Here is an 82,820-nt window from a genome sequence, read left to right on the forward strand (position 1 = left end):
GGCGGCGCCTGCGGCGCTTGCGCTTGCGATTTCCGTCGGCTTCGCTTTCCGCGCGGGCCGCAACGGGCCGCTCGGAAACGGCCGGCTTTTCCTCGAGTTCCTCGTCTTCCTCCTCATCCACTTCGATGACGATATCGTCGTCGTCATCCTCGGGAATGGCTGCGAAGTTGAAGAGGGTTTCAATCTTGACCGGGTTTTCCACCGGCTCGCCGCGATCGATCGCGAAATGTTGCGCGCCGACCGAGCCGTCCGCATCGATGATGATCGCGACGCCGAAGCGGCTCTCATAATCGACGATCGTCTGGCGCTTGTGGTTGAGCAGGTAGAGCGCGATGTCAGGCGTGGTGCGCACGGTGATGTTGTGCGTGGTGTTCTTGAGCAGATATTCCTCGATGCCGCGCAGGACATGCAGCGCGACGGAGGACTGCGAACGCACATGGCCGCTGCCGCCGCAATGCGAGCACACCTGCGTGGTCGATTCGAGAACTGAAGCGCGGATGCGCTGGCGCGACATTTCGAGCAGGCCGAAATGCGAGATCCGGCCGACCTGGATGCGGGCGCGGTCGTTCTTCAGGCATTCCTTCAGCTTCTTCTCGACGGCGCGGTTGTTGCGCTTCTCTTCCATGTCGATGAAGTCGATGACGATCAGGCCGGCAAGGTCGCGAAGGCGAAGCTGGCGGGCGACTTCGTCTGCAGCCTCGAGGTTCGTCTGCAGCGCGGTGTCCTCGATCGAATGTTCGCGGGTCGAGCGGCCGGAGTTGACGTCGATCGAGACCAGCGCTTCGGTCTGGTTCATGATCAAGTAGCCGCCAGATTTCAGCGTCACCTGCGGCTGCAGCATGCGGTCGAGCTGAGCCTCGATGCCGGAACGCGAAAAGATCGGATGGATGTCGCGGTAGGGCTGAACCACCTTGGCATGGCTCGGCATCAGCATCTTCATGAAGTCTTTCGCTTCACGATAGCCTTCTTCGCCGGAAACGATGACTTCGCTGATATCCTTGTTGTAGAGGTCGCGGATCGAACGCTTGATCAGCGAGCCTTCCTCATAGACGAGGCAGGGAGCGGTGGACGCCAGCGTCAGCGTGCGCACATTCTCCCAGAGGCGCATCAGATATTCGAAGTCGCGCTTGACCTCGACCTTGGTGCGGTTGGCACCGGCGGTGCGAAGGATGACGCCCATGCCCTGCGGCACCTCGAGCAGGCGCGCAATTTCCTTCAGGCGCTTGCGGTCGGCAGGATTGGTGATCTTGCGGGAAATGCCGCCGCCGCGCGCCGTGTTCGGCATCAGCACGGAATAGCGGCCGGCGAGCGAGAGATAGGTGGTAAGGGCTGCACCCTTGTTGCCGCGCTCTTCCTTGGCGACCTGCACGAGCAGGATCTGGCGGCGCTTGATGACTTCCTGAATGCGGTACTGCTTGCGCGGCTTGCGCTGCACGCGGTCCGGCACTTCTTCCATCGCGTCTTCGGCGCCGACGGATTCGATGACTTCCTCTTCACCGTGATCGTCATCGTCGTCGTCGTCATCGTGGCGACGCTTGCTGGTATCGACGTCCTCGGAGATCGAGTCAGTTTCCACCATCGCGGCCATCGCGCCGCCGGTCGAACCGTCATCCTCATTGTCGACGCTCGAAGCGCCTTCGGCTTCGACGTCTGTGGGAACAGCGTCCTCGGTCGCGGTCGTCTCGGCAACCGGTTCTACGACCTTCTTGCGGCTGCGGCGCGGCCTGGCCTTCTTGGCCGGCGCTTCCTCGGTGGCCTCGGGTGATGCCGCGGCCTCTACCGCTGCGGTCTCTTCCGTTACGGCAGCCGTTTCCGGGGTCTCTGCCGGCACGATGCCGACATCCGGCTGATCCTGCTTGGAAAGATCGACCATCGGCGCGGTTTCGACATGCTCGACGTCTTCGTCGCGGCGATGCTCCTCGGCTTCGGCCCGAAGCAGTGCCTGACGGTCGGCAAGCGGTATCTGATAATAGTCGGGATGGATTTCGGCGAAGGCCAGGAAGCCGTGCCGGTTGCCGCCGTAATCGACGAAGGCGGCCTGCAGCGAGGGTTCGACCCTCGTTACCTTTGCAAGATAGATGTTGCCGCGGATCTGCTTCTTGTGCTGGGACTCGAAGTCAAATTCTTCTATGCGGTTCCCGCGAACGACAACGACGCGCGTCTCTTCCTCGTGAGACGCATCGATAAGCATTTTGTCTGCCATGTAAGCTGTGCTCCTCGGCGTGGCCGCGAGAGCGCATTCCCGACTGCTGTTGAAACAGAAAGAATGCGGTCCACTGTGGCCGCGCCGGATAATGAAAGTCGCGCCTGATGCGAGGGGGAGGGCAGCAGCCAGACCGCAGCCGGAACCATTTCGGTCCGGGGCCTGTACACTTCAGATAAAACCTGCTGCGAAACCATCAACAACCAAGCGTGATCGACAAATACGAAGACCCGTTCGGGTCCGATGAGTTTGCTCCCTGAGAGCGTGGTGGCTGATCCACCAATGAATTCCGACAATAAGCCGGAAAATCAGGATCCAGTTCTAGGGATTAAGCGCATGAGACGGCGGACGATGACCGGTGTGGCGCCAGGTCCTGATCTGGCTGGCAGCCTTTGCGGCGACTCTATCCCGTCAACACTTTACCCTGAAATTCGTTGTATGTTTTCTGTGTCACAATAGCAAGGGAAAAGCCAAATGTGCCATAATATTGATGGATTTCGCAACGCATACAAACTGGGGATAAAGTGATCGCGATTCGGCAGGCTGCAGCGGGTGTTTCGTCACAGGACGTTGGCCGCAGCCGCGTCGGGTCCATTGCAATACAGATAGGGTGTGGCGGTTTATTGTTTAAGAGGGCTCGGATCGCGGCGAAATCCGCAGCGCGGCGATCGACATTCGCAAGGCGGGTTCTGGCGGCGCTTTTGGCTGCTAGTCTGCTGCCGGCCGCTGCCAGCTCTGTCGAAGCCAGGGATCCGCTGCTTGCCTACGGTGCGCGCATCGTCGGCGACGACGCAAGGACCCGCATCGTCATCGATTTCGATCGCGAGCCGCGTTTCTCAGTCCACTATATCGCCAATCCGGAACGCATCGTTGTTGACTTGCCGGCGACAGCCTTCGGTTTTCCGGCGAAAGATCTTGCCGCCCGCGGCCTTTTCAAGGATATCCGCTACGGCAAGATGGACGAAGAGAGCGCCCGCATCGTGCTGACGACGGCAGGGCCGGTGAAGCTGGCGCTTGCCAAGGTGCAGGCCGATGAGACGGGCAACGGCCATCGCCTGGTGCTCGATGCGGAGATGATCGACAAGAAGGCCTTTGCCGAACTGGTGAAGACGCAATCCTGGAGCGATCGGACCGAGGCAGCGCAGACGACGAGCGCCATTCCGGCACCGCAAAAGGCTGCTCCCGGCGATTTCGTCATCGCCGTCGACGCCGGCCATGGCGGCATCGACACCGGCGCGATCGGCGTCGACACCAAGACCGAGGAAAAGCAGGTGACGCTTGCCTTCGCCAAGGCTTTGACCGACCGCTTGAACAAGGAACCGGGCATCAAGGCTTTCCTGACGCGCGAGGACGACGAGTTCCTGTCGCTTTCGCAGCGTGTGCTGATCGCCCGCCAGAACCATGCTGGCCTCTTCATTTCGCTGCATGCCGATACGCTGAAGCAGAAGGATATCCGCGGCGCCACCGTCTACACGATCTCCGACAAGGCATCCGACAAGCTCGCCGCCGACCTTGCCGAACGCGAAAACCTCTCCGACCAGATCGCCGGCAAGGAGACGGTTGCCGAGCCGCCCGAGGTTGCCGACATCCTGCTCGATCTGACGCGGCGCGAGACCCAGGCCTTCTCTATCTCGCTGGCCGAGAGTGTGCTGAATTCTTTCAAGGATCAGGTCGGCACTATCAACAATCCGCACCGTCATGCCGGCTTCCGCGTGCTGCAGGCGCCCGACGTGCCGTCGATCCTTCTCGAGATCGGGTTCCTCTCGAATGCCGAGGACGAGAAACTGCTGCTCGACGAGGCTTGGCGCGGCAAGATCGCCGGTCTCTTGACCGACGCAGTCAAGCGATACCGCGCCGCAGTCATGGCGAATGGCGGCTGACGGCCGCCCAAAAATCTGTAGCGGCTGCGGCACGGCGGCCGCATAAAAACAAAGATTCATAAAAACAAATATTTAAGTGCGCCGCATGAATCAAATTCTGAGCAAGATACCTCAGATTGGCGGCGGCGACGGGCGTTGCTTGGATGTGACAGTTCTAATGAAACGCGGCCGCAGCGGTGAATGCGGCGCAGGAAGCCCTATTTTGCTCACATTCGCGCCGTTACTCCGGCTTATGTTTCGTAAGCCTTGAGCGCGGAATCGGCTTGTGGCGGTAGCGCTCATAGAGTAAGCCGCGCAACGTGCAAATTGCCTTGATCTGTGCAATCGTTGCGGCTGCGCCGATTGAAGATCGAAAAGACCGGTAGCTGAAATATGGTTAGACTTTTTGGATATTTCTTCGGAATGGCCTGCGTCCTGTTTCTGGTCGCGGCGGCGGGTGTTGCCATCTATCTCGCCAACGTCGCGAAGGATCTCCCGGACTATGCCGTTCTGAACAGCTATGCGCCGCCGGTGACCACCCGTGTCCATGCCGGCAACGGCGCGCTGATGGCCGAATACGCCAAGGAAAAGCGTCTCTTCCTGCCGATCCAGGCCGTCCCCGACCGCGTCAAGGCCGCGTTCCTGTCGGCCGAAGACAAGAATTTCTACAATCATCCGGGTGTTGATCTCACCGGTCTCGGCCGCGCAATCCTCGTCAACCTGCAGAATTTCGGTTCCGGCCGCCGCCCGGTCGGCGCCTCCACAATCACCCAGCAGGTGGCCAAGAACTTCCTTTTGAGCTCGGACCAGACGATCGACCGCAAGATCAAGGAAGCGATCCTCTCCTTCCGCATCGAGCAGGCCTACAGCAAGGACAAGATCCTCGAGCTCTATCTGAACGAGATCTTCTTCGGCATGAATTCCTACGGCATCGCCGGCGCCGCACTCACCTATTTCAACAAATCCGTAACAGAATTGACCGTCGCCGAGGCCGCCTATCTCGCCTCGCTGCCGAAGGGGCCTGCCAATTACCATCCTTTCCGCCATCCGGAAGCTGCGCTCGAGCGTCGCAACTGGGTGATCGACCGGATGGTCGAGAACGGCTATGTCAGCCAGCCTGACGGCGAGGAAGCCAAGAAGCAGCCGCTCGGCGTCACCGCCCGCACCACCGGCCCCTCGCTCTTTGCTTCGGATTATTTCGCCGAAGCCGTGCGCCGCCAGCTGATCGACCAGTACGGCGAAAAGGTCCTCTATGAGGGCGGCCTTTCGGTGCGCACGTCGCTCGATCCGCAGATGCAGATCGCTGCCCGCAAGGCGCTGCAGGACGGTCTGGTCACTTACGACGAGCGCCGCGGTTTCCACGGCCCGCTCAAGCAGATCGATGCGAGCGGTGATTGGGGCAAGGCGCTTGCCGATATTCCCGCACTGTCCGATGTGCCGGAATGGCGGCTTGCCGTGGTACTCGCCGTGTCAGACAGCACCGTCGACATCGGCCTGCAGCCGGCCAAGGATGGCAGCGGCAAGGTTGCGGCCGACCGTCAACGCGGCACGATCGACGCCAAGAACATGCAGTGGGCCTTCCGTTCGGCCGACGGCGCCCGCAAGACCACGAAATCGCCGGTCGGCGCTGTGTCCCCCGGTGACGTTGTCTATGTCGCAAAGCTCGGTGACGACGCGTCGACCTCCTATCGCCTGCAGCAGCCGCCGAAGGTGCAAGGTGGCCTGGTCGCCATGGATCCGAAGACCGGCCGCGTGCTCGCCATGGTCGGCGGCTTCTCCTACGCCCAGTCCGAATTCAACCGCGCCACCCAGGCGATGCGCCAGCCGGGATCCTCGTTCAAGCCTTTCGTCTACGCGGCGGCGATGGACAATGGTTATACGCCGGCTTCGGTCATCATGGACGCGCCGATCGAAATCGTTTCGGGCGGCCAAGTCTGGAGGCCGGAAAACTACGGCGGCGAATCCGGCGGCCCGTCGACGCTGCGTTCGGGCATCGAGCATTCGCGCAATCTGATGACGGTGCGCCTCGCCAACGACCTCGGCATGAACATCGTCGCGGAATATGCCGAGCGCTTCGGCATTTACGATCACATGATGCCGGTTCTCTCCATGTCGCTCGGCGCTGGCGACACGACGGTGCTGCGCATGGTCTCGGCCTATTCGGTCATCGCCAATGGCGGCAAGCAGATCAAGCCGACATTGATCGACCGCATCCAAGATCGCTACGGCAAGACGATCTTCAAGCATGAGGAGCGTCTCTGCGAGGGCTGCAATGCCGGTGACTGGCAGAACCAGGAAGAGCCGAATGTCGTCGACAATCGCGAAACCGTTCTCGATCCGATGACCGCGTACCAGATCACCTCGATGATGCAGGGCGTCATCCAGCGCGGCACCGCTGCCGGCAAGATCGATCTCGGCGGTCGCGACGTCGCCGGAAAGACCGGCACCACCAATGACGAGAAGGATGCCTGGTTCGTTGGCTTCACCCCGGATCTGGTCGCCGGCCTCTATATGGGCTTCGATACGCCGGGCCCGCTCGGCCGCGGCGGCACCGGCGGCGGTCTCTCCGCCCCGATCTTCAACGAATTCATGCAGGCTGCCGTCAAGGACACGCCGGAATCGAAGTTCGTCATTCCATCAGGAATGAACCTGATTTCGATCGACCGTAAGACCGGTATGGCGGCTGGCGAAGGCGATCCGAACACCATCATCGAGGCCTTCAAGCCCGGCACCGGCCCGGCCGACAGCTTCTCCGTGATCGGCATGGACAGCACCATGGCGCCGGAGGAAATCCTGAAGACCTCGCCGCAGGCGAACCAGGCCGTCCAGACCGGCACGCCCGGCCTGTTCTGACCGAGGCCTGAATTTTGCACGCCCGCCGCGGCCCTTTACATCCGCGGCGGGCGTCTCTATGTCACCAGCACCTGAAGAAGACCGAGACAGAGAAGCAGGAAAATGCGAGCGGAAATCGAAAACGTGGTCGATGAAACCAAGCAGGCTATCACCCTGCTGAGGAGGCATCTTTGACTGGGACCAGGCGATAAGACGGCTGGACTGGTTGAACAACAAGGCAGAGGATCCGAACCTCTGGAACGACGCTTCCGAAGCGCAGAAGCTGATGCGCGAGCGCCAGCAGCTCGATGACGGCATCAACGGCGTCAAGCAGCTTGAGCAGCAGCTGAACGACAATATCGAGCTGATCGAGCTTGGCGAGGAAGAGGGCGACCAGAGCGTCGTCAAGGAAGCCGAGGATACGCTGAAGGCCTTGAAGGCCGAGGCCGCGCGCCGCCAGGTGGAAGCCATGCTCTCCGGCGAAGCTGACGGCAACGACACCTATCTCGAAGTCCATTCCGGCGCCGGCGGCACCGAAAGCCAGGACTGGGCGAACATGCTTTTGCGCATGTACACCCGCTGGGCCGAACGCCAGCGCTTCAAGGTCGAGCTTCTCGAAGTCCATGATGGCGAAGAGGCCGGCATCAAGTCCGCGACCCTGCTCGTCAAGGGCCATAATGCCTATGGCTGGCTGAAGACGGAATCGGGCGTGCACCGCCTAGTGCGCATCTCGCCCTACGACAGCAATGCGCGTCGCCATACGTCCTTCTCGTCGATCTGGGTCTATCCGGTTGTCGACGACTCGATCCAGATCGAGATCAACGAAAGCGACTGCCGCATCGATACCTATCGTTCGTCGGGCGCCGGCGGCCAGCACGTCAACACCACCGACTCGGCCGTGCGCATCACGCATATCCCGACGGGCATCGTCGTGCAGTGCCAGCAGGAGCGTTCGCAGCACAAGAACCGCGCCAAGGCCTGGGACATGCTGCGTGCCCGCATGTATGAAGCCGAATTGAAGAAGCGTGAGGACGCTGCCAGCGCCGAAGCCGCTTCCAAAACGGAGATCGGCTGGGGCCACCAGATCCGCTCCTACGTGCTGCAGCCCTATCAGATGGTCAAAGACTTGCGCACCGGCGTCGCCAGCAGCGCACCGGACGACGTTCTCGACGGCGACCTGAACGAGTTCATGGAAGCAGCACTCGCTCACCGCATCAGCGGCGCCGCCGACGCGGTTGTCGAGGATGTCGACTGATCGGATTGACGATGGATTGAAATAACAAAGCCCCGGAGACGGGGCTTTTTTTGTTTCGGAAGGCTGCAGTCCTGCCCGCTTCAGCGGCTCGATCGTCGAGGCGATCATAGCTCTGGTTCGGCGTAAGAACTTATCATTTCACCTCATCGAGACGATCGATCGCCTTGACGTTTTCGGCGAAGGTCCGCTGAGCCGCCCTCGCATTTATAAGTTTGACACTGACTTGACATTTGTCGAGTCGACGTCGAATAATGTCATTGTCGATATCGGGGCTGGAGATCACCGATGTCGATCGGCTCCCGCCAATCGGTTGCCGGTGCATGTGTGGAGGAGAAGAGGGTGGAGCTTTTGCTGGATGTGGAAGGGCTGAAGAAGTCCTTTGGTGGTGTCGCGGCATTGCGCGACGGCCGCTTCGAACTTCGCGCCGGCTCGGTCCACGCACTTTGCGGCGGTAACGGCGCAGGCAAGTCGACCTTTCTCAAGATCCTCATGGGTATCCATAATCGCGATGCTGGCTCGATCCGCCGTCGTGGCAAGGACGTGGACTTTGCCGGTCCCGCCGACGCGCTCGCCTCCGGCATTGCCATCATCGAGCAGGAGCTGAGCCCGGTTCCGCACATGACGGTGGCGGAAAACATCTATCTCGGCCGCGAGCCCTCGACACGTTTCGGCGGTATCGATTTCCGGACGATGAACCGCTCCGCCCAAGGGCTTCTCGACGATCTCGAATTCGATATCCGCGCCACCCAATACATGATGAACCTCTCCGTTGCGCAGATGCAGCTCGTGGAGATCGCCAAGGCGCTAAGCCACGATGCTGAGGTCATCTTCATGGATGAGCCAACCTCGGCAATCGGTGAGAAAGAGGCTCAGCAGCTCTTCGCGGCCATCCGGCGCCTGAAGGCGCAGGGACGCGGCATCGTCTATGTCTCGCACCGGCTTTCGGAAATCTTCCAGATCGCCGATTCCTATACCGTGTTTCGCGACGGCGCCTATGTCGGCAGCGGAGATCTCAAGCAGATCAGCCGTCCGGATCTCATCCGGATGATCGTTGGCCGGGAACTGGCCGAGGAATATGTCAAGACCAACACGCCGACATCCGAAACCGGCCTCGAGGTTACGGCGCTGAGTTGCCCGAACAAGATCGAGGACATTTCCTTCTCCGCCCGCAAGGGCGAGATCTTCGGCATCTACGGGCTGATGGGCTCGGGGCGAACCGAGATCTTCAATTGCCTTTTTGGCCTCGAAAAATCTTCCGACGGCAGGATCATCGTCGACGGTGCCCGCATCTCGGTGTCGAAGCCGGCGGATGCGATGGCAAGTGGCCTGGCGCTGGTGACGGAGGATCGCAAGCTCACGGGCCTCAATCTCTCTGACTCCGTTCGTGCCAACATCTGCATGGCAAGCTTACCGGAGATGAGCCCTTCCTTTGCCATGAGCCGCCGCCGCGAGGCCGAGGCCAGCCGCCGGATACAGGCGCAATTTCAGATCAAGGCCGCCCGGGACACCATGCCGGTCTCGGGACTGTCAGGCGGCAATCAGCAGAAGGTGGTGCTCGGAAAATGGTTTCTGCGCAATCCGAAGGTGCTGCTCCTTGATGAGCCGACACGTGGCGTCGATGTCGGCGCCAAGCGCGAAATCTACCGCATCATCTGTGATTTTGCCGCGGCCGGCGGAACGGTCGTGATGATCTCATCGGAAATCGACGAAGTTCTGGGCATGTCGGACCGTATCATGGTGATGCGCGCCGGTAGGAGCGCGGGAATTTACAGCCGGGAGGAAACGGATGCCCAATCACTCGTCCACCTATCGACCTGATCAGGATCAGGTCATCCTTACGGCGCCAGAGGAGCAAGCAAGAGTGTCAGAGAGCGACGATAGCAATGCCGGCGGCTGGTTCAGTTCGGATCGGCGGCGACTGTTGATTCAGGAATACGGTATCTTTCTCGCTTTTCTGCTTCTCGTAGTGGTCCTTTCGTTCTCGAACGAGTTCTTCCTGACCGGCGGCAATATTTCCAATGTGCTGCTGCAGACTTCGATCAACGGCGTGCTTGCCATCGGCATGACTTTCGTGATCCTGACCCGCGGCATCGATCTTTCGGTCGGTTCTGTCGTGGCGCTTGCCGGCATTGTCAGCGCCAGCTTCTCGACGACCTCTGCCACGGCGGCGATCGCCGGTGCGCCCTATCCGGTGGCCATCGGGCTTGCGGTCGGCATCCTGGTCGGCGTTGCCTGCGGCGCGATATCGGGGGCGATCGTCTCGCGATTTTCCGTTCCGGCCTTCGTCGCCACCCTTGGCATGCTTTCGGCCGCGCGCGGCTTGACGCTGATCTATGGCGGCGGTCGCCCTGTTCCCGCCCTGACGCCGGCCTTCCGGTGGATCGGCACCGGCGATGTCTTCGGCATCCCTGCACCCGTCATCATTCTCGCCGTCGTTTTCGCGGCTTCGTGGTGGATCCTCAGCCGGACGCGCTTCGGCCGCTACATCTATGCCGTCGGAGGCAATCCGCATGCGGCGAAGACCTCCGGTATCGACATCGGCCGCATCCGCTTCACTGTCTATGTCATTTCCGGCGGTCTTGCCGGTCTGGCCGGCATGCTGCTCAGCGCCCGTACGGGCTCGGCCTTGCCGCAGGCGGGCATCGCCTATGAGCTGGACGCGATTGCGGCGGTCGTCATCGGCGGCACAAGTCTGTCGGGCGGTGTCGGCCGGGTGACGGGCACGCTGATCGGTGCGCTCATCATCGGCGTCATGAACAACGGCCTCGATCTGATGGGGATCCAATCCTACTACCAGCAGGTGTTGAAAGGTGCCCTGATCGTCGGCGCCGTGATGCTCGACCAGAAGCGAACTTACGGGGCCTGAGCCCCATCGGAAACCGTGCCGGCCCTTGCCGGCCCGTTGCAGAGGCGAGCCATGTCGGCCGCTAAAACTTAAAGTGGAGGAGATTGAAATGAGAAAGCTTATGATTGCGCTTGCTTCGGCAACTGCCTTGCTGGCCTCGTCGGCCGTGGCCCAGGAAAAGATCAAGATCGGGGCAGCTCCTTACGGCCTCAATGCGGAGTTCATGCAGATCTGGGCGGCAGCGATGCAGGAGCATCCGGCTGTCAAGAGCGGCGAGGTCGAGCTGACTGTTTTCGACGGTCGCTATGACGCGCTGGTTCAGCAGGATCAGTTCAAGACGATGGTCACGCAGAAATACAATGCGATCATCTTTGCACCGATCGACGTCGATGCGGGCGCAGCAGCCGTACAGTCGGCGGTGGATGCCGGCATTCCGGTGATCGGTTCGAACACCCGCGTCAATTCCGACCTGCTGACCTCCTATGTCGGTTCCGACGATACCATCTCGGGCTATATGGAAGCCAAGACCGTCCTCGACAAGCTTGGCTGCAAGGGCAATGTCGTCATCCTCGAAGGCCCGGTCGGTCAGTCCGCTCAGATCTCGCGCCTGGAAGGCAATAAGAAGGCGCTCGCCGAATGCCCTGACGTGAAGGTCCTCGAAGACCAGACGGCGAACTGGTCACGTGCCGAAGCGCAGACGCTGATGGAGAACTGGTTGACCGCGCACCCGAAACAGATCAACGGCGTGATCGGCCAGAACGACGAGATGGCGCTTGGCGCCATCGAGGCGATCAAGGCTGCGGGGCTCGATGAGAAGAGCTTTGCGATCGCGGGCATCGACGGCATCACCGACGCTCTTCGCGCCGTCAAGGCCGGCGAGATGACGTCGATCCTGCAGGACGCACGGGCACAGGCTCAGGGCGCTCTCGATCTTGCCATCTTCCACGCCAGGAAGGGCGACTACAAGCCGCAGTCCGATATCTGGGCGACCTACAAGGACATGCCGTGGAACGACGGCAAGGACAAGAACTACAACGTGCCGTGGACGCCGGTGACGGCCGAAAACGTCGACAAGCTGCTCGCGACACGTAAATGATCCATTTGGTGGGGCGGGTTCGCCCGCCCCATTTCTCAGACAAGCCGGGAAAAGATCCATGACCGATTCAAAACAGATTGATCTGAATTTTTCGCTGGGCGGCAAGGTCGCCCTGGTAACGGGCGGCGCCTCCGGTATCGGCGATGCCATCGCATCGGCATTTGCCGCCAAGGGCGCGGTCGTCGGCGTCATCGACATCAATGAAACGGTCGCGAAATCCAAGGCCGACGCCCTCGGAAATGGCGCGAAATCCTTCGTCTGCGACGTTTCCAACCCGCAATCGGTGGAAGCCGTCATCGCTGCGGCGCAGGCGGCCTTCGCCCATATCGACATCGTCGTCAACAGCGCCGGTGTCGCCATGCTCGCCCCCGCCGAGGATCTCACCCTGGAGGCCTGGGACAGAACCATCGACATCAATCTTAAGGGAACGTTCCTCGTCTCTCAGGCTGTAGGCCGGGTCATGCTCAAGGCCGGCAAGGGCGGTAGGATCATCAATATCGCCTCGCAGGCCGGCACGGTCGCGATCGATCAGCACGTGGCTTACTGCGCCTCCAAATTCGGCGTCATCGGTCTTTCCAAGACGCTCGCCGCCGAGTGGGGCAAACACGGCATAACCGTCAATACGATTTCGCCGACGGTGGTTCTGACCGAGCTCGGAAGAAAGGCCTGGGATAACCCGCGCGGCGAGGAGCTGAAGAAGCGCATCCCGACGGGACGCTTCGCTTATCCCGAGGAGATTGCTGCGGCGGCGGTGTTTCTGGCATCGAGCGGCGCCGAGATGATCAACGGCGCGGATCTTCTGGTCGATGGCGGCTATACCATTGTCTGACACGCGGAAAACAGGAGGAACCATGCAGCGGTTTATCAACAATCCGGACGAGGTCGTCGAGGATACGGTCAAGGGCTTCGTCAAGGCGCATGCCGATATGGTCAGGCTCGGCAACGGCAATCCGCGCGTCATCGTTGCGCGCCATGCGCCCGTCGCGGGCAAGGTCGGCGTCATCACCGGTGGCGGTTCCGGCCATGAGCCTGCCTTTATCGGCTATACCGGACGCAACATGCTGGATGCCGTCGCGGTGGGTGAGCTCTTTTCGTCGCCGACGGCCAAGAGTTTTCTCGATGCCGCGCGCGAAGCCAATGGCGGCAACGGCGTTGTCTGCCTCTACGGCAATTATGCCGGTGACAACATGAATGTGAAGATGGCGATCAAGCTCGCCGCCAAGGAAGGCATCACGATCGCGACCGTCGTCGCCAATGACGACGTATGTTCGGCCGGACCCGATGAGCGTGAGAAGCGACGCGGCGTCGCCGGCGAAATATTCATGTGGAAGTGCGCGGGTGCCAAAGCTGAGCAGGGGGCTAGCATTGAGGAAGTGCAGGCGACAGCGCAAAGAGCGATCGACAATTGCCGCTCCATCGGCATCGGCCTCGGTCCCTGCACGCTGCCCGCCGTCGGGCATCCCAACTTCCAGATTGCGCCGGGCACGATGGAGGTCGGCATTGGCCATCACGGCGAGCCGGGGGTCCGGGTCGAGCCGCTGAAGCCTGCCGCCGAGGTCGCACGCGAAATGGCCAGGATCGTTCTGGACGATCACGGCCTGGCATCCGGAACCGAGGTGGCCGTCATCGTCTCCGGCCTTGGCGCGACGCCCTTGAACGAGCTCTATATCCTTCACGACACCATCGAAACCGAGATTACCGGGCGCGGACTGAAAATCTACAAGACCTATATCGGAAATTACTTCACCTCGTTGGAAATGGTCGGTGCGACGCTGACCGTCATGGCGCTTGACGATGAGTTGAAGACGCTACTCGACGTCGATGTCCACTGCCCGGCAATGCCTTGATGGGAGACAGGCGAATGCAGCAATTTGACAACGCGTCCTCGGGCGACATCGTTTTCTCGCTCGCGGATCGGATCATCGAGCATCGCGCTTATCTCAGCGAGATCGACGGCAAGATCGGCGACGGCGATCACGGGGTTAACATGGCCAAGGGATTTGGCATGGCAGCCGAACGGATCAAGGGCGCAGACATGTCGCTCGCAGAAGCTCTCGACACGCTCGGCACAGTTCTGATGACGGAAATCGGCGGCTCCATGGGACCGCTCTACGGCGTCATGTTCATTCAGTTCGCTGAAACGATTGAAAAGGCTGTACAGATCGATGCGGGGATGTTCAGCGCAATGCTGCACAATGGTCTTGAAGGTATTCAGGCGATCGGATCCGCGAAAGTCGGCGACAAGACCCTTCTCGATACGCTCGTGCCCGCCATAGAGGCGTTCGATCTGGCCAATAGCGATGGAAAGTCGTTTGCGGAATCGCTGAATATTCTCGTTTCCGCCGCGGAGGCCGGCCGCGACAGCACCCGCGACCTGGTGGCCAGAATCGGCCGGGCAAGCAGGCTCGGCGAACGTTCGCTTGGCGTTCTGGATGCTGGCGCCACCTCCTGCGCGCTTATCCTCCAGTCGCTCGCACTTGGCGTCGAGGCAAAGCTTCGGCCATCCGCATAAAAACAGCGGGCTTTGGTGAGAGCCCGTGATCCTCCCGAGCATCACCTTCCGGCCGCTTTGGCGGCCGGAAATCATTGTGCGGGAGAATGTTGAAAACCGGAGCCTTTACGCTCATCTTCGCGGGCGATTTGAACCTCGCAGGGAAGCCAGACAGGATGACCGTCAAGACATCATCAGCGCGGAAGAACGGTAGCGTGCGAAACAGCGCCGACGATGCGTCTGAGCCCATCCCGCTGCGGTTTGGCGATGATCCCTATGTCTGGGCCTGCTGGCTCTATTATGAGGACGGCATGACGCAGGGCGACATTGCCGATACCATGGGGATTTCGCGGGCAACCGTGAACAGTTATCTCGCCGATGCGCGCGCCCGCGGTATCGTCAATATCTCCATCGAGCCGTCGCGCCTGAGTTCGCTGACGATTGCTCAGGAGTTGAAACGGCATTTCGGTCTGCAGGACTGTCTCGTCGTTCCGAGCGACGACAATACCCGCCCGCTCATCGACCGTCTCGGGCGCGCAGGCGCTCAGGCGCTGCAGAGGCTTTTGAAATCCGGTGATACGCTGGCCGTCGTCTGGGGCCGCACGGTCATGGCGGTCGGTGAGCAGGCCTCGATAAGCGGCCTGCAGGACGTCACGGTGGTCCAGGCAACCGGCGGAACCAGTGCGACATTCGCCTATACACCCGAACTTTGCGCAGCGGCCTTTGCCGATGCCGTGGACGCGCGGCTGATCAATATCGCATCTCCAGCGATCGTATCCGCTCCGGATGTCCGTAATATCCTGTTGCGTGAGCCATTGATCGAAAGTCAGTTCGAGGCGCTTTCACGCGCCAACAAGGTGATTTTCGGTATCGCCTCCATGCGCCCGAATTCGACCATCCATACCAGCGGATTCTTCGAGTCGGTATCGTTGCAGCAATATCTGGCGAAGGATGCCGCAGGCATCGTCGCCGGACGTTTCATCGACGGGCAGGGCCGCCCGGTCGCCGGGCCGCTTGACGACCGCACGATCGGAATATCACTCGACATGCTGAAGAGGATCGGTCTGCGTATCGCTGTCGCCGGCGGTTTCGACAAGGTGCCGGCAATCCTGGCAGCCCTTCGCGGCGGCTACGTCAACGTGCTGATCACCGATGCCGCGACGGGCCGTGGCATCCTGCATGCGGACGGTGTGACGGAGGTCGACCAGAAGCTTTTGCAACGCCCGAGGGTCGAAATTGGCACGCCGCCGCCAGCGACCGGTTTTCGCACTCACATCAAGAAATTTCTGAACAATCCCGACGAGGTCGTCGAGGAAATGCTCGACGGGGCAGTGAAGGCGCACGCTGCCTATCTCGAGCCGGTCGACAGTTCTCGCCGTGCGCTCGTTGCCCGGACGGGACCGCGCGCCGGCAAGGTCGGTCTTGTGATCGGCGGCGGCACGGGACACGAGCCTGCGTTCTTCGGCTATGTCGGGAAGGGTCTTGCCGATGCCGTTGCTGTCGGCAATATCTTCTCGTCGCCGCCTCCCGGCCCGATCCTTCAATGCACCAGGGCGGCGTCCGGCGGAGAGGGTGTGCTTTTCGTCTACGGCAACTACGCCGGCGACGTCATGAATTTCGAAATGGCAGCCGAGATGGCGGCGGAGGAAAACATCGCGGTCCGCACGGTCGTGACGACGGACGACATTGCCTCATCGCCGCTGGAAGACAGGGAGGGCCGGCGCGGCGTCGCCGGCAATTTCTTCATCTTCAAGGTCGCCGGAGCGGCCTGCGACCGCGGCCTGTCGCTTGCCGCCTGCGAAACGGCGACGCGCAAGGCCAACGCACGGACATTTACGATGGGCGTTGCATTGGAACCGTGCTCGCTTCCCCAGACCCGTCGCCACAACTTTGAAATTGGCCCCGACCACATCGAGATCGGCATGGGCATCCATGGTGAACCTGGCGTCATTCGCGAAAAGATGATGACCGCCGATGAAATCACCGATCGGGTGATGGATCGCATATTCGCGGAAATGAAGCCGGCATCGGGCGACCGCGTCGCAGTATTGGTCAATTCCTTCGGCGCAACGCCGCTGATGGAGCTCTATATTCTCTTCCGGCGTGTCGAGCAGCGGCTGAGTGCGAAAGGCATCGCGATAGAAGCGAATTGGGTGGGACACTATTGCACCTCGCTCGATATGGTCGGTGCATCCATATCGATCTTGCACCTCGATCAGGAATTGACGGAATTGTTGCATCATCCTTGCGATACCGCGTTCCTGCGGGTCGCGAACTGAAGGTATAAGAGATGCGCCCGGCTGACACGGGCCGCATCCTGCTCGAACTGGGAGGATCATGATGTCGGAAAGCGCGGCGCGCCACCTCAGCAGGATGTTTCATCGCATCTCCGTTGCGATCGCAGCGGAGAAGGACCGTCTCTCGGATCTGGACGGGGCTATCGGTGACGCCGATCATGGAATTACCATGGTGCTCGGCTTCACGGCGGTGAACGGGGAACTCGCGAAACTCGACCTCGACCACATGCTTCCATCAGAGGTGTTCACGTCGGCGGCGACAGCCTTTCTGAATGCCGTCGGTGCATCCACGGGACCGCTTTACGCCACGGCATTTCGCAGGGCCGCCCAGGTCCTGAAAGAGGGCGAACACCTTTCAACTGCCGATCAGGCGGCGATCGTCGAAGCGATGACGGCCGGCATCAGGGAGCGTGGAAAGGGCCAGCGCGGCGACAAGACGATGCTCGATGCCTGGATTCCCGCAACCGAAGCCGCCGTCACTGCACGGGCGCGGGCGGCCGGTAGCCTCGAAATGTGGACCAGCATATTGGCGGCGGCCGAAACCGGCGCGAATTCGACCCGTTCGATGGTTGCAACTCGGGGGAGGGCGGCCCGGCTCGGCGAGAGGTCGCTCGGACACATCGATCCAGGCGCGGCCTCGGCAGTCATCATCCTGCGCGCGATGAAGGAAACCTTCGCCGGCGACAGGGTGAAAGAATAGGAGCGGCGACAGGATTCACATGCAGGGTTACCTGCGCGGAGCAAATACGTCTTCGTTCCGAGGGCATCCTCAATTCGTGACCTTTTCCGCGATGAGGCTGCTGTCTTGAAACAGCGCTGCCGACAGATCGGCAATCTCGTCATGAACGGCTGCGCGCTTGATGCCCGGGGGATCGGTAAAAAGTTCTGCCGCAAAGGCAAGGCCGAGCGCCGTACCCTCTGGCACGAAGACATAATGCCCAAGGCCGCCGCCGAAGATTTTAAGAGCGCTGCGCCGCAGCCGCGCATGCAGCCATGATGAACATTCTTCGGCCGGTGCCGCCGTGTCGGCATCGCCGACCAGGACAAGGGCAGGCGCATCGACAGCTTTCAGGCTTTCCTCGCTGAAGCCGAGAACGGACCGGCCCGGCGCGCAGATGAGGGCGGCCTTGATTCTGTCATCTCGGTAGGACTTCGACATGCGGCCCCACGAATCGCGAAACACATCGCTGGTGCGCAGCAATGCCGGGATATGATCGGCAAGGTCGGGAAACTCCCTTGGTCCGCGCGCGCCACCCGGTTTCATCCTGGACGGTTCGAACTGCGAGAACTGGGCGACAGCCCCAAGAAGCAGCATCACGCTATAAGCTCCGGCCGAAAACCCGGCTGCGAAGACGCTGTTCGTATCGATATGGCCAGAGAGATCGCTGAGCCACTCGTCGCGGTGGTCGAGCATGTAGCTTAGATCAGGCGCCCGCTCCCAAAGGCAGGCAAAGCCTTCGGCGCGATAGGGCTCGATGCCGGTATTGCCGTGGTGGCTGACGCCGAGCGCCGCAAATCCGCGATCGACCAGGCGTCGCGCCAGCCACTCCAGTCCGGCCGCGGATCCGCCGGTGCCATGCGACAACAGCACGAGAGGATAGGGCTCGGCCTCCGATCGGATGGGTGCATTGCGGGCGACGGCCGCCTTCTGGAACCAGCTTCTTTCCGGGACGTCGCTTTGCGCGTCATCGGCGGCGGGATACCAGAGGGACCAACGGATGGGTCTGGGGCCGGCGGCGTCCCAGTTCGACCTCTTCTCGTCGTAGAGGACGCCGTCGCGAAATCCCAGTGTCATCTCTTGGATGCCCCTTTGAACACGTCCCAGCCGTTAATTCGTCGCCTTCTCGACGGTGATGTCGCCGAATTCGTCGATCAGCACGGTCCAGCCATCCGGCTCCGCCGCAGGGTCGGTCTTCAGATAGACTGTGGCGAAGAGCCCCGGCTGCTTGATGATGCCGTTCGAATTCTCGGGGCGTATATCGGTCACGTAAGGTTTCAGGTCGCTGAACTCCTGCAACTCGATGGTCGAGGCGATCGCCGGGCCGGTCTCGGTCTGGGCAATCTTCTGCAGATAGACCTTCGAGGTCCTGTCCGGCTGGCGCACGGCAAAGAGCTTGTAATAGCCGCGGCGCTGCGCGGCCTCTCCCTCGGGATTGGCAACGCTCTCGGCGCCCGTCGGCGCCCGCTCGACATCAGGTGCGTTGCCGTCGTCCTCCCAATAGCCGGTGCTGGTCGCGAAAATCACCGATGCCGGCAGGAGGGCATCCTGCGCCGGCGCGGCCTCTGCTGTGACGCTCCATCCCGCAAGCAGGAGGCTGGTCATCAATATCCGTCGCATTGCCATCGTCTCAATCCTTGAACTGCTCGGCGAGAATACGGTCGGACCAGGAGCGGTCGGGATCAGACAGAATGCGCGCCGTGACATGCTCCGACTGGGCGATGCGAATATGCAGCACCGACTTGACCTCGGTATTGTCGGCCACCGCATTCACCGGCCGCTTCTCCGGCTCGAGAATGTCGATATCGACGGTTACCTTGTTCGGCAGCAGAGCGCCCCTCCAGCGCCGCGGCCTGAAAGCGCTGACCGGCGTCATGGCGAGCAGCGGCGCCTCGAGCGGCAGGATCGGGCCATGGGCGGAAAGATTATAAGCCGTCGATCCGGCGGGTGTCGCGACCATCAGCCCGTCGCAGATCAGTTCCTCCAGACGCACGCGCCCATCCACCATGACCCTCAGATTCGCGGCTTGGTAGGACTGGCGAAAAAGATAGACCTCGTTGATGGCGAGCGCCGTCGAGTTGGTGCCGTCGGCGTTGGCCGTCGTCATCTGCAATGGCCGGAAGACGTTTTCGACGGCGACACAGATGCGCTCCTGAAGCCGATCGGTACGATAATCGTTCATCAGGAAGCCGACCGAGCCGCGATTCATGCCGTAAACCAGCTTGCCGGAGTTCATGGTGTTGTGCAGCGTTTGCAGCATGAAACCGTCGCCGCCAAGCGCGACGATGACGTCGGCTTCGTCAGCCGGTACGTCACCATAGAGACCAATCAACTCCTCGCGCGCGGCAAGCGCCTCCGTCGTTGGTGAGGCGAGAAAGGAAAGCGTCTGAAATGAACGGCCCATGCAATGCCCTTTATGATGCTGCCCTAGCTAAAGGATAAAGGCCTTGTGCGACAAGGACGTTTTCTATCGCGAAGCGTTTTGAGCCGCAGCCGACCAGTCCACGCAGACGCGGATTTTCCCTTTACAGAATCACAGAATCTGTTAGTTGGGCAATTATTGCCCTTGTAGCTCAGTTGGTAGAGCACCTGATTTGTAATCAGGGGGTCGCGAGTTCGAACCTTGCCGGGGGCACCATTCTTTTCCGCGCGATACCGTTTGCTAGTCCATAGTCTGGGTTCGACGCTGTTGCGCTCAATCGCACCAGCAGACTTTTCAGAAGGTTCATATCGCTCGATGAACCGCGCGTGAAGGGCTGCTTCACCGCCAATTCAGCCGCGCCCGCTTATCTTCGCCTCATCATCAATGAGGAAATAGCCATGAAGCTCGCACATCTCTTTCTCGCCGCAACCATTTCCGTCGGCGCGGCTTTCGCGTCCGTCGCACCGGCGGCCGCCATGCCGGCCGAGCGGCCGGCGGTGACGGCGCAGGGCGACATCGTTCAAATTCGTGATGGCTGGCGAGGTGATCGCGACCACGACGACCGTGGCTGGCGACGTGATCGCGACCGGGATGATCGTGGCTGGCGCGATGGGCGCGATTGGCGCCGGTCCGACTGGCGCGATGATCGCCGTCACGGGCGGCGGTGGCGTGCCGAGCGTTGGCAGGAACGCCGCGACTGGCGCCATCGCGATCGCGGCATGCCGTTCTGGCTCTACCGCAGCTGACGATAACGGCCCGGATCATCCGGGCCGTTATTTTAGAGCATGATGCCGAAAAGTGTGATCGGTTTTCGGACGACATCATGCTCCCACTATTTATTTTTAGAACAGGATTCAGATTTTAGGCCGAGCCGGCCTAAAGTCATCCTGTTCTAATGAGTGAGGGGTTCGTTGACGCTCGCCTCGATCCTGTCGCCATTGCCGGTCTGTCCGGCGCCGGAGGGCGACATCATCGCGATGCTGAGTACGGAGGCGATCATGAAGGCGACGACGGCGATCATTATGCGCATAAGCGTTCAATCCTCGTTCGATTCCGGGATTAACGCATGATCTCCGTCCGCGTTCCTGCAAGTATTATTGCACCTGGCCCGGCGTCGCGGGGCCAGGCGCCGTCGGCGAGAGAGGATCGGGCTGGTGGATGGGGTGCGACGTGTCCACCCAAATGATGCTGATGATAATCACGACGAAGACCGCGATGAAGAGGATACCGAAAATCAGCGGTCGAATGGCCATGATAGGGATCGTTCCTTCTTGCTTGTGAGCCGGTCGCAACAACCGGTCGTCGCCCGATCATAGTGCTCCAGGGCGTCATTCCAAGGCAAAAGTGGATTTTTCCGGCATCGGTCGGGCGTTGCACGAGCGTTGTCCGTGTCCTTTTCCATTTGTCGCGCCGCATCGAACTCCTGCATAATTCCTTAAATCCGAATCGATAGCGCGTCTGAAAAGACGCGCGGCGCTGTACGTCACGGATGATCGTCTATCCCGTCGAAGTGGCCTATGCAGGCGATACGGCGCGCAGGCCGATGGACGGATCGACCGGCTGCCCTTGCTGCGGGCCAGCCTATGCCTTCAGGTGAAGCCGCGCCGCATAAAGCGCGATTGCTGCCGCATTCGAGACGTTGAGCGATTTGATCGAGCCCGGCATGTCGAGACGGGCAAGTGCGTTGACGGTTTCCCGCGTCTTCTGCCGAAGTCCCTTGCCCTCGGAGCCGAGCACGAGCGCCACCTTCTGGCCCGAGAAGGTGCCTTCGAGTGGCGCCGGCCCTTCCGAATCAAGGCCGATGGTGGAGAAACCCAGCTTGTGCAATTCACCGAGTGCATCGGCGAGATTGGTGACCTGTATATAAGGTATCAGTTCCAGCGCGCCGGAGGCGGACTTGGCGAGCACGCCCGATTCGGTCGGGCTGTGTCGCTGCGTGGTGATTACCGCGCCGGCATTGAAGGCGACGGCCGAGCGCATGATCGCGCCGACATTGTGCGGATCGGTCACCTGATCGAGGACGAGCAGGAGAGGACTTTCCTTCAGTGCTTCGAGCCGGCGTACCGGAAGCGGCCGTGTTTCCAGCATGACGCCCTGATGGATCGCCTCGGGGCCGAGCACCTTGTCGATCTCCTGCGGCGAAACGATCTCGAAGGGAATGCCGAGCGCCTCGAGGTCGACTTCGAGGCGCGCCAGCGCATTCTGAGTCACGAACAGCTTGATCTTCTTGCGCTCGGGATTGTCGAGCGCTGCGCGCACCGTATGCAGGCCATAGAGATGCACCTGGTCGGGCGCAAGCGCCGGCGGCTTCCAGTCTTCGCCGCCGCGCTTTCGCTTCTGCGGCTGAGGTGTCGGAATCTCCCCGCGTTCGCGCTTGGCGTCGCGGTGGGCGCGCCGCAGAGTGGCGTAATGCGTATCCTTGGCAGATGGGTCTGTCGCGGTCTTGCCGCCGGATTTGTTGTCTTTGCTCATGCAGCTTTATAGCCATGGCGCTCGCTGCCGCATAGGCTTTCTTTCATATGCCGGCTTTCGGTGGTGAATGAAATTTTTCGTGTTTTTTCCGTTGTCATCGTGTTGACAGACTGAAATGCTCCGGTCATATACGCGGCGCAGACGACGGGCAGCAACGCTTCGAAGTCTGACGAACTTGGTCTTGCGATCCGGACGAAAACTGGAGAGATGCCCGAGTGGTTAAAGGGGACGGACTGTAAATCCGTTGGCTCAGCCTACGTTGGTTCAAATCCAACTCTCTCCACCATTCGTCATCGGATCGGACCACCCCGCGGGTATAGCTCAATGGTAGAGCAGCAGCCTTCCAAGCTGAATACGCGGGTTCGATTCCCGCTACCCGCTCCAGTTTCCGTTACGCTACTTTATTCGACCGCTGCTGTGATAGTCCCCGAGATATCTCCGGCGCTGGCGAAGAAGCTGACGATTGCGATTATCGACTGGTGGGGAAGGGCGCTCTACGCCGAACGTCTATAGCGCGTCTCCGGCGGTCAATGCGATTTTCTCTAAGATTTCAGCGATTTTCGAGGGGGCTTTGGCGAATCGCCTTGCAGGCGGCGAATTGTCTCCCATATGCGCTGTCAGGCCAAGTTTGGCGTCTGCAATTAAGTCTTGCGCAATGTCGCTGAAAGCCTTAAACGGCGGCACTAAACCGGTTCGCCGGGGCCACCATTTTCGTTCACAGGAAGCATTCAAATGGGAAAGAGTAAGTTTGAGCGCAACAAGCCGCACGTCAACATTGGCACGATTGGCCACGTTGACCACGGCAAGACGTCTCTGACGGCAGCGATCACGAAGTACTTCGGTGAGTACAAGGCGTACGATCAGATCGACGCGGCTCCGGAAGAAAAGGCGCGTGGCATCACGATTTCGACGGCTCACGTTGAATACGAGACGCCGGCCCGCCACTACGCCCACGTCGACTGCCCCGGCCACGCCGACTACGTCAAGAACATGATCACCGGTGCTGCCCAGATGGACGGCGCGATCCTGGTGTGCTCGGCCGCTGATGGCCCGATGCCGCAGACGCGCGAACACATCCTGCTGGCTCGTCAGGTCGGCGTTCCGGCAATCGTGGTGTTCCTGAACAAGGTCGACCAGGTTGACGACGCCGAGCTTCTCGAACTGGTCGAGCTCGAAGTTCGCGAACTGCTGTCGTCCTACGACTTCCCGGGCGACGATATCCCGATCGTCAAGGGTTCGGCACTTGCTGCCCTTGAAGATTCGGACAAGAAGATCGGCGAAGACGCGATCCGCGAGCTGATGGCTGCTGTCGACGCCTACATCCCGACGCCTGAGCGTCCGATCAACCTGCCGTTCTTGCTGCCGATCGAAGACGTGTTCTCGATCTCTGGCCGCGGTACGGTTGTGACCGGCCGCGTCGAGCGTGGCATTGTCAAGGTTGGCGAAGAAGTCGAGATCGTCGGCATCCGCCCGACGACGAAGACGACGGTGACCGGCGTTGAAATGTTCCGCAAGCTGCTCGATCAGGGCCAGGCTGGCGACAACATCGGCGCGCTGATCCGCGGCGTCACCCGTGACGGCGTTGAGCGTGGCCAGATTCTGTGCAAGCCGGGTTCGGTCAAGCCGCACAAGAAGTTCATGGCTGAAGCCTACATCCTGACGAAGGAAGAGGGTGGCCGTCATACGCCGTTCTTCACCAACTACCGTCCGCAGTTCTACTTCCGCACGACCGACGTGACCGGCATCGTAACGCTGCCGGAAGGCACGGAGATGGTCATGCCGGGCGACAACGTCACGGTATCGGTCGAGCTGATCGTTCCGATCGCGATGGAAGAAAAGCTGCGCTTCGCTATCCGCGAAGGCGGCCGCACCGTCGGCGCCGGTATCGTCGCGTCGATCGTCGAGTAACTTTCGAGTTATCCGCAATTATGAAGACCCCGCTGGAAACAGCGGGGTTTTTCATTTTCATGGCTTCCTGTAGGTTTAACAGGTGTTGTAAAAATATCGTTAAGTTGGCCTGTCACAGTATTTTGTTCATCTCACGTTCAGAAACCGGTTTGTGATTGGACCATTGTAGTCCAGACTCCTCCTTGCAAAGAGGAGAGCCCGGATGATTCCAAAGGCCACATTCGCTGCGACGATATTCGCGATGTATGTTTTCACGATGTTTTTCATCGCTGCAATTCCGCAAGAAGTTGTTCAGTCTGCCGTCGTGCAGATTGGCGAGGTAAGTGTCGTCAAGTGATGACCTTTGCCGAGCATCGCAGGGTTCTGCGGTGATCGGAAATGATCGGCCAGGTGCTCCCGGATAGGGCTTCTGGCGACGCGGGGGTGAACCCTTGCAGGACGCTCGCTTGCTCTTCGCGCGGAAGCGTCTATCTATGCCTCCGATTTCATGACGCGGAGGATATTCCATGAAGAGACGTATTCTATTCACCGGCGGTTCGGGCAAGGCAGGTCGCCATGCGGTGCCGTGGCTCGTCAATGCCGGTTACGAGGTTCACAACCTCGATCTCGTGCCGCTGGATAGCCCCGGCGTCACCAATCTCATCGCCGACATCACCGATAGCGGTCAGGTCTTCAACGCGCTCTCGATGCATCGCGATTTTCCCGATCTCGACGCGGGCAGGGGCGTGCAGCCCTTCGACGCCGTCGTGCATTTCGCCGCCATCCCGCGCATCTTGATCAAGCCCGATAACGAAACCTTCCGCATCAACACGATGGGCACCTATAATGTCATCGAGGCGGCGGTGAAGCTCGGCATCCGGAAGATCATCGTCGCATCGAGCGAGACGACTTACGGCGTCTGCTTCGCCGAAGGCCATCGCGATTTCCACCAGTTCCCGCTGGAGGAGGATTACGACGTCAATCCAATGGATTCCTACGGCCTTTCCAAAGTGGTCAACGAAAAGACGGCGCGCGCCTTTGCCGAACGTTCGGGCTTCGACATCTATGCGCTGCGCATCGGCAACGTCATCGAGCCTGACGAGTACGAGAAGTTTCCGACCTATTTCGCCAATCCCGAGATGCGCAAGCGCATCGCCTGGAGCTATATCGACGCCCGCGACCTCGGGCAGATCTGCCATCTCTGCATCGAGAAGGACGGTCTCGGCTACCAGGTCTTCAACGCTGCCAACGACACCGTCTCTGCCAATACGCCATCGAAAGAGCTTGCGAAGCGATTCTTTCCGAACGTGCCCTTCACCCGCGAGATCGGCGAATATGAGGGCCTGCTCTCCAACCGCAAGATCCGCGAGGTGCTGGGTTTTAAGGAAGAACACGATTGGCGGAAATATGTGAAGGTCTGAACGGACCGCGGTTCCGCGATTGAAAGGCCGATCGCTCGCATATCAGGAGAATGGCTTTGAAAATCGAAAATCGTGCTTGCCAATCCCGTGCCGTCGTCTTAAAGGGAGCGCCATGCTTTTCAGCAGCGATTTGCGGGCCTTGGCTCAGGCGCTGAATGATCGGTATGAAGGGGTATAGCTCAGTTGGTAGAGCGGCGGTCTCCAAAACCGCAGGTCGTAGGTTCGAGCCCTACTGCCCCTGCCATTTTCCTGGATGCGGGACAGCGCGGACATGCTCGCGGCATTTCCGGTCGGGAATGATTGGTGGTAAGTAATTTCGTTAAACTTCGGTTTCCCCCTTGTGTATTCGGAAATCGGTGTTTATTTAGGGTTCAACAGACACGCGGTGCGTGGGGCTGATAGTTTCAGCTTTACGCGCCGTAATTGCGTGGGCAGTCGATGGCATCCAAATCCAATCCGTTTGCGTTTCTGCAGCAGGTTCGCTCCGAGACGTCCAAAGTTACATGGCCGTCGCGCCGCGAGACCATGATCTCGACGGTCATGGTGCTGGTGATGGTGGTTTTCGCCGCGCTGTTTTTCTTTGCCGCTGACCAGCTGATCGGCTGGGCTCTGAGCTTCGTGCTGAATACCGGCAACTGATACGGGTGGAAATGAAAATGGCGGCACGTTGGTACATCGTCCACGCATATTCAAATTTTGAAAAGAAGGTGGCTGAAGACATCGAGAACAAGGCTCGCCAGAAGGGGCTTGAGCACCTGTTCGAGAAGATCCTCGTGCCGACTGAAAAGGTGGTGGAAGTGCGTCGCGGCCGCAAGGTCGATTCCGAGCGCAAGTTTTTTCCGGGCTATGTCATGGTTCGTGCCAATCTGACGGACGAAGCCTACCACCTGATCAAGAATACGCCGAAGGTCACAGGTTTCCTCGGCTCCGACAATAAGCCCGTTCCGATTCCGGATTATGAAGCCGAGCGCATTCTCGGTCAGGTTCAGGAAGGTGTCGAGCGGCCGAAGGCCTCCATTACCTTCGAGATCGGCGAGCAGGTCCGCGTTTCCGACGGTCCGTTCGCGTCGTTCAACGGCACGGTTCAGGATGTGGACGAAGAACGTTCGCGCCTGAAGGTGGAAGTGTCGATCTTCGGCCGCGCAACGCCGGTCGAGCTGGAATACGCTCAGGTCGAGAAGGTCTGATTGCAAAAACTGGAAGCTGGCCCTTGCGGCCTGTTTCCTGCGGACCTTGTCCGCACCCGCGTGGAAGGTGAGGGGTCTTAGCCGGACCCTAAGGATCCGCACCACGCAACCGCAGCCGCCGGAGAGATCCGGCATCACGGGCCGGGCGACCGGCCGTTCATGAAAGGCAGAGAGATATGGCTAAGAAAGTTGCAGGCCAGCTCAAGCTTCAGGTCAAGGCAGGATCGGCAAACCCGTCCCCGCCGATTGGTCCGGCGCTTGGTCAGCGTGGCATTAACATCATGGAATTCTGCAAGGCGTTCAATGCCGCCACGCAGGAAATGGAAAAGGGCATGCCGATTCCGGTCGTCATTACCTATTACCAGGACAAGTCCTTCACCTTCGCGATGAAGCAGCCGCCGGTCAGCTACTGGCTGAAGAAGGAAGCGAAGATCACGTCCGGTTCCAAGACGCCAGGCAAGGGCGCCAAGGCCGGCTCCCTCACCAAGGCTCAGATCAAGTCGATCGCAGAAGCCAAGATGAAGGATCTGAACGCAGCGGATATCGAAGGTGCAATGGCGATGATCGAGGGCTCTGCCCGCGCCATGGGCCTGGAAGTGGTGGGTTAAGATCATGGCTGGTAAGCGCACACAGAAGATCAACGAAGGTGTTGATCCTACCAAGCTCTACGCTCTGACCCTGGCCATTGGCATGGTCAAGGAACGGGCTGTCGCCAAGTTCGACGAAACCATCGAAGTCTCGATGAACCTCGGCGTCGACCCGCGCCATGCGGACCAGATGGTTCGCGGCGTCGTCAACCTGCCGAACGGCACGGGCCGTACGGTTCGCGTCGCCGTCTTCGCTCGTGGCGCCAAGGCTGACGAAGCCAAGGCCGCCGGTGCCGATATCGTCGGCGCCGAAGACCTCGTCGAAATCGTCCAGGGCGGCAAGATCGAATTCGATCGCTGCATCGCCACCCCCGACATGATGCCGCTCGTCGGCCGTCTCGGTAAGGTTCTTGGCCCCCGCGGCATGATGCCGAACCCGAAGGTCGGCACCGTCACCATGGATGTCGCCGGAGCCGTCAAGGCTTCCAAGGGCGGCGCTGTCGAGTTCCGCGTCGAGAAGGCCGGCATCGTCCATGCCGGTATCGGCAAGGCCTCTTTCGACGCCAAGGCTCTGGAAGAAAACATCCGCGCCTTTGCTGACGCCGTCATCAAGGCGAAGCCGGCTGGCGCCAAGGGCAACTACGTCAAGCGCGTGGCGATTTCCTCGACCATGGGCCCGGGCGTCAAGATCGAGCCCGGCTCGGTCACCGGTGCTCCGGCTGCGTAAGTTTATGACCGGGCTTTAAGTCCGGCGACTGAATTTCCGGCCTCGCAAGGGGCCGGAATATTCCGGAGAAATCCGGAATCCTGTCCGAGATTGCAGGTGGTTTTCCCTTAATCACTGTGCCTGCATGAGACGGGTAAGACCCGAATTGCAAGAAGTTCGCTTCTAGGAACTCGGTTCGAGCCTTGGATGCCTTGTGCCTCTTTAGCCTTGATTGGCGCGAGAGCGCGGGGGGACAGGATCCTCAAGCGTCGCTTGGGATCTCTCATGATCCCAGGAGGCAAAAGGCAACCGGCGGGCCCATTTTCGGTCCCGCCAACTGGAGATAGGCAGTGGAAAGAGCGGAGAAACGCGAATTCGTCACGGAACTGAACGAAGTCTTCAAGGCTTCGGGCTCAGTTGTCGTGGCCCACTATGCTGGTGCCACAGTCGCGCAGATGAACGATTTTCGTTCGAAGATGCGCGCAGCTGGCGGTACCGTCAAAGTCGCGAAGAACCGCCTGGCCAAGATTGCCCTTCAGGGTACGGAAGCGGAAGGGATGTCCAATCTCTTCAAGGGTCAGACGCTGATTGCATACAGCACCGATCCGATCACCGCTCCGAAGGTCGTCATGGATTTCGCCAAGACCAATGACAAGATCATTGTTCTGGGCGGCGCCATGGGAACAACCACGCTCAACGCCGATGCAGTCAAGTCGCTTGCGACCCTGCCTTCGCTCGATGAGCTGCGTGCGAAGCTGCTGGGCATGATCCAGACACCGGCTACCCGCATCGCTGGGGTTGTTGCAGCACCGGCAAGCCAGCTTGCCCGCGTGTTTGCGGCCTACGCCAAGAAGGACGAAGCCGCGTAAGGCGGTTTTTCGCTGTTTATAATCAACCGGTTCGAACCGAACAAAAGGAACTAGTAAAATGGCTGATCTCGCAAAGATCGTTGACGACCTCTCCTCGCTGACCGTTCTGGAAGCTGCAGAACTGTCGAAGCTTCTCGAAGAAAAGTGGGGCGTTTCCGCTGCTGCTCCGGTAGCTGTTGCTGCCGCTGCCGGCGGTGCTGCTGCTGCTGTCGTTGAAGAAGAAAAGACCGAATTCGACGTCATCCTCGTCGAAGCTGGTGCCAACAAGATCAACGTCATCAAGGAAGTCCGCGCCATCACTGGTCTCGGCCTCAAGGAAGCCAAGGATCTCGTTGAAGCCGCTCCGAAGGCTGTCAAGGAAGGCGTCAACAAGGCTGAAGCCGCTGACATCAAGAAGAAGCTTGAAGACGCTGGCGCCAAGGCCGACGTCAAGTAATCTTGAACTGCTTTTGGGAGGCAGTATCTCTACTGCCTCCCATTTGCCGTTTTTCTGAACGAATTACCCAAAAGCCGCGTCGAAACGGCTTTTGGGTAATGGGTTCTTCAAAAGGATGGTCTCGCACCGAGGGCAGCACAGCAATCCGAGCTGAGCGTTTTCTGGGGTCGGACGAGATTGAACTACTCATTGATTGACGGGATCGACTGGCCATCGGTTCCCGTCCGTTGCAGGCCCGGGTGCAAGATTTTGAAGGAGCGACGATGGCTCAGACCCTTTCGTTCAACGGTCGTAGGCGCGTACGCAAGTTTTTTGGTAAGATCCCCGAAGTCGCAGAAATGCCGAACCTCATCGAGGTTCAGAAGGCGTCCTACGACCAGTTTCTGATGGTTGAAGAGCCGAAGGGCGGCCGACCCGACGAGGGTCTTCAGGCCGTTTTCAAGTCGGTTTTCCCGATCACCGATTTCTCCGGCGCATCCATGCTGGAATTCGTGTCCTACGAGTTCGAACCGCCGAAGTTTGACGTTGACGAATGCCGTCAGCGCGACCTGACCTATGCAGCGCCGCTGAAGGTGACGCTGCGCCTCATCGTGTTCGATATCGACGAGGATACCGGCGCGAAGTCGATCAAGGACATCAAGGAACAGTCCGTTTACATGGGCGACATGCCGCTCATGACCAACAACGGCACGTTCATCGTCAACGGCACCGAGCGCGTCATCGTCTCCCAGATGCACCGTTCGCCGGGCGTCTTCTTCGACCACGACAAGGGCAAGAGCCATTCGTCCGGCAAGCTGCTCTTTGCTGCGCGCGTCATCCCCTATCGCGGTTCCTGGCTCGATATCGAATTCGACGCCAAGGACATCGTCTATGCTCGTATCGACCGCCGCCGTAAGATCCCTGTCACGTCGCTGCTGATGGCGCTCGGCATGGACGGCGAGGAAATCCTCGACACCTTCTACACGAAGTCGCTCTACAAGCGCGACGGCGAAGGCTGGCGCATTCCCTTCAAGCCGGAAACGCTGAAGGGTGCCAAGGCGATCACCGAGATGGTCGACGCCGATACCGGCGAAGTCGTCGTCGAAGCCGGCAAGAAGCTGACCCCGCGCCTGCTGCGCACACTGTCCGACAAGGGGCTGAAGGCACTCAAGGCCGCCGACGATGATCTGTATGGCAACTACCTTGCCGGCGATATCGTCAACTACTCGACGGGTGAAATCTACCTCGAGGCCGGCGACGAAATCGACGAGAAGACGCTTGGTATCATCCTGGCGAACGGCTTCGACGAGATCCCGGTTCTCGGCATCGATCACATCAATGTCGGCGCCTATATCCGCAACACGCTGACAGCTGACAAGAACGAGAACCGTCAGGACGCTCTGTTCGACATCTACCGCGTCATGCGTCCGGGTGAGCCGCCGACCATGGAATCGGCCGAAGCCATGTTCAACTCGCTGTTCTTCGATGCGGAGCGTTACGACCTCTCCGCCGTTGGCCGCGTCAAGATGAACATGCGCCTCGACCTGACCGTCGAAGACACCGTCCGCATCCTGCGCAAGGACGACATCCTGGCCGTGGTCAGGATGCTGGTCGAACTGCGCGACGGCAAGGGCGAGATCGACGACATCGACAACCTCGGCAACCGCCGCGTCCGTTCGGTCGGCGAGCTGATGGAAAACCAGTACCGTCTCGGCCTGCTTCGCATGGAGCGCGCGATCAAGGAACGCATGTCCTCGATCGAGATCGACACGGTCATGCCGCAGGATCTGATCAATGCCAAGCCGGCAGCTGCTGCCGTGCGTGAATTCTTCGGTTCCTCGCAGCTTTCGCAGTTCATGGACCAGGTCAACCCGCTCTCGGAAATCACCCACAAGCGCCGTCTTTCGGCTCTTGGCCCGGGCGGTCTGACCCGTGAGCGCGCCGGCTTCGAAGTCCGCGACGTGCATCCGACCCACTATGGCCGCATCTGCCCGATCGAAACGCCGGAAGGCCCGAACATCGGTCTCATCAACTCGCTTGCTACCTTTGCCCGCGTCAACAAGTACGGCTTCATCGAAAGCCCGTACCGCCGCATCGTCGACGGCAAGGTGACGAGCGACGTGCTCTACCTCTCCGCCATGGAAGAGGCGAAGTACTACGTCGCCCAGGCCAACGCCGAGATGAACGCTGACGGTTCATTCGTCGACGAATTCGTCGTCTGCCGTCATGCCGGCGAAGTCATGCTCGCCCCGCGCGATAGCATGAACCTGATGGACGTCTCGCCGAAGCAGGTCGTTTCGGTCGCAGCCGCGCTTATCCCGTTCCTGGAAAACGACGACGCCAACCGCGCGCTCATGGGCTCGAACATGCAGCGTCAGGCAGTGCCGCTGCTGCGTGCCGAAGCTCCGTTCGTCGGTACCGGCATGGAGCCGGTCGTCGCCCGTGACTCGGGTGCTGCCATCGGCGCCCGCCGCGGCGGCGTGGTCGACCAGGTCGACGCGACGCGTATCGTTATCCGCGCCACGGAAGACCTCGAAGCCGGCAAGTCCGGCGTCGATATCTACCGCCTGCAGAAGTTCCAGCGTTCGAACCAGAACACCTGCGTCAACCAGCGTCCGCTGGTCACCGTCGGTGACGAGGTCAACCGCGGCGACATCCTCGCCGACGGCCCGTCGACCGATCTCGGCGACCTGGCACTCGGCCGCAACGCGCTCGTCGCGTTCATGCCCTGGAACGGCTACAACTACGAAGACTCGATCCTGCTCTCCGAGCGTATCGTCGCCGACGACGTGTTCACCTCCATTCACATCGAGGAATTCGAAGTGATGGCGCGCGACACCAAGCTTGGTCCTGAGGAAATCACCCGCGATATTCCGAACGTTTCGGAAGAAGCGCTGAAGAACCTCGACGAAGCCGGCATCGTCTATATCGGCGCCGAAGTTCAGCCGGGCGATATCCTGGTCGGCAAGATCACACCGAAGGGCGAAAGCCCGATGACGCCGGAAGAAAAGCTTCTGCGCGCCATCTTCGGCGAAAAGGCCTCCGACGTGCGCGACACCTCCATGCGCATGCCGCCCGGCACCTACGGCACCATCGTCGAAGTCCGCGTCTTCAACCGCCACGGCGTTGAAAAGGACGAGCGCGCGATGGCGATCGAGCGCGAAGAAATCGAGCGTCTGGCAAAGGACCGCGACGACGAGCAGGCGATCCTCGACCGTAACGTCTACGGCCGTCTGATCGAGATGCTGCGTGGCCAGGCCTCCATCGCCGGCCCGAAGGGCTTCAAGAAGGGAGCCGAGCTTTCGAACGCCGTCGTCTCCGAATATCCCCGCTCGCAGTGGTGGATGTTTGCGGTCGAAGACGAAAAGGTCCAGAGCGAACTCGAAGCGCTCCGCGGTCAGTACGACGAATCCAAGTCGCGCCTTGAACAGCGCTTCATGGACAAGGTCGAAAAGGTCCAGCGCGGCGATGAAATGCCTCCTGGCGTCATGAAGATGGTCAAGGTCTTCGTCGCCGTAAAGCGCAAGATCCAGCCGGGCGACAAGATGGCCGGCCGTCACGGGAACAAGGGCGTCGTTTCGCGCATTGTGCCGGTGGAGGACATGCCTTTCCTCGAAGACGGTACGCACGTCGACGTCGTTCTGAACCCGCTCGGCGTGCCTTCGCGCATGAACGTCGGCCAGATCCTGGAAACGCATCTGGGTTGGGCTTGCGCCGGCATGGGTCGCCAGATCGGCGAACTGATCGACGCATACAAGGCCAATGGCAACATTGAGCCGCTGCGCAAGACCATCGGCGATGTCGTCGGAGACGGCCCGAAGGCCGAGCAGGTTCATGAGTTCGACGACGACTCGGTTCTGCGTCTCGCCGACCAGTGGAAGCGCGGCGTTTCGATTGCGACGCCTGTTTTCGACGGCGCGAACGAAGCCGACGTCAACGACATGCTGCGTCTGGCAGGTCTCAAGGATAGCGGTCAGTCGACGCTCTATGATGGCCGTACCGGTGAGCAGTTCGACCGTCAGGTGACCGTGGGCTACATCTACATGCTGAAGCTCAACCACTTGGTCGACGACAAGATCCACGCTCGTTCGATCGGTCCTTACTCGCTCGTGACCCAGCAACCGCTGGGCGGCAAGGCGCAGTTCGGCGGCCAGCGCTTCGGCGAAATGGAAGTCTGGGCGCTCGAAGCATACGGCGCGGCCTACACGCTGCAGGAAATGCTGACGGTGAAGTCGGACGACGTCGCCGGCCGCACCAAGGTCTACGAAGCCATCGTCCGCGGAGACGACACGTTCGAAGCCGGTATTCCGGAAAGCTTCAACGTTCTCGTCAAGGAAATGCGCTCGCTGGGCCTCAGCGTCGAGCTCGAGAACACCAAGCTTGACGAGGCGCAGGCAGCTCAGCTGCCCGACGCGGCCGAGTAAGCACTTGATAGGGCGTGCGCTGCCAACGCGGCGCACGCCGGTCCCACCGGGCGCCGTATCCGTGTCGGCCCGGAAGGGAAGTTTCGCCGCATCCAGCGGTTATTCTCGTTTAAGCGAGGGAGGCGGCTCCCGGGAATTTGCCGCCGACCATCGCATTTTGAGGGCGCTTTAGCCCATGAAGGAGACAGGCATGAACCAAGAGGTCATGAATCTTTTCAATCCGCAGGTGCCTGCACAGAATTTCGATTCCATTCGGATTTCGATCGCGTCTCCGGAGAAGATCCTCTCCTGGTCTTACGGTGAGATCAAGAAGCCGGAAACCATCAACTACCGTACGTTCAAGCCGGAACGCGACGGTCTGTTCTGCGCGCGCATCTTCGGGCCGATCAAGGACTACGAATGCCTGTGCGGCAAGTACAAGCGCATGAAGTACAAGGGCATCATCTGCGAAAAGTGCGGCGTCGAAGTCACGCTGTCGCGCGTTCGCCGTGAGCGCATGGGCCATATCGAGCTCGCCGCTCCCGTTGCCCACATCTGGTTCCTGAAGTCGCTGCCATCACGCATTTCGACGCTGCTCGACATGACGCTGAAGGATGTCGAGCGCGTCCTCTACTTCGAAAACTACATCGTCACCGAGCCGGGCCTGACCGCCCTGAAGGAGCACCAGCTCCTCTCGGAAGAAGAGTACATGCTCGCTGTCGACGAATACGGCGAAGACCAGTTCACCGCGATGATCGGCGCGGAGGCGATCTACGAGATGCTGGCCTCGATGAACCTCGAAAAGATCGCTGGCGACCTGCGCGCCGAGCTTGCCGACACCACGTCGGATCTCAAGCAGAAGAAGCTGATGAAGCGCCTGAAGATCGTCGAGAACTTCATGGAGTCGGGCAACCGTCCGGAGTGGATGATCATGAAGGTCGTTCCGGTCATTCCGCCGGATCTGCGTCCGCTGGTTCCGCTCGACGGCGGCCGTTTCGCGACGTCGGATCTGAACGATCTCTACCGCCGCGTCATCAACCGTAACAACCGTCTGAAGCGCCTGATCGAGCTTCGTGCGCCTGGCATCATCATCCGCAACGAAAAGCGCATGCTGCAGGAATCCGTTGACGCGCTGTTCGACAACGGTCGTCGCGGCCGTGTCATCACCGGCGCCAACAAGCGTCCGCTAAAGTCGCTCTCCGACATGCTGAAGGGCAAGCAGGGCCGCTTCCGCCAGAACCTGCTCGGCAAGCGCGTCGACTATTCCGGCCGTTCGGTCATCGTCACCGGTCCGGAACTGAAGCTGCACCAGTGCGGCCTGCCGAAGAAGATGGCGCTCGAGCTCTTCAAGCCGTTCATCTATGCCCGCCTCGACGCCAAGGGTTACTCCTCGACCGTCAAGCAGGCCAAGAAGCTGGTCGAAAAGGAAAAGCCTGAGGTCTGGGATATCCTCGACGAGGTCATCCGCGAGCATCCGGTTCTCTTGAACCGCGCACCGACGCTGCACCGCCTGGGCATCCAGGCCTTCGAACCTATCCTGGTCGAAGGCAAGGCGATCCAGCTGCATCCGCTCGTCTGCACGGCCTTCAACGCCGACTTCGACGGCGACCAGATGGCCGTTCACGTGCCGCTGTCGCTCGAAGCCCAGCTCGAAGCCCGCGTGCTGATGATGTCGACCAACAACATCCTGCATCCGGCCAACGGCGCGCCGATCATCGTTCCCTCGCAGGACATGGTTCTCGGCCTCTACTATCTGTCGATCCTCAACCAGAACGAGCCGGGCGAAGGCATGGCCTTCTCCGATCTCGGCGAGCTGCATCACGCCCTCGAAAGCAAGGTCGTGACGCTGCACACCAAGATCCGCGGCCGCTTCAAGTCGGTCGACGAGGATGGCAAGCCTTACTCGAAGATCTATGAGACGACGCCTGGCCGTCTGCTCATCGGCGAACTGTTGCCAAAGAACGGCAAGGTGCCCTTCGATATCTGCAACCAGGAAATGACCAAGAAGAACATCTCGAAGATGATCGACACGGTCTATCGCCATTGCGGCCAGAAGGACACGGTCATTTTCTGCGACCGCATCATGCAGCTCGGCTTCGCCCACGCCTGCCGCGCCGGCATTTCGTTCGGCAAGGACGACATGGTCATTCCGGATGCCAAGGCCAAGATCGTTGCCGACACCGAAAACCTGGTGAAGGAATACGAGCAGCAGTACAATGACGGCCTCATCACCCAGGGCGAGAAGTACAACAAGGTTGTCGACGCCTGGGGCAAGGCGACCGAAAAGGTCGCCGAAGAGATGATGGCGCGCATCAAGGCGGTCGAATTCGACGAGAAGACCGGTCGCCAGAAGCCGATGAACTCGATCTACATGATGAGCCACTCCGGTGCCCGCGGTTCTCCGAACCAGATGCGCCAGCTGGGCGGCATGCGTGGCCTCATGGCCAAGCCGTCTGGCGAAATCATCGAGACCCCAATCATCTCGAACTTCAAGGAAGGCCTGACCGTCAACGAGTACTTCAACTCGACCCACGGCGCCCGTAAGGGTCTGGCAGACACCGCCCTGAAGACCGCCAACTCCGGCTACCTGACCCGCCGTCTCGTCGACGTCGCGCAGGATTGCATCGTCACGCACGTCGATTGCGGAACGCAGACAGGCCTCACCATGACCGCCATCGTCGATGCCGGCCAGGTGGTTGCCTCGATCGGCGCCCGTATCCTCGGCCGCACGGCGCTCGACGACATCGATCATCCGGTCACGGGTGAGCGCATCGTCGATGCCGGCAGGATGATCCTCGAGCCCGACGTCGTCGAAATCGAGAAGGCTGGCATCCAGTCGATCCGCATCCGCTCGGCACTGACCTGCGAAATCCAGACGGGCGTCTGCTCGGTCTGCTACGGCCGCGACCTCGCGCGTGGTACGCCGGTCAATATGGGCGAAGCCGTCGGCGTCATCGCTGCTCAGTCGATCGGCGAGCCGGGCACCCAGCTCACCATGCGTACCTTCCACCTTGGCGGTACGGCAACCGTGGTCGACCAGTCGTTCCTCGAAGCCTCGTACGAAGGTACGGTGCAGATCAAGAATCGCAACATCCTGCGCAACTCCGATGGCAACCTCGTTGCCATGGGCCGCAACATGACCGTCCAGATCTTGGACGAACGTGGTGTCGAGCGGTCGTCGCAGCGTGTGGCCTACGGTTCGAAGCTGCATGTCGACGAAGGCGACAAGGTCAAGCGCGGCCAGCGCCTGGCGGAGTGGGACCCCTACACCCGTCCGATGATGACGGAAGTGGCCGGTACCGTTCAGTTTGAAGATCTGGTCGACGGTCTCTCCGTTCTGGAAGCGACCGACGAATCGACCGGCATCACCAAGCGTCAGGTCATCGACTGGCGTTCGACCCCGCGCGGCTCGGACCTCAAGCCGGCGATCGTCATCAAGGATGCCAGCGGCAATATCGCCAAGCTTTCCCGTGGTGGTGACGCCCGCTTCTTCCTCTCGGTCGATGCGATCCTGTCGGTCGAGCCGGGCACGAAGGTCTCCCAGGGTGACGTTCTCGCCCGTTCGCCGCTCGAAAGCGCCAAGACCAAGGACATCACCGGCGGTCTGCCGCGTGTTGCCGAGCTGTTCGAAGCCCGCCGTCCGAAGGACCACGCCATCATCGCAGAGATCGATGGTACGATCCGTCTCGGCCGCGACTACAAGAACAAGCGTCGCGTCATCATCGAGCCGGCGGAAGACGGTGTCGAGCCTGTCGAATACCTGATCCCGAAGGGCAAGCCCTTCCACCTTCAGGAAGGCGACTATATCGAAAAGGGTGACTACATCCTCGACGGTAACCCGGCTCCGCACGACATCCTGGCGATCAAGGGCGTGGAGGCTCTGGCCTCCTACCTCGTCAACGAGATCCAGGAAGTCTACCGCCTGCAGGGCGTCGTCATCAACGACAAGCACATCGAGGTGATTGTCCGTCAGATGCTGCAGAAGGTGGAAATCACCGATGCAGGCGACTCGACCTATATCGTCGGCGACAATGTCGACCGGATCGAGCTCGAAGACGTCAACGATCACCTGATCGAGCAGGGCAAGAAGCCAGCCTACGGCGATCCGGTTCTTCTCGGCATCACCAAGGCATCGCTGCAGACCCCGTCCTTCATCTCGGCCGCGTCCTTCCAGGAAACGACCAAGGTGCTGACGGAAGCTGCAATCGCCGGCAAGACCGACGGTCTGCAGGGTCTGAAGGAAAACGTCATCGTCGGCCGCCTTATCCCGGCCGGTACCGGCGGCACCATGACCCAGATCCGCCGCATCGCCACGTCGCGCGACGAGATGATCCTCGAAGAGCGCCGCAAGGGCACGGGTGCTGCCGTTGCCACGCCGATGCTGCAGGACATGGCCGAAAAGGCTCCGGCTGCGGAATAACCCGCAGCTGAAGTCTATGAAATTGAAAAACCGCCCGGAGCGATCCGGGCGGTTTTTGTTTTATCTGCTCTGATTATTTGGCGGGGAGGGGGCTGCTTCCGCTTATGCTGCCTTGGCAGCGTGACCAGCGGCTCCCTTCAGTTGAACCGAATGATCGCGACTTCGCCTTCGACGGCGCCCTGGTAGGCAGATGCGTGCGGCTCTTCGGCCGGGACCTCGGTCAGCATGCCGATCTGGTCGAGATCTGCCTCGATGAAGCCTTCCTCGGCAAGGGCGTTCAAGGCCTCGCGTACGGCAGTGTCGTCGTCAGGCGCCTTCAGCATGATGTGCAGGTCGATGCCTTCGCTGGCGTCGGACTCGTAGCCCTTGCCGATGATGATGAAGATCATCGGGCCGTCGAAATTATTGTCGTTATCAGGTGTCGTGATCATCGCCTGTCCTTCGGCTCTTTGACGATTCGTTCGCTCGAATCCTGCTGGGAGGGCCGAACGCCGCAATTGCTGATTCCTTAACTGCTTTTGCTGCAATGCCCAAGTTTTTATCTTGGGGCACAGCCGTGAATTCGTCTAGAAGGATGAAACAGGGCGTTCGGCCGGCATATCAAGGCGATACGGCGAGTTTATTTCTTAACCGGCCTTGACGAGACGGGTGGAAACCAGTAGTACCCCGGCCATCAGATCCCATGTGAGGCTTGGCTGTTCGGGGCGACTCGCCCTGAAGTTCACCTCAAACAAGGTTCTAAACGCACGTTGAAGTCATGATGCTGCACGCACGACGCATATTCTATGCGTCCTCTGCTCCTTGTGGTCCATCTGCGGAAGCGGATCGGGCCATATTTTGCGCATTGACGGAAAGCGCGCGTCACTGCCGGAGACGGCGCGAGTTCAAGCCCGCAAGGGTACTGAGATAAAACGTAAGGGATGGTTGAATGCCTACCGTAAACCAGCTGATCCGCAAGCCTCGCCAGGCGAACGTAAAGCGTAACAAGGTTCCCGCACTCCAGGAGAACCCGCAGAAGCGCGGCGTTTGCACGCGCGTCTACACGACGACGCCGAAGAAGCCGAACTCGGCTCTGCGTAAGGTCGCAAAGATCCGCCTGACCAACGGCTTCGAAGTCATTGGTTACATCCCCGGCGAAGGTCACAACCTTCAGGAACACTCCGTCGTCATGATCCGTGGCGGCCGCGTCAAGGACCTTCCGGGTGTCCGTTATCACATCATCCGCGGCGTTCTCGATACCCAGGGTGTCAAGAACCGCAAGCAGCGCCGCTCCAAGTACGGCGCGAAGCGTCCGAAGTAATTCGGTTTTTGAATAATCCGGCGCTGCGCGAGGTCCTCCGCGTCATGAAGCGCCTTAACGGTTGAAGAGACAAAATATGTCCAGACGTCATAAAGCAGAAAAGCGCGAGATCAATCCGGACCCGAAGTTCGGCGATCTCGTCGTCACCAAGTTCATGAATGCCATTATGCTCGACGGCAAGAAGTCCGTTGCTGAAAACATCGTCTACGGTGCGTTCGACGTTGTCCAGGGCAAGGCCAAGCAGGAGCCGCTCACAGTTTTCCATTCTGCGCTTGAGAACATTGCCCCGCACGTTGAAGTTCGCTCGCGTCGTGTCGGTGGTGCGACCTATCAGGTCCCCGTCGATGTTCGTCCGGAGCGCCGCCAGGCTCTTGCTATTCGCTGGCTGATCGCTGCTGCCCGCAAGCGCAATGAAACGACTATGGTTGACCGCCTTTCCGGCGAACTGCTCGATGCGTCCAACAACCGCGGCTCCGCCGTCAAGAAGCGCGAAGACACGCACAAGATGGCTGACGCCAACCGCGCGTTCTCGCACTATCGCTGGTAATTCCGAACGGTATCGAAAGGCAGTCCACAATGGCTCGCGAATATAAGATCGAAGACTACCGTAATTTCGGTATCATGGCGCATATCGACGCCGGCAAGACCACGACCACCGAGCGTATTCTTTATTACACCGGCAAGTCGCACAAGATCGGCGAAGTCCACGACGGCGCAGCCACCATGGACTGGATGGAGCAGGAGCAGGAGCGTGGCATCACGATCACCTCTGCTGCCACCACGACCTACTGGAAGGGCCGTGACGGCAAAACGCGCCGCTTCAACATCATCGACACTCCCGGCCACGTCGACTTCACCATTGAAGTCGAGCGTTCGCTGCGCGTTCTCGACGGGGCCATCGCGCTGCTCGACGCTAACGCCGGTGTTGAGCCGCAGACGGAAACCGTCTGGCGTCAGGCTGAAAAGTACAATGTCCCGCGGATGATCTTCTGCAACAAGATGGACAAGACCGGTGCGGACTTCTACCGCTCCGTCGAGATGATCAAGACCCGTCTCGGTGCAACGGCTGTCGTCATGCAGCTGCCGATCGGTGCAGAAACCGAATTCAAGGGCGTCATCGACCTGGTCGAGATGAACGCACTCATCTGGCGCGACGAGTCGCTCGGCGCCCAGTGGGATGTCGTCGAGATCCCCGAGGACATGAAGGCCAAGGCTGAAGAATATCGCGAAAAGCTGATCGAGACGGTCGTCGACATCGACGAAGCCGCCACCGAAGCTTACCTCGAAGGCATTCTGCCCGACAACGATCAGATCCGTGCGCTGGTTCGCCGCGGCACGATCGACGTCAAGTTCCATCCGATGTTCTGCGGCACCGCCTTCAAGAACAAGGGCGTGCAGCCGCTGCTCGACGCCGTCGTCGACTACCTGCCGTCGCCGATGGACATCCCGGCGATCAAGGGCATCGATTTCAAGACGGAAGCCGAAATCGAGCGTCATGCCGATGACAGCGAGCCGCTTTCCATGCTCGCCTTCAAGATCATGAACGACCCCTTCGTCGGTTCGCTGACCTTCGCCCGCATCTACTCCGGCAAGCTCGAGAAGGGCACGTCGGTCATCAACACGGTCAAGGACAAGCGCGAGCGCGTCGGCCGTATGCTGCAGATGCACTCCAACTCGCGTGAAGACATCGAAGAAGCCTTCGCAGGCGACATCGTTGCTCTCGCTGGCCTCAAGGAAACCACGACGGGCGACACGCTCTGCGATCCGCTGAAGCCGGTTATCCTCGAGCGCATGGAATTCCCGGAGCCGGTCATCCAGATCGCCATCGAGCCGAAGACCAAGGGCGACCAGGAAAAGATGGGCCTCGCGCTCAACCGCCTGGCTGCTGAAGATCCGTCCTTCCGCGTCAAGACCGACCAGGAATCAGGCCAGACCATCATCGCCGGCATGGGCGAACTGCATCTCGACATCATCGTCGACCGCATGCGTCGTGAATTCAAGGTCGAAGCAACTGTCGGCGCGCCGCAGGTTGCCTACCGCGAAACCATCACCCGGACGCATGAAGAAGACTACACGCACAAGAAGCAGTCCGGTGGTACCGGCCAGTTCGCGCGCGTCAAGATCGTCTTCGAACCGAACCCGGACGGCGACGAATTCAAGTTCGAATCGAAGATCGTCGGCGGTTCCGTTCCGAAGGAATATATCCCCGGCGTCCAGAAGGGCATCGAAAGCGTTCTGTCTTCGGGTCCGCTCGCAGGCTTCCCGATGCTCGGCGTCAAGGCGACCCTCATCGACGGCGCCTTCCACGACGTCGACTCCTCGGTTCTTGCCTTCGAAATCGCATCGCGTGCCTGCTTCCGTGAAGCAGCCAGGAAGGCCGGCGCTCAGCTGCTCGAGCCGATGATGAAGGTCGAAGTCGTCACCCCGGAAGATTACGTCGGCGACGTTATCGGCGACCTGAACTCCCGTCGCGGTCAGATCCAGGGCCAGGAAAGCCGTGGTATCGCCGTCGTCATCAACGCGAACGTCCCGCTCGCGAACATGTTCAAATACGTCGACAACCTGCGCTCCATGTCCCAGGGCCGCGCCCAGTACACGATGACCTTCGATCACTATTCGCCGGTCCCGTCGAACGTCGCAACTGAAATCCAGGCAAAGTATTCCGGTCAGAAGTGACCGGAATACCAATTGACCGATAACAAGAATTAGATCCCTTCGGGGACTAGCAAAACGGAGACCCGAAAATGGGAAAGAGTAAGTTTGAGCGCAACAAGCCGCACGTCAACATTGGCACGATTGGCCACGTTGACCACGGCAAGACGTCTCTGACGGCAGCGATCACGAAGTACTTCGGTGAGTACAAGGCGTACGACCAGATCGACGCGGCTCCGGAAGAAAAGGCGCGTGGCATCACGATTTCGACGGCTCACGTTGAATACGAGACGCCGGCCCGCCACTACGCCCACGTCGACTGCCCCGGCCACGCCGACTACGTCAAGAACATGATCACCGGTGCTGCCCAGATGGACGGCGCGATCCTGGTGTGCTCGGCCGCTGACGGCCCGATGCCGCAGACGCGCGAACACATCCTGCTGGCTCGCCAGGTCGGCGTTCCGGCAATCGTGGTGTTCCTAAACAAGGTCGACCAGGTTGACGACGCCGAGCTTCTCGAACTGGTCGAGCTCGAAGTTCGCGAACTGCTGTCGTCCTACGACTTCCCGGGCGACGATATCCCGATCGTCAAGGGTTCCGCACTTGCTGCCCTTGAAGATTCGGACAAGAAGATCGGCGAAGATTCGATCCGCGAGCTGATGGCTGCTGTCGACGCCTACATCCCGACGCCTGAGCGTCCGATCAACCTCCCGTTCCTGCTGCCGATCGAAGACGTGTTCTCGATCTCGGGCCGCGGTACGGTTGTGACCGGCCGCGTCGAGCGTGGCATCGTCAAGGTTGGCGAAGAAGTCGAGATCGTCGGCATCCGCCCGACGACGAAGACGACGGTGACCGGCGTTGAAATGTTCCGCAAGCTGCTCGATCAGGGCCAGGCTGGCGACAACATTGGTGCGCTGATCCGCGGCGTTACCCGTGACGGCGTTGAGCGTGGCCAGATTCTGTGCAAGCCGGGTTCGGTCAAGCCGCACAAGAAGTTCATGGCAGAAGCCTACATCCTGACGAAGGAAGAGGGTGGCCGTCATACGCCGTTCTTCACCAACTACCGTCCGCAGTTCTACTTCCGCACGACCGACGTGACCGGCATCGTAACGCTGCCGGAAGGCACCGAGATGGTCATGCCGGGCGACAACGTCACGGTATCGGTCGAGCTGATCGTTCCGATCGCGATGGAAGAAAAGCTGCGCTTCGCCATCCGCGAAGGCGGCCGCACCGTCGGCGCCGGTATCGTCGCGTCGATCGTCGAGTAATTAGCGGCTGGGCCACCTGGCCCAAGGAAAGGATAGGGACGCCGATCTCGGTGTCCCTCTCGATCTTTGAAACCGGTGGCCCGCTAACGTAACTGAAGGTAAGCCGTGTCCCTAAGTGGTGACACGCGGATAACAGACACAAGGATAAAGTCGAATGAACGGCCAGAATATCCGCATCCGCCTGAAGGCGTTCGATCACCGGATTCTCGATGCCTCCACGCGCGAGATCGTATCGACGGCTAAGCGCACCGGTGCAAGCGTCCGGGGCCCCGTTCCGCTTCCGACCCGCATCGAGAAGTTTACGGTCAACCGGTCCCCGCACATCGACAAGAAGAGCCGCGAACAGTTCGAGATGCGCACGCATAAGCGCCTTCTCGATATCGTTGACCCGACCCCGCAGACGGTAGACGCGCTGATGAAGCTCGATCTCGCCGCCGGTGTCGATGTTGAGATCAAGCTCTGAGACCTCGGGTCTTCGGGCTGAGTGAGAAGGATTGAACCGATGCGTTCAGGTGTGATTGCACAGAAGGTGGGAATGACCCGCGTCTATAACGACGCCGGCGAGCATGTCCCGGTAACGGTACTGCGTATGGAAGGCTGCCAGGTCGTAGCCACGCGCACTGTCGAAAAGAATGGCTATACCGCAGTTCAGCTCGGTGCCGGCCAGGCGAAGGTGAAGAACACGTCGAAGGCGATGCGCGGCAACTTTGCCATTGCCAACGTCGAGCCGAAGGCCAAGCTGACGGAATTCCGCGTGTCGGAAGATCAGCTGCTTGAGGTCGGCACTGAGATCAAGGCGGGTCACTTTGCAGCCGGTCAGCTCGTCGACGTGACGGGCACGACGATCGGTAAGGGTTTTGCCGGCGCCATGAAGCGCCACGGTTTCGGCGGTCTGCGTGCCACGCACGGTGTGTCGGTGTCTCACCGTTCGCACGGTTCGACCGGCTCGCGCCAGGATCCGGGCAAGGTTTTCAAGAACAAGAAGATGGCTGGTCACATGGGCCAGACGCGCGTCACGACGCAGAACCTGGAAGTGGTTTCGACCGACGAAGATCGTGGTCTGATCCTGATCAAGGGTGCTGTTCCTGGTTCCAAGGGTGCTTGGATCATCGTGCGCGACGCCGTCAAGTCGGCCGCGAAGTAAGGGAGCCAGATCAATGGAATTCAACGTCAAGACCCTCGAGGGAAAAGACGCCGGGAAGGTTTCCCTTTCGGACGCGATTTTCGGCCTCGAGCCCCGTGAAGACATTCTCGCCCGCGTCATTCGCTGGCAGCTTGCCAAGAAGCAGCAGGGCACGCACAAGGCTAAGGGCCGCGCGGAAGTTTCGCGCACCGGCGCCAAGATGTACAAGCAGAAGGGTACGGGTCGCGCCCGCCACCATTCGGCTCGCGCTCCGCAGTTCCGCGGCGGCGGCAAGGCTCACGGCCCGGTCGTCCGCAGCCACGAGCACGATCTTCCGAAGAAGGTTCGCGCACTCGGCCTTCGCCACGCCCTTTCGGCCAAGATCAAGGCCGATGACGTCATCGTCATCGACAACCTGGTTGCCGCTGAAGCCAAGACCAAGTCGCTCGCGTCCGTTTTCGAGACGCTCGGCCTGACCAACGCCCTCTTCATCGGCGGCGCAGAGCTTGATGGCAACTTCAAGCTCGCAGCTCAGAACATCCCGAACATCGATGTTCTGCCGATCCAGGGCATCAACGTTTACGACATCGTGCGCCGCGGCAAGCTCGTGCTTTCCAAGGCTGCGGTTGAAGCGCTAGAGGAGCGATTCAAGTGACCGATCTTCGCCACTACGATGTGATCGTCTCTCCGGCGATCACCGAAAAGTCCACGCTGGTATCCGAAAACAACCAGGTTGTTTTCAATGTCGCCAAGCAGGCGACGAAGCCGGAAATCAAGGCTGCGGTCGAGGCGCTGTTCGGCGTCAAGGTCACGGCTGTCAACACTCTGCTGCGCAAAGGCAAGACCAAGCGGTTCCGCGGTTTCGTCGGCAAGCAGAAGGACGTGAAGAAGGCTGTTGTGACGCTGGCTGAAGGCCAGACGATCGACGTCTCCACCGGTCTCTGAGGTATAAGAAAATGGCATTGAAAACTTTCAATCCGATCACCCCGAGCCAGCGCCAGCTGGTCATCGTCGACCGTTCGGCCCTCTACAAGGGCAAGCCGGTCAAGGCGCTGACGGAAGGTCTGACCAAGAGCGGCGGTCGTAACAACCTCGGCCGCATCACCGCCCGCTTCATCGGCGGCGGTCACAAGCGCACCTATCGTCTGATCGACTTCAAGCGTCGCAAGTTCGACGTCGAAGGCACGGTCGAGCGTATCGAATACGATCCGAACCGCACGGCTTTCATCGCGCTGGTGAACTATGCTGACGGCGAGAAGGCTTATATTCTCGCTCCTCAGCGTCTCGCGGCCGGTGACAAGGTCATCGCTTCCGAGAAGGCTGTCGACGTCAAGCCCGGCAACACCATGCCGCTGCAGTTCATCCCGGTCGGCTCCATCATCCACAATGTGGAAATGAAGCCGGGCAAGGGTGGTCAGATCGCTCGCTCCGCCGGTGGCTACGCACAGCTCGTCGGCCGCGACCAGGGCATGGCGATCCTTCGCCTGAACTCCGGTGAACAGCGTCTCGTTCATGGCTCCTGCCTTGCTTCGATCGGCGCGGTCTCCAACCCTGATCACGCCAACATCAACGACGGCAAGGCCGGTCGTACCGTTTGGCGCGGCAAGCGTCCGCATAACCGCGGTGTCGTCATGAACCCGGTCGACCATCCGCACGGCGGTGGTGAAGGCCGCACCTCCGGTGGTCGCCATCCGGTGACGCCGTGGGGCAAGCCGACCAAGGGCAAGCGCACCCGGTCGAACAAGTCGACCGACAAGATGATCATGCGCTCGCGTCATCAGCGTAAGAAGTAAGAGAGGAAGTCTCCAATGGCTCGTTCAGTATGGAAAGGTCCGTTCGTTGACGGCTATCTTCTCAAGAAGGCTGAGAAGGTTCGTGAAGGCGGTCGTAGTGAAGTGATCAAGATCTGGAGCCGTCGCTCCACGATCCTGCCGCAGTTCGTCGGTCTCACCTTCGGCGTCTACAACGGCAGCAAGCATATCCCGGTCAGCGTCAATGAAGACATGGTCGGCCACAAATTCGGTGAATTCTCTCCGACCCGCACCTACTACGGTCACGGCGCGGACAAGAAGGCGAAGAGGAAGTAACAATGGGCAAGGCAAAAGCCGAACGCCGGCTGAAGGACAACGAGGCGCAAGCAGTCGCCCGCACGCTCCGCGTCAGCCCCCAGAAGCTCAACCTGGTTGCTGCGGCTATCCGTGGCAAGAAGGTAGAGCGCGCACTCGCTGAGCTGGAGTTCTCCCGCAAGCGCATCGCAGGCGCCGTCAAGAAGACGCTCGAATCTGCGATCGCCAATGCCGAGAACAACCACGATCTCGACGTCGACTCGCTGGTTGTCGCCGAGGCCTATGTCGGCAAGTCGATCGTCATGAAGCGTTTCCACGCTCGTGGCCGCGGTCGCGCGTCGCGCATCGAAAAGCCCTTCGCGCACCTGACGATCGTCGTTCGTGAAGTGCAGGCAGCAGAGGAGGCCGCATAATGGGTCAGAAAATCAATCCAATCGGTTTCCGTCTCGGCATTAACCGTACCTGGGATAGCCGCTGGTTTGCGGACAATGCCGAGTACGGTCAGCTGCTGCACGAAGACCTGAAGATGCGTAAGTTCGTCATGAGCGAACTGAAGCAGGCCGGGATCTCCAAGGTGGTCATCGAGCGTCCGCACAAGAAGTGCCGCGTCACGATCCACTCGGCACGTCCGGGCCTGATCATCGGCCGCAAGGGCGCTGACATCGACAAGCTTCGCAAGAAGCTGTCGGAGATGACCAATTCGGAAACGCACCTCAACATCGTCGAAGTGCGCAAGCCCGAAGTCGATGCGACGCTGGTCGCTCAGTCGATCGCCCAGCAGCTCGAGCGTCGCGTGGCTTTCCGTCGCGCCATGAAGCGCGCCGTTCAGTCCGCGATGCGTCTTGGCGCCGAAGGCATCAAGATCACCTGCGCCGGCCGTCTCGGTGGCGCTGAAATCGCCCGTACGGAATGGTACCGCGAAGGTCGTGTGCCGTTGCACACGCTGCGCGCCGACATCGACTACGGCACGGCTGAAGCAGAAACCGCGTTCGGCATCTGCGGCATCAAGGTCTGGATCTTCAAGGGCGAAATCCTTGAGCATGATCCGATGGCTTCCGAGCGCCGCGCGATGGAAGGTGACGCCCAGGGTCCGGCAAGCCGTGATCGTGACCGCGACAGAGACCGTCGCCGCGACAACGCTTGATAGCGCGCGTGGCAGAGAAGTTCGGAGAATAAGAAAATGTTGCAGCCAAAGCGTACCAAGTACCGCAAGCAGTTCAAGGGCCGCATCAAGGGCGTCGCCAAGGGCGGTTCTGACCTGGCATTCGGCGAATTCGGCCTGAAGGCACAGGAACCCAACCGCGTCAACGCGCGCGAGATCGAAGCGGCCCGCCGCGCGATCACGCGTTATATGAAGCGCGCCGGCCGTGTATGGATCCGCGTGTTCCCGGACGTTCCGGTAACCAAAAAGCCGACCGAAGTCCGTATGGGTAAGGGTAAGGGCTCCGTTGAATACTGGGCATGCAAGGTCAAGCCTGGCCGTATGATGTTCGAGATCGACGGTGTCAGCGAAGAAATCGCCCGTGAGGCGCTTCGCCTCGGCTCTGCCAAGCTCTCGGTCAAGACGCGCTTCGTTCAGCGCATTGCAGAGTAAGGGATTGAGCTCATGAAAGCCTCAGACGTTCGCGGTTTCACCGCCGACCAACTCAAGGACGAGCTTGCCAAGCTGAAGAAGGAGCAGTTCAACCTGCGCTTCCAGAAGGCGACCGGCCAGCTCGAAAAGTCCTCGCGCATCAACGAAGTCCGCAAGGACATCGCCCGCGTGAAAACCATTGCCCGCCAGAAGGCGGCAGAAGTTAAGGCCTAAAGGAAGAAAAATATGCCGAAGCGCATCCTGCAGGGCGTCGTCGTTGGCGACAAGAACGAGAAGACGGTAGTGGTTCGTGTCGAGCGTCGTTTCGCTCACCCGCTGCTCCAGAAGACCGTTCGTCGTTCCAAGAAGTACAAGGCCCACGACGAGAACAATCAGTACAAGATTGGCGATACCGTATCCATCGAGGAATGCGCGCCGATCTCCAAGGACAAGCGCTGGACGGTAATTTCCGCCCAGGGCAAGTAACAGAATTTTGCGCGAGGCCTTGCGTCTCGCCGAAATATCTGTATGAAGCAGCGTCAGAACGCTCGAATGCCGGGCGTTCTTTTGCTTTGAGCGCACGGAAGGTCCCGTTCGGGAAACCACCCTGGCACGATCGATCCCGCGCTATTCAGCTATTGCCGCGTCTGTGCTGCCGTCATGGCAGCTCGGCCGGCGAAAATTTTCATAAGCCGGAGTAGGGGGCTAGCCCAACCATTCCGGTAAACCAAGAAGGCGACCTGATATGATTCAGATGCAAACAAACCTCGACGTCGCGGATAATTCCGGCGCACGTCGTGTCATGTGCATCAAGGTGCTGGGCGGCTCGAAGCGCAAGTATGCCTCGATCGGCGACGTCATCGTCGTTTCGATCAAGGAAGCGATCCCGCGCGGCCGTGTGAAGAAGGGTGACGTGATGAAGGCGGTTGTCGTTCGCACCGCTAAGGACATCCGTCGTCCGGATGGCTCCGTCATCCGCTTCGACACCAACGCAGCAGTCCTCATCGACAACAAGAAAGAGCCGATCGGCACCCGTATCTTCGGACCGGTTCCGCGCGAACTTCGCGCCAAGAACCACATGAAGATCATCTCGCTGGCTCCCGAAGTACTGTAAGGAGCGAAGCGATGCAGAAGATTCGTAAGGGCGACAAGGTCGTCATGCTCGCTGGCAAGGACAAGGGCCGTACCGGCGAAGTTGTCCAGGTCATGCCGAAGGAAGATCGTGCCGTTGTTCGTGGCGTCAACGTCGTCAAGCGCCACCAGCGCCAGACGCAGACCCAGGAAGCCGGCATCATCAACAAGGAAGCCCCGGTTCACCTGTCCAACGTTGCAATCATCGACAAGGACGGCAAGCCGACCCGCGTCGGTTTCAAGGTTGTTGACGGCAAGAAGGTCCGTGTGGCCAAGCGTTCTGGAGAAGTGATCGATGGCTGAGGCAAAATATGAGCCGCGGCTCAAGAAGGAATATGTCGAGCGCATCCGCAAGGCGATGCAGGAGCAGTTCTCCTACGCCAACGAGATGATGATCCCGAAGCTCGACAAGATCGTGATCAACATGGGTGTCGGCGAAGCGACCGCTGACTCGAAGAAGCCGACGGTAGCTGCCGCCGACCTCGCAGCGATCGCCGGCCAGAAGCCGGTCATCACCCGCGCACGTAACTCTATCGCAGGCTTCAAGGTCCGCGAACAGATGCCGATCGGCGCGAAGGTCACCCTGCGCGGCGCCCGCATGTACGAGTTCATGGACCGTCTCGTGAACATCGCGCTCCCGCGCGTTCGCGACTTCCGCGGCCTGAACCCGAAAAGCTTTGACGGCCGTGGCAACTTCGCCATGGGCATCAAGGAGCACATTGTGTTCCCTGAGATCAACTACGACAAGGTTGATCAGATGTGGGGCATGGACATCATCGTTTGCACGACGGCGACGACCGACGACGAAGCACGGGCTCTTCTGAAAGAGTTCAGCTTCCCGTTCCGTCAATAACCGTAACGACGAGCGTAGAAAAGGAACCTGACATGGCGAAGACAAGCGCAGTTGAAAAGAACAAGCGCCGCCGTACTACGGTCGCTAACCAGGCCGCTAAGCGGGCTGGGTTGAAGGCGATCATCATGAACCAGGCTCTTCCGATCGAAGAGCGGTTCAAGGCCTCGATCAAGCTGGCATCCCTGCCGCGTGATGGATCGAAGACCCGTATTCGCAACCGTTGCGAAGTTTCGGGGCGTCCGCGCGCATATTACCGCAAACTGCGCATGTCGCGTATTGCGCTGCGTGAACTCGGCAATCTCGGCAAGGTGCCGGGTATCGTCAAGTCGAGCTGGTAAGGAGCAGGTTACATGACAATGACTGATCCGTTGGGCGATATGCTCACTCGCATCCGTAACGGCGCTTCCCGCCGCAAGTCGTCGGTCTCGACGCCTGCTTCGAAGCTCCGTGCACGTGTTCTCGATGTTCTGCAGTCCGAAGGCTACATCCGTGGCTACTCCGTTGTCGATTTCGGCAATGGCAAGTCGGAACTCAGCATCGAGCTGAAATATTATGAAGGCGCATCGGTGATCCGTGAGATCGGCCGTGTGTCCAAGCCGGGCCGCCGGGTTTATGTCTCGGTCAAGTCCATTCCGCAGGTCGCGAACGGTCTCGGCATCACCATCCTTTCGACTCCGAAGGGTGTGATGGCCGATCACCAGGCTCGCGAACAGAACGTTGGTGGCGAGGTTCTTTGCTCGGTCTTCTAAGATCGAGCAGGGATCTCCATAGCGAACAGACAGGATTGAAACATGTCTCGTATCGGTAAAAAGCCCGTTCAGGTGCCTGCTGGGATCACGGCTACGGTCGATGGCCAGAAGGTGACTGCAAAGGGCCCGAAGGGCGAGCTGTTTTTCGTTGCTAACGACGAAATCAGCCTCAAGCTTGAAAATAACGCCGTCGTCGTGACGCCGGTGAACCAGACCAAGGATGCGCGCTCAAAGTGGGGCATGTCCCGCACGATGATCGAAGGCATCTTCAAGGGCGTCAAGGACGGTTTCGAGCGCAAGCTTGAAATCAACGGCGTCGGTTACCGCGCCGCCATGCAGGGCAAGAACCTGCAGCTGGCCCTCGGTTTCAGCCATGACGTGATCTACGAGCCGCCGGTCGGTATCTCGATCGTTGTTCCGAAGCCGACGGAAATCGTCGTCAGCGGCATCAACAAGCAGCAGGTCGGTCAGGTTGCCGCCGAAATCCGCGAATATCGCGGTCCCGAGCCCTACAAGGGCAAGGGCGTCAAGTACGCTGACGAGCGGATCGTCCGCAAAGAAGGCAAGAAGAAGTAAGGATCACGCGAAATGGCTAGCAGGAAAGAAGCACTTGCACGTCGTGCCAACCGCGTGCGCCGTCATCTCAAGTCGGTGGCCAACGGCCGTCCGCGCCTGTCGGTTCATCGCTCCTCGAAGAACATCTACGCCCAGGTCATCGATGATGTGGCCGGCAAGACGCTTGCGTCTGCCTCCACCCTCGAGAAGGATCTGCGCGGTTCTCTGAAGACCGGTGCCGATACCGCCGCCGCTACCGTTGTGGGCAAGCTCCTCGCAGAGCGCGCCTCCAAGGCCGGTGTTACGGAAGTCGTGTTCGACCGTGGCGCCTTCATCTATCACGGCCGCATCAAGGCTCTCGCCGAAGCGGCCCGCGAAGGCGGTCTCACCTTCTGATCAGTTTCCGGCCGGACGCCTCAAGCGCCGGCCGGATTTTCGCCGGACCGCAGGCACTCTCCGAAAGGGGAAGCTGATGCGGTCCACATTTGTTTGCCGATTGCACCCGGAAAAGAAAAAGGAAGAGGACAATGGCACAGGAAAGAAGGCCGCAGCGGGACGACCGCCAGAGCCGTGAAGAGCGCGATAGCGAATTCGTCGACAAGCTTGTCGCGATCAACCGCGTCGCCAAGGTCGTCAAGGGCGGCCGTCGTTTCGGTTTCGCAGCACTCGTCGTCGTTGGCGACCAGAAGGGCCGCGTTGGCTTCGGCCATGGCAAGGCACGTGAAGTGCCGGAAGCCATCCGCAAGGCAACCGAAGCCGCCAAGCGCGAACTGATCTTCGTACCGCTGCGTGACGGCCGTACGCTGCATCACGACGTTCACGGCCGCCACGGCGCCGGCAAGGTTCTGCTGCGCTCGGCCAAGGTCGGTACCGGCATCATCGCCGGCGGTCCGATGCGCGCCGTATTCGAAACACTCGGCATGCACGACGTCGTCGCCAAGTCGACCGGTTCGTCGAACCCCTACAACATGGTTCGCGCCACCTTCGACGCTCTGAAGCACCAGGTTCACCCGAAGGACATCGCAGCTCAGCGCGGCATCAAGTATGCAACGCTGCAGGCTCGTCGTAGCGCCTCCGGCAACGCCTCTGAAGAATAAGAGGAGTTTGACAGATGGCCAAGGCTACCAAGAAGGCTGAAGCGAAGACTGTCACGATCGAACAGATCGGCAGCCCGATTCGCCGTCCGGATGTCCAGCAGCGCACGCTGATCGGTCTCGGACTGAACAAGATGCACCGTCGCCGCACGCTGGAGGATACCCCTTCCGTTCGTGGCATGATCCGTGCTGTCCAGCATCTCGTTCGCGTCGTCGACGAGAAGTGAGACGGAGGAAACGCTCATGAAACTCAATGAAATTAAAGACAACGAAGGCTCGACCCACAGCCGCAAGCGCCTCGGCCGCGGTATCGGCTCGGGCTCGGGCAAGACTGGTGGTCGCGGCGTGAAGGGTCAGAAGTCCCGTTCGGGCGTCGCCATCAATGGCTTCGAAGGCGGCCAGATGCCGATCTATCGTCGCCTGCCGAAGCGCGGCTTCAACAACATTTTCGCTTCCGATTTTGTTGTCGTGTCGCTGGCCCGTATCCAGACGGCGATCGACGCCGGCAAGCTCGATGCCAAGACGACCGTTGACGCAGCTGCCCTCAAGGCTGCTGGTGTCATCCGCCGCGTCAAGGACGGCGTTCGCGTTCTCGCCGACGGCGAGATCAAGGCCAAGATCACCATTGTCGTTGCAGGCGCCTCCAAGCCTGCCGTCGAGAAGATCGAAAAGGCCGGCGGCACCGTGACGCTGCTTTCGGCTCCGGCTGCAGCCGAATAATAAACTGATGATATATCGCCCGGGGTGCTTCACACCGGGCGATTTTGCTCCCATATGTGGGCCTCACAAAAACTTGGCTGGCGCGCCCGCGTCATGCCGGTAAGACTCGAAAACAAGGGTGAGGCATGGGGTTGCGTTGCAATCCGTCCTAAGCCCGGTTTTGAATAATTTCATACTGATTCCGGGTCCGGCCTGTCCCCCAGAGACGCCGGAATTGGTAGCGCGGAGAAACGCATGGCTTCTGCAGCGGAACAATTGGCATCCAACCTCAATTTTTCGACCTTCGCCAAAGCCGAGGATTTGAAGAAGCGCTTGTGGTTCACACTGGCAGCTCTCCTCGTCTACCGACTTGGCACGCATATTCCGCTTCCGGGTCTCAATCCCGAAGCCTATGCCCAGGCTTTCCGCGGCCAGGCAGGCGGCATTCTCGGCCTTTTCAACATGTTTTCGGGCGGCGCCGTTGAGCGCATGGCAATCTTCGCGCTCGGCATCATGCCCTACATCTCTGCCTCGATCATCGTGCAGCTGATGACTTCGGTCGTGCCGGCGCTCGAAAACCTCAAGAAGGAAGGCGAGCAGGGCCGTAAGATCATCAACCAGTATACCCGCTACGGTACCGTCATCCTCGGCGCGCTCCAAGCCTATGGCATTGCCGCCGGCCTTGAAAGCGGCCAGGGCTTGGTCGTCGATCCGGGCTGGTTCTTCCGTGTTTCCACCGTTCTGACGCTGCTCGGCGGCACGATGTTCCTGATGTGGCTCGGCGAGCAGATCACCTCGCGCGGCATCGGCAACGGTATCTCGCTGATCATCTTCGCCGGCATCGCCGCCGGCCTTCCCACCGCCCTTGCCGGCACGCTCGAACTCGGCCGCACCGGCGCGCTGTCGACCCCGCTGATCCTGCTCGTGATCATCGTCGCGATTGCCGTTATCGCCATCATCGTCTTCGTCGAGCGCGCCCAGCGCCGGCTGCTGATCCAGTATCCGAAGCGCCAGGTTGGCAACCGGATGTTCCAGGGCGACACGTCCCACCTGCCGTTGAAACTCAATACATCAGGTGTCATTCCGGCAATCTTCGCATCGTCGCTGCTGCTTCTGCCGGCAACGATTGCGGGCTTTGCCAGCACCACGGCAATGCCCTCCTGGGCGACATCGATCGTCGCGGCCCTCGGTCATGGCCAGCCACTCTATATGGTGCTCTATGCGGCGCTGATCGCCTTCTTCGCCTTTTTCTATACGGCCATCGTCTTCAATCCGAAGGACACGGCTGACAATCTGAAGAAGCATGGTGGCTTCATTCCCGGCATCCGTCCGGGCGACCGCACCGCCGAATATATCGACTACGTGCTGACCCGAATCACGGTGATCGGCGCGCTCTATCTCGTCTTCGTCTGCATCCTTCCGGAGATATTGGTGTCGCAAACCGGCATTCCATTAGCCCTTGGTGGGACTTCGCTTTTGATCGTGGTTAGCGTAACTCTTGATACGGTTGCACAGATCCAGGGTCACCTGATCGCGCAGCAATACGAAGGCCTGATCAAGAAATCGAAGTTGCGTGGAGGAAAGAGGGGGCGATGAGACTTATCCTTTTGGGGCCGCCGGGCGCGGGTAAGGGAACCCAGGCCCAGCGGATCGTGGAAAAGCACGGCATTCCGCAGCTTTCCACGGGGGACATGCTGCGTGCAGCGGTTAACGCCGGCACCGATGTCGGCAAGCGCGCGAAGGCGGTCATGGACGCCGGCAAGCTCGTCTCGGATGAGATCGTTATCGCCATCGTTTCCGAGCGTATCGATCAACCCGATTGCGCCAACGGCTTCATCCTCGACGGCTTCCCCAGGACGCTCGTCCAGGCGGACGCCACCGAGGCGATGCTGAAGGCGAAGGGTCTCGACCTTTCGGTCGTCATCGAATTCCGTGTCAATGACGACGAGCTGGTTCGTCGCGTTGCCGGTCGCTACTCCTGTGCACAGTGCGGCAGCGTCTATCACGATACCGATAAGGTTCCGGCTGCCGAGGGTGTGTGCGACAAGTGCGGTTCCACCCACTTCAAGCGCCGTCCTGATGACACTCCGGAGACCATGACGGCTCGTCTGCAGGTCTACTACAAGGAGACCTCACCGCTGATCGGCTATTACCATGCCAAGGGCAAGCTCAAGTCCGTGGATGGCATGGCAGAAATCGATCAGGTGACGGCCGAGGTCGAAAGCATTCTTTCCAAGCTTTAAGGCTTTGAAAATAAACTTGGCGGAACGGTTGCTTTTCAGCAGTGATTCCGCTAAACACCGCGCCAACTCGCGACATTCCATGCGATCGGCGCGGATTTCCCAGGGAAGTCCGGGTGCGGTCGTTTTGACATGTTACGGACGTAAATCTGAACGGGCGGTTCTCAAGAGCCGCATAACGAAGCCCACTTGCCGGATGGCAACTGGAATGCAAGGAGAACAGGCGTGGCACGTATCGCTGGCGTCAACATCCCGACTGCGAAGCGCGTTGTTATTGCGCTGACCTACATTCACGGGATCGGTCCGAAATTCGCACAGGAAATCGTCGAGAAGGTCGGTATCCCGGCTGAACGTCGTGTGCATCAGCTGACGGACGCAGAAGTCCTTCAGATCCGCGAAGCCATCGACCGCGACTATCAGGTCGAAGGCGATCTTCGTCGCGATACTGCGATGAACATCAAGCGCCTGATGGACCTCGGCTGCTATCGCGGCCTGCGTCATCGCCGCGGCCTTCCGGTCCGCGGTCAGCGCACGCATACCAATGCCCGCACCCGCAAGGGCCCGGCAAAGGCAATCGCTGGCAAGAAGAAGTAATTTCCGGGAAACCGGGGTGGGGAGGCTGGCGGTCTGCGCCGGCCTCTTTTGAGTTTGGAGCGGGACCATATAGGCGCCGTTCCGGTGTAGCCGCTGGCATTACGGCGGTGAAGAGATCAACGAAAGGAATACCATGGCTAAGGAAGCCGTCCGCGTTCGCCGTCGCGAGCGCAAGAACATCTCGTCGGGTGTCGCTCACGTCAACTCGACCTTCAACAACACGATGATCACCATCACCGATGCGCAGGGCAATGCGATCGCTTGGTCGTCGGCTGGCGCCAAGGGCTTCAAGGGCTCGCGCAAGTCGACCCCGTTCGCTGCCCAGATCGCTGCCGAAGACTGCGCCAAGAAGGCCCAGGAGCACGGCATGAAGTCGCTGGAAGTCGAAGTCTGCGGTCCGGGTTCGGGTCGTGAATCGGCTCTGCGCGCGCTCCAGGCTGCAGGTTTCATGATCACGTCCATCCGCGACGTGACCCCGATCCCGCACAATGGCTGCCGTCCGCGCAAGAAGCGCCGCGTCTGATCATCGCTCTCGTCACCGGTGAGCGCCTGCGCGCTCCCGGTGGTTTTCAAGCTCGGTTGCCACGATTGGATGGTGGCAACGAACGGAAGGCAAACTCATGATTCAGAAGAACTGGCAGGAACTGATCAAGCCGAACAAGGTGGAGTTCTCTTCGAGCTCGCGCACCAGGGCGACGCTTGTTGCCGAACCGCTGGAGCGCGGCTTCGGCCTCACCCTCGGCAACGCGCTTCGCCGGGTTCTGCTCTCCTCGCTGCGCGGTGCTGCCGTCACGGCGGTGCAGATCGATGGCGTGCTGCATGAATTCTCGTCAATTCCGGGCGTCCGCGAAGACGTCACGGACATCGTGCTCAACATCAAGGAAATCGCCATCAAGATGGATGGCGACGACGCAAAGCGCATGGTCGTGCGTAAGCAGGGTCCGGGTGTTGTCACGGCTGGCGACATTCAGACGGTCGGTGATATCGAAATCCTCAATCCCGAGCATGTCATCTGCACGCTCGACGAGGGTGCCGAGATCCGCATGGAATTCACCGTCAACAACGGCAAGGGCTATGTTCCGGCCGAACGCAATCGTGCGGAAGATGCTCCGATCGGTCTCATCCCGGTCGACAGCCTCTATTCGCCGGTCAAGAAGGTGTCCTACAAGGTTGAAAATACCCGCGAAGGACAGGTTCTCGACTACGACAAGCTGAACATGACCATCGAAACCGATGGCTCGATCACGGGCGAAGACGCCGTCGCTTTTGCGGCGCGCATTCTCCAGGATCAGCTTGGCGTCTTCGTCAACTTCGACGAGCCGCAGAAGGAAACCGAAGAGGAAGCAGTCACCGAACTTGCTTTCAACCCGGCTCTCCTCAAGAAGGTGGACGAACTCGAACTGTCGGTCCGTTCGGCAAACTGCCTGAAGAACGACAACATCGTCTACATCGGCGACCTCATTCAGAAGACCGAAGCAGAAATGCTCCGCACACCGAATTTTGGTCGCAAGTCGCTGAACGAAATCAAGGAAGTTCTCGCTTCCATGGGCCTGCACCTCGGCATGGAAGTGCCGGCATGGCCGCCCGAGAACATCGAAGATCTCGCCAAGCGTTACGAAGATCAATACTGAGAAAACAAAAGGCAGGCTCTTTCGGCTGCCTTTCCCCGTCAAACAGCAGGCCGATCGCCTGCATGTGCCAGGAAACGGCAGGCCCACTTAGCGTAAGGGCACCTGCATTAAAGGAGAATAGCAATGCGCCATGGTAAAGCCGGCCGCAAGCTGAATAGAACTGCAAGCCACCGCAAGGCGATGTTCGCCAACATGGCGGCTTCGCTGATTACCCACGAGCAGATCGTCACGACCCTGCCGAAGGCCAAGGAAATCCGTCCGATCGTCGAGAAGCTCGTCACGCTCGGTAAGCGCGGCGACCTGCACGCTCGCCGTCAGGCGATCTCGCAGATCCGCGATGCCGCTGTCGTCGCGAAGCTGTTCGACACGATCGCAACGCGTTACGCCACCCGCAACGGCGGCTACCTGCGCATCATGAAGGCCGGCTTCCGCCAGGGCGACAATGCCGCCATGGCTGTGATCGAATTCGTGGATCGCGATGCCTATGCCAAGGGCGCAGCCGACAAGGCCCGCGTCGCTGCCGAAGAGCAGGCTGTCGCCGCTTAAATCCTCCGCTCCGGCGGAAACAGAACAGCCGGGCTGCAAAGCCCGGCTGTTTTTGTTTCTGATGTAGTGAGGGGACCGGCTCCATTGCGTAAAATCATTCAGGCTCGCTCTCCGCAGTTTCTTCGACTGGCCGCGCTGTTTCTTGTTATCGTTCTCGGGCTGGTGCTCCGCAGGTTTGGCTATGCGGCCGATCTGCCTTTCATCGTCGTCAAGTATGGTGGATCGGCACTCTGGGGAGCGATGGTCTATCTGCTCGTGGCGCTGTTTGTCGCAAGGTCACGGCCGGCTACAATTGCTCTTACAGCGCTGTTCATAGCGATCTCGGTGGAATTGTTCCGGCTTTATCACACGCCCTGGCTCGACGCGTTTCGGCTGACCACGGCAGGCGCCCTGCTGCTTGGCCGGGTATTTTCGCTTTGGAACATGCTGGCCTATGCAATCGGCATAGCTGCGGCCTGCGCCTTCGATCCGGCACGCCGGACTGCGTTGCGTCCTCGCCGCTAATTTACTGTCTCGGCCGAAGCCACTGCGCGATTGCGCGTCCGCCCTTTGCCCTTCTGCCGGCTGCGTGCGATCGGCCGGTAGGAGCGATAGAGGATGAGCGCGATGATCAGCCCGACATAGATATATTGCTCGAGGTCGAGGATCTTGGTCGAGAGCGCGAAGTGCAGCGCCCCGCAGGCGGCGATGATATAGACGAGCCGATGCAGCCAGATCCAGTTCTTGCCGAGGCGGCGGATCGAGAAATTGTTGGATGTCAGCGCCAGCGGAATGAGCATCGCAAGGGCTGCCATGCCGAACATGATGAAGGGGCGCTTCAGCACGTCGTTGATGACGGCGGGAATATCCATCGCCTGGTCGAGCACCATGTAGACTGTGAAATGCATCAGTGCGTAGTAGAAGGTCAGCAGGCCAAGCGCGCGGCGATAGCGCAGATAGTTCCAGCCGAAGAGCTCACGGGCAGGGGAAACGGCAAGTGTTGCGATCAGGAAACGGATCGTCCATATGCCGAGGAAAAGTTCGAAGGTCTTGACCGGATCGGCGCCGAGCTGATCGGTCGCGCCGAGATAGAAAGTCCAGGCTGCGGGCACGAGCCCGACGACATAAAGCAGCCAGACGGAGGCGGGCAGCCAGCGCTTCGGGATGGCGAGCGACAGTTCCGCCATCAGAAATTCGCCTTCAGATCCATGCCGGCATAAAGGCTTGCCACCTCGTCGGCATAACCGTTGAAGGGCAGGGTGGGATGGCGGCTCGCGCCGAAGAAGCCGCTTTCGCCGATGCGCCGTTCGGTCGCCTGGCTCCAGCGCGGATGGTCGACCGCTGGATTGACGTTGGCATAGAAGCCGTATTCCTGCGGATTGGTGACCTGCCAGGTATTCTTCGGTTGCTGGTCGGTGAGTGTGATCCTGACGATCGACTTGATACCCTTGAAACCGTATTTCCACGGCACGACGAGGCGGATCGGCGCGCCGTTCTGGTTCGGCAGCGTTTCGCCATAGAGCCCGACGGCCAGCAGCGTCAGCGGATGGCGCGCCTCGTCGAGGCGCAGACCCTCGACATAGGGCCAGTCAAGCGACTGGAAGAAGCCCTTCTGACCCGGCATCTCCTCCGGCCGCACGACGGTTTCGAAGGCGACGTACTTGGCGCTGCCGAGTGGCTCGACTTTGTCGAGCAGCGATGCCAGCGGAAAGCCGTCCCAGGGGATGACCATCGACCAGGCCTCGACGCAGCGCATCCGGTAGGTGCGCTCCTCGATCGGGAATTCCTTCATCAGCGCCTCGAGGTCGAAGGTGCCTGGCTTGTTGACCATGCCGTCGACCTTGACCGTCCAGGGCAGCGGCTTGAAATCGCCGGAAAGAGCTGCGGGATCGCCCTTGTCGAGACCGAACTCATAGAAATTATTGTAGGTCGTGACGTCCTTGATCGGCGTCGCCTTCTCGTCGACCTTGTACTTGCTCTCAACGGCGGAGAGGGCCGCAGCACTCGCCTTGCCGGCGCTGTAGAGCGCCATGGCGCCAAGCGCTGCCGCACCGAGGAATTCACGACGGCGCACATAGATCTGGCGCGGCGTGATCTCAGATGACGCGATCTTCGGTGGGCGATAGCTTGGCATGTCGAAACCTCCTCGGCGGATATCCTGAAATATAGCCCTTAAACGAACCGCCGGCATGTTGAGATTAGTGTCTAAGCCTTGAATATTGCTGACGGGAAGCCAATTTTTTGTGTTCGGCCGTGATGGAATAGGCTGTAACAAAAAGTCGCGTCGAACCGTATATGATCGATGGGTCTCATGGCGCTTCTCCCCGGCGTACCGGATTTGGGCTTCCCGGTAGTGACAGCCCCCGTCGATTGGATTAGGACAATTCCAAAAAGCAGCGTTTGCCCGGCCCGCAGGCTCCATGCCGCCCGGCTTCGCCTGATAATTCCGACACGTTGAGGAAGACACCGATGCCAGTTTACCGTTCCAGAACCACGACCCATGGCCGCAACATGGCGGGCGCCCGCGGCCTTTGGCGCGCCACGGGCATGAAGGATTCGGATTTCGGCAAGCCGATCATCGCGGTGGTGAATTCCTTCACCCAGTTCGTGCCCGGCCATGTGCACCTGAAGGACCTTGGCCAGCTCGTTGCCCGCGAGATCGAAGCGGCCGGCGGTGTTGCCAAGGAATTCAACACGATCGCCGTCGATGACGGTATCGCCATGGGCCATGACGGCATGCTTTATTCGCTGCCCTCGCGTGAGCTTATCGCTGACAGCGTCGAATACATGGTCAATGCCCATTGCGCCGACGCCATGGTTTGCATCTCCAACTGCGACAAGATCACTCCCGGCATGCTGATGGCGTCGCTGCGCCTCAATATCCCGACCGTCTTCGTCTCGGGCGGTCCGATGGAAGCCGGCAAGGTCGTGCTGCACGGCAAGACGCATGCGCTCGACCTCGTCGATGCCATGGTCGCCGCAGCCGATGACAAGATCAGCGACGAGGACGTCCAGACCATCGAACGCTCCGCCTGTCCGACCTGCGGCTCCTGCTCCGGCATGTTCACTGCCAATTCGATGAACTGCCTGACGGAAGCCCTCGGCCTGTCGCTGCCCGGCAACGGCTCGACGCTTGCCACCCATCTCGACCGCAAGCGGCTTTTCGTCGAGGCCGGTCATCTAATTGTCGATCTCGCCCGCCGCTATTACGAGCAGGATGACGTCAAGGCGCTGCCGCGCACCATTGCCTCCAAGCAGGCCTTCGAGAATGCCATGACGCTCGACATCGCCATGGGCGGCTCGACCAATACGGTCCTGCACATTCTTGCCGCCGCCCATGAAGGCGAGATCGATTTCACTATGGCCGATATCGATGCGCTCTCGCGCCGCGTGCCGTGCCTGTCGAAGGTCGCCCCCGCCAAGAGCGATGTTCATATGGAAGACGTCCACCGCGCCGGCGGCATCATGTCGATCCTCGGCGAACTCGACAAGGGTGGCCTGCTGAATCGCGATTGCCCGACCGTTCATGCCGAGACGCTGGGCGACGCGATCGATCGCTGGGATATCACCCGCACCAACAGCGAGACCGTTCGCAACTTCTATCGTGCCGCTCCTGGCGGCATCCCAACCCAGGTCGCCTTCAGCCAGGAAGCGCGCTGGGACGAACTCGACACCGACCGTGAGAACGGCGTCATCCGCTCGGTCGAACATCCCTTCTCCAAGGATGGTGGTCTTGCCGTGCTCAAGGGCAACCTTGCAATCGACGGCTGCATCGTCAAGACCGCCGGCGTCGATGAATCGATCCTGAAATTCTCCGGCCCCGCCCGCGTCTTCGAAAGCCAGGATGCGTCGGTCAAGGCGATCCTTGCCAACGAGGTGAAGGCCGGCGACGTCGTCGTCATCCGCTACGAAGGTCCGAAGGGCGGCCCGGGCATGCAGGAAATGCTCTATCCGACGAGCTATCTGAAGTCGAAGGGTCTCGGCAAGGCCTGTGCGCTCATCACCGACGGCCGCTTCTCCGGCGGCACCTCCGGCCTCTCGATCGGCCACGCCTCGCCGGAAGCGGCAAATGGCGGCACGATCGGCCTGGTGCGCGAAGGCGACATGATCGATATCGACATCCCCAACCGCACGATCAGCCTGCGTGTCAGCGAGACTGAACTCGCCGCCCGCCGCGCCGAGCAGGACGCCAAGGGCTGGTATCCCACAGAGGTCCGCAAGCGCAATGTCACGACCGCGCTGAAGGCCTACGCGGCCTTCGCAACGAGTGCGGACCGCGGTGCCGTGCGCGATCTGAACGCCCGCTGAGCAGCCTCAGCTTACGAACCGTTGATGAAAAGTCAGCAGCTCTTCCAACCGGTCGCTTTCAAAGCGGCCGGTTGATGTTTTTATAGGTCTCGCCGAACTGCTTCAGCCGCTCGTCATAGGCAGCCTTGATACACGCCGCATCCGCTCCGCATTCCTGCCGCTTTTTCAGCCAGGCCGTCTGTTCGTCCTGCAATGTTCCGCGCGAACCCATCGCCAGCAGGCCGGAGAGCAGCTCGAAAGTCGTCACCATCTTCACATCGGCGTCGTTGAGTGCGCGGTTGTCGCAGATCGCTTTTTCATCCGCCTTCAATTCTTTCGCATCGCAATCGAAGCTTGCTGCCTGTGCCAGGTTCGATCCACTGAGCAGGATCGCAAAGCCGAGGGCCGCTGTCGTCGTTCTTGTCGTGATCATTCATATGTTCCTATTGATGCCGGTCAGACTAGCTTCCGCAGTGCCAGAGCCAGGAAGATGATGCAGATGAGCCAGACGGCAAGGATGAAGATCAGTCCGACCCGGCTGGAGGGACGCTCGATGCGCCCTGTCGCCTCCGTACGAAGCTCGTTCATCACCTCTGCCGGAACGAGCCGGATCGCCAGCATGATACCGAGCGGCACGATGAGAAGATCGTCGAGATAGCCGAGGATGGGGATGAAATCGGGGATGAGATCGATGGGCGACAGCGCGTAGGCGGCAACGGCGCCGGCCACCGCTTTGGCATGCCACGGTACGCGGGGATCGCGGGCGGCAAGCCAGAGGGCCACGATGTCACGCTTCAGTGACTTCGTCCAGTTTTTGGCTTTTGATATCAGTTGCATGGCCAATCTTCCTGAATCAAATTCACAATGACTTCAACCGGTTTCCAAGACGCCCTCTCGCATTGTTCTTCCATGCTTCCGCCCTCTTTCCTTTCTAGCGTCGGGCCGCAGAACAGGATGATTTTAGGCCGGGTCGGCCTAAAATCTGAATCCTGTTCGTAATTAAATAGTTAGAGCATGATGTCGTCCGAAAACCGCTCACACTTTTCGGCATCATGCTCTAAAACGTTCCTCAAGAGGATTCAAAAGGGATACCCATGCAAGGCCTGTTCAAGCGCGCCTCCGTCTCGCTATTCGCTCTCATGCTCGTTCTGCCGCTTGCTGCCCATGCGCAGACGGCAAAGACCGTACCCGAGAGCCAGATGCAGATGCAGCTCTCCTTCGCGCCGCTCGTCAAACAGACGTCAGGCGCCGTCGTCAACGTTTATGCGGAAAAGACCGTCCAGCGGCAGTCGCCCTTTGCCGGCGACCCTTTCTTCGAGCAATTTTTCGGCCAGCAGATGCCAAACCGTTCGGAGAAGCAGTCTTCGCTCGGCTCCGGCGTCATCGTTGAGGCGAACGGCACTGTCGTGACCAACAATCACGTCATCGAGGGCGCCGACGATATAAAGGTGGCGCTCTCGGACGGCCGCGAATTCCCCTGCAAGGTGGTGCTGCGCGACGACCGTGTCGATCTTGCCGTGCTGAAGATCGACACCAAGGAAAGCTTTCCGACATTGCCGATCGGCAATTCCGATACGGTCGAGGTCGGTGATCTCGTGCTGGCGATCGGCAATCCCTTCGGTGTCGGCCAGACAGTGACCAGCGGTATCGTCTCGGCGCTTGCTCGCAACCAGGTGATCAAGAACGAGTTCGGCTTTTTCATCCAGACCGATGCCTCGATCAATCCCGGTAATTCCGGCGGCGCCTTGATGAACATGAAGGGCGAGCTGATCGGCATCAACACGGCGATCTTCTCGCGCGGCGGCGGCTCGAACGGCATTGGCTTCGCTATCCCCGCCAATCTGGTCAAGGTCTTCCTCGCGTCGGCCGATGCCGGTGTCAAATCCTTCGAACGGCCCTATGTCGGCGCAAGCTTCGATGCCGTGACCTCGGAAGTGGCCGAGGCGCTGGGGCTGAACAAGGCCCGCGGCGCGCTCGTCGTCAAGGTTTCGGAAGGTGGGCCGGCCGCCAAGGCCGGGCTGAAGGCCGGCGAAATCGTCACCGCCGTCGACGGAGTTTCCGTCGAGCATCCGGATGCGCTGCTCTACCGCTTGACGACGGCTGGTCTCGGCAATTCGGTCAAGCTCACTGTCATCGAGAACGGCCGCGAGGAGCAACTGCCGCTGACGCTCGCCCGCGCCCCGGAAACCTCGCCGCGCGATCAGCGCATCATTGGCGGACGCACGCCGTTTAGCGGTGCCGTCGTCGAGAACCTGTCGCCGCGGGTCGCTGACGAGCTGCGCATGCCGCCGGAATCGGCGGGCGTCGTCGTCTCCGAGGTGAAGGAGGATTCGCCTGCCGCCCGTCTCGGTTTCGAACCGAAGGATATCATCGTCTCGATCAACGGCACCGATGTGAAGTCGACCAGCGAACTGTCCGAGATCGCCGATAGCGACCCCGGCTTCTGGCGGGTCGAGATCGAGCGCGACGGCCAGCGCATCCGGCAATTCTTCCGATGAGCAACGATCTCTTCGCGCCGCGCGTTCCGGAGGAGGTCGCTGCCAGGCGGCCGCTTGCCGACCGGCTGCGGCCGAAGACGCTTGCCGATGTCACCGGTCAGGAACACCTGACCGGTGAGGACGGCGTGCTGAAAAGGATGATCGAAAGCGGCTCGCTCGGCTCGATGATCTTCTGGGGTCCGCCCGGCACCGGCAAGACGACGGTGGCACGGCTGCTTTCGGGCGAGGCGGGCCTGGCCTTCGAGCAGATATCGGCGATCTTCTCCGGTGTCGCCGATCTGAAGAAGGTGTTCGAGACAGCTCGCCTGCGCCGCATGGACGGCCGTCAGACGCTGCTTTTCGTCGATGAGATCCATCGTTTCAACCGCGCCCAGCAGGACAGTTTCCTGCCGGTCATGGAGGATGGCACCGTCATCCTCGTCGGCGCCACCACCGAGAACCCATCCTTCGAACTCAACGCCGCTCTGCTGTCACGTGCCCGTGTGCTCACCTTCAAGTCGCATGACGAGGAGAGCCTCGAGGAACTGCTGAAGCGTGCCGAGGCGATCGAGCAGAAGCCGCTGCCGCTGATGGAGGATGCCCGCGCCAGCCTGGTGCGCATGGCCGATGGCGACGGCCGCGCGGTGCTGACGCTCGCCGAAGAAGTCTGGCGCGCCGCGCGCGAAGGCGAGAGCTTCGATACCGAAGGCCTGACGCGCATCGTCCAGCGCCGTGCCCCGGTCTACGACAAGGCGCAGGACGGCCACTACAATCTGATCTCGGCGCTGCATAAATCCGTGCGCGGCTCGGATCCCGATGCCGCGCTCTATTATCTCGCCCGTATGTTCGATGCCGGCGAGGACCCGCTCTACCTCGGCCGGCGGCTGGTGCGCATGGCGGTGGAGGATATCGGTCTTGCCGATCCGCAGGCGCTGGTGATCTGCAATGCCGCCAAGGATGCCTATGAGTATCTCGGCTCGCCGGAAGGTGAACTGGCGCTGGCGCAGGCCTGCGTCTATCTCGCCACCGCCCCGAAATCGAATGCCGTCTACACCGCCTTCAAGGCGGCAAGCCAGGCGGCAAAGCAGAACGGCTCGTTGCTGCCGCCGAAGCATATCCTCAACGCGCCGACCAAGCTGATGAAGGGCGAGGGGTACGGCGACGGCTATCGCTACGACCACGATGAGCCGGACGCCTTTTCCGGCCAGGATTATTTCCCGGAGAAGATGGGACGCCAGATCTTCTACGATCCGCCGGAGCGCGGCTTCGAGCGCGATATCCGCAAGCGGCTGGAATGGTGGGCGAAGCTTCGCAAGGAGCGTAATCCGCGCTGAAACCTGGCGAACCTCAGGAGGCGCGCGGCGTCTTCTGATTTGCCGGCGCGGCGATCACCTTGACGGACGATTCCGCAAGCCCGTGATGACCTTCCATATCGACGATGACATGCCAGTGACCGCTTTCCGGAACGGCGATCTTGATCGGCGATTTGCGTGCCACGCCACCGATATATTTGAAGTCGAGAACCTCGGTGAACCGCTGGAAATTCGGGGCCGTCATCAGGCGGACATTGTTCACCGCATTCAACGACACCTCGATGATCGTTCCGGCGCGTTGTTCCTTGAGATCGTAATGGGTGAAGCGGAAATTCGGTTTCGGCATCGGTCTCGTGGCGTCTGAAGTCTCTGCGCCAGGATTTTACCAGAATGTGGGTTAAGGAAAAGTTGGAAATCGGCCGTTCAGCTCATGTCTTCGTACTCCCGCTGCATGAAAACAGCGGGAGTACGGCAAGTTTTAGTGGATTTTCGCAGTGCCGCGCGCAAAGGGCGCGAATTCAAGCACCATGCCTGCGGCCGCCCTATGGATATCGGCGGAGGGGCAGTTGCATTCCCCTGCGGCGAAGTGGAGCGCGGCCGCCTCATTGATGAAGAGCCCGCCGACGAGGCCTTCGCGGTCGTGGACGATCCAGCGGCCGCTTCTGTCGCGGCCGACGGTGAAGCGGGCAGAAGGCGAGGGCGCTGCAGAAGGCAGGCTGCGGCGTTGCTGTGCGTTTGCCATTGTGATGATCCTTGGGGTCCTGATGCTTCAGCGGGAGATGAGGTTGAAGGTCATCTGCACCAGCCCGGCAAAAGCCATCGCTGCCGCAAGGCGGGGCGCAATGGCGGCAAAGCCGGAGAGCATCGGATGGGAGGGATTGGCGGCGAGTGCTCTGATGGGACTGCGTTGCAGCTGGTCGCTCTCGGCACTCGGTTCAGTCAGGCGTGACATCGTTTGTCCTTTCGAAATCTCACTCAACCGCCGCTTGACGATGCGGCGGTGTCACGCCTTGGAAGATAGGCGCCTGCGGATAGGGTTTCCATTTGGCGCCAAAGAGGAAAATATAAAAATCTCATAGGGATAGCGCCTTCCTCGCGCTGCTTTCGTCAAGGAAAGGCGCAAGCGCTTCGCCGATGGCCGAACACAGTTCCGGCTCGACGGCGACAAGCGGCAGGCGAAGCTCGACCTCCAGCCCGCGCATCAGCCGCAGTGCGTGCTTGATCCTCGCCGGATCGCCCTCCGGCCCGAGCGCTGATATCAGCGGCAGCAACTGATCCTGCAGCGAATGCGCGGCCAAAAGGTTCCCGGCCCGGGCCGCCTGCTGCATCGAGGTGAAGAGCCGCGGCACCACATTGGCGCCCGACGAGATCATGCCGTCGCCGCCGGCGATGGTGAAGGCGAGCGCGGAAGGATCATGCCCGGAAAAGAAGCGGAAGCGCTGCCGCAGGAACGGCGAGAGGCCGGTAAAGCGAGCGATGTCGCCCGTCGCGTCGCGAATGCCGACAATCCCCGGGATGGCGGCCAGCCTGCCGAGCGTTTCCGTCGAAAGATCGCTCGCCGTCTGCGCCGGCGCATGGTCGACGATGACAGGCAGTCGGCTCGCCACTGCCACCTGCTCGAAGTGGTGGATGATGCCTTTCTGCCCGGGCTTGGAATAATAGGGCACGGTGACGAGTACTGCGGCGGCGCCGAGCGTTTCGGCCTCCCGGGTGAGCGCGATCGTGCTTTCGGTGGAGTTGGTGCCGGTGGCGGCGATGACGCAAACGCGGCCGGCCGCAGACCGGATGCTGAGGTCGATCACCTCAGCGCGCTCCTGCGGCGAAAGCGTCGGGCCTTCCCCTGACACGGAGCAGACAGCAAGCCCGTCGACGCCGCTGAGGATCTGCCACTCTGCAAGCGCCCGAAGCGCCGGCCTGTCGAGGCCGCCATGGCGAAACGGCGTGACAAGAGCGGTAATCGCGCCGCCAAGACGCGGCATTCTCGCCATTTCCATGGCGGTGCTCAGAGCGCGCCGAAAATGACGTAGAGTTCGACGCAGGCGAGCACCACGCCAAAGACGATCAGCGCCTGGGCGGTGCGCTTTTCGCGCATCTGCCGGCTGCCGCGTTTGATCCTGTGTGGACGAGGGAACTGAAAACCTGAGGACATGACATTTCGCATGGCATTTGACCTTTGCAGTGATGGCGAAAGTCTAATGCTGCGGGCGATAGGAAATCCATTCGGAGCGGGGCACGAAAATATAGGAACGGCATAAAGGCCGATGCGAGAAATTTCGAAGCGGAGTGTCGGAAAGACATGAGCGCTGCCGTCCTTGCGGTATCGATGCAAACACGGAGCAAGGACATGTCGAAGATGACGCTGATTTCGATGATCGCAACGGCTGCCGCATTCCTGGCAGCGCCCGGTATATCAGGCGCCGACAGCAGCACGCCTGTTATCGAGGAGAAGAAGGCTGCAGCGCCGATTGTCAGGAAGGGAAGTCTGCCGGTCAACGGCATCGATTATTATTACGAGATTCGCGGCGAGGGCGAGCCGCTGCTGCTGCTTCACGGCGGCCTCGGGCAGATCGAGATGTTCGCGCCGGTCATGCCTGTTTTCACCGACCACCGGCAGGTGATCGCCGTCGATCTGCAGGGCCATGGCCGCACTCCGCTCGGCAAGCGGCCGATCGAGCTTCCGGCCATCGGCGCCGATCTCGCAATTCTGGTGAAGCAGCTCGGTTACGACAAGCTCGACGTCTTCGGCTATTCCTTCGGCGGCGGGGTGGCGTTGAACATGGCGGCGAACGCTCCCGACCAGGTGCGCCGGCTGGTGATCCTCTCGGCACCCTATGCGCAGAACGGCTTCTTCCCGGAGATGCTGCCGCAGCAGGCGGCCGTCGGCGCCGGTATGGCCGACATGATGAAGGACACGCCGATGTTCCTCTCCTATAAGGCGGTGGCGCCTGACGTTTCGGAATTTCCGAAGCTGCTCGACGCCATGGGCGCGCTCATGCGCGAACCCATCGACTACAGCGGTGCCGTCGCCAAGCTGACCATGCCGGTCATGCTGATCTACGGCGATGCCGACATGATCCGGCCCGAGCATATGATCGACTTCTACCACAAGCTCGGCGGCGGTCTGCGCGATGCGGGCTGGATGCGGGAAAACATGTCGAAGAACCGGCTGGCGATCCTGCCCGATCTCACCCATTACGAGACCTTCGCCTCGCCCCTGATGGCGAATATGGCGATGACCTTCCTCGATGGCGGCGGCAAGGCGCCGAACTGGGCCGAGCAGGTTGGAAAGTAAGCGAAGACGGCCGGGTTTTCCCGGCCGCCCTTCCTCCGCAATCAGCCGCCGCGCTGGTTTTCCCGATCCAACTGGGTCACCAGCGCCAGGATCGTTTCCGACACCGGCGTCGGCACGGCGCCCAGGCGTCCGAGCGCCACCACCATGCCGACCAGCGGCGTTATTTCGAGCGCCTTGCCGCCGATCAGATCCTGCAGCATCGATGTGCGCACGCCGCCGATATGGCGCGATTGTTCCAACCGCTGCTCGACGGTCATGCTGAACCGCGCACCCAAGGCCTCGCCGACGGCGCGGACCTCACTCATCACCCTACCGACCGTAGCCGAAAGGGCGGGATCCGCCATGATGTCGGTCATCAGCGCCCTGGTCAGCGCGCTGATCGGGTTGAAGGCGGCGTTGCCCATCAGCTTGCTCCAGATCTCGCCGCGGATATCAGGCGTCGTCGTAATGCTGAGGCCGGCGCCGGTCAGCGCCGCGGCGATCGTCTCGAGATCGGGCGAGATGTCGCCGGAGGGCTCGCCGAGCACGAAGCGGCCGTTGTGGGAAAGCTGGATCTCGCCGGGGTTGATCACCTCGGCACCCTGATAAGCGACGCAGCCGATGACGCGTTCCGGCCCGATCAGCCGCCACAGCCTGCCGCCGGGATCGAGCTCGTCGAACTGCAGCTCGGCATGCCGGCTCTGGGTATCGCGGTGAAAATACCACCACGGAATGCCGTTGAGGATCATGACGACGCGGGTGCCCTCCTTGAGGAGGCCTGCAATGCCTTCGGCGGCGGGCGCCAGCTGATGCCCCTTGAGGCCGGTGATGACGAGATCCTGCGGCGGCAATGTCCTGGGATCGTCGGTCGCGGTAAGGCGGACATTGAGTGGCCTTTCCGCATCGGCTTCGCGCAGGCTGAGACCGTTGTCGCGGATGGCGTGGAGATGCGCGCCACGCGCGATAACGGAGATGGCGGCGTCGTTTCCGGCTTGGCTTGCAAGCTTGGCGGCGATAGCGCCGCCGAGCGCCCCGGCGCCATAGATGCAGATGGACTTGATGGACATGCTCGCCTCTTCATGGTGGTGATCGAAACTAGATCTAGGCCATGAGAGGCTCAAGGCGAACGTCAATTTGCCGCATGCTGCACTTTCCTGCACCCACCCTGGTCTTCAGGCAGCCGTTGCTTCGCTTGGAAAATCCGTGGACAAAGCGAGCTGGCGCCAGACGGCAAGTTCCTTTTCGACGCTGGCATGCTGCTCCTCGATCACGGCTACCGTATCGCTGCCGAACGGCATGCGCAGCGGCGGATTGGGCGAATTGGCGAGCGTCATGATGCCGGCGGCAAGTTTGGCGGGATTGCCGGGCTGGGCATGGTTTGCGTCGGCAGCGAAACTACGCATGTTGCCGGCCGGCGTACCCTCGTAGTCCGCGATGGAGGCCGGGCTGATCGCCAGCGAGGTGTCGGCGAGGAAGTCGGTGCGGAAGAAGCCCGGCTCGACGATCGTCACCTTGATGCCGAAGGGTTCGAGTTCGGCGGCCATCGATTCGGACAGGCCTTCGACGGCGAACTTCGTCGAGCCGTAGACGCCCCAGCCGGGATAGCCGAAATAACCGCCGATCGATGAGAAGTTCAGGATGTGGCCGGAGCGCTGGCGGCGCATATAGGGCAGCACGGCTCGTGTCACCTTCAGCAGGCCGAAGACGTTCGTGGCATAGAGCTTTTCGATCTCTTCGGCCGTGGCTTCCTCGACAGCGCCGAGCAGGCCGTAGCCGGCATTGTTGGCGAGGACGTCGATGCGGCCGAAGCGGGCGATGCCGGCAGCCGCTGCCTCCTTGGCCTGCGCCTCGTTGGTGACGTCGAGGGCGACCGCAAGCAGGTTCGGATGGTCGCCGAACTGCTCGATCACGGTCTTCGGGTTGCGGGCGGTGGCGATGACGGCATCGCCTGACGCAAGGGCTTCTTTGGTCATCAGCGCGCCGAAGCCGCGGGATGCACCAGTAATGAACCAGACTTTCATAACGAATTCCTTTCGAACTGTTCGGTTGCGGCATCTCTGTGCCGACGAGGTGAATTTGACCGAAAATCCATTGCTGTATAAGATTTGTTATTTTTGAAACTATGATGAGTTTGATTCAGTAATGCGCGCTACCGAACTGTCTGAACTCGCGGCCTTTGCCGCCGTCGCGCGGCATAAGAGCTTTCGCAAGGCGGGCGAGGAGCGAGGTGTCACCGCCTCTGCGGTGAGCCATGCCGTGCTCAATCTCGAAGACCGGATCGGCATCCGCCTGCTTAACCGCACGACGCGCAGCGTCTCGCTGACGGAGGCCGGCGAACTGCTGATCTCGCATCTCGACCCGGCCTTCGGCGAGATGGCGGCAGCACTCGATGCGCTGAACCGCTATCGCGACACGCCGTTCGGCAAGGTGAGGATCAACGTGCCGAATTCGATCGGCCCCTTCGTCATCGGTCGCATCATCGGTCCGTTGCTGAAAAAGAACCCCAACTTGCAGCTGGAGATCAACGCGACCGACAGGCTGGTCGATATCGTCGAGGAGGGTTTCGATGCCGGCATCCGCTTCGGCGAGCGCGTCACCGAGGGCATGATCGCGCTGCGCATCAAGCCGCGCATTCGCCTGGTCGTCGTCGGTTCGCCTGCCTATTTCGAGACCCGGCCGAAGCCGGCGACACCGCACGAGCTCAAGCGCCATCTCTGCATTCAGAACATGTTTCCGTCAGGCGCGCGTTATGCCTGGGAGTTCGAGAAGGACGGCCAGGCGGTGAGCTTTCAGCCGACCGGACCGCTGTCGCTCGACGATCACGAGCTGATGATGCAGGCAGCGCTCGGCGGCGTCGGCCTTGCCTATATCTGGGAGCCCCGCGTGGAAAAGGCGGTCGCCTGCGGCGAGCTGATCCAGGTGCTGGACGACTGGTGCCAGCCGGAGGAACCGCTCTATCTCTACTATCCGAGCCGCCGCCATATGTCGGCGGGCTTCAGGGCGGTCATCGACGCGATGAAGGCGGAGTAAAAGAGGCCAGGATGCCTGCCCGCCGCCGGCGGTCACCCAGCACAGCTGGGATCAGCCGGTGGCGGACCAAGCTCCGATATCAGCGAGAAAAGCGCCAACGGGTAAGAAATTGGCGTCGCTGGCGCGATCCATGTCAAGTCGGCGGCCATCAAGCCCGCGTGCCGGCAATCGTCTGAAGCGCCGCAAAATAAACCGCTAGGTCGCGGGCAGGGTCCGCCGGGAGCGCCGCCGCACGGAACACCTTGCCTCCCGTCGCCTCGATCCCTCCGTCGATCATCAGGTTGTCGGCCATGCCGTGATTTTCGATCGCGATGCCATCCGGTCCGCGGGGGCGCCCGCTCGTCTCATCGATCTCGAGCCCCGCATACCAGATCGAGCGAACGCGCAGGCCATAGTCGTCGGGGTGATTGGTATAGGCGAAGACCGCTTTTCCGAGCGCAATCATGAAGCCGATCTCGTAGACCGTACCCGGATCGGCGCTGACGCCTCGAAAGGGAGTGATGTTGGCAAGGCAGATTTCGGCTCGACGCATGGCGTCGTCGTTGCGTGCATAGATCTCTGCGGCGGTCCGCTTCACCGGCGTCTGGTTTTCGTCGCTGCCGGGACCGGTCGGCTCGAAGCCGAACTGGCGCGCCAATCGGCGTTTTTCGGCCATGATGGGCATGGCATCCGGAAGAAAGACTTCCGGGCCGGCAAGGTAAATGGTGGTCATCGGTATCCTTCACTCACACGCAAGACGAGGTGCCGGGGTGGGACAGCCAGGCACGCCGTCTTTTTCCGACGGAAGCGCGGCAAATGGCAAGCCGTACCGGCAGGCATTGTCCAATTTTTTTACTAGCAGCCTGATGCGGCGGCAGTGGACGGGCAACGGTCGACTTCATTCCCGACACAGCGGAGGGACGTCCGGAGGAGCTGCGCTATCTCCATCATCGAGTCGCCGCCTGAGATCGGCGGGTTTCAGGCGGCGAGGCGATGCAGGCGGAATAAAAAGCTTGAGGTTCGCGCCTGTCACCCTTTTGACTCCGGTGGACGAACCGGCCAAAGATGCCGCCTTGGCCAACATCGTCGGGAGAGGTTGATGAACGGTCGGATTTTGCCAACTGGTATTCGAAGAGCCCCAAAGCGGCTCAAATGTCTGTTCCCCGCTTTGGCTGCGCTGATGCTGCTCGCCTCGGCGGCGGTCGGGCGGGACATTGGGCCGCAAAGCCCGGCCTCGCGCGAACAGGTCGAAAAACTCATGGGCCTCTGGAAGGATCACTTTGCCGGCGCCGATAGCCTGCAGCAGCGGCGAACGGCCTTCAGGACGTTGATGGAGACGATGCCGGGGCCGACGCGCATCCAAGTGCGGCAGGTCGATGCCGACGGCGTCGACGCCGAGCTGATGTGGCCTGCCCGTCTTCATCACCCGATCGGCCAAAGGGTGATCCTCTATATCCATGGCGGTGGCTTTTCCAGCGGCTCCATTCGCACACATAGCCTGCTTGCCGGCTCGCTCGCCAAGGCGGCATCCAGCGACATTCTTCTCATTGATTATCGGCTGATGCCCGAATATGGCTATCCCGCGCAGATCAACGACGCGCTGACCGCCTATCGCTGGCTTCTCGACAACGGCTATCGGAGCGAGAATGTGATCGTGGCCGGAGACGGCGCCGGCGGCAATATCGCGATCGAGACGGTGCTGAGGCAGATGCAGGCGGCAAAGCCGTTGCCGGCGGCTGTGATTGCGCTCAGCCCCATCACCGATCTTGCCGCGACAGGCGGATCTATGACATCAAACGCCGGAAGCGATCCGCTGGTCGGCAAGGACTGGATCGAGACCTTGCGCAAGACCTATCTCCGCAGCCGGTCTCCGACCGATCCCCAGGCATCGCCGCTTTATGCTGACATGACCGGCTTTCCGCCGCTGTTGCTGCAGGTCGGCTCCGGCGAAGTCCTGCTGGACGATACGCTGCGGCTCGCCGACGAGGCGCGCGTGGCGGGAGTGGACGTCACTACCGAGGTCTGGCCGGGCATGCCGCATCAGTGGCAGCTGTTTCCCTCTCTGCTCGACGATGCCGATCGGTCGAGCCAGAATATCGCTGAGTTTGCGATTCGGCATTTTGCGGACAAACCGCAAGAGTAGGGGTCGCAAGAGCAGATGCCGGACGCCCTCCGTCATTGCATCATTGCGATGTGCCGCGGGACGGTGAGGGCGCCAGAGGCCGCTCGACCTCTCGGCCGACGCTGAGCGTCTTTCGCACATTCGGCTCCAGCCGCTCGATATAGGCGTGGTCGGGTGCAGCGCCCAGCGCATCCAGCATTTTCGAGAAGAAACACCGGGCCGCTGCCGCAGCCGTGACGTCGAAGACATCGGCGTCGCTCAGCCCGTGTTTCTTCAGTCCGTCGATATCCTGCTGCGTCACCGACGTCGCATCGCGCGCCACCTTGGCGGCAAAAGCCATGATCGCGCGTTCGCCGGCATCGATCGGCGCCTTCTCCGTCTCGTTGACAACAGCCGTCAGCCCGTCGCTGGTGAAACCCTCGCGCAGCAGCACCGAGCCGTGCGCCAGCATGCAATAGGAGGATTTGAGCTCCTTGGCCGCCGCCAGCGTCACCAGTTCGTAGCGCCGCAAGCTCATATGGCCGCGAATGCTCGAAAGCAGCGCCGCCCAGCTCTCCATCACCTCCGGCCGATGGCCGAAGGCCCGATACATGTTCGGCAGATAACCATAATTCGCCTCGGCCGACGCATACATCGACGTCGTCTTCTCGCTGGCGGATGCGTTGGGGGTGTGAATGAAAGCCATGGCATGATCCTCCTCTATTGGGAGAAGGATAGGGTAGATAAGCAGGACAGCAATCCTGAAACGTCAGGCAGCATCACTGCTCGCAGAAGCGTTACCACTTCTTTTGATTGGAAGCGTTACAGTGAATGTCGATCCGCACCCTCTTGCACTTCGAACCTCTATCGAGCCGTCGTGCAGTTCGATGATCTGCTTCACCAGATTGAGGCCGATACCCGTTCCGGCAATCCCGGTCGACGTCCGGGCCCGAAAATAGCGCTGGAACAGCCGGGGCACGTCTTCGGCATCGATCCCCACGCCATCATCGCTGATCGAAACTTTGACGTTTCCCGTCTCCGCCCATGCGGTGACGCGAATTTCTGAAGTTCCGGGCGCGTACTTGACGGCATTGGAAAGCAGGTTGGTAAAGACCTGTGCCAAAGCGCGGGGATCGGCATCGATGAACTCCGGCAGCCCATCGATATCCAACACGAAGCTGTGCGATTTTGAGATCGTCGACTGCCGCTCGCAACAGGTTTTTATCAATGATCTCAATGCGCAGGCGTCGTAGTTGATATCGATCTTGCCGGTGTCGAGGCGTCCGGCTGACAGGATGCTCTCCATGAGATCGACAATCCGGGTCACCGATGCGCGGATTTGATCGACCTTGTCGCTGAGAAATTCGGGCTCGACCGCCCCCTTTTTTCGCAGCAGCCGCTGGGCAGCAGCGTCGATGATTGCCAGCGGGGTCCTGAATTCATGGGATGCCATCGCCACGAATTGCCGTTGCAATTCGTTGATGTTCCTCTCCTGCGCCAGCATTCGCTCGAGTTCCCGCGCCTGCCGCTCGACTTCTGCCGTGCGGCTCTTAACCGTCGCTTCGAGCTGATCGTGATGCCGGCGCAGCTCTTCCGCCAGCCGGACGGTCTTGGTGACATCCTCATGGGTGGCCACGTATCCACCGTTTTGCATCGGATTGTGGGTGATCTTGATAACGCGCCCATCGGCCAGGACGATGTTTTGGCTGGCCGGCGCACCGCGGGTTGTTGCTTCGAAGACCACATCAAAATAGGTCGTGGTATCGGCCGGGCCATTTCCCTCCCGGCTGCGATAGGCCAGGATATCCACAAGTGGTGTCCCCGGTTGCGTTAGCAGGTCCGGCAGATTGTACATCCGCGCGTAGGAGGCGTTGCACAATATCAGGTTCTTTGTCGAATCGAACATGCACAGCCCATGCGGCATGTTGCTGAGCGCTGCGTCGAACCGGCGATGTTGTTCGGTCAGGCTGTCTTCGACGCGAATGAGAGTCGAGATGTCTTCGTAACTGAGGATCCAGCCTCCATCCCGTGATGGGGCGCAGGTCAATGAGACCATCCCTCCGTCGGAAAGGGCAAACTGAGACGTGGGCGCTCCACCGGCCGTCGACCGCCGGGATGCCACTGCACGGCAGTTTGCGGTGCCCGGCAATCCGTCGATATTCATGCCTTTGCGGATGGCGCCTTGCGGAAGGCCGAGAATATCAAGCGTGCGTGAATTGAAAGCCGTCACCGTACCGGCAGGATCGAGCAGAACAATGCCCTGAGGCAGGCTCTCCAGGATAGATTCAAACGAGTGTGGCATCATCCGGCCCTGCTTCAGATCTGGCGCGTTGCACGTATCCGTAGCATTCGTCACAAACGATAAAGTTTCGCTAATGTCTATCGAATCGAGGGATGTTCGAGTGCGCATCGAGAAACAAGGGACGATCCCCTCCGACCATGTCGGCGAATTCGTGGAGAAGCCACGCACGATTTTGCAGATCGAAAAATATCGAAACATGCCTCTCAGTCGTGATCATCTTTTAGATCGTTCCAATTTTCAGGATAAGATTCCGGCGGTTGGGGAGGAAGAAATTTGCCGCAGATGCTTCTAGTAGATAGCAGTTCGTATAAATTTCGCTTGACATAATTGGAACGTTCCAAATATCTAAGCAATCATTCGACGTTGGCGTCGGGGAGGGGAAATGACAAAGGCGCGGGTAACCGTCATTGACATTGCGAAGGCCGCAGGCGTCTCGAAATCGACGGTTTCGCTGGTGCTTCAGGGCTCCTCCCTGGTCAATGAGGGGACGCGTTCCAAGGTCAATGCGGTGATGCGCGAGCTGGGCTACGTCTACAATCGCGGCGCAGCCAATCTTCGGCAGGCCAGTGCCAAATCGAGGATCATCGGGGTCGTCGTCAACGACCTGACGAACAGCTTCTTCGCGGAACTGGCGGTCGGTGTCGATATGGTCGTTCAGTCGGCCGGGTTCGTGCAATTCCTGTCGAACACCAGCGAGAGCATCGACAGGCAGCGCGAGGTTGTCGCATCGATGCGGGAACATGGCATTTCGGGGCTCATCGTGTCGCCGGCGCGCGCCACCGATGCCGCAGACTTCAAGCCACTCGTCGCCGCAGGGATTCCGGTGGTGGTCGTCGTCAGAAACCTGCCTGGCGCCAAAGTCTCGTCCGTCGTCTCCGACAACCAGGCTGGCATGATGTCTGCGGTCAAGCACTTGGCGGAACTTGGTCACAAGCGCATCGCTTTTCTCGGCGGCTTTCCCGACACCGCTGTCTTCGACGACCGCCTTACCGGTTACCGAAGCGGCATGGAGGCAGCCGGGCTCGACTATAACCAAGAACTTGTCATCTCGTCGGCGCCTTCGCGAGCCGGTGGGGTGGAGGCGATCGGAAAGGCAATCGTTCTTGCCGACAAACCCACGGCAGCCGTCTGCTTCAACGATGCCGTCGCCTTCGGTGTTTGTGACGGGTTACGTGCCCGCCGTCTGGAGCCCGGCTCCGACTTCGCGGTCGTGGGTTTCGACGACGTCATCGAGGCTCAGGCGGCGGTTCCCGCGCTCACGACGATCTCGGTCGATCCGCAGGGCATTGGGCGCCGCGGCGCGCAGCTGCTTCTGAAGCAGATCAATGCGGGCAAGGCCGAGGCGGAGACGGTGACAACAGCGGTTCGGCTGGTCGTTCGCGAGAGCTGCGGAGCCCGCAAGAGCGTAAAAATCGAAACAGGACTCTGAGTAAGGCCTATGAAGAAGCATCTCACCCCGACCGAAGCAGCCGCACTGATCCCGGATGGCGCTGTTGTAACGGTGTCTTCCTCAAGCGGTCTCGGTTGCCCGGACCTCATGCTGAAGGCGATTGGCGAACGTTTCGATGCGACCGGCCATCCCCGGGATATTACGACCCTTCATCCTATCGCCGCCGGCGACATGAGCGGTATCAAGGGCGTCGACCATATCGCCAAGAAGGGGCTGCTCAAGCGCATCATCGGTGGCTCCTATCCGTCCGGTCCATCGTCGTCTGAGCCGCCGCTGATCTGGCAAATGATCACCAACAACGAAATCCCGGCCTACAACATTCCCTCGGGTATCCTCTTCGATATTCATCGCGAGGCCGCCGCGAAGCGGCCGGGTGTTCTGACCAAGATCGGCATCGATACATTCGTCGATCCCGAGCGGCAGGGTTGCGCGATGAACGGCCTGGCTTCGGAGCATCCGGTGGTCAAGCGCGTGCGCTTCGAGGGCGACGACTGGTTGTTCTTTCCCTCGATCGTCCCTGAGATCGCCATCATCCGCGCCACCACCGCCGACGAGCGCGGCAACCTGACATACGAGCATGAAGGCGCCTATCTCGGCGGCCTCGATCAGGCGCTGGCCGCACGCAACAACGGCGGCATCGTCATCGCCCAGGTCAAGCGGATCACCAAGGAAGGCTCGCTGAAGCCTCATGACGTCCGCGTGCCTGGAATGCTGGTCGATTATGTGATCGTCGATCCGGAACAGAAGCAGACGACGCAGACGCAATACGATCCGGCAATTTCCGGGGAGATCTTCCGTCCGCTCGATAGCTTCAGCGTTCCGGAATTCAATGTTCAGAAAGTCATTGCGCGTCGTGTCGCGCAGGAACTGCAAGCGGGAAGCTGCGTCAATCTCGGCTTCGGCATCTCGGCCAACGTGCCGCGAATTCTGCTGGAGGAGGGGCTCCACGGCGCAGTCACCTGGGTCATTGAGCAAGGTGCTGTCGGCGGCGTACCGCTGCTCGACTTCGCCTTTGGCTGCGCCTCCAACGCCGACGCCTACATGCCGTCTCCCTATCAGTTCACCTATTTCCAGGGGGCAGGCTTCGATGCATCGCTGCTGTCCTTCCTCGAGATCGGCAAAGACGGTTCGGTCAACGTCTCCAAGCTTTCCTTCCGGCCGCATGTGACGGCTGGCGCCGGAGGCTTCGTCGACATCACGGCGCGGGCAAAGAAGATCGTCTTCTCCGGCATGTTCAATGCCGGAGCGAAGCTTTCGATCACCGATGGCGCTCTTCTCATCGACAAGGAAGGCAAGCTGAAGAAGCTCGTGAACGAGGTCGAACACGTCACCTTCAGCGGCAGGCGCGCGATCGAGCAGGGCCAGGACATCACCTATGTCACTGAGCGGTGCGTGATGAAGCTGACGCCCGACGGCGTCGTCCTCACCGAGATTGCCCCAGGCGTCGATCTCCAGTCCCACATCCTCGATCAGTCGGAGTTTCCGCTGATCGTGGCGCCCGACCTGAAGGTCATGGACGCCGCGCTCTTCGGGGAGGCAAACATCGGCCTGTCGCTTTCGAAAAAAACGGCACGGACACTGGAGGGCAGCTTCCATGGCTAGCGGAACAGTCAGAATTGACGTCGATGGACATGTTGCGACGCTGACGATTTCTCGTCCGGAGAAGCTGAACGCACTCGACCTGGATATGCTCAAGGCGTTGGCGGACGCAGCCGACGAGGTGGAGGCGAACGCCAATGTGCGCGCTGCCATTCTCACGGGTGAAGGAAAGGGCTTTTCCGCTGGAGGCGATATCAAGGCCTGGGGCGGAATGTTGCCTCAGGAGTTCGGTCATCTCTGGGTTCGGCATGGCCACCGTATCTTCGAAAGACTGGCGACGCTCAGGGTGCCGCTGATCGCGGCTCTGAATGGCCATGCCCTCGGGGGAGGGCTTGAACTTGCAGGGGTTGCGGACATTCGCTTCGCAGAGGAGCAGATCAAGATCGGCCTGCCCGAGACCGGCCTTGGAATGGTGCCGGGCTGGTCTGGGACCCAGCGTCTTGTGCGCCGGTTCGGGGCGCAAGCCGTCCGGCGCATGGCCTTGGGCGGCGAGATATTCACCGCCGAGGAGGCACGCCTGCTCGGGATCGTAGACGCGGTCGTTCCCACAGGAAACGCGCTCGTCGCCGCCAGGGAATATGCTGGGCGGATTGCCGCAAGGGCGCCGGCTGCGACCGAGATCGCGAAGTTGATGATCGCATCGGCAAACGGCGAAGACAACGGAACCGCGGTTGAAGCCCTGGGCTCGATCCTCGCTGCGAAGACCGGCGATCTGAAGGAGGGCGTCGCATCATTCAGCGAGAAGCGCCCGGCAACGTTCAAGGGAGAATGGTAATGACGGTTCTCGTCAACCCCACCGCGCTCAGAGACCACAAAGCGCGTGATTTCAAGATGCTCATCGATGGCAAATGGGAGGCAGGCAGCTCCGATCCGATCGAGCGTGTCGCTCCAAGCCATGGTGTCGTGGTCAGCCGGTTTCCGACCGGCAGCAAGAGGGACGCCGAGCATGCTATCGCTTCGGCACGCAAGGCGTTCGACCTCGGGCCGTGGCCCCGAATGACCGCTTCCGAACGTTCCGCCATCCTGCTCAAGGCTGCTGATTTGATCGCGGCGCGTGCAGAGGAGCTAGCATTTCTCGATGCGATCGAGGCGGGAAAACCGATCACCCAGGTGCGGGGAGAAATTGCCGGCTCCGTTGACATATGGCGCTATGCGGCAGCTCTTGCCCGCGACCTCCACGGAGAGAGCTATAACACGCTCGGCGATGGCACGCTCGGCGTCGTCTTGCGCGAAGCGATCGGCGTGGTGTCGATCATCACGCCTTGGAACTTTCCGTTCCTGATCGTTGGCCAGAAGCTGCCATTCGCCTTGGCCGCTGGCTGCACCACCGTCGTCAAGCCCTCGGAACTGACCTCAGGATCGACGCTGGTGCTGGGAGAGATCCTGCAGGAAGCAGGCGTGCCGGATGGCGTCGTCAACATTGTCACCGGTACGGGACCAGAGGTCGGTGCGGTCATGACGTCGCATCCCGACGTCGACATGGTGTCCTTCACCGGCTCGACCGGTGTCGGAAAGCTGACCATGTCGAAAGCCGCACAGACGCTGAAGAAGGTCTCGCTGGAACTGGGCGGGAAGAACCCGCAGATCGTGTTCCCGGATGCCGATCTCGATGCCTTTATCGATGCCGCGGTCTTCGGCGCATACTTCAATGCCGGCGAGTGCTGCAATGCCGGCTCGCGGCTGATCCTTCACAAATCAATCGCTTCCGATGTCGTCAAGCGGATTGCTGAGCTGTCGAAGGCGGTGAAGGTCGGCGACCCGCTCGATCCTTCGACGCAGGTCGGCGCCATCATCACGCCGCAACACCTGGAGAAGATATCAGGATACGTCGCCGCCGCGAGGAGCAGCGGTGCCCGGGTCGCGCATGGCGGCGAGACGCTCGACCTCGGCATGGGGCAGTTCATGTCGCCGACGATCCTCGAAGAGGTCACCCCCGATATGGCCGTGGCGCGCGAGGAAGTCTTTGGTCCGGTGCTTTCGGTCCTGACATTCGAGACATCGGCCGAAGCCATCAGGATTGCGAATTCCATCGACTATGGCCTGTCGGCCGGTGTCTGGAGCCGCGATTTCGACACGTGCCTGACGATCGGCCGGTCGGTGCGGGCGGGGACGGTCTGGATGAACACCTTCATGGACGGCGCCTCGGAACTTCCCTTCGGCGGTTACAAGCAAAGCGGCCTTGGTCGCGAACTCGGTCGCCATGCGGTCGAAGATTACACCGAGACCAAGACGCTGAACATGCATATCGGCAAGCGCACCAGCTGGTGGATGCCGCAGACGGAAAAGCCGGCCTAGCCGGCGGCCGAACTACGCTCGAGGAGGGCGGGTGATTGGTGCGGGAATGGGTCCCGCATCTTCCAAACTGGAACTGGGAGGTTCTTCGATGAACAAGTTTTTGACCACGACCGCAATGGTCGCATTGGCTCTGGCCGGCGCTCATGTGTCCGCCCACGCCGCTGACGTCAAGGAAGTGCAGATGCTGCACTGGTGGACGTCTGGCGGCGAGGCTGCGGCTTTGAACGTCTTGAAGCAGGATCTTTCGAAGGAAGGTTTTGCCTGGAAGGACGTTCCTG

General features: G+C 60.6%; 87 protein-coding genes, 4 tRNA genes and 1 pseudogene. 71 read left to right on the forward strand and 21 right to left on the reverse strand.

Annotation, left to right across the window (positions count from 1 at the left end):
- The coding region (locus HX898_RS31940; RefSeq protein WP_180196750.1) for a ribonuclease E/G at positions 1-2,203 on the reverse strand (2,203 nt) is incomplete at its 3' end.
- Between the two features lie 623 nt (positions 2,204-2,826).
- On the opposite strand from HX898_RS31940, the gene HX898_RS31945 reads away from it, so the two are divergent.
- From HX898_RS31945 to dhaL (HX898_RS31995), 11 genes are all read left to right on the forward strand, one after another.
- On the forward strand, positions 2,827-4,083 hold the full coding sequence (locus tag HX898_RS31945; RefSeq protein WP_011651401.1) for an N-acetylmuramoyl-L-alanine amidase: 1,257 nt from the start codon (positions 2,827-2,829) through the stop codon (positions 4,081-4,083).
- Positions 4,084-4,455: 372 nt separating this feature from the next.
- Positions 4,456-6,915 (forward strand): penicillin-binding protein 1A, encoded by a 2,460-nt coding sequence (locus HX898_RS31950; RefSeq protein ID WP_171599461.1) that lies wholly within the window; start codon positions 4,456-4,458, stop codon positions 6,913-6,915.
- A gap of 102 nt (positions 6,916-7,017) precedes the next feature.
- A protein-coding gene (gene prfB, locus HX898_RS31955; protein WP_012756997.1) for a peptide chain release factor 2 occupies positions 7,018-8,149 on the forward strand; the annotation gives its coding sequence in 2 pieces (ribosomal slippage) (positions 7,018-7,086 and positions 7,088-8,149; 1,131 coding nt in all).
- Positions 8,150-8,488: 339 nt separating this feature from the next.
- Complete coding sequence (locus HX898_RS31960; RefSeq protein ID WP_138328958.1) at positions 8,489-9,967, forward strand: sugar ABC transporter ATP-binding protein; 1,479 nt, start codon at positions 8,489-8,491, stop codon at positions 9,965-9,967.
- A 43-nt stretch (positions 9,968-10,010) separates the two neighbouring features.
- Positions 10,011-11,015, forward strand: a complete 1,005-nt coding sequence (locus HX898_RS31965; RefSeq protein WP_011651405.1) for a sugar ABC transporter permease — start codon at positions 10,011-10,013, stop codon at positions 11,013-11,015.
- 88 nt (positions 11,016-11,103) lie between these two features.
- A complete protein-coding gene (locus HX898_RS31970) occupies positions 11,104-12,090 on the forward strand; it encodes a substrate-binding domain-containing protein (protein ID WP_138328227.1) in 987 nt (328 codons plus the stop codon).
- A gap of 58 nt (positions 12,091-12,148) precedes the next feature.
- Complete coding sequence (locus HX898_RS31975) at positions 12,149-12,919, forward strand: SDR family oxidoreductase (RefSeq protein ID WP_011651407.1); 771 nt, start codon at positions 12,149-12,151, stop codon at positions 12,917-12,919.
- Between the two features lie 22 nt (positions 12,920-12,941).
- Positions 12,942-13,937, forward strand: a complete 996-nt coding sequence (locus HX898_RS31980) for a dihydroxyacetone kinase subunit DhaK (RefSeq protein WP_138328226.1) — start codon at positions 12,942-12,944, stop codon at positions 13,935-13,937.
- A 14-nt stretch (positions 13,938-13,951) separates the two neighbouring features.
- The gene (gene dhaL, locus HX898_RS31985; protein WP_138328225.1) at positions 13,952-14,602 is read left to right on the forward strand and encodes a dihydroxyacetone kinase subunit DhaL; all 651 of its coding nucleotides are present in this window, start codon (positions 13,952-13,954) and stop codon (positions 14,600-14,602) included.
- A 155-nt stretch (positions 14,603-14,757) separates the two neighbouring features.
- Complete coding sequence (locus HX898_RS31990) at positions 14,758-16,860, forward strand: bifunctional sugar-binding transcriptional regulator/dihydroxyacetone kinase subunit DhaK (protein ID WP_138328224.1); 2,103 nt, start codon at positions 14,758-14,760, stop codon at positions 16,858-16,860.
- A gap of 61 nt (positions 16,861-16,921) precedes the next feature.
- A complete protein-coding gene (gene dhaL / locus HX898_RS31995) occupies positions 16,922-17,578 on the forward strand; it encodes a dihydroxyacetone kinase subunit DhaL (protein WP_138328223.1) in 657 nt (218 codons plus the stop codon).
- Between the two features lie 69 nt (positions 17,579-17,647).
- On the opposite strand, the gene HX898_RS32000 is transcribed toward dhaL (HX898_RS31995), so the two are convergent.
- The 3 genes from HX898_RS32000 to HX898_RS32010 are packed head-to-tail and all read right to left on the reverse strand — an operon-like array spanning position 17,648 to position 20,000.
- Entirely contained in the window at positions 17,648-18,673 is a 1,026-nt protein-coding gene (locus HX898_RS32000; RefSeq protein ID WP_138328222.1) for a dienelactone hydrolase, read from the reverse strand.
- Positions 18,674-18,706: 33 nt separating this feature from the next.
- Positions 18,707-19,222, reverse strand: coding sequence for a hypothetical protein (locus tag HX898_RS32005; RefSeq protein ID WP_138328221.1), 516 nt, complete (start codon positions 19,220-19,222; stop codon positions 18,707-18,709).
- Between the two features lie 4 nt (positions 19,223-19,226).
- Complete coding sequence (locus tag HX898_RS32010; RefSeq protein WP_017993642.1) at positions 19,227-20,000, reverse strand: NAD kinase; 774 nt, start codon at positions 19,998-20,000, stop codon at positions 19,227-19,229.
- A gap of 158 nt (positions 20,001-20,158) precedes the next feature.
- Between HX898_RS32010 and HX898_RS32015 the strand changes: the two genes are divergently transcribed.
- Together HX898_RS32015 and HX898_RS32020 are read left to right on the forward strand one after the other, a co-directional pair.
- A tRNA-Thr gene (locus HX898_RS32015) sits at positions 20,159-20,234 on the forward strand.
- 110 nt (positions 20,235-20,344) lie between these two features.
- On the forward strand, positions 20,345-20,764 hold the full coding sequence (locus HX898_RS32020) for a hypothetical protein (protein WP_171599487.1): 420 nt from the start codon (positions 20,345-20,347) through the stop codon (positions 20,762-20,764).
- 146 nt (positions 20,765-20,910) lie between these two features.
- On the opposite strand, the gene HX898_RS32025 is transcribed toward HX898_RS32020, so the two are convergent.
- From HX898_RS32025 to rlmB, 3 genes are all read right to left on the reverse strand, one after another.
- Positions 20,911-21,048 (reverse strand): hypothetical protein, encoded by a 138-nt coding sequence (locus tag HX898_RS32025; protein ID WP_171599488.1) that lies wholly within the window; start codon positions 21,046-21,048, stop codon positions 20,911-20,913.
- 64 nt (positions 21,049-21,112) lie between these two features.
- Positions 21,113-21,271 (reverse strand): hypothetical protein, encoded by a 159-nt coding sequence (locus tag HX898_RS32030; RefSeq protein ID WP_003558513.1) that lies wholly within the window; start codon positions 21,269-21,271, stop codon positions 21,113-21,115.
- Positions 21,272-21,599: 328 nt separating this feature from the next.
- A complete protein-coding gene (gene rlmB / locus HX898_RS32035) occupies positions 21,600-22,490 on the reverse strand; it encodes a 23S rRNA (guanosine(2251)-2'-O)-methyltransferase RlmB (RefSeq protein WP_138328198.1) in 891 nt (296 codons plus the stop codon).
- 201 nt (positions 22,491-22,691) lie between these two features.
- On the opposite strand from rlmB, the gene HX898_RS32040 reads away from it, so the two are divergent.
- The 14 genes from HX898_RS32040 (at position 22,692) to rpoC (ending at position 38,385) form a co-directional block, all read left to right on the forward strand.
- Positions 22,692-22,776, forward strand: a tRNA-Tyr gene (locus tag HX898_RS32040).
- Positions 22,777-22,800: 24 nt separating this feature from the next.
- A tRNA-Gly gene (locus HX898_RS32045) sits at positions 22,801-22,874 on the forward strand.
- 348 nt (positions 22,875-23,222) lie between these two features.
- The gene (tuf, locus tag HX898_RS32050) at positions 23,223-24,398 is read left to right on the forward strand and encodes an elongation factor Tu (RefSeq protein WP_020049533.1); all 1,176 of its coding nucleotides are present in this window, start codon (positions 23,223-23,225) and stop codon (positions 24,396-24,398) included.
- A gap of 202 nt (positions 24,399-24,600) precedes the next feature.
- On the forward strand, positions 24,601-24,735 hold the full coding sequence (locus tag HX898_RS33495; RefSeq protein ID WP_003547509.1) for a hypothetical protein: 135 nt from the start codon (positions 24,601-24,603) through the stop codon (positions 24,733-24,735).
- Between the two features lie 169 nt (positions 24,736-24,904).
- Positions 24,905-25,798, forward strand: a complete 894-nt coding sequence (locus HX898_RS32055) for an NAD(P)-dependent oxidoreductase (RefSeq protein ID WP_017960033.1) — start codon at positions 24,905-24,907, stop codon at positions 25,796-25,798.
- 168 nt (positions 25,799-25,966) lie between these two features.
- A tRNA-Trp gene (locus HX898_RS32060) sits at positions 25,967-26,042 on the forward strand.
- 194 nt (positions 26,043-26,236) lie between these two features.
- Positions 26,237-26,437 (forward strand): preprotein translocase subunit SecE, encoded by a 201-nt coding sequence (gene secE / locus HX898_RS32065; protein ID WP_003547514.1) that lies wholly within the window; start codon positions 26,237-26,239, stop codon positions 26,435-26,437.
- Positions 26,438-26,454: 17 nt separating this feature from the next.
- Positions 26,455-26,985, forward strand: coding sequence for a transcription termination/antitermination protein NusG (nusG, locus tag HX898_RS32070; RefSeq protein WP_003547516.1), 531 nt, complete (start codon positions 26,455-26,457; stop codon positions 26,983-26,985).
- 176 nt (positions 26,986-27,161) lie between these two features.
- Positions 27,162-27,593 (forward strand): 50S ribosomal protein L11, encoded by a 432-nt coding sequence (gene rplK, locus HX898_RS32075; protein WP_003547518.1) that lies wholly within the window; start codon positions 27,162-27,164, stop codon positions 27,591-27,593.
- A 4-nt stretch (positions 27,594-27,597) separates the two neighbouring features.
- On the forward strand, positions 27,598-28,299 hold the full coding sequence (gene rplA, locus HX898_RS32080; protein WP_003547520.1) for a 50S ribosomal protein L1: 702 nt from the start codon (positions 27,598-27,600) through the stop codon (positions 28,297-28,299).
- A gap of 329 nt (positions 28,300-28,628) precedes the next feature.
- Entirely contained in the window at positions 28,629-29,147 is a 519-nt protein-coding gene (gene rplJ / locus HX898_RS32085; protein ID WP_003547522.1) for a 50S ribosomal protein L10, read from the forward strand.
- Between the two features lie 58 nt (positions 29,148-29,205).
- Entirely contained in the window at positions 29,206-29,583 is a 378-nt protein-coding gene (gene rplL / locus HX898_RS32090) for a 50S ribosomal protein L7/L12 (protein WP_003547523.1), read from the forward strand.
- Between the two features lie 263 nt (positions 29,584-29,846).
- Positions 29,847-33,986: a DNA-directed RNA polymerase subunit beta gene (rpoB, locus tag HX898_RS32095; RefSeq protein ID WP_012757017.1), complete on the forward strand. Its 4,140-nt coding sequence runs from the start codon at positions 29,847-29,849 to the stop codon at positions 33,984-33,986.
- Between the two features lie 190 nt (positions 33,987-34,176).
- Positions 34,177-38,385, forward strand: a complete 4,209-nt coding sequence (gene rpoC, locus HX898_RS32100; RefSeq protein WP_026158635.1) for a DNA-directed RNA polymerase subunit beta' — start codon at positions 34,177-34,179, stop codon at positions 38,383-38,385.
- A 137-nt stretch (positions 38,386-38,522) separates the two neighbouring features.
- Here rpoC and HX898_RS32105 read toward each other — a convergent pair whose 3' ends face one another.
- A complete protein-coding gene (locus tag HX898_RS32105) occupies positions 38,523-38,816 on the reverse strand; it encodes a hypothetical protein (RefSeq protein ID WP_003547528.1) in 294 nt (97 codons plus the stop codon).
- A gap of 497 nt (positions 38,817-39,313) precedes the next feature.
- On the opposite strand from HX898_RS32105, the gene rpsL reads away from it, so the two are divergent.
- From rpsL to HX898_RS32265, 32 genes are all read left to right on the forward strand, one after another.
- Entirely contained in the window at positions 39,314-39,685 is a 372-nt protein-coding gene (gene rpsL / locus HX898_RS32110; protein ID WP_003547537.1) for a 30S ribosomal protein S12, read from the forward strand.
- Positions 39,686-39,761: 76 nt separating this feature from the next.
- Positions 39,762-40,232: a 30S ribosomal protein S7 gene (rpsG, locus tag HX898_RS32115; protein WP_011651422.1), complete on the forward strand. Its 471-nt coding sequence runs from the start codon at positions 39,762-39,764 to the stop codon at positions 40,230-40,232.
- A 29-nt stretch (positions 40,233-40,261) separates the two neighbouring features.
- Positions 40,262-42,361, forward strand: a complete 2,100-nt coding sequence (fusA, locus tag HX898_RS32120; protein ID WP_017993648.1) for an elongation factor G — start codon at positions 40,262-40,264, stop codon at positions 42,359-42,361.
- A gap of 68 nt (positions 42,362-42,429) precedes the next feature.
- Positions 42,430-43,605 (forward strand): elongation factor Tu, encoded by a 1,176-nt coding sequence (tuf, locus tag HX898_RS32125; RefSeq protein WP_012757012.1) that lies wholly within the window; start codon positions 42,430-42,432, stop codon positions 43,603-43,605.
- A 154-nt stretch (positions 43,606-43,759) separates the two neighbouring features.
- Positions 43,760-44,068 carry a 30S ribosomal protein S10 gene (rpsJ, locus tag HX898_RS32130; RefSeq protein WP_003547547.1) on the forward strand — a complete coding sequence of 103 codons (309 nt, stop codon included), beginning with the start codon at positions 43,760-43,762 and terminating at the stop codon, positions 44,066-44,068.
- A 39-nt stretch (positions 44,069-44,107) separates the two neighbouring features.
- A complete protein-coding gene (gene rplC / locus HX898_RS32135; RefSeq protein WP_003547548.1) occupies positions 44,108-44,749 on the forward strand; it encodes a 50S ribosomal protein L3 in 642 nt (213 codons plus the stop codon).
- A 13-nt stretch (positions 44,750-44,762) separates the two neighbouring features.
- Complete coding sequence (rplD, locus tag HX898_RS32140) at positions 44,763-45,383, forward strand: 50S ribosomal protein L4 (RefSeq protein WP_003547549.1); 621 nt, start codon at positions 44,763-44,765, stop codon at positions 45,381-45,383.
- Positions 45,380-45,673 (forward strand): 50S ribosomal protein L23, encoded by a 294-nt coding sequence (locus HX898_RS32145; protein WP_003547550.1) that lies wholly within the window; start codon positions 45,380-45,382, stop codon positions 45,671-45,673. The genes rplD and HX898_RS32145 overlap by 4 nt, the downstream gene beginning before the upstream one ends.
- Positions 45,674-45,684: 11 nt before the next feature.
- Complete coding sequence (gene rplB / locus HX898_RS32150) at positions 45,685-46,521, forward strand: 50S ribosomal protein L2 (protein WP_003547551.1); 837 nt, start codon at positions 45,685-45,687, stop codon at positions 46,519-46,521.
- Positions 46,522-46,536: 15 nt separating this feature from the next.
- Positions 46,537-46,815 carry a 30S ribosomal protein S19 gene (gene rpsS, locus HX898_RS32155; protein WP_003547552.1) on the forward strand — a complete coding sequence of 93 codons (279 nt, stop codon included), beginning with the start codon at positions 46,537-46,539 and terminating at the stop codon, positions 46,813-46,815.
- A gap of 2 nt (positions 46,816-46,817) precedes the next feature.
- Positions 46,818-47,207, forward strand: a complete 390-nt coding sequence (gene rplV / locus HX898_RS32160; RefSeq protein WP_003547553.1) for a 50S ribosomal protein L22 — start codon at positions 46,818-46,820, stop codon at positions 47,205-47,207.
- On the forward strand, positions 47,207-47,938 hold the full coding sequence (rpsC, locus tag HX898_RS32165; protein ID WP_003547554.1) for a 30S ribosomal protein S3: 732 nt from the start codon (positions 47,207-47,209) through the stop codon (positions 47,936-47,938). The genes rplV and rpsC overlap by 1 nt, the downstream gene beginning before the upstream one ends.
- Before the next feature lie 36 nt (positions 47,939-47,974).
- Positions 47,975-48,388: a 50S ribosomal protein L16 gene (gene rplP / locus HX898_RS32170; protein WP_003547555.1), complete on the forward strand. Its 414-nt coding sequence runs from the start codon at positions 47,975-47,977 to the stop codon at positions 48,386-48,388.
- Between the two features lie 12 nt (positions 48,389-48,400).
- A complete protein-coding gene (gene rpmC / locus HX898_RS32175; protein WP_003547556.1) occupies positions 48,401-48,601 on the forward strand; it encodes a 50S ribosomal protein L29 in 201 nt (66 codons plus the stop codon).
- A gap of 12 nt (positions 48,602-48,613) precedes the next feature.
- Complete coding sequence (gene rpsQ, locus HX898_RS32180; RefSeq protein ID WP_003547557.1) at positions 48,614-48,853, forward strand: 30S ribosomal protein S17; 240 nt, start codon at positions 48,614-48,616, stop codon at positions 48,851-48,853.
- Positions 48,854-49,112: 259 nt separating this feature from the next.
- Positions 49,113-49,481 carry a 50S ribosomal protein L14 gene (gene rplN, locus HX898_RS32185; RefSeq protein ID WP_003573790.1) on the forward strand — a complete coding sequence of 123 codons (369 nt, stop codon included), beginning with the start codon at positions 49,113-49,115 and terminating at the stop codon, positions 49,479-49,481.
- Between the two features lie 11 nt (positions 49,482-49,492).
- On the forward strand, positions 49,493-49,801 hold the full coding sequence (gene rplX / locus HX898_RS32190) for a 50S ribosomal protein L24 (RefSeq protein ID WP_003547559.1): 309 nt from the start codon (positions 49,493-49,495) through the stop codon (positions 49,799-49,801).
- Complete coding sequence (gene rplE, locus HX898_RS32195) at positions 49,794-50,351, forward strand: 50S ribosomal protein L5 (protein ID WP_018067987.1); 558 nt, start codon at positions 49,794-49,796, stop codon at positions 50,349-50,351. The genes rplX and rplE overlap by 8 nt, the downstream gene beginning before the upstream one ends.
- Positions 50,352-50,383: 32 nt before the next feature.
- Positions 50,384-50,689 carry a 30S ribosomal protein S14 gene (gene rpsN / locus HX898_RS32200; RefSeq protein ID WP_003547561.1) on the forward strand — a complete coding sequence of 102 codons (306 nt, stop codon included), beginning with the start codon at positions 50,384-50,386 and terminating at the stop codon, positions 50,687-50,689.
- 12 nt (positions 50,690-50,701) lie between these two features.
- Positions 50,702-51,100, forward strand: coding sequence for a 30S ribosomal protein S8 (rpsH, locus tag HX898_RS32205; RefSeq protein ID WP_003547562.1), 399 nt, complete (start codon positions 50,702-50,704; stop codon positions 51,098-51,100).
- 42 nt (positions 51,101-51,142) lie between these two features.
- Positions 51,143-51,676: a 50S ribosomal protein L6 gene (gene rplF / locus HX898_RS32210; protein ID WP_003547563.1), complete on the forward strand. Its 534-nt coding sequence runs from the start codon at positions 51,143-51,145 to the stop codon at positions 51,674-51,676.
- A gap of 12 nt (positions 51,677-51,688) precedes the next feature.
- A complete protein-coding gene (rplR, locus tag HX898_RS32215; RefSeq protein ID WP_003547564.1) occupies positions 51,689-52,051 on the forward strand; it encodes a 50S ribosomal protein L18 in 363 nt (120 codons plus the stop codon).
- Positions 52,052-52,182: 131 nt separating this feature from the next.
- Positions 52,183-52,752, forward strand: a complete 570-nt coding sequence (gene rpsE, locus HX898_RS32220; RefSeq protein ID WP_003547565.1) for a 30S ribosomal protein S5 — start codon at positions 52,183-52,185, stop codon at positions 52,750-52,752.
- Between the two features lie 14 nt (positions 52,753-52,766).
- Positions 52,767-52,976 carry a 50S ribosomal protein L30 gene (gene rpmD / locus HX898_RS32225; RefSeq protein WP_003547566.1) on the forward strand — a complete coding sequence of 70 codons (210 nt, stop codon included), beginning with the start codon at positions 52,767-52,769 and terminating at the stop codon, positions 52,974-52,976.
- 16 nt (positions 52,977-52,992) lie between these two features.
- A complete protein-coding gene (gene rplO, locus HX898_RS32230; protein WP_003547567.1) occupies positions 52,993-53,469 on the forward strand; it encodes a 50S ribosomal protein L15 in 477 nt (158 codons plus the stop codon).
- A gap of 234 nt (positions 53,470-53,703) precedes the next feature.
- Positions 53,704-55,044 (forward strand): preprotein translocase subunit SecY, encoded by a 1,341-nt coding sequence (secY, locus tag HX898_RS32235; RefSeq protein WP_003547569.1) that lies wholly within the window; start codon positions 53,704-53,706, stop codon positions 55,042-55,044.
- Positions 55,041-55,691: an adenylate kinase gene (locus HX898_RS32240; RefSeq protein ID WP_011651424.1), complete on the forward strand. Its 651-nt coding sequence runs from the start codon at positions 55,041-55,043 to the stop codon at positions 55,689-55,691. Before secY ends, HX898_RS32240 begins: the two co-directional genes overlap by 4 nt.
- 222 nt (positions 55,692-55,913) lie before the next feature.
- Positions 55,914-56,282, forward strand: coding sequence for a 30S ribosomal protein S13 (gene rpsM, locus HX898_RS32245; RefSeq protein WP_003573772.1), 369 nt, complete (start codon positions 55,914-55,916; stop codon positions 56,280-56,282).
- A 133-nt stretch (positions 56,283-56,415) separates the two neighbouring features.
- Positions 56,416-56,805 carry a 30S ribosomal protein S11 gene (gene rpsK, locus HX898_RS32250; protein WP_003547577.1) on the forward strand — a complete coding sequence of 130 codons (390 nt, stop codon included), beginning with the start codon at positions 56,416-56,418 and terminating at the stop codon, positions 56,803-56,805.
- A 97-nt stretch (positions 56,806-56,902) separates the two neighbouring features.
- Positions 56,903-57,913, forward strand: coding sequence for a DNA-directed RNA polymerase subunit alpha (locus tag HX898_RS32255; protein ID WP_003547579.1), 1,011 nt, complete (start codon positions 56,903-56,905; stop codon positions 57,911-57,913).
- A gap of 123 nt (positions 57,914-58,036) precedes the next feature.
- Positions 58,037-58,459 carry a 50S ribosomal protein L17 gene (gene rplQ, locus HX898_RS32260; protein WP_003547581.1) on the forward strand — a complete coding sequence of 141 codons (423 nt, stop codon included), beginning with the start codon at positions 58,037-58,039 and terminating at the stop codon, positions 58,457-58,459.
- 84 nt (positions 58,460-58,543) lie between these two features.
- Positions 58,544-58,963, forward strand: a complete 420-nt coding sequence (locus tag HX898_RS32265) for a DUF2809 domain-containing protein (protein WP_180196751.1) — start codon at positions 58,544-58,546, stop codon at positions 58,961-58,963.
- On the opposite strand, the gene msrQ is transcribed toward HX898_RS32265, so the two are convergent.
- Together msrQ and msrP are read right to left on the reverse strand one after the other, a co-directional pair.
- Positions 58,960-59,625 (reverse strand): protein-methionine-sulfoxide reductase heme-binding subunit MsrQ, encoded by a 666-nt coding sequence (gene msrQ / locus HX898_RS32270; protein WP_180196752.1) that lies wholly within the window; start codon positions 59,623-59,625, stop codon positions 58,960-58,962. The two genes, HX898_RS32265 and msrQ, sit on opposite strands and share 4 nt — an antisense overlap.
- A complete protein-coding gene (gene msrP / locus HX898_RS32275; protein ID WP_180196753.1) occupies positions 59,625-60,572 on the reverse strand; it encodes a protein-methionine-sulfoxide reductase catalytic subunit MsrP in 948 nt (315 codons plus the stop codon). Before msrP ends, msrQ begins: the two co-directional genes overlap by 1 nt.
- Positions 60,573-60,907: 335 nt before the next feature.
- Here msrP and ilvD point away from each other — a divergent pair, with 335 nt between their 5' ends.
- Complete coding sequence (ilvD, locus tag HX898_RS32280; protein ID WP_180196754.1) at positions 60,908-62,746, forward strand: dihydroxy-acid dehydratase; 1,839 nt, start codon at positions 60,908-60,910, stop codon at positions 62,744-62,746.
- 58 nt (positions 62,747-62,804) lie between these two features.
- Here the strand turns inward: ilvD and HX898_RS32285 are convergent, their stop codons facing one another.
- Both HX898_RS32285 and HX898_RS32290 read right to left on the reverse strand, forming a co-directional pair.
- Positions 62,805-63,158 (reverse strand): hypothetical protein, encoded by a 354-nt coding sequence (locus HX898_RS32285; protein WP_180196755.1) that lies wholly within the window; start codon positions 63,156-63,158, stop codon positions 62,805-62,807.
- A gap of 23 nt (positions 63,159-63,181) precedes the next feature.
- Entirely contained in the window at positions 63,182-63,562 is a 381-nt protein-coding gene (locus tag HX898_RS32290; protein ID WP_138391180.1) for a YkvA family protein, read from the reverse strand.
- A gap of 257 nt (positions 63,563-63,819) precedes the next feature.
- On the opposite strand from HX898_RS32290, the gene HX898_RS32295 reads away from it, so the two are divergent.
- Together HX898_RS32295 and HX898_RS32300 are read left to right on the forward strand one after the other, a co-directional pair.
- Complete coding sequence (locus HX898_RS32295) at positions 63,820-65,223, forward strand: DegQ family serine endoprotease (protein WP_180196756.1); 1,404 nt, start codon at positions 63,820-63,822, stop codon at positions 65,221-65,223.
- On the forward strand, positions 65,220-66,536 hold the full coding sequence (locus HX898_RS32300; protein ID WP_180196757.1) for a replication-associated recombination protein A: 1,317 nt from the start codon (positions 65,220-65,222) through the stop codon (positions 66,534-66,536). Before HX898_RS32295 ends, HX898_RS32300 begins: the two co-directional genes overlap by 4 nt.
- 13 nt (positions 66,537-66,549) lie before the next feature.
- Here the strand turns inward: HX898_RS32300 and HX898_RS32305 are convergent, their stop codons facing one another.
- From HX898_RS32305 to dapA, 4 genes are all read right to left on the reverse strand, one after another.
- Positions 66,550-66,861, reverse strand: coding sequence for a DUF1883 domain-containing protein (locus HX898_RS32305; protein ID WP_003547605.1), 312 nt, complete (start codon positions 66,859-66,861; stop codon positions 66,550-66,552).
- Positions 66,862-66,993: 132 nt separating this feature from the next.
- Positions 66,994-67,257: a hypothetical protein gene (locus tag HX898_RS32310; protein WP_138328185.1), complete on the reverse strand. Its 264-nt coding sequence runs from the start codon at positions 67,255-67,257 to the stop codon at positions 66,994-66,996.
- 27 nt (positions 67,258-67,284) lie between these two features.
- Positions 67,285-67,467: a hypothetical protein gene (locus HX898_RS32315; RefSeq protein ID WP_180196758.1), complete on the reverse strand. Its 183-nt coding sequence runs from the start codon at positions 67,465-67,467 to the stop codon at positions 67,285-67,287.
- 121 nt (positions 67,468-67,588) lie between these two features.
- On the reverse strand, positions 67,589-68,509 hold the full coding sequence (gene dapA / locus HX898_RS32320) for a 4-hydroxy-tetrahydrodipicolinate synthase (RefSeq protein ID WP_180196759.1): 921 nt from the start codon (positions 68,507-68,509) through the stop codon (positions 67,589-67,591).
- Between the two features lie 302 nt (positions 68,510-68,811).
- Between dapA and HX898_RS32325 the strand changes: the two genes are divergently transcribed.
- Positions 68,812-69,807: an alpha/beta fold hydrolase gene (locus tag HX898_RS32325; protein WP_180196760.1), complete on the forward strand. Its 996-nt coding sequence runs from the start codon at positions 68,812-68,814 to the stop codon at positions 69,805-69,807.
- Positions 69,808-69,848: 41 nt separating this feature from the next.
- Here HX898_RS32325 and HX898_RS32330 read toward each other — a convergent pair whose 3' ends face one another.
- Positions 69,849-70,853, reverse strand: a complete 1,005-nt coding sequence (locus HX898_RS32330) for a 2-dehydropantoate 2-reductase (RefSeq protein ID WP_180196761.1) — start codon at positions 70,851-70,853, stop codon at positions 69,849-69,851.
- A 105-nt stretch (positions 70,854-70,958) separates the two neighbouring features.
- Positions 70,959-71,807, reverse strand: coding sequence for an oxidoreductase (locus tag HX898_RS32335; protein ID WP_138391173.1), 849 nt, complete (start codon positions 71,805-71,807; stop codon positions 70,959-70,961).
- 121 nt (positions 71,808-71,928) lie between these two features.
- Between HX898_RS32335 and HX898_RS32340 the strand changes: the two genes are divergently transcribed.
- The gene (locus HX898_RS32340) at positions 71,929-72,816 is read left to right on the forward strand and encodes a LysR family transcriptional regulator (protein WP_138391172.1); all 888 of its coding nucleotides are present in this window, start codon (positions 71,929-71,931) and stop codon (positions 72,814-72,816) included.
- Positions 72,817-72,964: 148 nt separating this feature from the next.
- Here the strand turns inward: HX898_RS32340 and HX898_RS32345 are convergent, their stop codons facing one another.
- The gene (locus HX898_RS32345) at positions 72,965-73,528 is read right to left on the reverse strand and encodes a nucleoside 2-deoxyribosyltransferase (RefSeq protein WP_138391171.1); all 564 of its coding nucleotides are present in this window, start codon (positions 73,526-73,528) and stop codon (positions 72,965-72,967) included.
- 435 nt (positions 73,529-73,963) lie between these two features.
- Between HX898_RS32345 and HX898_RS32350 the strand changes: the two genes are divergently transcribed.
- The gene (locus HX898_RS32350) at positions 73,964-74,938 is read left to right on the forward strand and encodes an alpha/beta hydrolase (RefSeq protein WP_180196766.1); all 975 of its coding nucleotides are present in this window, start codon (positions 73,964-73,966) and stop codon (positions 74,936-74,938) included.
- Between the two features lie 40 nt (positions 74,939-74,978).
- Here HX898_RS32350 and HX898_RS32355 read toward each other — a convergent pair whose 3' ends face one another.
- Together HX898_RS32355 and HX898_RS32360 are read right to left on the reverse strand one after the other, a co-directional pair.
- Entirely contained in the window at positions 74,979-75,602 is a 624-nt protein-coding gene (locus HX898_RS32355; protein ID WP_018241667.1) for a carboxymuconolactone decarboxylase family protein, read from the reverse strand.
- Between the two features lie 63 nt (positions 75,603-75,665).
- The gene (locus HX898_RS32360; protein ID WP_180196762.1) at positions 75,666-77,201 is read right to left on the reverse strand and encodes a PAS-domain containing protein; all 1,536 of its coding nucleotides are present in this window, start codon (positions 77,199-77,201) and stop codon (positions 75,666-75,668) included.
- A 97-nt stretch (positions 77,202-77,298) separates the two neighbouring features.
- Here HX898_RS32360 and HX898_RS32365 point away from each other — a divergent pair, with 97 nt between their 5' ends.
- The 6 genes and pseudogenes from HX898_RS32365 to HX898_RS32390 all read left to right on the forward strand — a co-directional run.
- Positions 77,299-77,490 (forward strand): hypothetical protein, encoded by a 192-nt coding sequence (locus HX898_RS32365; RefSeq protein ID WP_180196763.1) that lies wholly within the window; start codon positions 77,299-77,301, stop codon positions 77,488-77,490.
- Positions 77,491-77,580: 90 nt separating this feature from the next.
- Positions 77,581-78,627 carry a LacI family DNA-binding transcriptional regulator gene (locus tag HX898_RS32370; RefSeq protein ID WP_180196764.1) on the forward strand — a complete coding sequence of 349 codons (1,047 nt, stop codon included), beginning with the start codon at positions 77,581-77,583 and terminating at the stop codon, positions 78,625-78,627.
- Between the two features lie 9 nt (positions 78,628-78,636).
- Positions 78,637-80,250: an acyl CoA:acetate/3-ketoacid CoA transferase gene (locus tag HX898_RS32375; protein ID WP_180196765.1), complete on the forward strand. Its 1,614-nt coding sequence runs from the start codon at positions 78,637-78,639 to the stop codon at positions 80,248-80,250.
- Positions 80,243-81,022 (forward strand): enoyl-CoA hydratase/isomerase family protein, encoded by a 780-nt coding sequence (locus HX898_RS32380; RefSeq protein ID WP_138328173.1) that lies wholly within the window; start codon positions 80,243-80,245, stop codon positions 81,020-81,022. Before HX898_RS32375 ends, HX898_RS32380 begins: the two co-directional genes overlap by 8 nt.
- Positions 81,022-82,542 (forward strand): aldehyde dehydrogenase family protein, encoded by a 1,521-nt coding sequence (locus HX898_RS32385; protein ID WP_138328172.1) that lies wholly within the window; start codon positions 81,022-81,024, stop codon positions 82,540-82,542. Before HX898_RS32380 ends, HX898_RS32385 begins: the two co-directional genes overlap by 1 nt.
- Positions 82,543-82,630: 88 nt before the next feature.
- Positions 82,631-82,820 (forward strand): annotated as a pseudogene (locus HX898_RS32390) (sugar ABC transporter substrate-binding protein); the annotation flags it as partial.

It is taken from the genome of Rhizobium sp. WYCCWR 11128 (assembly GCF_013416305.1).
In the GTDB taxonomy this organism is placed as follows: Bacteria; Pseudomonadota; Alphaproteobacteria; order Rhizobiales; family Rhizobiaceae; genus Rhizobium; species Rhizobium indicum.

Bases quoted from the DNA above. Each gene is read 5' to 3' on its own strand.
- HX898_RS31950 (WP_171599461.1), top strand. From the start codon at position 4,456: ATGGTTAGACTTTTTGGATATTTCTTCGGAATGGCCTGCGTCCTGTTT.
- HX898_RS32375 (WP_180196765.1), top strand. From the start codon at position 78,637: ATGAAGAAGCATCTCACCCCGACCGAAGCAGCCGCACTGATCCCGGAT.
- HX898_RS32105 (WP_003547528.1), bottom strand. From the start codon at position 38,816: ATGATCACGACACCTGATAACGACAATAATTTCGACGGCCCGATGATC.
- HX898_RS32025 (WP_171599488.1), bottom strand. From the start codon at position 21,048: ATGCGCATAATGATCGCCGTCGTCGCCTTCATGATCGCCTCCGTACTC.
- HX898_RS32315 (WP_180196758.1), bottom strand. From the start codon at position 67,467: ATGTCACGCCTGACTGAACCGAGTGCCGAGAGCGACCAGCTGCAACGC.
- HX898_RS32240 (WP_011651424.1), top strand. From the start codon at position 55,041: ATGAGACTTATCCTTTTGGGGCCGCCGGGCGCGGGTAAGGGAACCCAG.
- HX898_RS32345 (WP_138391171.1), bottom strand. From the start codon at position 73,528: ATGACCACCATTTACCTTGCCGGCCCGGAAGTCTTTCTTCCGGATGCC.
- fusA (WP_017993648.1), top strand. From the start codon at position 40,262: ATGGCTCGCGAATATAAGATCGAAGACTACCGTAATTTCGGTATCATG.
- rplE (WP_018067987.1), top strand. From the start codon at position 49,794: ATGGCTGAGGCAAAATATGAGCCGCGGCTCAAGAAGGAATATGTCGAG.
- HX898_RS32255 (WP_003547579.1), top strand. From the start codon at position 56,903: ATGATTCAGAAGAACTGGCAGGAACTGATCAAGCCGAACAAGGTGGAG.
- rpsE (WP_003547565.1), top strand. From the start codon at position 52,183: ATGGCACAGGAAAGAAGGCCGCAGCGGGACGACCGCCAGAGCCGTGAA.
- HX898_RS32000 (WP_138328222.1), bottom strand. From the start codon at position 18,673: ATGACACTGGGATTTCGCGACGGCGTCCTCTACGACGAGAAGAGGTCG.
- HX898_RS32305 (WP_003547605.1), bottom strand. From the start codon at position 66,861: ATGCCGAAACCGAATTTCCGCTTCACCCATTACGATCTCAAGGAACAA.
- HX898_RS32335 (WP_138391173.1), bottom strand. From the start codon at position 71,807: ATGAAAGTCTGGTTCATTACTGGTGCATCCCGCGGCTTCGGCGCGCTG.
- dhaL (WP_138328223.1), top strand. From the start codon at position 16,922: ATGTCGGAAAGCGCGGCGCGCCACCTCAGCAGGATGTTTCATCGCATC.
- rplV (WP_003547553.1), top strand. From the start codon at position 46,818: ATGGGCAAGGCAAAAGCCGAACGCCGGCTGAAGGACAACGAGGCGCAA.
- HX898_RS31980 (WP_138328226.1), top strand. From the start codon at position 12,942: ATGCAGCGGTTTATCAACAATCCGGACGAGGTCGTCGAGGATACGGTC.
- HX898_RS32005 (WP_138328221.1), bottom strand. From the start codon at position 19,222: ATGGCAATGCGACGGATATTGATGACCAGCCTCCTGCTTGCGGGATGG.
- rpsN (WP_003547561.1), top strand. From the start codon at position 50,384: ATGGCGAAGACAAGCGCAGTTGAAAAGAACAAGCGCCGCCGTACTACG.
- rpoC (WP_026158635.1), top strand. From the start codon at position 34,177: ATGAACCAAGAGGTCATGAATCTTTTCAATCCGCAGGTGCCTGCACAG.
- rplF (WP_003547563.1), top strand. From the start codon at position 51,143: ATGTCTCGTATCGGTAAAAAGCCCGTTCAGGTGCCTGCTGGGATCACG.
- HX898_RS32325 (WP_180196760.1), top strand. From the start codon at position 68,812: ATGAGCGCTGCCGTCCTTGCGGTATCGATGCAAACACGGAGCAAGGAC.
- HX898_RS32295 (WP_180196756.1), top strand. From the start codon at position 63,820: ATGCAAGGCCTGTTCAAGCGCGCCTCCGTCTCGCTATTCGCTCTCATG.
- HX898_RS32340 (WP_138391172.1), top strand. From the start codon at position 71,929: ATGCGCGCTACCGAACTGTCTGAACTCGCGGCCTTTGCCGCCGTCGCG.
- HX898_RS32030 (WP_003558513.1), bottom strand. From the start codon at position 21,271: ATGGCCATTCGACCGCTGATTTTCGGTATCCTCTTCATCGCGGTCTTC.
- rpsC (WP_003547554.1), top strand. From the start codon at position 47,207: ATGGGTCAGAAAATCAATCCAATCGGTTTCCGTCTCGGCATTAACCGT.
- msrQ (WP_180196752.1), bottom strand. From the start codon at position 59,625: ATGGCGGAACTGTCGCTCGCCATCCCGAAGCGCTGGCTGCCCGCCTCC.
- HX898_RS32300 (WP_180196757.1), top strand. From the start codon at position 65,220: ATGAGCAACGATCTCTTCGCGCCGCGCGTTCCGGAGGAGGTCGCTGCC.
- rpsK (WP_003547577.1), top strand. From the start codon at position 56,416: ATGGCTAAGGAAGCCGTCCGCGTTCGCCGTCGCGAGCGCAAGAACATC.
- nusG (WP_003547516.1), top strand. From the start codon at position 26,455: ATGGCGGCACGTTGGTACATCGTCCACGCATATTCAAATTTTGAAAAG.
- dhaL (WP_138328225.1), top strand. From the start codon at position 13,952: ATGCAGCAATTTGACAACGCGTCCTCGGGCGACATCGTTTTCTCGCTC.
- rplN (WP_003573790.1), top strand. From the start codon at position 49,113: ATGATTCAGATGCAAACAAACCTCGACGTCGCGGATAATTCCGGCGCA.
- rpsG (WP_011651422.1), top strand. From the start codon at position 39,762: ATGTCCAGACGTCATAAAGCAGAAAAGCGCGAGATCAATCCGGACCCG.
- rplL (WP_003547523.1), top strand. From the start codon at position 29,206: ATGGCTGATCTCGCAAAGATCGTTGACGACCTCTCCTCGCTGACCGTT.
- secE (WP_003547514.1), top strand. From the start codon at position 26,237: ATGGCATCCAAATCCAATCCGTTTGCGTTTCTGCAGCAGGTTCGCTCC.
- HX898_RS32055 (WP_017960033.1), top strand. From the start codon at position 24,905: ATGAAGAGACGTATTCTATTCACCGGCGGTTCGGGCAAGGCAGGTCGC.
- HX898_RS32380 (WP_138328173.1), top strand. From the start codon at position 80,243: ATGGCTAGCGGAACAGTCAGAATTGACGTCGATGGACATGTTGCGACG.
- HX898_RS32285 (WP_180196755.1), bottom strand. From the start codon at position 63,158: ATGATCACGACAAGAACGACGACAGCGGCCCTCGGCTTTGCGATCCTG.
- HX898_RS32330 (WP_180196761.1), bottom strand. From the start codon at position 70,853: ATGTCCATCAAGTCCATCTGCATCTATGGCGCCGGGGCGCTCGGCGGC.
- rpsJ (WP_003547547.1), top strand. From the start codon at position 43,760: ATGAACGGCCAGAATATCCGCATCCGCCTGAAGGCGTTCGATCACCGG.
- rplB (WP_003547551.1), top strand. From the start codon at position 45,685: ATGGCATTGAAAACTTTCAATCCGATCACCCCGAGCCAGCGCCAGCTG.
- rpmC (WP_003547556.1), top strand. From the start codon at position 48,401: ATGAAAGCCTCAGACGTTCGCGGTTTCACCGCCGACCAACTCAAGGAC.
- rpsQ (WP_003547557.1), top strand. From the start codon at position 48,614: ATGCCGAAGCGCATCCTGCAGGGCGTCGTCGTTGGCGACAAGAACGAG.
- rpsS (WP_003547552.1), top strand. From the start codon at position 46,537: ATGGCTCGTTCAGTATGGAAAGGTCCGTTCGTTGACGGCTATCTTCTC.
- HX898_RS32010 (WP_017993642.1), bottom strand. From the start codon at position 20,000: ATGGGCCGTTCATTTCAGACGCTTTCCTTTCTCGCCTCACCAACGACG.
- rplC (WP_003547548.1), top strand. From the start codon at position 44,108: ATGCGTTCAGGTGTGATTGCACAGAAGGTGGGAATGACCCGCGTCTAT.
- rplD (WP_003547549.1), top strand. From the start codon at position 44,763: ATGGAATTCAACGTCAAGACCCTCGAGGGAAAAGACGCCGGGAAGGTT.
- rpsH (WP_003547562.1), top strand. From the start codon at position 50,702: ATGACAATGACTGATCCGTTGGGCGATATGCTCACTCGCATCCGTAAC.
- secY (WP_003547569.1), top strand. From the start codon at position 53,704: ATGGCTTCTGCAGCGGAACAATTGGCATCCAACCTCAATTTTTCGACC.
- dapA (WP_180196759.1), bottom strand. From the start codon at position 68,509: ATGGAAATGGCGAGAATGCCGCGTCTTGGCGGCGCGATTACCGCTCTT.
- HX898_RS32370 (WP_180196764.1), top strand. From the start codon at position 77,581: ATGACAAAGGCGCGGGTAACCGTCATTGACATTGCGAAGGCCGCAGGC.
- HX898_RS33495 (WP_003547509.1), top strand. From the start codon at position 24,601: ATGATTCCAAAGGCCACATTCGCTGCGACGATATTCGCGATGTATGTT.
- tuf (WP_020049533.1), top strand. From the start codon at position 23,223: ATGGGAAAGAGTAAGTTTGAGCGCAACAAGCCGCACGTCAACATTGGC.
- rpoB (WP_012757017.1), top strand. From the start codon at position 29,847: ATGGCTCAGACCCTTTCGTTCAACGGTCGTAGGCGCGTACGCAAGTTT.
- rlmB (WP_138328198.1), bottom strand. From the start codon at position 22,490: ATGAGCAAAGACAACAAATCCGGCGGCAAGACCGCGACAGACCCATCT.
- rplX (WP_003547559.1), top strand. From the start codon at position 49,493: ATGCAGAAGATTCGTAAGGGCGACAAGGTCGTCATGCTCGCTGGCAAG.
- HX898_RS31990 (WP_138328224.1), top strand. From the start codon at position 14,758: ATGACCGTCAAGACATCATCAGCGCGGAAGAACGGTAGCGTGCGAAAC.
- HX898_RS32360 (WP_180196762.1), bottom strand. From the start codon at position 77,201: ATGATGCCACACTCGTTTGAATCTATCCTGGAGAGCCTGCCTCAGGGC.
- HX898_RS32385 (WP_138328172.1), top strand. From the start codon at position 81,022: ATGACGGTTCTCGTCAACCCCACCGCGCTCAGAGACCACAAAGCGCGT.
- tuf (WP_012757012.1), top strand. From the start codon at position 42,430: ATGGGAAAGAGTAAGTTTGAGCGCAACAAGCCGCACGTCAACATTGGC.
- HX898_RS31975 (WP_011651407.1), top strand. From the start codon at position 12,149: ATGACCGATTCAAAACAGATTGATCTGAATTTTTCGCTGGGCGGCAAG.
- rplO (WP_003547567.1), top strand. From the start codon at position 52,993: ATGAAACTCAATGAAATTAAAGACAACGAAGGCTCGACCCACAGCCGC.
- ilvD (WP_180196754.1), top strand. From the start codon at position 60,908: ATGCCAGTTTACCGTTCCAGAACCACGACCCATGGCCGCAACATGGCG.
- HX898_RS31970 (WP_138328227.1), top strand. From the start codon at position 11,104: ATGAGAAAGCTTATGATTGCGCTTGCTTCGGCAACTGCCTTGCTGGCC.
- rplP (WP_003547555.1), top strand. From the start codon at position 47,975: ATGTTGCAGCCAAAGCGTACCAAGTACCGCAAGCAGTTCAAGGGCCGC.
- HX898_RS32355 (WP_018241667.1), bottom strand. From the start codon at position 75,602: ATGGCTTTCATTCACACCCCCAACGCATCCGCCAGCGAGAAGACGACG.
- msrP (WP_180196753.1), bottom strand. From the start codon at position 60,572: ATGCCAAGCTATCGCCCACCGAAGATCGCGTCATCTGAGATCACGCCG.
- HX898_RS32290 (WP_138391180.1), bottom strand. From the start codon at position 63,562: ATGCAACTGATATCAAAAGCCAAAAACTGGACGAAGTCACTGAAGCGT.
- HX898_RS32310 (WP_138328185.1), bottom strand. From the start codon at position 67,257: ATGGCAAACGCACAGCAACGCCGCAGCCTGCCTTCTGCAGCGCCCTCG.
- rplQ (WP_003547581.1), top strand. From the start codon at position 58,037: ATGCGCCATGGTAAAGCCGGCCGCAAGCTGAATAGAACTGCAAGCCAC.
- rpsL (WP_003547537.1), top strand. From the start codon at position 39,314: ATGCCTACCGTAAACCAGCTGATCCGCAAGCCTCGCCAGGCGAACGTA.
- rplA (WP_003547520.1), top strand. From the start codon at position 27,598: ATGGCTGGTAAGCGCACACAGAAGATCAACGAAGGTGTTGATCCTACC.
- rplR (WP_003547564.1), top strand. From the start codon at position 51,689: ATGGCTAGCAGGAAAGAAGCACTTGCACGTCGTGCCAACCGCGTGCGC.
- rpmD (WP_003547566.1), top strand. From the start codon at position 52,767: ATGGCCAAGGCTACCAAGAAGGCTGAAGCGAAGACTGTCACGATCGAA.
- rplK (WP_003547518.1), top strand. From the start codon at position 27,162: ATGGCTAAGAAAGTTGCAGGCCAGCTCAAGCTTCAGGTCAAGGCAGGA.